Origin of the sequence: Klebsiella sp. KP20-425-1, assembly GCF_025813515.1 — a bacterium.
In the GTDB taxonomy this organism is placed as follows: domain Bacteria; phylum Pseudomonadota; class Gammaproteobacteria; order Enterobacterales; family Enterobacteriaceae; genus Klebsiella; species Klebsiella pneumoniae.
Map to the genome: position 1 here is coordinate 3775840 of NZ_CP109614.1, position 114946 is coordinate 3890785.

Annotated in this window: 102 protein-coding genes, 1 tRNA gene and 4 pseudogenes (2 of these 107 running past the window's edge); 47 read left to right on the plus strand and 60 right to left on the minus strand. The window is 58.9% G+C overall.

Features of this window, described 5'->3' with window-relative positions; translation table 11 throughout:
• The 5 genes in view from OHJ17_RS18595 to OHJ17_RS18615 are tightly spaced (at most 18 nt apart) and all read right to left on the minus strand, a layout consistent with a single transcriptional unit that may run on beyond the window.
• Positions 1-412: the 5' portion of an ABC transporter ATP-binding protein gene (locus tag OHJ17_RS18595; protein ID WP_004191439.1), read on the minus strand. The gene continues 599 nt to the left of window position 1, outside the view; only the first 412 of its 1011 coding nucleotides appear in the window; it begins with the start codon at positions 410-412; its stop codon lies beyond the left edge, outside the window.
• Positions 402-1439, minus strand: a complete 1038-nt coding sequence (locus OHJ17_RS18600; protein ID WP_009308109.1) for an ABC transporter ATP-binding protein — start codon at positions 1437-1439, stop codon at positions 402-404. The genes OHJ17_RS18595 and OHJ17_RS18600 overlap by 11 nt, the downstream gene beginning before the upstream one ends.
• Positions 1440-1442: 3 nt before the next feature.
• Positions 1443-2336 (minus strand): ABC transporter permease, encoded by an 894-nt coding sequence (locus OHJ17_RS18605; protein WP_004178912.1) that lies wholly within the window; start codon positions 2334-2336, stop codon positions 1443-1445.
• Positions 2337-2338: 2 nt separating this feature from the next.
• Positions 2339-3292, minus strand: coding sequence for an ABC transporter permease (locus tag OHJ17_RS18610; RefSeq protein ID WP_004178910.1), 954 nt, complete (start codon positions 3290-3292; stop codon positions 2339-2341).
• Between the two features lie 18 nt (positions 3293-3310).
• A complete protein-coding gene (locus OHJ17_RS18615; RefSeq protein ID WP_012068405.1) occupies positions 3311-4978 on the minus strand; it encodes an ABC transporter substrate-binding protein in 1668 nt (555 codons plus the stop codon).
• Between the two features lie 326 nt (positions 4979-5304).
• On the opposite strand from OHJ17_RS18615, the gene OHJ17_RS18620 reads away from it, so the two are divergent.
• Complete coding sequence (locus OHJ17_RS18620; protein WP_032411784.1) at positions 5305-6420, plus strand: YbdK family carboxylate-amine ligase; 1116 nt, start codon at positions 5305-5307, stop codon at positions 6418-6420.
• 47 nt (positions 6421-6467) lie between these two features.
• The gene (locus OHJ17_RS18625) at positions 6468-7187 is read left to right on the plus strand and encodes a phosphodiester glycosidase family protein (RefSeq protein WP_004176956.1); all 720 of its coding nucleotides are present in this window, start codon (positions 6468-6470) and stop codon (positions 7185-7187) included.
• Between the two features lie 348 nt (positions 7188-7535).
• On the opposite strand, the gene OHJ17_RS18630 is transcribed toward OHJ17_RS18625, so the two are convergent.
• The 3 genes from OHJ17_RS18630 to OHJ17_RS18640 are packed head-to-tail and all read right to left on the minus strand — an operon-like array spanning position 7536 to position 14497.
• Complete coding sequence (locus tag OHJ17_RS18630; RefSeq protein ID WP_012068403.1) at positions 7536-10628, minus strand: efflux RND transporter permease subunit; 3093 nt, start codon at positions 10626-10628, stop codon at positions 7536-7538.
• Positions 10629-10641: 13 nt separating this feature from the next.
• Positions 10642-11721, minus strand: a complete 1080-nt coding sequence (locus OHJ17_RS18635; protein WP_012068402.1) for an efflux RND transporter periplasmic adaptor subunit — start codon at positions 11719-11721, stop codon at positions 10642-10644.
• A gap of 52 nt (positions 11722-11773) precedes the next feature.
• A complete protein-coding gene (locus OHJ17_RS18640; RefSeq protein WP_019704896.1) occupies positions 11774-14497 on the minus strand; it encodes a cation-transporting P-type ATPase in 2724 nt (907 codons plus the stop codon).
• 502 nt (positions 14498-14999) lie between these two features.
• Here OHJ17_RS18640 and OHJ17_RS18645 point away from each other — a divergent pair.
• Entirely contained in the window at positions 15000-15248 is a 249-nt protein-coding gene (locus tag OHJ17_RS18645; RefSeq protein WP_002893037.1) for a DUF1158 domain-containing protein, read from the plus strand.
• Positions 15249-15265: 17 nt separating this feature from the next.
• Here OHJ17_RS18645 and OHJ17_RS18650 read toward each other — a convergent pair whose 3' ends face one another.
• Positions 15266-15607: a RamA family antibiotic efflux transcriptional regulator gene (locus OHJ17_RS18650; protein WP_002893035.1), complete on the minus strand. Its 342-nt coding sequence runs from the start codon at positions 15605-15607 to the stop codon at positions 15266-15268.
• 30 nt (positions 15608-15637) lie between these two features.
• The gene (locus tag OHJ17_RS18655) at positions 15638-16753 is read right to left on the minus strand and encodes an MBL fold metallo-hydrolase (RefSeq protein ID WP_012737592.1); all 1116 of its coding nucleotides are present in this window, start codon (positions 16751-16753) and stop codon (positions 15638-15640) included.
• Positions 16754-16933: 180 nt separating this feature from the next.
• Between OHJ17_RS18655 and OHJ17_RS18660 the strand changes: the two are divergent.
• From OHJ17_RS18660 to OHJ17_RS18700, 9 genes and pseudogenes are all read left to right on the plus strand, one after another.
• Positions 16934-17515 (plus strand): annotated as a pseudogene (locus OHJ17_RS18660) (TetR/AcrR family transcriptional regulator).
• The gene (locus tag OHJ17_RS18665; RefSeq protein WP_004142557.1) at positions 17515-17883 is read left to right on the plus strand and encodes an MmcQ/YjbR family DNA-binding protein; all 369 of its coding nucleotides are present in this window, start codon (positions 17515-17517) and stop codon (positions 17881-17883) included. Before OHJ17_RS18660 ends, OHJ17_RS18665 begins: the two are co-directional and overlap by 1 nt.
• A 119-nt stretch (positions 17884-18002) precedes the next feature.
• Positions 18003-18656 (plus strand): oxygen-insensitive NAD(P)H nitroreductase, encoded by a 654-nt coding sequence (gene nfsB, locus OHJ17_RS18670; protein WP_004178896.1) that lies wholly within the window; start codon positions 18003-18005, stop codon positions 18654-18656.
• Positions 18657-18903: 247 nt separating this feature from the next.
• Positions 18904-19338, plus strand: coding sequence for a PTS sugar transporter subunit IIA (locus OHJ17_RS18675; RefSeq protein WP_114505279.1), 435 nt, complete (start codon positions 18904-18906; stop codon positions 19336-19338).
• Positions 19331-19801, plus strand: coding sequence for a PTS sugar transporter subunit IIB (locus tag OHJ17_RS18680; protein ID WP_002893014.1), 471 nt, complete (start codon positions 19331-19333; stop codon positions 19799-19801). Before OHJ17_RS18675 ends, OHJ17_RS18680 begins: the two co-directional genes overlap by 8 nt.
• Before the next feature lie 14 nt (positions 19802-19815).
• Entirely contained in the window at positions 19816-20559 is a 744-nt protein-coding gene (locus OHJ17_RS18685) for a PTS mannose/fructose/sorbose/N-acetylgalactosamine transporter subunit IIC (protein ID WP_004183295.1), read from the plus strand.
• A gap of 2 nt (positions 20560-20561) precedes the next feature.
• Positions 20562-21416, plus strand: coding sequence for a PTS system mannose/fructose/sorbose family transporter subunit IID (locus OHJ17_RS18690; RefSeq protein ID WP_004176976.1), 855 nt, complete (start codon positions 20562-20564; stop codon positions 21414-21416).
• 17 nt (positions 21417-21433) lie between these two features.
• Complete coding sequence (locus tag OHJ17_RS18695; RefSeq protein ID WP_004183293.1) at positions 21434-22495, plus strand: SIS domain-containing protein; 1062 nt, start codon at positions 21434-21436, stop codon at positions 22493-22495.
• Between the two features lie 64 nt (positions 22496-22559).
• Positions 22560-23546: an SIS domain-containing protein gene (locus OHJ17_RS18700; protein ID WP_004147471.1), complete on the plus strand. Its 987-nt coding sequence runs from the start codon at positions 22560-22562 to the stop codon at positions 23544-23546.
• Positions 23547-23598: 52 nt separating this feature from the next.
• On the opposite strand, the gene OHJ17_RS18705 is transcribed toward OHJ17_RS18700, so the two are convergent.
• The 3 genes from OHJ17_RS18705 to OHJ17_RS18715 all read right to left on the minus strand — a co-directional run bounded on the left by OHJ17_RS18705 (position 23599) and on the right by OHJ17_RS18715 (position 28995).
• Complete coding sequence (locus OHJ17_RS18705; protein ID WP_004191453.1) at positions 23599-26328, minus strand: sigma 54-interacting transcriptional regulator; 2730 nt, start codon at positions 26326-26328, stop codon at positions 23599-23601.
• 96 nt (positions 26329-26424) lie between these two features.
• Positions 26425-27459: a DUF2157 domain-containing protein gene (locus tag OHJ17_RS18710; protein WP_002892998.1), complete on the minus strand. Its 1035-nt coding sequence runs from the start codon at positions 27457-27459 to the stop codon at positions 26425-26427.
• Positions 27460-28128: 669 nt separating this feature from the next.
• On the minus strand, positions 28129-28995 hold the full coding sequence (locus tag OHJ17_RS18715) for a helix-turn-helix transcriptional regulator (protein WP_004151823.1): 867 nt from the start codon (positions 28993-28995) through the stop codon (positions 28129-28131).
• 108 nt (positions 28996-29103) lie between these two features.
• Here OHJ17_RS18715 and OHJ17_RS18720 point away from each other — a divergent pair, with 108 nt between their 5' ends.
• On the plus strand, positions 29104-30531 hold the full coding sequence (locus tag OHJ17_RS18720) for an MFS transporter (protein ID WP_004176980.1): 1428 nt from the start codon (positions 29104-29106) through the stop codon (positions 30529-30531).
• A 70-nt stretch (positions 30532-30601) separates the two neighbouring features.
• Positions 30602-31846 (plus strand): mechanosensitive ion channel family protein, encoded by a 1245-nt coding sequence (locus OHJ17_RS18725; protein WP_004191456.1) that lies wholly within the window; start codon positions 30602-30604, stop codon positions 31844-31846.
• A 3-nt stretch (positions 31847-31849) separates the two neighbouring features.
• Here OHJ17_RS18725 and OHJ17_RS18730 read toward each other — a convergent pair whose 3' ends face one another.
• Positions 31850-32830: a LacI family DNA-binding transcriptional regulator gene (locus tag OHJ17_RS18730; RefSeq protein ID WP_004176981.1), complete on the minus strand. Its 981-nt coding sequence runs from the start codon at positions 32828-32830 to the stop codon at positions 31850-31852.
• A 248-nt stretch (positions 32831-33078) separates the two neighbouring features.
• Between OHJ17_RS18730 and OHJ17_RS18735 the strand changes: the two genes are divergently transcribed.
• The gene (locus tag OHJ17_RS18735; RefSeq protein ID WP_004183289.1) at positions 33079-33495 is read left to right on the plus strand and encodes an Exc2 family lipoprotein; all 417 of its coding nucleotides are present in this window, start codon (positions 33079-33081) and stop codon (positions 33493-33495) included.
• A 19-nt stretch (positions 33496-33514) separates the two neighbouring features.
• Here the strand turns inward: OHJ17_RS18735 and OHJ17_RS18740 are convergent, their stop codons facing one another.
• The 7 genes and pseudogenes from OHJ17_RS18740 to OHJ17_RS18770 all read right to left on the minus strand — a co-directional run bounded on the left by OHJ17_RS18740 (position 33515) and on the right by OHJ17_RS18770 (position 43804).
• Positions 33515-34666: a Gfo/Idh/MocA family protein gene (locus tag OHJ17_RS18740; RefSeq protein ID WP_004183287.1), complete on the minus strand. Its 1152-nt coding sequence runs from the start codon at positions 34664-34666 to the stop codon at positions 33515-33517.
• A 1-nt stretch (position 34667) separates the two neighbouring features.
• Positions 34668-35690 (minus strand): annotated as a pseudogene (locus OHJ17_RS18745) (sugar phosphate isomerase/epimerase family protein).
• A gap of 16 nt (positions 35691-35706) precedes the next feature.
• Positions 35707-36912, minus strand: coding sequence for an MFS transporter (locus OHJ17_RS18750; RefSeq protein ID WP_004198867.1), 1206 nt, complete (start codon positions 36910-36912; stop codon positions 35707-35709).
• 187 nt (positions 36913-37099) lie between these two features.
• A complete protein-coding gene (pheP, locus tag OHJ17_RS18755) occupies positions 37100-38476 on the minus strand; it encodes a phenylalanine transporter (protein WP_004178890.1) in 1377 nt (458 codons plus the stop codon).
• A gap of 107 nt (positions 38477-38583) precedes the next feature.
• Complete coding sequence (locus OHJ17_RS18760; protein ID WP_009308092.1) at positions 38584-40782, minus strand: TonB-dependent receptor; 2199 nt, start codon at positions 40780-40782, stop codon at positions 38584-38586.
• Positions 40783-40841: 59 nt separating this feature from the next.
• Entirely contained in the window at positions 40842-41924 is a 1083-nt protein-coding gene (locus OHJ17_RS18765) for a YncE family protein (RefSeq protein WP_032432753.1), read from the minus strand.
• 395 nt (positions 41925-42319) lie between these two features.
• Positions 42320-43804, minus strand: coding sequence for an aldehyde dehydrogenase family protein (locus tag OHJ17_RS18770; protein WP_032432752.1), 1485 nt, complete (start codon positions 43802-43804; stop codon positions 42320-42322).
• A gap of 158 nt (positions 43805-43962) precedes the next feature.
• Here OHJ17_RS18770 and OHJ17_RS18775 point away from each other — a divergent pair, with 158 nt between their 5' ends.
• The 4 genes from OHJ17_RS18775 (at position 43963) to OHJ17_RS18790 (ending at position 48037) form a co-directional block, all read left to right on the plus strand.
• The gene (locus tag OHJ17_RS18775) at positions 43963-45264 is read left to right on the plus strand and encodes an NAD(P)/FAD-dependent oxidoreductase (protein WP_004176990.1); all 1302 of its coding nucleotides are present in this window, start codon (positions 43963-43965) and stop codon (positions 45262-45264) included.
• Between the two features lie 13 nt (positions 45265-45277).
• Complete coding sequence (locus tag OHJ17_RS18780) at positions 45278-45643, plus strand: cupin domain-containing protein (protein ID WP_002892824.1); 366 nt, start codon at positions 45278-45280, stop codon at positions 45641-45643.
• A gap of 374 nt (positions 45644-46017) precedes the next feature.
• Positions 46018-47517, plus strand: coding sequence for an APC family permease (locus OHJ17_RS18785; protein WP_002892820.1), 1500 nt, complete (start codon positions 46018-46020; stop codon positions 47515-47517).
• On the plus strand, positions 47495-48037 hold the full coding sequence (locus tag OHJ17_RS18790) for a DUF3156 family protein (protein WP_029602940.1): 543 nt from the start codon (positions 47495-47497) through the stop codon (positions 48035-48037). The genes OHJ17_RS18785 and OHJ17_RS18790 overlap by 23 nt, the downstream gene beginning before the upstream one ends.
• A 17-nt stretch (positions 48038-48054) precedes the next feature.
• On the opposite strand, the gene OHJ17_RS18795 is transcribed toward OHJ17_RS18790, so the two are convergent.
• The 5 genes from OHJ17_RS18795 to OHJ17_RS18815 form a co-directional block, all read right to left on the minus strand.
• Positions 48055-48417, minus strand: coding sequence for a helix-turn-helix domain-containing protein (locus OHJ17_RS18795; protein ID WP_169513668.1), 363 nt, complete (start codon positions 48415-48417; stop codon positions 48055-48057).
• Positions 48418-48720 (minus strand): type II toxin-antitoxin system HigB family toxin, encoded by a 303-nt coding sequence (locus OHJ17_RS18800; RefSeq protein ID WP_004178884.1) that lies wholly within the window; start codon positions 48718-48720, stop codon positions 48418-48420.
• Positions 48721-48803: 83 nt separating this feature from the next.
• Positions 48804-49919 carry a class II histone deacetylase gene (locus OHJ17_RS18805; RefSeq protein ID WP_032424335.1) on the minus strand — a complete coding sequence of 372 codons (1116 nt, stop codon included), beginning with the start codon at positions 49917-49919 and terminating at the stop codon, positions 48804-48806.
• A gap of 16 nt (positions 49920-49935) precedes the next feature.
• Positions 49936-51108, minus strand: coding sequence for an MFS transporter (locus tag OHJ17_RS18810; protein ID WP_016946863.1), 1173 nt, complete (start codon positions 51106-51108; stop codon positions 49936-49938).
• A 117-nt stretch (positions 51109-51225) separates the two neighbouring features.
• Entirely contained in the window at positions 51226-51909 is a 684-nt protein-coding gene (locus OHJ17_RS18815) for a helix-turn-helix transcriptional regulator (protein ID WP_009308087.1), read from the minus strand.
• Between the two features lie 425 nt (positions 51910-52334).
• On the opposite strand from OHJ17_RS18815, the gene OHJ17_RS18820 reads away from it, so the two are divergent.
• From OHJ17_RS18820 to OHJ17_RS18835, 4 genes are all read left to right on the plus strand, one after another.
• The gene (locus OHJ17_RS18820; protein WP_009308086.1) at positions 52335-53522 is read left to right on the plus strand and encodes an anaerobic sulfatase maturase; all 1188 of its coding nucleotides are present in this window, start codon (positions 52335-52337) and stop codon (positions 53520-53522) included.
• 44 nt (positions 53523-53566) lie between these two features.
• The gene (locus OHJ17_RS18825; RefSeq protein ID WP_032432748.1) at positions 53567-55300 is read left to right on the plus strand and encodes an arylsulfatase; all 1734 of its coding nucleotides are present in this window, start codon (positions 53567-53569) and stop codon (positions 55298-55300) included.
• An 87-nt stretch (positions 55301-55387) separates the two neighbouring features.
• Positions 55388-56164, plus strand: a complete 777-nt coding sequence (locus OHJ17_RS18830; RefSeq protein WP_020948109.1) for an SDR family NAD(P)-dependent oxidoreductase — start codon at positions 55388-55390, stop codon at positions 56162-56164.
• A 25-nt stretch (positions 56165-56189) separates the two neighbouring features.
• Positions 56190-56981: a MoaF C-terminal domain-containing protein gene (locus OHJ17_RS18835; RefSeq protein ID WP_032432747.1), complete on the plus strand. Its 792-nt coding sequence runs from the start codon at positions 56190-56192 to the stop codon at positions 56979-56981.
• 367 nt (positions 56982-57348) lie between these two features.
• Here OHJ17_RS18835 and OHJ17_RS18840 read toward each other — a convergent pair whose 3' ends face one another.
• The 4 genes from OHJ17_RS18840 to OHJ17_RS18855 all read right to left on the minus strand — a co-directional run bounded on the left by OHJ17_RS18840 (position 57349) and on the right by OHJ17_RS18855 (position 60758).
• Positions 57349-58302: an aldo/keto reductase gene (locus OHJ17_RS18840; protein WP_004147443.1), complete on the minus strand. Its 954-nt coding sequence runs from the start codon at positions 58300-58302 to the stop codon at positions 57349-57351.
• Between the two features lie 128 nt (positions 58303-58430).
• Positions 58431-59207, minus strand: coding sequence for an ABC transporter substrate-binding protein (locus tag OHJ17_RS18845; RefSeq protein WP_002892707.1), 777 nt, complete (start codon positions 59205-59207; stop codon positions 58431-58433).
• 19 nt (positions 59208-59226) lie between these two features.
• The gene (locus OHJ17_RS18850; protein ID WP_004176999.1) at positions 59227-60405 is read right to left on the minus strand and encodes a M20 aminoacylase family protein; all 1179 of its coding nucleotides are present in this window, start codon (positions 60403-60405) and stop codon (positions 59227-59229) included.
• 215 nt (positions 60406-60620) lie between these two features.
• Positions 60621-60758 carry a hypothetical protein gene (locus OHJ17_RS18855; RefSeq protein ID WP_032409074.1) on the minus strand — a complete coding sequence of 46 codons (138 nt, stop codon included), beginning with the start codon at positions 60756-60758 and terminating at the stop codon, positions 60621-60623.
• On the opposite strand from OHJ17_RS18855, the gene OHJ17_RS18860 reads away from it, so the two are divergent.
• The gene (locus OHJ17_RS18860) at positions 60721-60846 is read left to right on the plus strand and encodes a hypothetical protein (RefSeq protein ID WP_019705351.1); all 126 of its coding nucleotides are present in this window, start codon (positions 60721-60723) and stop codon (positions 60844-60846) included. The two genes, OHJ17_RS18855 and OHJ17_RS18860, sit on opposite strands and share 38 nt — an antisense overlap.
• 64 nt (positions 60847-60910) lie before the next feature.
• Here the strand turns inward: OHJ17_RS18860 and OHJ17_RS18865 are convergent, their stop codons facing one another.
• Positions 60911-61366 carry an RcnB family protein gene (locus OHJ17_RS18865; protein ID WP_002892701.1) on the minus strand — a complete coding sequence of 152 codons (456 nt, stop codon included), beginning with the start codon at positions 61364-61366 and terminating at the stop codon, positions 60911-60913.
• Positions 61367-61534: 168 nt separating this feature from the next.
• On the minus strand, positions 61535-61924 hold the full coding sequence (locus tag OHJ17_RS18870; RefSeq protein ID WP_002892699.1) for a hypothetical protein: 390 nt from the start codon (positions 61922-61924) through the stop codon (positions 61535-61537).
• 271 nt (positions 61925-62195) lie between these two features.
• Here OHJ17_RS18870 and OHJ17_RS18875 point away from each other — a divergent pair, with 271 nt between their 5' ends.
• From OHJ17_RS18875 to OHJ17_RS18885, 3 genes are all read left to right on the plus strand, one after another.
• Positions 62196-63314 (plus strand): ABC transporter substrate-binding protein, encoded by a 1119-nt coding sequence (locus tag OHJ17_RS18875; RefSeq protein WP_004151804.1) that lies wholly within the window; start codon positions 62196-62198, stop codon positions 63312-63314.
• Positions 63315-63375: 61 nt separating this feature from the next.
• The gene (locus tag OHJ17_RS18880; protein ID WP_072196910.1) at positions 63376-64404 is read left to right on the plus strand and encodes a FecCD family ABC transporter permease; all 1029 of its coding nucleotides are present in this window, start codon (positions 63376-63378) and stop codon (positions 64402-64404) included.
• Positions 64401-65198, plus strand: coding sequence for an ABC transporter ATP-binding protein (locus tag OHJ17_RS18885; protein ID WP_002892698.1), 798 nt, complete (start codon positions 64401-64403; stop codon positions 65196-65198). Before OHJ17_RS18880 ends, OHJ17_RS18885 begins: the two co-directional genes overlap by 4 nt.
• A 40-nt stretch (positions 65199-65238) precedes the next feature.
• Here OHJ17_RS18885 and OHJ17_RS18890 read toward each other — a convergent pair whose 3' ends face one another.
• The 3 genes from OHJ17_RS18890 to OHJ17_RS18900 all read right to left on the minus strand — a co-directional run bounded on the left by OHJ17_RS18890 (position 65239) and on the right by OHJ17_RS18900 (position 67502).
• On the minus strand, positions 65239-66381 hold the full coding sequence (locus OHJ17_RS18890) for an HlyD family secretion protein (RefSeq protein WP_002892697.1): 1143 nt from the start codon (positions 66379-66381) through the stop codon (positions 65239-65241).
• On the minus strand, positions 66381-66725 hold the full coding sequence (locus OHJ17_RS18895; RefSeq protein WP_002892695.1) for a DUF3302 domain-containing protein: 345 nt from the start codon (positions 66723-66725) through the stop codon (positions 66381-66383). Before OHJ17_RS18895 ends, OHJ17_RS18890 begins: the two co-directional genes overlap by 1 nt.
• 135 nt (positions 66726-66860) lie before the next feature.
• Complete coding sequence (locus OHJ17_RS18900) at positions 66861-67502, minus strand: helix-turn-helix domain-containing protein (RefSeq protein WP_025983197.1); 642 nt, start codon at positions 67500-67502, stop codon at positions 66861-66863.
• A 238-nt stretch (positions 67503-67740) separates the two neighbouring features.
• On the opposite strand from OHJ17_RS18900, the gene OHJ17_RS18905 reads away from it, so the two are divergent.
• The 5 genes from OHJ17_RS18905 to OHJ17_RS18925 all read left to right on the plus strand — a co-directional run bounded on the left by OHJ17_RS18905 (position 67741) and on the right by OHJ17_RS18925 (position 74255).
• Positions 67741-68664 carry an aminoimidazole riboside kinase gene (locus tag OHJ17_RS18905; RefSeq protein ID WP_004142652.1) on the plus strand — a complete coding sequence of 308 codons (924 nt, stop codon included), beginning with the start codon at positions 67741-67743 and terminating at the stop codon, positions 68662-68664.
• Between the two features lie 164 nt (positions 68665-68828).
• Positions 68829-70346: a carbohydrate porin gene (locus tag OHJ17_RS18910; protein ID WP_004147437.1), complete on the plus strand. Its 1518-nt coding sequence runs from the start codon at positions 68829-68831 to the stop codon at positions 70344-70346.
• Positions 70347-70450: 104 nt separating this feature from the next.
• A complete protein-coding gene (locus OHJ17_RS18915) occupies positions 70451-71821 on the plus strand; it encodes a sucrose-specific PTS transporter subunit IIBC (RefSeq protein ID WP_002892640.1) in 1371 nt (456 codons plus the stop codon).
• The gene (locus tag OHJ17_RS18920; RefSeq protein WP_004183252.1) at positions 71821-73221 is read left to right on the plus strand and encodes a sucrose-6-phosphate hydrolase; all 1401 of its coding nucleotides are present in this window, start codon (positions 71821-71823) and stop codon (positions 73219-73221) included. The genes OHJ17_RS18915 and OHJ17_RS18920 overlap by 1 nt, the downstream gene beginning before the upstream one ends.
• A gap of 23 nt (positions 73222-73244) precedes the next feature.
• Complete coding sequence (locus OHJ17_RS18925; RefSeq protein WP_014907957.1) at positions 73245-74255, plus strand: LacI family DNA-binding transcriptional regulator; 1011 nt, start codon at positions 73245-73247, stop codon at positions 74253-74255.
• A gap of 47 nt (positions 74256-74302) precedes the next feature.
• Here OHJ17_RS18925 and OHJ17_RS18930 read toward each other — a convergent pair.
• The 5 genes and pseudogenes from OHJ17_RS18930 to OHJ17_RS18950 form a co-directional block, all read right to left on the minus strand.
• Positions 74303-74912, minus strand: a pseudogene (locus OHJ17_RS18930) (hypothetical protein).
• 183 nt (positions 74913-75095) lie between these two features.
• Positions 75096-76118, minus strand: a complete 1023-nt coding sequence (locus tag OHJ17_RS18935) for an ABC transporter permease (RefSeq protein ID WP_004152946.1) — start codon at positions 76116-76118, stop codon at positions 75096-75098.
• A 19-nt stretch (positions 76119-76137) separates the two neighbouring features.
• Positions 76138-77622, minus strand: a complete 1485-nt coding sequence (locus tag OHJ17_RS18940; RefSeq protein ID WP_004142660.1) for a sugar ABC transporter ATP-binding protein — start codon at positions 77620-77622, stop codon at positions 76138-76140.
• 32 nt (positions 77623-77654) lie between these two features.
• Positions 77655-78578, minus strand: a complete 924-nt coding sequence (locus OHJ17_RS18945; RefSeq protein WP_002892597.1) for a sugar ABC transporter substrate-binding protein — start codon at positions 78576-78578, stop codon at positions 77655-77657.
• Between the two features lie 429 nt (positions 78579-79007).
• Positions 79008-80027 (minus strand): LacI family DNA-binding transcriptional regulator, encoded by a 1020-nt coding sequence (locus OHJ17_RS18950; RefSeq protein ID WP_004151797.1) that lies wholly within the window; start codon positions 80025-80027, stop codon positions 79008-79010.
• Between the two features lie 101 nt (positions 80028-80128).
• Here OHJ17_RS18950 and OHJ17_RS18955 point away from each other — a divergent pair, with 101 nt between their 5' ends.
• Positions 80129-81136: a Gfo/Idh/MocA family oxidoreductase gene (locus OHJ17_RS18955; protein ID WP_004177011.1), complete on the plus strand. Its 1008-nt coding sequence runs from the start codon at positions 80129-80131 to the stop codon at positions 81134-81136.
• A gap of 805 nt (positions 81137-81941) precedes the next feature.
• Here OHJ17_RS18955 and OHJ17_RS18960 read toward each other — a convergent pair.
• From OHJ17_RS18960 to iolE, 3 genes are read right to left on the minus strand one after another with little or no spacing between them, the layout of a single operon-like run.
• The gene (locus tag OHJ17_RS18960) at positions 81942-82973 is read right to left on the minus strand and encodes a Gfo/Idh/MocA family protein (protein ID WP_021463030.1); all 1032 of its coding nucleotides are present in this window, start codon (positions 82971-82973) and stop codon (positions 81942-81944) included.
• 9 nt (positions 82974-82982) lie between these two features.
• Positions 82983-84155: a Gfo/Idh/MocA family protein gene (locus OHJ17_RS18965; RefSeq protein WP_004142667.1), complete on the minus strand. Its 1173-nt coding sequence runs from the start codon at positions 84153-84155 to the stop codon at positions 82983-82985.
• On the minus strand, positions 84152-85072 hold the full coding sequence (gene iolE / locus OHJ17_RS18970; protein ID WP_004215104.1) for a myo-inosose-2 dehydratase: 921 nt from the start codon (positions 85070-85072) through the stop codon (positions 84152-84154). The genes OHJ17_RS18965 and iolE overlap by 4 nt, the downstream gene beginning before the upstream one ends.
• A gap of 571 nt (positions 85073-85643) precedes the next feature.
• On the opposite strand from iolE, the gene OHJ17_RS18975 reads away from it, so the two are divergent.
• On the plus strand, positions 85644-86069 hold the full coding sequence (locus tag OHJ17_RS18975; protein WP_032432745.1) for a hypothetical protein: 426 nt from the start codon (positions 85644-85646) through the stop codon (positions 86067-86069).
• Positions 86070-86145: 76 nt separating this feature from the next.
• Here OHJ17_RS18975 and lysS read toward each other — a convergent pair whose 3' ends face one another.
• The 7 genes from lysS to OHJ17_RS19010 all read right to left on the minus strand — a co-directional run bounded on the left by lysS (position 86146) and on the right by OHJ17_RS19010 (position 96636).
• The gene (lysS, locus tag OHJ17_RS18980; RefSeq protein WP_002892491.1) at positions 86146-87663 is read right to left on the minus strand and encodes a lysine--tRNA ligase; all 1518 of its coding nucleotides are present in this window, start codon (positions 87661-87663) and stop codon (positions 86146-86148) included.
• 331 nt (positions 87664-87994) lie between these two features.
• Positions 87995-89470 (minus strand): dipeptide permease DtpD, encoded by a 1476-nt coding sequence (gene dtpD / locus OHJ17_RS18985; RefSeq protein WP_004151795.1) that lies wholly within the window; start codon positions 89468-89470, stop codon positions 87995-87997.
• Between the two features lie 59 nt (positions 89471-89529).
• Complete coding sequence (gene cadA / locus OHJ17_RS18990; RefSeq protein WP_002892486.1) at positions 89530-91677, minus strand: lysine decarboxylase CadA; 2148 nt, start codon at positions 91675-91677, stop codon at positions 89530-89532.
• A gap of 82 nt (positions 91678-91759) precedes the next feature.
• A complete protein-coding gene (cadB, locus tag OHJ17_RS18995) occupies positions 91760-93094 on the minus strand; it encodes a cadaverine/lysine antiporter (RefSeq protein WP_002892484.1) in 1335 nt (444 codons plus the stop codon).
• A gap of 365 nt (positions 93095-93459) precedes the next feature.
• Positions 93460-95049, minus strand: coding sequence for a lysine decarboxylation/transport transcriptional activator CadC (cadC, locus tag OHJ17_RS19000; protein WP_032432743.1), 1590 nt, complete (start codon positions 95047-95049; stop codon positions 93460-93462).
• A 293-nt stretch (positions 95050-95342) separates the two neighbouring features.
• On the minus strand, positions 95343-95615 hold the full coding sequence (locus OHJ17_RS19005; RefSeq protein WP_002892402.1) for a YdgH/BhsA/McbA family protein: 273 nt from the start codon (positions 95613-95615) through the stop codon (positions 95343-95345).
• Positions 95616-95715: 100 nt separating this feature from the next.
• Positions 95716-96636 (minus strand): Kdo(2)-lipid IV(A) acyltransferase, encoded by a 921-nt coding sequence (locus OHJ17_RS19010; protein WP_002892400.1) that lies wholly within the window; start codon positions 96634-96636, stop codon positions 95716-95718.
• A gap of 510 nt (positions 96637-97146) precedes the next feature.
• On the opposite strand from OHJ17_RS19010, the gene OHJ17_RS19015 reads away from it, so the two are divergent.
• The gene (locus OHJ17_RS19015) at positions 97147-98013 is read left to right on the plus strand and encodes a GNAT family N-acetyltransferase (protein ID WP_002892397.1); all 867 of its coding nucleotides are present in this window, start codon (positions 97147-97149) and stop codon (positions 98011-98013) included.
• A 22-nt stretch (positions 98014-98035) separates the two neighbouring features.
• Here OHJ17_RS19015 and OHJ17_RS19020 read toward each other — a convergent pair whose 3' ends face one another.
• The 4 genes from OHJ17_RS19020 to OHJ17_RS19035 are packed head-to-tail and all read right to left on the minus strand — an operon-like array spanning position 98036 to position 102823.
• Positions 98036-99061: a fimbrial protein gene (locus tag OHJ17_RS19020; protein WP_004147417.1), complete on the minus strand. Its 1026-nt coding sequence runs from the start codon at positions 99059-99061 to the stop codon at positions 98036-98038.
• A gap of 1 nt (position 99062) precedes the next feature.
• The gene (locus OHJ17_RS19025; RefSeq protein ID WP_032424660.1) at positions 99063-101498 is read right to left on the minus strand and encodes a fimbria/pilus outer membrane usher protein; all 2436 of its coding nucleotides are present in this window, start codon (positions 101496-101498) and stop codon (positions 99063-99065) included.
• Between the two features lie 10 nt (positions 101499-101508).
• Complete coding sequence (locus tag OHJ17_RS19030; protein ID WP_004893746.1) at positions 101509-102204, minus strand: fimbrial biogenesis chaperone; 696 nt, start codon at positions 102202-102204, stop codon at positions 101509-101511.
• A 58-nt stretch (positions 102205-102262) separates the two neighbouring features.
• Entirely contained in the window at positions 102263-102823 is a 561-nt protein-coding gene (locus tag OHJ17_RS19035; protein ID WP_004151792.1) for a fimbrial protein, read from the minus strand.
• Between the two features lie 470 nt (positions 102824-103293).
• Between OHJ17_RS19035 and OHJ17_RS19040 the strand changes: the two genes are divergently transcribed.
• Together OHJ17_RS19040 and OHJ17_RS19045 are read left to right on the plus strand one after the other, a co-directional pair.
• Complete coding sequence (locus tag OHJ17_RS19040) at positions 103294-103956, plus strand: LuxR C-terminal-related transcriptional regulator (protein WP_032432742.1); 663 nt, start codon at positions 103294-103296, stop codon at positions 103954-103956.
• Positions 103934-104239 carry a hypothetical protein gene (locus OHJ17_RS19045; protein ID WP_023282247.1) on the plus strand — a complete coding sequence of 102 codons (306 nt, stop codon included), beginning with the start codon at positions 103934-103936 and terminating at the stop codon, positions 104237-104239. The genes OHJ17_RS19040 and OHJ17_RS19045 overlap by 23 nt, the downstream gene beginning before the upstream one ends.
• A 52-nt stretch (positions 104240-104291) precedes the next feature.
• Here OHJ17_RS19045 and OHJ17_RS19050 read toward each other — a convergent pair whose 3' ends face one another.
• Positions 104292-105596, minus strand: coding sequence for a citrate synthase (locus OHJ17_RS19050; RefSeq protein ID WP_004147414.1), 1305 nt, complete (start codon positions 105594-105596; stop codon positions 104292-104294).
• Between the two features lie 45 nt (positions 105597-105641).
• On the minus strand, positions 105642-105782 hold the full coding sequence (locus OHJ17_RS19055; RefSeq protein WP_004142684.1) for a hypothetical protein: 141 nt from the start codon (positions 105780-105782) through the stop codon (positions 105642-105644).
• A 324-nt stretch (positions 105783-106106) separates the two neighbouring features.
• Here OHJ17_RS19055 and OHJ17_RS19060 point away from each other — a divergent pair, with 324 nt between their 5' ends.
• Complete coding sequence (locus tag OHJ17_RS19060; RefSeq protein WP_002892370.1) at positions 106107-106277, plus strand: hypothetical protein; 171 nt, start codon at positions 106107-106109, stop codon at positions 106275-106277.
• 78 nt (positions 106278-106355) lie between these two features.
• On the opposite strand, the gene uraH is transcribed toward OHJ17_RS19060, so the two are convergent.
• Complete coding sequence (gene uraH / locus OHJ17_RS19065) at positions 106356-106757, minus strand: hydroxyisourate hydrolase (protein WP_002892366.1); 402 nt, start codon at positions 106755-106757, stop codon at positions 106356-106358.
• A gap of 395 nt (positions 106758-107152) precedes the next feature.
• Entirely contained in the window at positions 107153-107446 is a 294-nt protein-coding gene (locus tag OHJ17_RS19070; protein WP_002892360.1) for a hypothetical protein, read from the minus strand.
• A 298-nt stretch (positions 107447-107744) separates the two neighbouring features.
• Here OHJ17_RS19070 and OHJ17_RS19075 point away from each other — a divergent pair.
• Positions 107745-107889 (plus strand): annotated as a pseudogene (locus OHJ17_RS19075) (integrase); the annotation flags it as partial.
• A gap of 19 nt (positions 107890-107908) precedes the next feature.
• Here OHJ17_RS19075 and OHJ17_RS19080 read toward each other — a convergent pair.
• Positions 107909-107985: transfer RNA gene (locus OHJ17_RS19080), tRNA-Arg, on the minus strand.
• Between the two features lie 339 nt (positions 107986-108324).
• On the opposite strand from OHJ17_RS19080, the gene folD reads away from it, so the two are divergent.
• Positions 108325-109191 (plus strand): bifunctional methylenetetrahydrofolate dehydrogenase/methenyltetrahydrofolate cyclohydrolase FolD, encoded by an 867-nt coding sequence (gene folD / locus OHJ17_RS19085; protein ID WP_004143017.1) that lies wholly within the window; start codon positions 108325-108327, stop codon positions 109189-109191.
• A gap of 1 nt (position 109192) precedes the next feature.
• On the plus strand, positions 109193-109405 hold the full coding sequence (gene ybcJ, locus OHJ17_RS19090; RefSeq protein ID WP_004143016.1) for a ribosome-associated protein YbcJ: 213 nt from the start codon (positions 109193-109195) through the stop codon (positions 109403-109405).
• A gap of 45 nt (positions 109406-109450) precedes the next feature.
• Here the strand turns inward: ybcJ and cysS are convergent, their stop codons facing one another.
• Positions 109451-110836 carry a cysteine--tRNA ligase gene (gene cysS / locus OHJ17_RS19095; protein ID WP_032432667.1) on the minus strand — a complete coding sequence of 462 codons (1386 nt, stop codon included), beginning with the start codon at positions 110834-110836 and terminating at the stop codon, positions 109451-109453.
• A 175-nt stretch (positions 110837-111011) separates the two neighbouring features.
• On the opposite strand from cysS, the gene ppiB reads away from it, so the two are divergent.
• The 6 genes from ppiB to mnmH all read left to right on the plus strand — a co-directional run.
• Positions 111012-111506: a peptidylprolyl isomerase B gene (gene ppiB, locus OHJ17_RS19100; protein ID WP_004151319.1), complete on the plus strand. Its 495-nt coding sequence runs from the start codon at positions 111012-111014 to the stop codon at positions 111504-111506.
• A gap of 3 nt (positions 111507-111509) precedes the next feature.
• The gene (gene lpxH, locus OHJ17_RS19105) at positions 111510-112232 is read left to right on the plus strand and encodes a UDP-2,3-diacylglucosamine diphosphatase (RefSeq protein WP_032432666.1); all 723 of its coding nucleotides are present in this window, start codon (positions 111510-111512) and stop codon (positions 112230-112232) included.
• A gap of 107 nt (positions 112233-112339) precedes the next feature.
• Complete coding sequence (locus OHJ17_RS19110) at positions 112340-112678, plus strand: hypothetical protein (protein ID WP_032423671.1); 339 nt, start codon at positions 112340-112342, stop codon at positions 112676-112678.
• Positions 112679-112774: 96 nt separating this feature from the next.
• Positions 112775-113284, plus strand: coding sequence for a 5-(carboxyamino)imidazole ribonucleotide mutase (purE, locus tag OHJ17_RS19115; RefSeq protein ID WP_004151322.1), 510 nt, complete (start codon positions 112775-112777; stop codon positions 113282-113284).
• Complete coding sequence (gene purK, locus OHJ17_RS19120) at positions 113281-114348, plus strand: 5-(carboxyamino)imidazole ribonucleotide synthase (RefSeq protein ID WP_009307963.1); 1068 nt, start codon at positions 113281-113283, stop codon at positions 114346-114348. Before purE ends, purK begins: the two co-directional genes overlap by 4 nt.
• Positions 114349-114459: 111 nt before the next feature.
• Positions 114460-114946, plus strand: partial view of a tRNA 2-selenouridine(34) synthase MnmH gene (mnmH, locus tag OHJ17_RS19125; RefSeq protein ID WP_032432665.1) — the 5' portion only. It continues 590 nt past the right edge of the window; the window shows 487 of its 1077 coding nt (coding positions 1-487); the start codon lies at positions 114460-114462; its stop codon lies off the right edge, out of view.

Here is a 114946-nt window from a genome sequence, read left to right on the forward strand (position 1 = left end):
GGGCCTCCAGCGCCCTGTCCCGGGCCGCCTGGCGCGACAGCCCTTCGTGGCGGCGCAACCCTTCAATAATCTGCTGCCCGACGGTGTAGACCGGATCGAAGGCCAGCAGCGGCTCCTGAAAAATCATCGCGCAGCGTCCGCCGCGATAGCGCCGCAGCTGGCTGGCGCTCATCGTCAGCACCTCGTCGTCCCCCACCTGCAGGGTGCCGGAGAGCTCACTGCTCCCTGGCGGGTGCAGGCGCATCAGCGCCCGCAGGGTCACGCTCTTGCCGGAACCCGACTCGCCAATCAGCGCCATCACCTCCCCCTTTTGTACCTCAAAGGAGACCCCGTTGACCGCGTTGATGGTCTGTCCGTCGCGGCGAAAGACGACCCGCAGGTCGCGCACATGGACAAAGGCGTTATCCGACATGGCTGACCTCCTTAAGGGGGATGCTTTGATGCCAGGGCGAGGCCGGCTGCGCCATCAGGCAGGCGCTCTGGTGCCCCTCCCCGACCGCCTCCAGCTGCGGTTTCACTTCGGCGCAGACCGCCTTCGCATGCGGGCAGCGGGTGTGAAAGCGGCAGCCGCTCGGCGGCGCTATGGGGCTGGGGGGATCGCCGCTTAGCGGCGAGGTCAGGGTGCGGTTTTCCGGGTCCATGGAGGGCATCGAGCTTAACAGCGCCCGGGTATAGGGGTGGGCGGAGGCGGTAAACAGCTGCTCCGCCGGGCCAATCTCCACCACTTCGCCAAGGTACATGACGAGGATCCGATCCGACAGCCAGCGAACCACGTGCAGATCGTGGCTGATGAACACGTAGGTCAGCTCAAGAGTCCGTTTTAGCTCCTGCAGCAGCTGCAGCACCTGGGCTTCCACCGATTTATCCAGCGCCGACACTGCCTCATCGAGGATCACCAGCCGCGGCTTCATCGCCAGCGCGCGGGCGATATTCACCCGCTGCCGCTGGCCGCCGGAGAGCGCATGCGGGTAGCGGTCGGCAAAGCGCGCCGGCTCAAGGCCAACGTGCGCCAGCAGATAGCGGGCATATTCGCTGGCCTCTCTGGCGCTGACGCCGTGGACGCGCTGGCCGAAGGCGATGCTCTCCTCCATGGTCAGGCGCGGATTGAGCGAAGCATAGCTATCCTGGAAGACCATCTGCACCTGGCGACGGTAGGCTTTCAGCGGCAGACGTGACGAGCCGACCCCCTGTCCGTCGAAGATCAGTTCGCCGCTGTCCTGGGTGAGCAACTGCATCAGCAGCCGGGCGGTGGTCGATTTGCCGCAGCCCGACTCGCCGACCACCCCCAGGGTTTCGCCTTTCATCACCGTGAAGCTGATATCGTCCACCGCCTGCACCACCTCCCGGCCTTTGCCGCCGCGAAAGTACTTCAGCAGGTGATTGACCTTCAGCAGCGGCTGCGCCGGCCCGCCAAGGTCGATATTGATAAAGGGTTGCATCGCTTACTCCTTAATCGCCATTGCCGCACGCAGGCGGTCCGCGAGGATATTGAACGAAATGGAGGTGATAAAAATCATCAGGCCCGGCAGGGCGGCCACCCACGGCTGGGTATAGATTGCCGTGCGCAGCGTATTGAGCATCAGCCCCCACTCGGGCTCCGGCGGCCGCACGCCGAGGCCGAGAAACGACAGGCCGGAGGCGAGGATCATGCACACCGAAATCAGCCCGGTGGAGAAGACGAAGATCGGCCCGAGCACGTTGCCCAACACCTGGACGCGGATAATGGTCAACGCGCTGGCGCCAGTGGCCCGGGCGGCGTCGATATAGTCCATATGCCGCACCTGGGCGGTCACGCTCTCGGCAATCCGCGCCACCTGCGGGACAAACACGAGGGTCAGCGACAACAGCGCATTGCCGATGCCCGCCCCCAACGCTCCCGACAGCGCAATCGCCAGCAGGACGGAGGGAAAGGCATAGAACACATCCACGGTGCGCATAATCACGGTATTGGTTTTGCCGCCCGTATAGCCGGCGATAATCCCGATGGCCCCGCCGATAAAAAAGGCGAACACCACCGGGACAATTCCCATAAACAGCGACAGTCGGGTGCCAAGGATCAGCCGCGACAGCATGTCGCGTCCCAGCTCATCCGAGCCCAGCGGGAAGCCATCGCTGCCGATGGGTTTCAGGCGCAGGAACATCGACGTTTGATAGGGATCTTTGACGATAAGCCACGGACCGAACAGCGCCAGGGCCAGCAGCAGGAGGATCACCACGCCCACCACCACCCCGCCGGGGTCGCGCAGTAGGCGGCGCAGCACGCCGCGCCAGTAACCTTGCCGGGTAGCGTGGGCCGCTGCGGCCGGGACCGCTTTCGTCGTTGCCGTATCCACCATGGTCAGCTCCTCTTAATACGCGGATCGAGGGTGGTCTGCAGAATATCCACCAGCAGGTTGAGCAGCACGAAAAACAGCGCCAGCACCCAGATGGTGCCCTGCAGCAGGGGCAGGTCGCGCTGAAAAATGGCGGTATTGAGCAGCAATCCGGTTCCCGGCCAGGAGAAAACGGTCTCCACAAGGATCGAGCCGCCCATCAGATAGCCCACCTGCAGCCCCATCACCGCCAGCGCGGTGGGCGCGGCATTTTTCATGACATGGACAAAGATGCGCGACTCGTTGAGCCCGCGGGCGCGCAGGCCAACGATAAACTCCTGGCTGAGGATATCGGCCACCTGCGAGCGCACGGTGCGGGCGATAATCCCGGTCGGGATCACCGACAGGGTGAGGGCCGGCAGCAGCATGAACTGCAGGTGCGCCCAGTCCCATTGCCAGCCCACCTCGCCTATCGGCCCGCCGCCGGTGGCCGGCAGCAGCGCGAACTTGACGCTGCAGAGGATCACCAGCAGCATCCCCAGCCAGTAGTGCGGCACGCTGACGCCAAACACCGACAATACCGAGGCCAGACGGTCAATGACGCTGTTGCGAAAATAGCCAGCGACAAAGCCGAACAGGCTGCCGAGGACAAAACCGATCGCCGTCGCCAGCAGCGCCAGGCGCAGAGAGTAAGCCACCGCGGTCATCACTTCGTCTATCACCGGGCGGCCGGTGGCGACCGACATACCAAGGTCGCCGTGCAGCGCCCGCCACAGCCAGTGGATAAACTGCAGGGGCAGCGGCTTATCAAAGCCGTAAGCCTGCATTAATGTCTGACGCAGCGCCTCCGAGGCGTCCGGCGGCATCACCGACACCAGCGGGTCGCCCGGGGCGATCTGCACCAGCATGAAACAGATCACCGCCACCCCCAGCATGGTGGGGATAGCCAGCAGAATGCGGTATAGCAGCGTATTGATCATCGGTCGCCCCTTTCGCGATTACTCTTTTTTGCTCACCAGGCTGAGGTCGATAAACCAGCTCTGCGGTTGCACCACCCCGGTCACCGCAGGGGAAATCGCACGCGGCCCGACGTCGTGGGCGACAAACAGGAATGGCACCTGATCCACCAGCGCGGCGTGCAACTCACCGGCCGCTTTGTTCATCTCCGCCGGGGTAAAGGCGTGCTTGACGGCGGCGGCCAGCTTCTCCGTCTCCGGCGTGGAAAAGTAACCCCAGTTGGTCGCCACCGGCGGAAACGCTTTGGCCGTCGAGAAGCGGATCAGGCCAAAGTAAGGATCGTTAACCGCGGCGCTGACGTTGATCGCATCGATCCCTTTCGCCGAGGGGTCCCGGGCGCCCAGGCGCCAGTTGGTAAACAGGGTGTTCCATTCCACCACTTTGATATCCACATTGAAGAAGCAGCTCTTCAGGCTCTGCTGGATATACTCGTTCATCGGCAAGGGCTGCATCTGCCCGGAGCCGGAGGCCGAGGTAGCCACCGTGACGTGCAGCGGTTTGCTGGCACTGTATCCGGCCTCGGTCATTAGCTGGCGGGCGACGTCCGGGTCATATTTGATCTGGAAGGTGGGTTTGCCATGCCACGGGCTGTCAGCCTCGTAGACCCCAGTGGCCTCGGTCATATAGCCGCCGAGGTAGCTCTTCAGCTCAGCACGGTTCAGACACAAGTTGGCCGCTTTGCGCACGCGGATGTCCTGCCACGGCGATCCTTTTTCAAAGGAGAACTGCCAGGGCCACAGATGCGGCTGGGTGTTGGCGTAGAGGTGAAAACCCTGAGACTTGATCTGATCGATGGCGTCCGGCGCCGGGGCTTCAATCCAGTCCACCTGCTTCGACAACAGCGCCGCGGTACGGGCGTTGGCCTCCGGCAAGGGGATCAGCACCACTTTATCCACCCGGGGAATGCGATCTTTGTTCCAGTAGTCGGGGTTTTTATCGAGGATCAGCTGCTGACGCGGCACCAGCTTCTCCAGTTTGAACGGGCCGCTACCCACCGCGTGGGCGGCGAAGGCGGTCCACGCCTGTTTGCTGCGCGCGGCGCTATCTCCCACGCTGGCCGGCACCGCGTCATACTGCTTCTGCCACGCCGTCGGCGAGACGATAAACAGGTTGGTGATGTTGTACGGCAGCAGCGCATCCGGTTCCGAGGTGGTCAGCGCCACGGTGTGGTCGTCAATTTTCTCTGCGCCGGTGAGGGTCGGCATGCGCGACAGGGTGTTGCCGATCTGACCCGGGGCGTACTGCGGCGCCGCTTTATTCAGTACCTTATCCACGTTCCAGACGATGGCGTCGGCGTTCACCTCCGTCCCATCATGAAACTTCACCCCCGGACGCAGGGTGAAAATCCAGCGGCTGGTATTCTGCGGATCGATGTGCCACTCGGTCGCCAGCCCCGGCACCAGACCGCTGGGCTTTTCACCTTGCGACAGATCCCACTCCACCAGCGCGTCGTACAGCGGGATGCCGGTAAAGCGGTTGCCCTCATAGCCTTGATCCGGCTGGCCAAGGGTTAATGGAATATCCGCGGCGGTCATGGCGATCCGCAGCGTGGAGGCGTTGGCAGGTAAGGCGGCGCCCGCCAGGGCCAGTGCGCCGCTCACCGCCACGGCGAGACGACCGGCACGCGAAAATAACGTCTTTTTGTGCATCACATGATCCCTGTTAAATAAAATGTCACGGATTAACAGGCAAAATGCGTACCAGCTCTTACGCGGACGAAAATAGGTCAAAACCGACCGGTAAAATAAGAATGACTTATATTATCACCATGATAATTATGGGAAAATAATTGCGCCTTATTCCGCCGCACCGCCAGCGGGAAATATGTTGCAGAATTGCACCAGCCGCTATATGGCAAATTTCAAATAATCACTCTGCGTCACTTTTTATTCATCCCCCGTCCACCGCCGCCGCGTATTCTCCGTCGGGATCAATCCCTTCTATACTTCAGGGAACACATCGACCGGGAGAGACTATGCCTTTAGCCGATTTTCACCGCTCCGATCCTTTTACCCTCGGTATCGAACTGGAGCTGCAGGTGGTGAACCCGCCGGGTTACGATCTCAGCCAGGATGCCTCGACGCTGATTGCCGACGTCCAGCATGAGCTGACCGTGGGAGAAGCCAAACACGACATCACCGAGAGCATGCTGGAGATCGCCACCGGGGTGTGCCGCGACATCAGCCATGCGCAAATCCAGCTCAGCGCCATCCAGCAGGCGGTCCAGCGCGCGGCGCTGCGCCATCATCTGCAGATCTGCGGCGGGGGTTCCCACCCCTTTCATGCCTGGCAGCGCCAGCAAATCAGCGATAACCCGCGCTATGTCAAAACCGTCGAGCATTTTGGCTATCTGGCGCAGCAGGCGACGGTCTTTGGCCAGCATGTGCACGTCGGCTGCCAGAGCGGCGACGACGCCATCTATCTGCTGCATGGCCTGTCGCGCTTTGTACCGCACTTCATCGCCCTTAACGCCGCCTCGCCGTGGTTTGACAGCACCGACAGCCGCTTCGCCTGTTCACGCCTGAACCGCTTCTCCTCCTATCCCGACAACGGTCCGATGCCGTGGGTGGCCGACTGGCAGGGGTTTCGTCGCCTGTTCCGCCAGCTGAGCTACACCAGCATGATCGACAGCATGAAGGATCTGCACTGGGATATTCGTCCCAGCCCGCAGTTTGGTACCGTCGAGGTGCGGGTGATGGACACCCCCTTGACCCTTGCCCAGGCGATCCACATCGCCGGCTTTATTCAGACCCTGGCCTGCTGGCTGTTGACGGAGCGTCCTTTTAAGCACCAGCCTGATGATTATCTGCTGTACCCCTTTAACCGCTATCAGGCCTGCCGCTACGGGCTGGACGGGACCCTCACCGACGTGCGCAGCGGGGAGCAGCGCAGCATCCGCCAGGAGATCCTGCAGCTCGCCGACCGGCTGGCCCCTTTCGCCCATCAGCTGAAGGCGACGGCAGCGCTGGAGGCGGTGGTTCGCCAGGCGAAATCGCCGCACAACGAGGCGCAGCAGATGCGCGACTTTATCGCCAACGGCGGTTCGCTTTCCGGGCTGGTGCAAAAACACTGTGAGATTTGGGCGGCATAAGGCAGCGAGGCGGGTATACTCGGCGCAGACTATAGAAAGGACTGCCCATGTTATTACGTTGCCTGCTCCCTCTGGCGCTGCTGCCCCTGGCCGCCGTCGCCAGCGCCGCCTGTACCCTCACCGACCCGACGCTGACCCTGCAGAGCTATCGGGTGGATGCGCAGAAAGAGCGCATTGCGATGTACTGGCAGGATCGGCACGGCAAAGCCTGGGGTTCCCTGCGTTCGCTGCTGGCGGGTATCGATGGCGACGGCCGGGTGCAGATGGCGATGAACGGCGGCATTTACGATAAGGCCTACGCGCCGCTGGGGCTGTATATCGAAGACGGCAAACGGCTGACGCCGGTCAACCGCTCCGCCGGCGGCGGGAACTTCTTTATCCGCCCCGGCGGCGTATTCCTGGTGGAAAACGGCCGGGCGAAAATCGTGCCGCTGCCGGCGTACAAACCCTCTCCCGCCATCCGCTATGCGGTGCAGTCCGGCCCGATGCTGATTGAAAATGGCGTCATCAACTGGCGACTGAAGCCCTCCGCCAGTTCGCGCAAGCTGCGCAACGGGGTTGGTATCGATAAGCAGGGCCGGGTGGTGTTTATGCTCAGCGATCGCGAGACCAACTTTTACGATTTTGCCTGCTATGCGCAGTCAAAGCTTGGCGTGCGGCAGATGCTTTATCTCGACGGCACCCTGTCGAAGATGTACCGCAAAGGCGGCAGCGTGCCGTGGCAGTATCATCCGTTCGTGACCATGATAACGGTGGAGAGAAAATAGCGGGCGCGTTTGGGGGCGGCCATACCAGCCACGAGAGTGAATAAATTAACGACAGGCCGGGCAAGGTATTGCCGCCGTGCCCGATGTCCTTGCCCGGTGGCGCTGCGCTTACCGGGCCTACAGAGTCTGTTCGCTATGGTGTGGCTCCTGAAATCTACGGGCGTGCAGCAGGGCTGATTCCCGCTGAAATCGGCGAACCGGAGGTCGGCAGATAAGGCGGGGCTCACGCCCAAACGCAACGTGAACGCAAAACCCACCCTCACCCTACCCCTCTTCCAAAGGGAGAGGGGACCGCCCGGTAGTCGTTGCAGCCTGGAGTATCCCCGTTACCGACCGGTAGCGCCGCGCTTACCCCCGCCGATGCGCCCACTCGCGCATACGCTGAAACAGTACATACAGCGACGGGATAAACAGGATGCCAACCATCGTCGCCACCAGCATCCCGCTGAATACCGTGGTGCCGATGATCCGCCGGCTCTGCGCCCCGGCGCCGGTGGCGAGCATCATCGGCATAATGCCGATAATAAACGACACCGCGGTCATCATTACCGCGCGGAAGCGGCGGGTAGCCCCCTCGCGCGCAGCGTCGACTATCGACAGCCCCTCCTCGCGCCGGCTGCGGGCGAACTCAACGATCAGAATCGCATTCTTCGCCGCCAGGGCGATCAGCAGCACCAGCCCTATCTGAACATACACATCGTTGGCATAGCCCGCGGTCCACAGCCAGAGCAGCGCTCCGCCGATGGCGAACAGCACCGAGAGCATGACGCTCGCCGGCAGCGTCCAGCTCTCATACTGCGCCACCAGGAACAGCCACGCCATCGCCACCGCCGCCAGCACGATCCACACCGCCTGATTGCCGGTCTGCTGCTCCTGCCAGGAGATCCCGCTCCAGGCATAGTCATATCCCGGCGGCAGATGGGCCTGCAAAATCTGCTCCATGGCCGCCATCGCCGTGCGGCTGCTGACCCCCTCGGCCGCTGAACCGCTCACCGACACGGACGGGAACTGATTGTACTGCTGAATAAACGGCGCCCCCACCGTCGGCGTAATGGTGACCAGATTGCTCAGCCGCACCCGCTCGCCGTCGCGGCTGCGGACGTACAGCTCGCTAATCTGCTCTGCCCGCTCGCGCCACTGCATCTCATTTTGCATCACCACATGATAGACACGATTGTTACGGCTGAAATCGCCGGCGCGCGTGCCGCCGAACGCCGTCTGCAGGCTGCTGAAGATCTGCGCCACCGGCACATCCAGCAGCGCCGCCCGGTCGCGGTGGACCGTCAGGGTCAGCTGCGGCACGTTGCTGCTCCAGGTGGTAAACACCCGGCTCAGCTGCGGATACTGGTTCGCCAGCTGGAGGATCTCCCGCGTCACCTGCTCCAGCTCCGCCGACGACTGACCGGCCTGCGCCAGGATGCGCAGATCAAACCCCGAGGCATTGCCCAGGCCCGGCAGGGTCGGCGGCGCGAAGGTCATGATCGTCGCCTCCGGTAGCGACAGCAGCTGGCGCTGAATATCCGCCATCACCGCATCCAGCGGCGGCCGCTGATGCCAGTCCTTGAGCATTACCGAGATAAACCCGCCGTTAGAGGCGCTGGTGCCGTTGAGAATGTTGAACCCGGACACCTGAATCACATCCTCCACCGCCGGGTTAGCCATCAGCAGTTTACGCGCCTGGGCCATCACCGCTTCGGTACGCTCCAGCGACGCCGCCTCCGGCAGCTGCACGCTGGCAAACAGGTAACCCTGATCTTCCTGCGGCAGGAAGCCTTTCGGCATCGAGGTGAAGCTGAACGCCACCAGCGCGCCTGCCGCCACCGTCGCCGCCAGCGCCAGCCAGGGACGGCGGTTCATCCAGCCTACCAGCCGGCCATAGCCGTCGCGGGTGCCGTCGAGAAGACGGTTAAACGCCCGCCACACCGCCGCCGGCCGGGCAGGACGCGGGCGCAGCAGCAGCGCGCAGAGGGCCGGCGTCAGGGTTAGCGCCACCAGGCTCGACAGGGCCACCGCGGTGGAGAGCGTCACGGCAAACTGCCGGTACAGCTCGCCGACGATCCCCGGGAGCAGCGCCACCGGCACAAACACCGCCAGCAGCACCAGGGTCGTGGCGATCACCGGCCCGGCGATCTGCCGCAGCGCCTGGGCGGTGGCCTGCAGGCGATCCAGCCCTTCCGCCATTTTGGTTTCCACATTCTCCACCACCACAATGGCGTCATCCACCACCATCGTCAGGGCGAGAATGATCGCGAACAGGCTGAGGGTGTTGGCGCTGTAGCCCAGCAGATAGAGCACCGCAAAGGTGCCGATCAGTGACACCGGGATCGCCAGCACTACGATCAGCGTCGCCCGCCAGCTCTGCAAAAATAGCGACACCACCACGACCACCGCCAGCAGGGTCAGCGCCAGCGAGACGCCGATCTCTTTGATCGTCGCCGCCACAAAGCGGGTGGTATCGAACTTCACCTCCCAGGTGAGATCCGCCGGAAAGCGAGTGTGCAGGCGGTTAAGCTCCGCACGCACTGCGCTGGCGACCTGCAGGGCGTTGGCGGTGGGCGTCGGATAGATCCCCAGATAGGCCGACGCTTTACCGTTCAGCTGGGCGCCGGAGCTGTAGCTGCGGGCGCCCAGCTCAATGGTCGCTACGTCGGCGAGGCGCACCAGCTGCCCCTGCGCGCCGCGGCGGATAATAATCTCGCCAAAGCTGGCCGCCTCGTTCAGACGCCCCAGCCCGTTGATGGTCAGCGTCTGCTGCTGGCCGTTAAATACCGGCGGGGTGCCCACCTGCCCCGCCGCGCCCTGCACATTCTGCTCGCGCAGCGCCTGGGCGACATCATCCGTGGTGATGTTGAGCGCGTTCATGCGGTCCGGGCGCAGCCAGATGCGCATACTGTAATCCCGGGCGCCAAACATCTGCACCTCGCCGACGCCGGGCAGGCGGGCCAGCGCCTCGCGCACCTGGGTGCTGGCGTAGTTGCTGACAAACAGCGGCGACAGCGTGCCCAGCGGCGAGTAGAGGCTTACCCCCATAAGCAGATTGCTGGCGCGCTTGCGCACCTGGACGCCATTCTGCTGCACCTCCGCCGGGAGCTGCGCCAGCGCCTGCGCCACCCGGTTTTGCACGTCGATCGCCGCCAGGTCGGCATCGGTGCCCGCCGCGAAGGTTATGCTCAGGCGGTACGTCCCCTCATCCGAGCTGGTGGACTCCATATACAGCATATGATCGACGCCGTTGAGCTGGGTCTCCAGCGGGGCGGCGATGGCTTCCGCCACGTCTGACGCGCTGGCGCCCGGCCAGCTGGCGCTGACGTTCACCACCGGGGGGGTGATCGCCGGGTACTGCTCCACCGGGATCAGCTTCAGCGACACCGCGCCGACAAAGGTCAGCAGCAGCGCGATCACCATGGCAAATCGCGGACGACGGATAAAAAAGGTCAGCATCCCTTCTCCTTAGCTAGTTCAGCACCTGCACCGCAGCGCCTTCGCGCAACCGCTGCGCGCCGTCGGTGATCACCTGCTCGCCCGCCTGCAGCCCTTTCTCGACCGCAAACTGCTGCCCCTGCTGCCCCGCGAGGGTCAGACGACGCTGCCCGGCGGTGTGGTCCGGCTTCAGCACCCAGCTGAAAAAGCCCTGCGGATCCTGCTGCACGGCGGCGGCCGGGACCATCACTCGCGACGGCAGTTCCTGCGGACGGAACAGGATCGTCACGCTGCCGCCCGGCAGCAGACGGTGCTGCGGATTGGCAAACTCGGCCCGCACCGCTACGCTGCCGGTGCGGGCGTCGATCCGGTTATCGATAGAGGTCAACACCCCGTCGCGCCGTTTACCATCAACCTCAATCTGCGCCAGCCACGCCTGCTTCAGAGCGTGGATATCGGCGTGCTGGCCGGTTTTGCTGAAAAACGCGGCTTCGTCGAGGGCGAACGAGACCCGCACCGGATCCAACTGCACAATGTCCACCAGCACGCCGCTGGACGAATTGACCAGCGTCCCGACGTGAAAGGCGCTATGGCCCACGCGACCGGTCACCGGCGCCGCAATCCGGGTGTAGCTGAGCACAATCTGCTGGGCCTCGACGCGGGCTTTGGCCTGCTGTACGGCAGCGGCGGCGACGTCGCGCTGCATCCGGGCCGTATCGACGTCGTTGCGGCTGATGGAGTGATTGTTGATAAGCCGCTCGTAGCGAGTGAGCAACTGCTGCGACTGACGTAATGAGGCTTCGGCGCTTTTCAGCTCGGCCTGCGCCAGAGCCAGCGCCGCGCGGGGCTGCGCGTCGTCGAGGGTAAACAGCAGGTCGCCTTCGGTAACATACTGCCCGTCCTGGAAGTGGCGCTGAACAATCACCCCTTCGGTGCGCGCGCGAATGTCGACGGCGCGGATCGCCTCGACCCGCCCGGGGATAGCGCGTTCTTCAGCATGAGGAGCCAGTTCAACCGTGGCGACGCGGACCGGCACCGCCGGCGCGGCGGTCGCCGTCAGGGCGCCGCCGACCAGACCGCAGGCCAGCAGAGCAAAGCGGAAGGTTTTAATCATAGAGGATCCTTGCGACAGTAACGCGCGCCTGCAGCGAGGCGCGCGAGATTGTTCAGGCCGTTTTGCGGAACCGGCGCGTCAGACGCTTCTCGATTTCCACCACCAGGAACATGGCGACGCCGATGACCAGAGTGACAAACCAGTAGCGCAGCGGCAGCGCTTCCGTACCAAACATGCTTTGCATCAGCGGGACATAGATAATGACCAGCTGCATCAGCAGCAGGACGCCGGTCACCAGCCAGATGCCTTTGTTGCGCAGCAGACCCATGCTCAGGGAGAAACTGTCGCTGCTGCGGCAGTTGATCATGTAGACCCACTGCGCCGTCACCAGCATCTGCAGCAGCACGGTGCGGATAAACTCCGGACTGTGGCCGCGCGGCGCCAGCCAGGCCTCAAGGATAAAGGCGGCAATCGCGATCATCGACCCGACGAAAGCCACTCGCCACACGGCGAAACCATCCATCACATGCTGGCCGGTTTTACGCGGCGGACGGTTCATCACGTTGCGCTCTGCGGCCTCAAAGGCCAGGCCGAAGGAGAGCGTCGCCGACGTCGCCATGTTCATCCACAGGATCAGCACCGGGGTCAGCGGAATAATGTTCCCCGCCAGCAGGGCGATGATGATCAGCAGCCCCTGCGCCAGGTTGGTCGGCATGATGAAGAGGATGGTCTTCTTCAGGTTGTCATAGACCCGACGGCCCTCTTTTACCGAGCTGGCGATGGTCGCGAAGTTATCATCGGTCAACACCATGTCGGCCGCCTCTTTGGTGACTTCGGTGCCTTTGATACCCATGGCGATACCCACGTCGGCCTGGCGCAGCGCCGGCGCGTCGTTAACGCCGTCGCCGGTCATGCCGACCACTTCGCCGTTATCCTGCAGGGCTTTAACCAGGCGCAGCTTATGCTCCGGGCTGGTACGGGCAAAGATGTCGTACTCCACCGCCGCCTTCGCCAGCGCCGCATCGTCCATGTGCTCCAGCTGGTAGCCGGTCATGGCCTGGCTGCTGTTGGTGATCCCCAGCATCTGGCCGATGCTCATCGCCGTCTGCGGGTGGTCGCCGGTGATCATTTTCACGCGTATGCCGGCGGTCTGGCAGGCGTGGATGGCGTCAATGGCTTCCGGACGCGGGGGATCCATCATCCCGGCGATGCCGAGGAAAATCAGTCCCTCCTGCAGGTCCTCATGGTTGAGGGTGGTGGCATCAAGGCTGGCCGGCTTACAGGCCGCCGCCACCATCCGCAGTCCCTGACGGGCGAAGCGCGCCATCTCCTCTTCCCAGTACTGCGCCTCGAACGGCACCGCGCCGTGGCGGCTCATCTGCTCGCGGCACATGGCGAAGATAACGTCCGGCGCACCGGTGATCAGCACCCGGGCATTGCCATCGATGTGCTGCAGGGTCGACATATATTTGTACTGCGAGTCAAAGGGGATCTTGGCCACCAGACGGGCCTCCACCGCCGGGAGCTGCGCTTTCGCCGCCAGCACTTTAAGCGCCCCTTCGGTCGGCCCGCCGGTGATCCCCCACAGACCGCGCTCATCCTGGGTAAGCTGGCTGTCGTTACACAGGTCGATGGTGCGCAGCCAGGTCTCCAGCACGGTGCCGGGCTGAACCTGCACGGGCTCATCGCTCCCCTCGAGGAAGATCCGCCCCTGCGGCTCGTAGCTGTCGCCTTCCACCCGATAGCAGCAGTCGGCGGTGATGATCGCTTTGACGGTCATTTCGTTCATCGTCAGGGTGCCGGTTTTATCCGAGCAGACCACGGTCATGGCGCCGAGGGTTTCCACGGTCGGCAGCTTACGAATAATCGCCCGCTTGCGCGCCATCGTCTGCACGCCGAGCGACAGAATAATCGAGATGATCGCCGGCAGTCCTTCCGGTACCGCGGCTACCGCCAGGCTAATCAGCGACAGCAGCAGCTCGCCCATCGGGATATCCCGCAGCGCGAGGCTGAAGATAAACAGCGCCACCATCATGGCGAGAATAATGGCGAAAATCGCTTTGCCGAGCTTATCCATCTGCACCAGCAGCGGGGTACGGTGCTTCTCAATACCCGCCATCATCTGGTTGATATGGCCGAGTTCGGTCTGCGCGCCGGTGGCGGTCACCACGCCGACGCCGCCGCCGGCGCTGACGGTGGTCCCGGAAAAGACCATGTTCACCCGGTCGCCCAGCGGCAGATCGCCCTCCAGCGCGTCGGTGATTTTATCCACCACCGTCGACTCGCCGGTGAGGATCGCCTCTTCCACTCGCAGGTTGTGGGTTTCAATCAGGCGCATATCCGCCGGCACGCGGTCGCCGGCGCGCAGGATAACGATATCCCCCGGAACCAGGTCGCGCGTCGGGATAGTCTCATGCTTGCCGTTACGCTGGACGCGGGCATCGCTGGAGAGCATGTTGCGGATCCCCTGCAGCGATTTTTCGGCGTTGCTCTCCTGGATATGACCGATCAGGGCGTTAATCACCGTCACGCCGAGGATCACCAGGGTATCGACCCAGTGCCCCATGATGGCGGTCAGCGCCGCGGCGGCCAGCAGCACGTAAATCAGTACGTCGTTAAAGTGGGCGAGAAAGCGCAGCCAGCCCGGTTTGCCTTTCTTTTCCGGCAGCGCGTTCGGCCCACAGGTATTCAGGCGCTCGGCGGCGTCTGCGGAACTTAACCCAGCGGCCTGGCTTTTGGTCTGCGCCAGCACTGCGTCAACGGTCTGCTGCCAGACCTGCCGTGGCGCGGTGTCGCCCGAGGGCGTCGTAAACTTTGGGTTATTCATCTTGGTCAATTTACATTTTCCTTATAAATTCCGTGAGTCGGAAAGCCTGAAATCATTCCTGGCCAATGAAGTAAAAGAGGGCAAAAATGCCGATAAAAATGTGAACCAATACAAGTCTAAATTTTTCGCAAAATAAAATTTTTGTGATAAGTTAATTCCACAAACCAACTATTACAGAATATTAATAAACCAAAACTAAACGAGGTAAAATATGTTTGGAATCTACCGCGGGCGCCGACTGGCGCTGTACATCGCGTTAGCTATCATCATTGCTACGCTGGTGGGATATAGCACTTACAGTTTTGTAAAAGCGCTGGCATAATAATGACGTTAATTTACAACCGGCTGCAATTAACTTAATTACAAATTATTTCAGATTAATTAACATGAGAGCTAAAGGCAGGCGATAATATTTAAAATAGTCGTGTTATAGCGAGTAAAAAAACAAAGCATATTGCGTTAAGCATTATTTTACCGGACAATATGTTTTTTAACTGATGATTAACATGACATGAAACATCCACTGGAAACGCTGCTCTCCGCCGCCGGGATCTTACTGCTGGCCCTGCTCTCCTGTCTGCTGTTGCCCGCGCCTTCGCTGGGCCTGACGCTGGCGCAAAAGCTGGTTGAGACATTCCATATGATGGATCTCAACCAGCTCTATACGGTGCTGTTTTGTCTGTGGTTCTTAGCGCTGGGCGCCATTGAGTATCTGGTGCTGCGCTGGGTGTGGCGTCGCTGGTTTTCCCTCGAGCGGTAAACCAGGAGAGGCGCGCCTCAGTGGGCGCGACTGTGGTTCTCTTTGCGGTAGGCGCCCGGCGGCTGATTGAAGGTCCGGGTGAAGACGCGGGTAAAGGTCTGTTGCGAATCGAAGCCATACTTGAGGCAGATATCGTAGACCCGCTGATCGGTGTCGCGCAGATCGCGGGCGGCCAGCAGCAGCTTCCTTTCGCGAATATAGCGCCCCAGGCTCTCCCCTTTGTACTGTAAAAACAGCCGTTGCAGATGCCATTTCGAATACCCGGCATGGCGAGCGATATCATCAATACGCAGCGGTTGATGCAGGTTATCATCAATCCACTCGACGATAGTATCAATCACCTGAGCGGAAATCGTCATATGCTCTCTCCTCTGATACTGCACTGGCGCTTAGCGCCACCAGGCGTTAAATGATTGCGTCTTATCGGCGACCCACACCGGCTCGCCCTGCACAGGCGTCAGCAGACGCCAGGCCCTTCCTTCGCTGGCAGCCGCCAGCCGTTGATACGGTTCATCCCAGCTGTGTTTCGCCAAAACGAATCGTCCTGCATGCCCAGGCAGCACCGCGCGAGCGCGCAGATCGTCGGCAGCCTGAGCCGTTTCATCCGGCATCATGTGGATATATTTCCAGTCCTGGTCATACTGCCCGTTCTCCATGATCGCCAGATCGACCGGACCGAACTCATCGCCTATCGCTTTAAAGTGCGGCCCATACCCGCTGTCGCCGCTGTAATAAATCTTTTGCTGCCGGGTAACGAACAGAAAACTGGCCCACAGCGTCTGGTTACGCTTCAGCCCGCGGCCGGAAAAGTGCCGCGCCGGCAGCACGTGGACGGTGAGCTCGTCGCTGGCCGGTACCGCCTGCTGCCAGTCCGCTTCGGTAATCAGCGCCCCGTCCATTCCCCAGTAGCGCAGATGCGATCCGACCCCCAGCGGCGTAATGACCCGCTTAATTTTCGGCAGTAAGGCGCGAATGGTGGCGTAATCCAGATGGTCGTAGTGATCGTGGGAGATGATCAGCAGATCGATCTCCGGCATCCCTTCCGCCCGCCACGGATAGTCGCCGGGGAAGGCTTTATTGATAAAGGAGAACGGCGCCGCGTAATCGCTGAACACCGGGTCGATCAGGATGCGTTTTCCCGCCAGCTGCAGGTACCAGGAGGAGTGGCCGAGCCAGACCATCACGTCCTGCCCGAGGGGCAGCGTCGCCAGATCGGTCTTCACCAGCGGCAGCGGTTGCGCGGGACGGGCGTTTTCCCGTTTGGTCATCAGGAAATCCCACCACGCCGCCAGCATATTTTTCTGCCCGGTGAACCCTGGCGTGGGCAATTGGTTATGGAACTGGCCGTCCCGGTAGTGGGGAGACGCTTCCACCTGGCTAAGCTGTGCTCCCTGCGGCGCCTTACCAAAACCGGCATTAAGAACAAACGGCAATGTCGTTGCTGCTGCGAGTAACATGATGGCGACCACGCTGAAAGTGACACGGTTCATATCCTGACCAGACAAAAGCCCCCATCCCGGAGGCTTTATGATATAACTTGATTATGAGTGAGTACGCACTCATTATTAGGAAAGCGATGAAAGTCGTCAAGACGATTTTCAATTTTTGCGTTCCGCCGTTGCAGCGACCTGGTCAGACGTGCCAAGATCGGCAGGTTTGTTTAAACCTGCGTGAGGAAAAAAGTAGTGGCTCGTCCAAAGAGTGAAGATAAAAAGCAAGCGTTACTGGAAGCTGCCACCGCGGCTTTCGCCCAGTCCGGCATAGCCGCCTCGACGTCGGCCATCGCCCGCAGCGCCGGTGTGGCCGAGGGAACGCTGTTTCGCTATTTCGCCACCAAGGATGAGTTGCTCAACGAGCTGTACCTCGCGATTAAGCTGCGCCTGGTGCGCACAATGATCGCCGGGCTGGATCCGGACGAGAAGCGCCCGAAAGAGAACGCGCGCAATATCTGGAACAGCTATATCGACTGGGGCGTGCGCAACCCGATGGAGCACAAAGCGATCCGCCGGATGGCGCTCAGCGAGCGCATCACCGACGAAACCCGCCGCTAGGTAAAAGAGAGCTTTCCGGAGCTCAACGAAATGTGCCAGCTGTCGGTGAAAGAGATATTCCTCAGCGAGGCGTACCGCGCCTTTGGCGACGCCCTGTTTCTGTCGCTGGCGGAAACCACCATCGAATTCGCCAGCCACGATCCGCAGCGCGCCCGGGAGATTATCGCCCTCGGCTTTGAAGCCATGTGGCACGCCCTGCATGAGGCGGACGCCTAATGACGCCGGAAACACTGCATCCCTGCGCTCACCGTATCGCCCTGACCTACCCGTTTACCGAACACTGCTGGCCCTTTGGGCCAGAGTACGACGTGTTTAAGGTCGACGGCCGCATCTTTATGATCACCATGACTATTCGCGGGCGGGCGCTGGTCAATCTCAAGGCCGAGCCGCAGAAGTCGCTGCTGAATCAGCAAATTTATCGCAGTATCGAACCCGGCTACCATATGAACAAGAAACACTGGATCACGGTGGTGCCAGGAGAGGATATCAGCGAGGATCTGCTGGCCGAGCTGATTGACGATTCGTGGCATCAGGTGGTGAACAAGCTGAGTAAAAAGGCGCAGCAGCGCCTGCGTCCGCGCTGATTTTCAGCCAAATGCGATAAGTGTTATCGCATTTTTCACCCTTATCATTTTGCGATCTTCGCTGTACTCTTCCTCTCCTGAACGCACCGGTAAGGTGCTGTAAACTGTGAGGAAGAGTTATGGATATCGTATCGGTCGCTTTGAAGCGCTATTCCACCAAGGCCTTTGACGCCACGAAAAAGCTGACTGCCGGGGAAGCGGAACAGCTGAAAACGCTGCTGCAGTACAGCCCGTCTAGCACCAACTCCCAGCCGTGGCACTTTATTGTCGCCAGCACCGATGAAGGGAAAGCTCGCGTGGCGAAAGCCGCCAGCGGCACCTACGTGTTCAACGAACGTAAAATTCTCGACGCCTCGCACGTGGTGGTGTTCTGCGCGAAAACCGCGATGGACGACGCCTGGCTGCAGCGCGTGGTGGATCAGGAAGAGGCCGATGGCCGTTTCGCCACCCCGGACGCAAAAGCCGCTAACCACAAGGGTCGTACTTTCTTTGCCGATATGCACCGCAAAGAGCTGAAAGATGACGATCAGTGGATGGCAAAGCAGGTGTATCTCAACGTCGGCAATTTCCTGCTGGGCGTAGCGGCGATGGGTCTCGACGCCGTGCCGATTGAAGGGGTCGATTTTGCGATCCTCGATGAGGAATTTGACCTGAAAGCCCAGGGCTACACCAGCCTGGTGGTGGTCCCGGTCGGCCACCATAGCGTAGAAGATTTCAACGCTACCCTGCCGAAGTCGCGTCTGCCGCAGTCGACGACCATTACCGAGATTTAATTCCCTTCTGCCGGGAACGCCCGGGCCATGGCGCAGCAGCGTCTCGCCCGGGACTTTCTTCACCCACTCTTTCCCCCTCTTTTCTGCCGTTTGTGCCAAGTTTCTGGCGCTCATAATCCCGCTTGTGCCAGGAATAACGACTTTAGTGTGAACCAGACGATTTAATTAATTGATAAATAATACTTTTCATTTCTGGCACGCCCTTTGCTCTTAACAGATACCGCTATCTGGATGAAGGAGAAACCGGGTGAAACATATCTATGTGGCCAGCCACGGCCATTTTGCTCGCGGACTGGTGAACAGTTTGTCGCTGCTGATTGGCGACGAACACGGCGTTATCCCGGTCTGCGCCTATGACGAAGATATCGTGACCACCGAACAGCTGGAGCAAACCCTGGAGCATCTCATCGTCCAGGCGAATGGTGATGAAGTGGTGATCTTCACCGACCTGCTTGGCGGCAGTATCAACAATAGCGCCGTGAGCGTCTTGGTGCGACATCGCAACGTTTTCGTGGTCGCCGGCATCAATCTGACTCTGCTGCTGGAGTTTCTGCTGTGCGAAGAAGCCACTACCGAGGCCGCGATTATCTACGCCACCAGCGCGGCGCGTGAATCCATTGTTTTCATCAATCCTCTAATAACACAACCATCCTCTGACCCACAGGGAGAATCTCATGATTAAACTCGTGCGCATTGATTATCGGCTGCTGCACGGCCAGGTGGTTTTTGCCTGGACCCGAGCGCTGGATATCGACCATATCATCGTCGCCAACGCCAAAGCCGCGGCGGATGCCTTCATTACGATGTCGCTTAACCTGGCAAAGCCAGCGGGCGTCACGCTGGACATCGCCACCGTTGAACAGGCGGCGGAAAAGCTTAACAGCGGCAAGTTGGATCATAAAAAAGTCATGGTGGTCCTGGGCAATACTGCGGAAACCCTCGCGCTAGTGGAAAAAGTCCCAGGAATTAGCGCAATTAATTACGGCGGTCTGCCACAGAAGGAAGGGGCAAGACAATTCGGCAAGGCCATCTATCTGACCGAAGAGGAAATCGCCCATAGCAGAGTGCTAAAAGAAAAAGGTATTCGGCTGGAGATGCGTCAGGTACCCGCCCACTCGGCTGAACTCCTTAACGACCAACTTTAACTTCGGAGGTCACTATGTTGCTCACCGCAACGTTACTCGGACTGATCGCTGCCCTGGGGATACTTGATGGCCGCCTGCTTGGGGTATCAATGATCGATCGACCGCTGGTGATGTGCGCCCTCACCGGTCTGGTCTGCGGTAATTTACATGAGGGGATTCTGATTGGCGCTACGCTGGAGCTTATTTTCCTCGGCAACGTCGCCATCGGCGCCGCGCACCCGCCAGATATCGTGACCGGCTCCGTATTGGCCACCGCGTTTTCGATCATGTCCGGTCGTGGTCCAGAGGCTGCGCTCACCATCGCCATCCCTGTCTCAATGCTGGCGCAGACGCTGGGAATCCTGGTGCGCGTGGTGAACGCCCGCTTTGGTCATCTGGCGGACCGCTATGCGGCACAGGGTAATACCCGAATGGTCGGCCTGATGCACCTCGCCGGTCCGACGCTACTCTATTTTTTAAACGGATTTCTACCGGTATTTTTTGCCATTCTGCTTGGTTCTTCGGCGGTAAGCTGGTTCCTGGAGGCCATTCCGCCGGTGATAACCAATGGATTGATCGTCGCCAGTAAGATCCTGCCAGCGCTCGGCTTCGCCCTGCTGATCAGCATGATGCTCAGCAGCAAACTGATGCCGTACCTCGGTCTGGGATTTCTGATAGCGGCATATACCAAACTGGATATCATCGCCATCGCGCTGTTCGCTGTGGTGTTGGCATTTATCATCAGCCAGTTCCTTAATCTTAAGCAGCAGGAGAGCTAATCATGAGCGAAATGACGCAAACTGTGACTGGCGCTACCCAGCCGCAAAGCGATGATGCAAGCCGCATCACCGCCCGCGATTTACGCAGCGTGTTCTGGCGCTCCTTTACGCTACAGGGCTCCTGGAACTACGAGCGCCAGCAGCATATGGGCTATGCCTTCGCAATGTCGCCAGCCCTGAAGCGCATCTATCAGGACCCAACGGAGCTGGGGCGCGCCCTGCAGCGTCATCTGGTGCTGTTTAACACCACGCCCCATCTCTCGACCTTTATCTTCGGCCTGTCGATTGCCATGGAAGAAGAGAACCAGCGTAACCCCGAATTTAATGAGGAGTCGATAAACGCGATTAAAACCAGCCTGATGGGGCCGCTGGCGGGCATCGGCGACTCCATATTCTGGGGATCATTAAAGGTTATCGCCGCCGGGATGGGTATCTATTTCGCCCAGCAGGGCAGCCTGCTGGGGCCGATACTGGCGCTGTTAGTTTATAACCTGCCGCATCTTTTGTGCCGCTGGTATGGCCTGAAGCTCGGCTACCGGGCGGGTACGACCTGGCTGATGAGAATTTACCAAAGCGGCCTTATGGACCGGGTGACCTATATCGCATCAATTGTTGGCCTCATGGTCGTCGGCGCGATGACCGCCAGCATGATAGATATCACCACCCCGCTCAGCTTTACCGCCGGGCAGACCACCATGAAGGCGCAGGAGTTTATTGACAAAATACTTCCTTCGCTGCTGCCGCTGCTTTTCACCCTTGGGATGTACAAGTTGATCCGCAAGGGAGTCAATATTAACTGGATCCTGCTAGGAACCGTCGCGTTTGGCATGGCGGCCAGCGCGCTAGGCCTGCTTTAAGAAGAGGAATATCACCCATGCACGTAGAAGACTATATGAATGAAACACCCGCCTGTCTGCTCGCTATGCTGACGCAGACGCGGGAAGATCTCTGGCAGGCGGCAAAAGCGCTAACGGAGCGCGGCGTCACGCGTATTATCCTGACCGGCTCCGGTACCTCTTATCACGGCGCGCTGACCGCCCGCTCGTTTATGCAGCAGTGGTGCGGGCTACCCGTTGATGTCTACTGGCCTTTTCTGCTGGATGATTCGGCGCTGACCCTCAGCGACAAAGCGCTGGTCATCGGTATTTCTCAGGGAGGCGGCAGCCTCTCTACCCTCGCCGCAATGGAACGCGCCCGGGCAGCCGGGCATCTTACCGCTTCCATGGCCGGGGAAGCGCCAGCCGTTATCGACCGGGCGGCAGATTTGGTCTTAACAGTACCCTGTGGAGAAGAGCGGGCTGGCGCCAAAACCAAAGGGTATCACTGCACCATACTTAATCTGATGCTGCTGGGGCTTGCTGTCGCCAGTCGCCAGCGGCGCCTGAGCGATGAGGAGCGCAAGGCGCTACTCATCCGCATGGATACCACGTTTAATCATTTGCCGACGCTCATTGAGGCCTCGCAGGCGTGGGTTCTCAATCATGCCCGACCGCTTATCGACAGCGCGGACATTCGCCTGACCGGTCCGGCAAGGCTGTTTGGCACCGTTCAGGAAGGTGCGCTAAAGATGCTTGAAACGCTACGCTGTCCGGTTGCCGGTTACGAATTTGAGGAGTTCATCCACGGGATCTATAACGCCTTCGACGAGCGCTCTACCCTGATCATGCTCGATCCGTTTCCCGATGAGCGTCAGGATCGCCTGGCGGAAATACTTGGCGGCTGGACTCAGCATATTTATCGCATTGGTCCACAAGTCGAAAATAACGGCAAAAATATGCCCTTCGCATTTATTAACGATCCCGACTTTGCGGTCTTTGAATATATTATTCCGTTACAAATGGTTTGTGCCCGACTGCCGCCAGTGAAGGGCATCGATCCCGCAATACCGAAGGATCCGCAGTTCCACCAGAAAATGAAAAGTAAACAACTCAATTAATTGACGCATAGTAAAAGTTATCCGCTATTCAGCGGAGGACCCGTTACATCCCAAGGAGACCAATATGTCTATAGCTCATCAAAACGCACATACTATTATTCGCGATATTTTATCTAAGCAGCACATTGAGCGCGTATGGTTTGTTGGCTGCGGTGGTTCATTAACCGGTTTCTGGCCGGGGAAATATTTTCTCGATTGTGAAGCTAAAAAGCTGGCCGTCGGCTATGTTACCAGTAATGAATTTGTCCATGCGACGCCGAACGCGTTAGGTAAAAACAGCGTAGTGATCCTCGCCTCGCAGCAGGGCAACACCGCTGAAACGGTGGAAGCCGCCCGCATCGCACGTCAGAAAGGCGCCGCCACTATTGGACTGGTATATACCCCCGGCACGCCGCTGTGCGAACACAGCGATTACACTATTGAATACTGCTGGGCGCGCTATCCCGAAACCGTCGATCCGACGCAGCAAAAAGCGGCATATAGCCTGTGGCTGGCGCTGGAAGTACTTGCGCAAACTGAGGGATACGCCCATTACGATGAGATGGTCAGCGCCTTTGCCAGTTTTGAATCCGTGGTACGCGGCGCTCAGCAGCAGGTTCAGGCGGATGCGCGCCATTTTGCCGAAGCCTGGAAGACCGAAAAGGTCATCTACATGATGGGCAGCGGCCCCTCATTCGGCGCCGCGCATCAGGAATCCATCTGTATTCTGTTGGAGATGCAGTGGATTAACTCCGCCAGCATCCACAGCGGCGAGTATTTCCACGGCCCCTTTGAGATTACCGAAACGGGAACGCCGTTTATTTTATTAAAAAGCAGCGGCCGCACCCGCCCGCTGGATGATCGCGCGATCCGCTTTATCGAACGTTACCAGGGAAAACTGCAGATTATTGACGTGGAAAAGGTGGGAATCGACGCACTGCACGCCAGCGTGCGCGAATATTTCTGCGGCCTGCTGCACAACTGCGTACTGGATGTTTACAACCTGGCGCTGGCCACCGCTCGCAACCACCCGCTGACCACCCGCCGCTATATGTGGAAAGTCGAATATTGATTCGCTAACCGCCTGCCAGCCCCGGCGTAATTCTCCGGGGCTGCGTTGAGGATTACCAGCTAAAATCTTCAATACGTAATTCAAAAATATCGTGAATATAGCCAATTTCCGCTACCGGTAGCGCCACGTTATAGAGTATTTTCAGGCGCTGGAACGAGTGATTCACCATGGCAATAAATTCGCCATGCTGGCTGGTAAATTGCTCAAGATCTTTATAATGGCTAATTTCATTACGCATTACCAGACGCTCAATCATACAGCTGAGATGCACATATAAACTGATAATTAAGTTATTATTAAAATGAAAACCAAGCGTATTTTGCCACTCAGCGATAATGGTTTCGATATGACCCATGGTTTTTCCAGCATTCAGTATCGTCAGAGAGTTGACAACGTTATGCAGTGAAAACTCACGAACCATATTTTTATTAATCAGCGCAATTTGCTTTTCATTAAGATAGCCGCTTAAGAGCTGACTCAGATGTCGATGCCCCTGCTCGCCAAGTAATTCCTCAATGCCAACCCAGGGCACTCCGGCCAGCTGCGGGTCGTGGGTACCCACGACCGCAATAACTTCATACTGGTGGAGCAACGATACCGCCGTACGACTGTTTTTTAAGCGCGTATACTCGCAGGCGATGATGTTAATATCAAAATCGTTGAGCAGGCTCTTCTCCATCAGATTTTTAAATTTAAATGCGGTACCGATACCTGTAATACAGGTCACCAGCAGCACACGCTCTTTTTTTTCTGCGGGCCAGAACACATCCCAACGCGACTGATTAAGCGGCACGATCTCTTCGGCGATTTGTTCGATGTTTTTTCCCAACGCGATCTCGCTGGCAACGTTCAGCGCCATGCGGGTCGTGACGTTATCCACCACTACCAGCGGGCCGTTAATCACCGACAAAAGCGCATCGGCAATCTCCTTGGTGTAGCCCATATCAATAAGCACCATCACACCCGCACGCGTGTCCGTATGCTGGAGATAATCAACCACGGCGCGACTGACATCGTTAAACGCCACCTCCATCGGCATATCCATGGCCTGGTAGATCTTCTCGCCAATCAGGCGGTTGGCAACGCCGGCAATGCTGCTGGCGGTCGAATAACCGTGGGCGATTATCAGCGCTTTCACTTTTCCGCCGCTGGTCGCATCGATAGCATTACTGACAATGGCGGTAATCGCCAGACGGTCAAGCGTATCGATGAGCAGATCGTATTTATTATTGACGACATCCAGTAGTTTCTCCGCGATGCGTTGCGCCAGCCCCGCCGAGGAGTCCAGCCAGCGCTGCATCACCAGACGCACGGGCTCAGCAACGCTGCGCGGCGCCAGAGGGAGGCTGGTGAGGTAGCGGCCGGTAAGATAAGCGAATTCGACATTTAGCTGAAGGTCATAATTGACAGCGATTGCTTTGCCCACATCTTCAATAAAGCGCAGCCGTTTGTCCTGCAGAGAGACCGTACTCTCCTGATTCATCAGCGCATCAAGATAGAGCGTCACGTTCTGATAAATAAGCTTTTCAAAGGTCCGCACGCTAATATTATCCTGAGCCAACTCCTCGCACAGGCTACAAATATTTTCCGTTAGCCGTTGGTATTCATGGTGACGACCAGAAAAAAGAGGCTGCGCGTCGCCATCGCGGTAAATCATAACCCGCTCGCTATTTTGCTGAAGGGTAAAAGGCGCATCCGCCAGTAATCGGTCGGGCAGCAAACCCGCTTTTATATGTAAAAGACCGCTATCACGTTCGCCAAATGTCCAGGCGCTGGCGCAAATATTGCGAATCAAATTTTCCAGCCCACCGACATTTCCTTCAAGCGTTTCACGCATTAGCTGGCTGACGATTTCGCCATCCAGCTCCAGATCGTGGTTCAAACGCTGGGCTTCACGGCGGAAAAAGTGGTGGATAAACGCCAGCCGCTCGAATTGGCCGCGTTCAGCGATCGGCAGAATTTTTACAATCACCGGAATACGGCGAATAAAGGTCGCCAGGAAGTGTTTTTCCAGATCCTCGGTTGAAGCAAAAATTAGCCGCACCGTGGCGCTGCGCTCGTCGGCGCTCTCCCCCAGCCGGCGCCAGCTACCGTTATCCATAAAATGAAACAACTTTTCCTGGCCTTCGGGCGGCAGCCGATGAACCTCATCGATAAACAACACCCCGCCGTTGCTGGTCTCGATAAGACCAGGAACGGCCTTATCGGCGCCGGTAAAGGCCCCCTTCGCATGACCAAATAACTTCGAGGTCAGTAGTTCTGGATTATTCGCGTACTCGGCGCAGTTAAATACGGTAAAAGGCGCATCGGCAGGTAAAATACCTTCATCTATTGCGTAGTGCCAGAGCTGGCGAGCTAGAAAACTTTTCCCGGTGCCAGTAGGGCCCCGCAGCAGCAGCGGCAGACCTGCGCCAGGGTAGCTGATGGCAGCCTTGCACTGGCGCAATGCTTCCTGCAGGCTGCCCTGCGCGCCAATCAGCTGCGCCAGACTATCCTGACGATCCGCGCACAGCGCCTGAATGGAGGCGTATTCGCCGTGCCGAACCGCCAGGCGGTGATGATCGCGCAGAACGGTAACGGGTAAAAAAAGCACCGGGCGACCGTTCACTTTGACCACCCGCTGCTCGCGATGGAGATTATTCAGATGATGGCTGATGATGCTGCGTTTTTGCTTCAAGCTATCGGCGATGGCCATAGCGTTAAACTCGCCCAGCGCTTCCGCCGTCAGCGCTCGCCCGGCGATCCGTTGTTCTAGTTGGCGAAAAATCGACTCCTTATTCATCTCGCTCCCCTGTCAAAAGCGTAAAATTCGCTTATACGACAATTCGCGCAGGACGTCGCTGCCGCCAGCCACACTTCTTTAAAAACGCTTAATTTTTCATGGCTTAACGTTCCCCGCATGCCAGATGCGCTCGGCATAGCGGCCAATCACCGCCAGCGAGACGGCAAGGATCAGGAAAAACAGCACTTTGTGCATCCCGTTCCAGAAAAACTCAAAGAAACGGGTATAGAGATTGATCGCCAGGAAGGTTAGTCCGAAGCCGCGCAGCATTCCGTCATCGGTTTTCAGGCTGATAAAAATGCAGACGCCGGCCGCTACGGCAAACAGCAGCCCCCACGGCAGGAGTCGCGCCTGGCTCACCTGGTACCAGCTGTCTGCGTCGTAATTGCCGAAAATCGACATGATCCACAGCGCAATAAACAGGTACGTGAGGCCCATCGCCTTGCTGACGGTAAACAGCTGCCGCTGGCGAAGCAGGGATTGCGCGCCGTAGCAGAGCGCCAGCAGCGCGCCGCCGAACAGGACGAAGCGAATCGGGTAGTTCATGCCCAGCCAGTAGGCGCCCCACCCCGAGACGTAGCCGGTTTCCGCGCCGAACCAGTTGCCCAGCGCCAGCAGAAAAAAGAGCCACACCAGCCCGGAGCGGGCAATATAGCCAATGGCACCGTAAATCACGCATCCGGCCAGAAACAGCGGTGCGATATGGCCGCTGCCGTTATCCAGCCGTTCGCCAAGCTGCCATAGCGCCACCGCGGTAAAGACGACGCCCAGAAACAAAATCGCCTCGGTGCTGTAGTGCCACTGCGTCTCCCGCCGCTGGCGGCGAAAACCCCAGCCGTAGCAGACGACTGCCAGCAGCGCAGGCAGCAGGATCCGCATCAGCGCCGAGTGGCTGAACAGGCTCAGCAGCCACGCCACCAGCTCGCTGTCGGCGAACAGACTGCCCAGGGAAATCAGCACGCAGGCCAGCGCGGTCCAGAAGGCATAGCGGCTCAGGCGCCGCCAGTCGAAGGGGGAGACGCGCATCGTTTGCGCCAGCCGCTGGCTGTCCGAGGGGGTTAACTCCCCGCTGGCCTGCCAGGCATTCAGCGCGCGCTGAATAATGCGCTGCTCTTTTCGGGTTACGTTCATAGGCATTCCTTGAGACTGATGACAAACCTGTTTTCGCTAATATGCTCGCCTTTCTGCCGGGCAGCGGCTGTCGCCCTCCCCGGCCTACTTAACCATTTATATATCAGATTGTTACTCCTTACCGTAAGCCCGCGTAAGCGCAGCGCCGCCGAGCATGATATCAGGCACGGAGCCGCTTTATTGCCGGGTGGCGGCTGGCGCCTTACCCGGCCTACGGTCCGTATCAGCCAGCCGTTAACTTACCCACTAGTGCGACTGAAACTGCCGCTGTTGCGGCCTCAACATCGCTGAGACGTTCCCGGAAGGCCGGGGCAGCCCGCATGGATGCGGGCTGAGGGCCGTGTTTTGCACGGACGCTGCCTCGGCCCGACCCGAAGCCTGCAGGGATAAGTCGAAGGCACCACGCAGTGGCGATGTTGCTGGCCGGAGCCCGGGGGTACAGGGGGCGGCGGCGACTGGCCGCCCCCTGTGCGCTCCCTGCGCCGTAAGAGACCTAACGCAGAAGACTAACCGGGAGCGCAATGTGCGCTGAAGCCACAGATAACATAAAAGACTTCCCGGCAGGGCTTTGCCTTCCCCCCTACTCCCGGAGGGAGAGGGAACCGTCCAGCAGCGCCGACCGGGCAATACCCGAAGATGGCACATTGCCAGCCATCTGATTCCCTGTGATTAATGTTGGTCCAGCCACGCCAGCGCCTGCTCGCCCGCCTCGTCCATCGGCAGGTAGACCAGCAGGCGCGAGCCGTTGCGCGGCGCCGAATACCAGTACATCTGCTGCAGGCTGAATCGCCCGAGCTGCGGGTGGTTAAAATGTTTAATCTGGTTTTCCACGCCGCGCACCTCGTAGCGCTGATGCCACAGCGCTTCAAACTCCGACGAGGCGGCGAAAAAGCGCGCCAGTTTGTTTTCCCACGCCGGATCGCCGCGGTGCTCGGCCATCGCGGCGCGGAAATAGGAGACGAAGGTCGGCAGCACATCGCGATTTTCGATCCGGCTGCGCCAGGTCTCATGGGTCAGATAGAGATAAATGCAGTTGCGATCTTCTTCCGGGAGGGTGGCGAAATCGATGCCCATCAGGCGGCAGAAGCTGTCGTTCCACGCCACAATATCAAAGTTCGGTTTCTGAATGCTGGCCGGCTGCGGCATCAGGCTGTCCAGCATCCGGCGGGTCCCTGGGCTGATGCCTTCGCACACCGTCACCTGGGTGGCTTCCGGCGGGGTCAGCCCGGCGAGCACGAACAGATGCCGGGTCTCCAGCGGACTGCACTGCAGGGCATTCGCCACCCCCACCAGCACCGCCTCCGACGGATTCACCTCCCGCCCCTGCTCCAGCCAGGTGTACCAGGTAACGCCGACGTCGGCGAGCATCGCCACCTCTTCCCGGCGCAGACCCGGCGTGCGCCGGCGGCCCACCCGGGGCAACCCCAGGCGCTGCGGATCGAGGCTTTCACGGCGGGCGCGCAGAAAGGCCCCCAGCTGTTTGCGTCGATCGTCCGGCACGGCGATCGTCGACTCCCGTTGCGGCATCGTGGTCATCACCCCTCCAGCATAGTAGTGCCAATACCAGTATAGACAGGAACTGGTACCCGTTTAATTTATCGGTAATGCTACGTCGGTCTGCTGAATGACGCAATGGAGAATCCCATGAATACGTCTGCTGTTTCACCCGGCCGCGCCGGTCTGTTGCTGCTGCTGAGCGGCCAGATGCTGCCGCTTATTGATACCTCGATCACCAATGTGGCGCTGGACGCCATCACCCACACCCTGGCGGCCAGCGCCACGCAGCTGGAGCTTATCGTCGCGCTGTACGGCGTCGCCTTTGCCGTCTGCCTGGCGATGGGCAGTAAGCTTGGCGATAACTATGGCCGCCGGCGCCTGTTTATGTGGGGCGTCGCCCTCTTTGGCATCGCTTCCCTGCTGTGCGGGATGGCGAACAGCATCGGCGCCCTGCTGGCGGCCCGCACCCTGCAGGGCGCCGGGGCGGCGCTGATTGTGCCGCAGATCCTCGCGACCCTGCACGTCACCCTCAAAGGCCCCGCCCACGCCCGGGCCATCAGCCTGTATGGCGGGATCGGCGGGATCGCCTTTATCGTCGGTCAGATGGGCGGCGGCTGGCTGGTGTCGGCGGACATCGCCGGGCTGGGCTGGCGCAACGCCTTTTTTATCAATGTGCCGATCTGCCTGCTGGTGCTGGCTCTGAGCCGCCGCTATGTGCCGGAAACCCGTCGCGAGACGCCGTCGCGGATTGACTGGCAGGGTACGCTGTACCTCGCGCTGATCCTCTGCTGCCTGCTGTTCCCGATGGCCCTCGGTCCGGAGCTGCACTGGCCGCTGTGGCTGCAGCTGATGCTGGTGGCGGTCCTGCCGCTGCTGTTCGCCATGCGTCAGAGCGCCCTGCGCCAGCAGCAGCGTGGCGACCATCCTCTGCTGCCGCCGCGTCTGCTGCAGTTGACCAGCATCCGCTTCGGGATGGCCATCGCCCTGCTGTTTTTCAGCGCCTGGTCCGGCTTTATGTTCTGCATGGCGCTGACCATGCAGGAGGGGCTGGGGATGGCGCCGTGGCAGTCCGGCAATAGCTTTATCGCCCTCGGCGTGGCCTATTTTATTTCGGCGCTGTATGCCCCGCGGCTTATCGCCCGCTACAGCATGGGGCGGATCCTGCTGACCGGTCTGGCGGTGCAGATCGCCGGTCTCCTGCTGCTGTGCGCCACCTTCTCCCGCTTCGGCGTCGCCACCAACGCCCTGACGCTGGTTCCCGCCACGGCGCTGATCGGCTATGGCCAGGCGCTGATCGTCAACAGCTTTTATCGGATTGGTATGCGCGATATCAGCGCCAGCGACGCCGGGGCCGGGAGCGCAATCCTCAGCACCCTGCAGCAGGCGACCCTCGGTCTCGGACCGGCTATCCTTGGTTCGCTGTTCCTGGCGCTGGCCCGTCGCGGCGGCGGCAACTATCCGCAGGCGCTGATTGATTTTCTGCTGGTCGAGGTGGCCATGATGCTGTTGCTGGGGGCGATAGCGCTGTGGCTACGCCATCATCTCAACCGACAGCCGGCGACGGTGGCCTCGTAATACCGGCGGCGGTAATTTGCATAATAGCTATCCAGCGGTCATCATACCCGCTGGATATTCAGGAGACGTTATGCAGGAATTAATATCGCAAATTGCCGCCTTAGGAATCGAAATAACCCCCACCCGCTCGCTGATGATTATCTTCGGCATTATCTTGTTCACCGCCGTGGTCGTGCATCTGATATTGCACAAAGTGGTCCTGCGCGCATTTGAAAAACGGGCGCTGGCCAGCAGCCATCTGTGGCTGCAAATCATCACGCAGAATAAACTCTTTCACCGACTGGCCTTTACCCTGCAGGGGATCATCGTCAATGTGCAGGCGGTGCTGTGGCTGCAAAAAGGCAGCGAGGCCGCGGAAATATTAATCACCGTGGCTCAGCTATGGGTGATGATATATGCCATGCTGTCCTTCTTCTCGCTGCTGGATGTCATTTTAAAGCTGGCGCAGAAATTTCCCGCCGCCTCACAGCTGCCGCTGAAGGGCATATTCCAGGGAATTAAGCTGGTGACGGCGATTATTATCGGCATTCTGATTATTTCGCTACTGATAGGCCAGTCGCCAGCGATCCTGATTAGCGGGCTCGGCGCCATGGCCGCGGTGCTGATGCTGGTGTTTAAAGATCCGATCCTCGGTCTGGTGGCCGGTATCCAGCTCTCTGCCAACGATATGCTCAAGCTTGGCGACTGGCTGGAGATGCCGAAGTACGGCGCCGACGGCGCGGTGATCGATATCGGCCTCACCACGGTCAAGGTGCGCAACTGGGACAATACCATCACCACCATTCCGACCTGGTCGCTGGTCTCTGACTCGTTTAAAAACTGGAGCGGCATGTCGGCCTCCGGCGGCCGCCGCATCAAACGCAGCCTTAACATCGACACCACCAGCATTCATTTTCTTGATGAACAGGAGCAGCAGCGCCTGATCCGGGCGAAGTTACTTAAACCCTATATGGATTCACGCCACGAGGAGATTAGCGCCTGGAACCAGCAGTACGCCGGGGAGCAATCGATCCTCAACGAGCGGCGGATGACCAACGTCGGCACCTTCCGCGCCTATCTGCAGGAGTATTTACGCCATCATCCGCGCATCCGCCAGGATATGACCCTGATGGTGCGCCAGCTGGCGCCGGATGCCAACGGCTTGCCGATCGAGATCTACTGCTTCACCAACACCGTGGTATGGGCGGAATATGAGGGGATCCAGGCGGATATTTTCGACCATGTATTCGCTGTGGTGGATGAGTTTGGCTTACGCATTCATCAAACGCCCACCGGCAACGATATTCGCGCGCTGACCGGCGCCTTCTCCCGCTGATCCTCAGACGCTGGCGCGGTCTATCACGCGCCAGTCCATCATCACCCGCTCGACGGCAGCGTCGGGATCGTCGATGCGTTTCATCAGTAGAGACACCGCCGTACGGCCGATCGCCCGGGAGGGCTGTTCGACGGTGGTCAGCTGCGGGGAGACCACTTCCGCCAGCTCGGTGCCATCGAAGCCGATCACCGCGATATCCTCCGGCACCCGCAGTCCGGCCTGGGCGATAGCCCGCAGCGCCCCGGCGGCGAGGGAGTCCGAAACGGCAAACACCGCATCGGGCTTCTCGTCTTGCGACAGCAGTTGCTCCATCGCCCGTTTACCGGCCGCCGCGCTAAGATCCTGCGCGTAGGTCACCTGCTGATACGCCAGACCGTGCACGTGCAGCACGCTTTTATAGCCGCGCTCGCGCAGACGGGCATAGCGATAGCTGAGGTCGTGATTAATGAGCGCGATGCGGCGGCGGCCGCTATCGGCCAACCGGGATACCGCCCCCTGAGCCGCCTCGACGTCGTTAATCCCGACGCAGGAGATGCTGCCGGTGTCGGCATACTCCGCGCACTGCACCCAGGGCGCGTCGCCAATCATGGTGGTCAGCTCCGGCAGGCTGGAGAGCGCGTTCATGGTAATAATGCCGTCGACCATTTTGCCGGAGAGCAGCTGCAGGCCCGAGGTCGAGCGGGCCAGATCCGACCCGGAGTTACACAGCAGAATGCGATAGCCATTCTTCTCCGCCTCTTCTTCTATCCCCTTCACCACCTCGGCGCAAAAGGGGTTAGCGATATTGGAGACCATCACCAGGATCATATTGCTGCGGGCGGTTCGCAGCTGACGCGCCAGCAGGTTCGGCTGATAGTTGCTCTCTTTGATCGCCTGCAGTACGCGCTCACGGTTTTTGGCTTTTACCGTATCGCTGTTGTTCAGCACCCGCGACACCGTGGCCACCGAGACGCCGGCCAGACGAGCAATTTTCTGAATAGACATAAACCCTGCACTTCCTGCGATAGAGGTGGATCCTGCAGGCTATCATAAATGACCTCTGATTGGCCTGCCAGCCTGGCGCGAAAGCGTAGCTCAGCGAGACGGTGTCCCGGGAAACTATTAATAATCAGGGCTTCTCTCCCGCCCCGTTAACGCGCATCCTTTTGCCGTTTCATATTCTCATTAGCGCAGGAGGCGCAACAGACCGCCTGCGCCCCATTTTTTCTTTTATGATTAAGGATGATATCCCCATGAGGCTCTCCACCGCGGTTCTCGCCCTCAGCTGTGCCCTGGCAACGATCACCGGCTGCACCTCGTCAAAATCGTCACCGGAACGCCATGCCTACGCCTTCGTCGCCCACCGCTCCGATTTTGTCGGCGGCAACTTCACCGTCAACCGCCAGGAAAATTACCGTTTAAACCTGCCGACCTTTACGGCGATGTATGCCCGCGGACAGCAGGATAAAGCCGCTGGCATGAGCGAAAGTGATGCCCGCCGCACCGCGGAAGCCATCAAACAGCAGGCGGCGCAGGGCACCCGCACCGAGCACGCCTTCACCGGCAATGCCAGCGACAAATGGGATAATGCGATGGAAAATAAAGATGCCGTCCTGTTCGGCAACGAGCTCTCCGGTGCCTATCTCGACGGCTATCTTGGGGTGAAATAATCCTGCGCCCCGCCTGCGCTCAGCGTTCGACGCTGACCCAGCGCTGCTGCTGATGGCTTTTGACGATCGCCTCGATGATGTACATCACATCGGCGCCGTCGTCGAAAGCGGCGAAGCGCCGGGCCCCGGCCGCCGGCATCTTCCCGGCGCGCACCGCCTGATAAAAATGCCCCATCATATTCTTAAAGGCGTCCGGCCAGCCCTCAATATGGCCGCCGGGGTAATGGGCGCTGTCAGCGATTTCCGGCCGCAGCAGGCTCGGGTCATCGCTGAGCAGGCGATCCGGCTGCTCGCGGTGGCCGATCCACAGCCGCTGGGGCACTTCCTGATCCCAGGCCAGAGAACAGAGGCTGCCGTTAATCTCCACCGCCAGACGGTTTTTCCGCCCGGCGCTCACCTGAGAGACCATAAAGCTGCCCTTGCTGCCATCGTCAAAACGCAACAGCACCGAGCCAAAGTCCTCGGTATCGACAGGCCGCGTTTCATATGCCTGCGCCTCGTGAACGGCGCTGAAGGTCGCTTTGCCATTGACCGGCGCTTTACGCGTTGGCCAGACGATAGACAGATCTGCCATCACCTCGACAATCCGCCGACCGGTCATAAACTGCACGGTATCGCACCAGTGGGAGCCGATGTCGGCCACCGTCCGCGACGCGCCGCCCTGCGCCGAATCGACCCGCCAGTTGTAGTCGGTCTCCAGCAGCATCCAGTCCTGCAGATAGCTGCCGTGGGCCGCGAAGATTCTGCCGACCTCGCCATGGCGGATCATCGCCGCCGCCTGCTGGACCATAGCGAACTGGCGATAGACGAAGCTGACGCCATGCACCACGCCGGCCCGGGCGGCAAGCGCCACCAGCTCCCGCGCCTCCTCCGCCGTCATACACAGCGGCTTTTCCGAGAAGACGTGCAGCCCGGCGGCGAGGATCTGCCGGTTAATCTGGGCATGCAAATGGTTCGGCGTACAGTTATGCACCACCTGCAGCCCCGGATGGGCCAGCAGCGCCTCCACGCTGTCGTAGGCATGGGCAATGTTCAGCGCTCGCGCCTTGCGCTGCGCCGCCTCAAGGCGGCTGTCGCACAACGCCACCACCTCGACATCTCCCAGCCGCCGCAGCGCCTCCAGATGCGCCGGGCCAATAAACCCTGCCCCGATAATCGCAACCTGAATCATGTTACTCCCTCCCGCCGGCGGCAAAGTCATCGAAGGCCCGTCCGGCAACGGGAATGATATGGCGGCGGATAAACTCGCTGCCCTCGCGCGCGCCGGTCTCACTATCCTTCAGGCAGCACTCCCACTCCAGCACCGCCCAGCCGGCAAAATCATATTCGGTCAGCTTACTGAACACCCCTTTGAAGTCGATCTGCCCGTCGCCGGGAGAGCGGAAACGCCCGGCCCGCTGCTGCCAGGGCTGGTATCCACCGTAGACGCCATTGCGCCCGTTGCGGCGAAATTCGGCGTCCTTGACGTGAAACGCTTTAATACGCGCATGATAGATATCGATATAGGCCAAGTAGTCCATCTGCTGCAGATGCAGGTGGCTCGGGTCATAGAGCATATTGCAGCGCGGATGGTTATCCACCAGCGCAAGAAAACGCTCAAAGGTCACGCCATCGTGCAGGTCTTCGCCGGGGTGGATCTCATAGCAGACATCGACCCCCTGCTCGTCGAAGAGGTCCAGCAGCGGCCGCCAGCGCCGGGCCAGCTCGGCAAAGGCCTCATCCAGAAGCGGCTGATTGTGCGGCGGCCACGGATAAAAAAAGGGCCATGCCAGCGCCCCGGAAAAGGTCGCGTGCGCCTGCAGCCCCAGGCGGCCGGAGGCTACCGCCGCCTGCCGCACTTTCTCCACCGCTCAGCGCTGGCGCGCCTGCGGATCGCCATGCAGCGCCGCCGGGGCAAAGGCGTCAAACGCCGCGTCATACGCCGGATGCACCGCCACCAGCTGTCCTTCAAGGTGAGTGGACAGCTCGCTGATCACCAGCCCATGCTCCGCCAGGATGCCGCTGACCTCGTCGCAGTAGGTCTGGCTCGCCGCCGCCCGCTCGACATCAAAAATCGCCGGGTGGTTGCAGGGGATCTGCAATGCCTTGTACCCCAGGCCGGCGGCCCACTGCGCTATCCCCGCCAGGGTGTTGAACGGCGCCTGCGGCCCGATAAACTGCGCCAGAAAAATGCCCGGTCCCTTAATCGTTTTCATACCCCCTCCTGAAAAATTAGTGCGGCTCTTTCTCGTTGTACTGGAAAGAGAAAAGGAAAATCAGCGCGATAACCGCGGCGGCCACCGCCGGGATCCACCAGAAGGTCACCCAGGCCTGAGGCACGCTCTGGCCGGCCACCAGATGGTTATACAGCGCGCCGGAGATCTGCGAGCCCAGCAGCATGCCGATCCCGTAGGTGAACATCACAATCATGCTCTGCGCCTGGCCTTTTACCTTCTCGCCCGCCACGCGGTCGGTGTAGATAAAGCCAACGACAAAGAAAAAGTCATAGCACACGCCGTGCAGCAAAATGCCCAGATAGAGCAGGAAGCGCCCCTCCTCGCTGACTCCGAGAGCGAAAAAGGCGTAGCGGACGAACCACGCCGCCATGCCGATGAGCAGCATGTATTTCACCCCGAGGCGACGGAACAGCAACGGGATCACCAGCATAAAGACGATCTCTGACATCTGGCCGAAGGACATCGCGGTGCTGACATCTTTGACGCCGGCATCCGCCAGATACGACGCGGTATAGGCGTAATAGGTGCCTAACGGTACGGAAATTAAGGTGGCGCAGAGGGAGAAAATCAGGAAATGGCGGGTTTTCAGCAGCGCGAAGGCGTCCGCGCACAGCAGGTCGCGAAACTGAACCGGCATGCCTTTGGCCGGCGCCGGGGTGTGCGGCAGCGTCAGGCTGTAGAGCGCCAGTGCGACCGAACAGAGCGCCGCCAGCGTGAAGATGCCGGTGGTATCAGAGATACCGGTCACCCCGATGCAGATCCCGGCGATAATCCAGCCGATGGTGCCGAACACGCGGACCACCGGGAAGGTTTTATCGACATTGGCCAGGCTGTGGAAGGCGATATTGTTGGTCAGCGCCAGGGTCGGCATATAGCACAGCGTATAGCCGAACAGCAGGCCAATCAGCAGGGCGCCGTTCTGCGCCACCAGCGCCTGCGGGACAAACCACAGGATCGCCGCCCCGGCCAGGTGCATCACCGCCATCACCTTCTGCGAGGCGAAAAAGCGATCCACCAGCATCCCCAGCACAAAGGGAGACAAGATGGAGGCGATCGGCCCGGCGGAGAACGCATCGCCGATCAGCAATGACATCTCATAGCGGGTCATCACCAGCCCCAGGGTCACCGACCAGCTGCCCCAGATAAAAAACTGCATAAACATCATTAACGACAGCCGCGGCACCAGAAAACGGTGGCTCACGCGGATACTTCCCCGACCTTCTGTTGTTGTGACCATGTTGCTCGCCCTCAGAAAAGTAATCGATTACAAAACCGCTCAAAACAAAAGTAATCGATTACAAAAAGAAGTTCGCCAGGCAAATGCGCCGCCTGCGAAGAGGATCACAATAAAAAAGCAGGCAGCCCCGCCGGACGGCGGGGCATCTCGCTTACGCCGGGCGGCGCAGCAGTTTGAAGGCGATAAACAGGAACAGGATCCACACCGGCAGCAGGATCGCCGACAGACGCATGCCGTCGATAGTGCACATCAGCGCCAGGATCAGCCCAAGGAAAGCAATGCAGAAGTAGTTGCTGGCGGGCGCCAGCAGCGCTTTGAACTTCGATTCGCGCCCTTTGCGGCGCTGGGCGGCGCGGAACTTCAGGTGCGCCATACAGATCATGATCCAGTTCAGCAGCAACGTCGCCACCACCAGGGCCATCAGCAGCCCCAGCGCTTCATGCGGCAGCAGGTAGTTCAGCACCACCACCAGCGAAGTGATAATCCCGGAGAGCAACAGGGAGTTCACCGGCACGCCGCGCTTGCTGACGCGGGCGAGAAATTTCGGCGCATTACCCTGCACCGACAGGCCGAACAGCATCCGGCTGTTGGAGTACACGCCGCTGTTATACACCGACAGCGAGGCCACCAGAATGACGAAGTTCAGCGCGGAGGCCACCAGGTTGCTGTCCAGATTATGGAAAATCATCACAAACGGGCTGCTGTCGGATTTGATCTCCACCCACGGGTAGAGCGCCAGCAGCACCACCAGCGAACCGATATAGAACAGCAGGATACGATAGACCACCTGATTGACCGCTTTTGGAATGCTCTTTTCCGGGTTTTGCGCTTCGGCGGCGGTGATGCCGATAAGCTCCAGCCCGCCGAAGGAGAACATGATCACCGCCAGCGACAGAATAAGTCCGTGCCAGCCGGTGGCTAGGAAGCCGCCGTGTTTCCACAGATTGTCGAACCCGGCTTTGCTGCCGCCGTGGCCGCCGAACAGCATCCACAGGCCGAAGGCAATCATGCCGATAATCGCCAGCACCTTGATCAGCGCGAACCAGAACTCCGCTTCGCCATACAAGCGTACGTTGACCAGGTTGACGGCGTTAATAATGATGAAGAAAGCCGCCGCCCAAACCCAGGTGGGCACGTCGGGAAGCCAGTACTGCATATAGATCCCGGCGGCGGTCAGCTCCGCCATCCCTACCAGCACGAACATCACCCAGTAGTTCCAGCCGGAGAGAAAGCCGGCGAACGGCCCCCAGTACTTATAGGCAAAGTGGGCAAAGGAACCGGATACTGGCTCTTCCACCACCATTTCGCCCAGCTGGCGCATGATCAGAAAAGCGACAATCCCGGCCACGGCGTAACCCAGTAAGACCGCCGGGCCGGCCATTTGAATCGCGGGACCAATGCCGAGAAACAGGCCGGTGCCAATCGCGCCGCCAAGGGCGATAAGTTGAATATGTCGGTTCTGTAAACCGCGATGAAGCGTCGGGCCGCTCTCTTCTACGGCATCCGACGACGTTGACGCGTCTTTCACGTCGTTCCCCTGTGTGTTTTTGCGAAGGGGCACCTTTTATCACTTAGGGGGGATTGTCGCAAGTTGCGTGGGGCGAGCGTCAGCCGCCCGCCCCGCTTTTTTTAGCGTCAGAAGTCGTAGCTCATTGAGACGCGGACGGTACGCGGATCGCCTTCGAACAGGTAAGTACCGGTATCGTCAATGCCAGACCAGTACTTCTCGTTGGTCACGTTGGTCACCCCGACGCGCCAGATCATTTCGTTCTGGTCGGCGTTCAGACGCATACGATAGCGCAGGCCTAAATCCAGGGTGGTGTAGCTATCCAGCTTCTTGGTGTTAGCCGCATCGGCATACTGCGAGCCGCTATGATTGACGCGCGCGGTGGCGGTCAGGCCTTCCACCGGCTTGATGTCATATTCGGCGCCGAGTACCGCGTAGAAGTTAGCCACCCCGATGGCATCTTTACCGTCGGTTGCGCCTTCAGCGGTTTTAGTCTGTTTGGCATCCAGCCAGACGGTACTGGCGTTAAGACGCAGTCCCAGCATCGGCTCGCCAAAGACGTTCATCTCTACGCCGCGGTTACGCTGCTCGCCGTCGAGGCCGTAATTGCCAGCGGTATCGGAAATGGCGTTCGGTTTTTTGATTTCAAACAGCGCCAGCGATCCTCCGATCGTACCGTAGTCGATCTTGACGCCCACTTCGTCCTGCTTCGAGTGCGCGATCCCGGTACTCTGCCCGGCATTGGCCGCCGTCGTCGGCGCCACAGAGCCCGGCTGCAGCGCTTCGGTATGGTTAGCATACAGCGACAGCTGCTCCCACGGCTTGTACACCAGGCCAAACGTCGGCATCCAGCGGCTTTGGGTATAACGCGAAGAGGTATCTTCCAGCCCGGTGGCGTTGCTGTAGTTGCGCACAACCACTTTCTGATGACGAGCAGCGGCGGTAAACAGCACTTTATCGTTAAAGAAGCCGAGGGTATCACTCAGCAGCCAGCCCTGCGTACGGCTGCGCGAGGTGACCAGCGGATCGTGGTAGTTGCCGCCAAAATAGGCGTTATCCGGCATCGCCACATCATGGTTGTCATAGATATTAGTGGTCGGGTTCCTGGCCGACATCCGCCAGGCGGTCGCATCGGTATGCACCTGCGCCGCATAGCCGAGGTTCACCTTATGCGAAATCGCGCCGGTATTGAAATCGCCGCGTACCCCGCCCATGCCGCTGATCGCGTCGATAATGCGGTTAGTATCCAGGCGGCCCACCGTCGCATCGCCGTTTTTATTCAGAAGCTTCGGCGCGCTGTAGGTACCAATTTCATGCGAATGCTGGCCGCCGAGGGCGCTGTATACCGTCCAGCTATCGGTCAGGTCATATTCTGCCTTCGCCATGCCGAACTCGCTTTCAATATCGCTATAGCCCCACTTCTGGCTGTAGTTTTTGCTGTTGTCCGGCAGCGCCGGAACGAAATCCACGCCGCTGATATTGACGCCCATCGTACCGCCGTGGAACGTTTTCTTCTGATAGCCGAAATCGAGCGAGGAGCGGAAACGGTCGCCGCGGTAATCAAGCCCCAGCGAAGCCAGCGTGGTACGGCGTTTATCATTATCGATAGCGCCTTCACCCTCGCGGTGCACCAGGTTGACCCGGGCGCCGAACTGGTTGTTGTCGCCGAAACGGCGCCCCAGGTCGAGGGTGCCGCCCACCTGAGAATCAGAGGTATAGTCGACGCCAACGCGTGCGGTCGGCAGATCTTCCGCCCGCTTCGGCTCGAGGTTAATCATCCCGCCGACGCCGCTGCTGGCCGCGCCGTTAAGCAGGCTGTTAGCCCCTTTGAAAATTTCAACGCGCTCCAGCATCTGGGTGTCCATCACCTGACGCGGCACCACGCCCGCCAGGCCGCCCATCGTCATGTCATCGCCATCGAGCTTAAACCCGCGGATTCGATAGGTCTCGGCGAAGTTGCCGTAGCCCTGTACGGCCTGCACGCCAGCGTCGTTACTGACGACATCGGCGATAGTTTTCGCCTGCTGATCCTGAATCAGCTTCGAGGTATAGCCGATGACGTTAAACGGGACGTCCATCGCTTTTTGTTCGCCAAGCATCCCCAGACGGCCGCCGTGGGCGATCTGGCCATCGAGGAATGCCGGAACCACCAGGTCGCCGCCGGATTTAAAATCGCTGGTTTCGTTAGCCTCGACGATGAGGGTCTCTTCGCCAGGCTGCTTCGCGGCGGCAGCATCCGCGGCCATCGCCGTTTGACTGGCGGCGCCGATGGCTAAGGCCAGCAGCGTTTTACGCAGCGGGAAGGATGAATAGTGCGTGGTGTGCATAATTTGCCCCATGGATGAGGATAAATGAATCAAAGGGCCCGTCGCCGGACCCGTTATTTTTATTGCGCGTTCAGGTCGATACGTACGACGCTGTCCGGGCCTTTAGTGGAGTGGTCTTTATTGAAGGGCTGTTTGACGGTGACAAACAGCGTCTGACCATCGGCGGAAAGCAGCAAGCTGTTGGGATTGGCCGGCAGCGCCCAGCTTTTCTTCAGCGTGTAGCGGCTGGCGTCAAGGCTGATGACCTTGCCGGATTCACGCTGTGAAATATAAATTTCGTGGCGTTTCTTATTGAACTGCACCGCCAGCGAATCGCCGACGTCGAGCTGTTTAAGCAGCTTGCCGCTGTGGATATCCAGCACCAGAGTGGTTTTCGCTTTCGAGTTGTCGGTCACGAACAGACGGCCGGTGTCGCTATCTTCGGCCATATTAAGCAGCAGCGCCGGCTTGTCGCCCAGCGGCTTCCAGCGCTGTTCAATGCGTTGGTTACGCGGGTTGATCACCAGAATTTCACCGCTGCCGTTAGCGGCGTACACGCGACCGGTTTGCGCGGAGTAGTGCAGGCCGGTCATCCATTTACCGGTATTTTTAATCCGCGTTTTCAGCTTCAGGGTAGTGGCGTCAACCACCCAGATTTGCGCCGGGTCGGCGACCGCGCCAACGTAGAGAGTATTATTCAGCAACAGCAGCTGACGGGCCCCATAAGGGCGACCTTTTTCATTGCGCTCGCTGAACAGCAGGCGGTTTTTTACCTTGCCGGTGGCGGTGTCGATAGCGCTGATGCCGCCGTCCAGCGAATTGCTGACATACAGCGTTTTACCCTCCGCAGAGAGCCGTAAAGCGAAGTTTTTCAGATCGGTATGCGTCAGGCCGATGGTATTGAGGGTGTGCGGATCCAGTGTGTAAACCGCCCCGCCCTGTACATTTTTAAAGCCTTCAGCGCTGGCGACGTACAGCGCATCACCCTGCGGGCTTAACGCCATCTCGTACAGCCCTTCCGCTAGCTGGCGCTGCAGCGGTTGCGCCACGTTAGGGACTGGCGAGTCGACAACCGGTTGGGAAACGGCAGAGGAATGAGGCGTCGCGCAGCCGCTTAACGCCGCGCTGATGGCCAGCGTCAACGCCGGAAGTGTGTATTTCATTGGATCAACCCTATAAAAAATCAATGACCCGATGGACGCGCAGCGGCCGATATTGTGTGTTTCCAGCCTGCTGTCTTTACGTCACCCTACGCCTTCGCGACTCTTAGTGAACGACTCACTGGCGCAGCTCGAACCTTGCCAAAATTACGAATGTAAAAGAGAATGAGAACTATACTCATTATCCAATGTCAAACAAGTCCTGGCGGGCAAAAAAGATAATCTGCTGATTTTTTTTACGGCAATGGCGGATTAGGAGGGGAAGAAAGGATCCGTGACGGGAAAAGCGTCCCGGAAGCGATGCCGTGCACCGCCCGGGTTGCAGGCCAGAAGGCACACAATGTGTTGCCTATCTGGCGCAAAGCGACACATGACAGCGCTATGTCGCTGAACGGCGATTAATAGCGCACCATCACCGACTTCAGCTCCGTATAATCATCGATAAACGCGCTGCCGAATTCGCGCCCGATGCCCGAGCCCTTCATGCCGCCGAACGGTACCGCCGGGTCGAGGAAGGTATGCATATTGACCCATACGATGCCGGCCTCAATCGCCTCCGAGTAGCGTAGCGCCTGGCGAATATTATCCGACCAGACGCTGGCCGCCAGGCCATACGGTGAGGCATTCATCCGCGCCAGCGCCTCTTCTTCACTGCGATAGCCGATAAAACTGCACACCGGGCCGAAGGTCTCCTCGCGCATCAGGGTGCTCTCTTCGCTGCGCACTTTGACCGCGGTCGGCTGCAGGAAATAGCCCTCCCCCGGCAGCGCTTCGCCGCCGCAGACGATGGTATCGCCCTCGTCGCGGGCGGTCTGAATGAGCCGCAAAACTTTGTCATACTGCTGGCGGTTGGCCAGCGGCCCCATCAGCGTCCGTTCATCCAGCGGCGACCCCGGCGCAAAAGCACTGAGCTTGTCTTTCAGCAGCGCCAGTACCGCATCCAGTTTTCCCTGCGGCAGATAAAAACGCTCCGCAGCGGCGCAAATCTGCCCCTGGTTCAGGTAGCCAGCTTCAATAATGCCGTTGACCATCGCCTCCGGCGTCAGGTCATCGAGGAACAGCGCGGCGTTTTTGCCCCCCAGCTCAAGGGTCACCCGTTTACCTGACGCACTGGCCGACTGCTGGACTTTTTCACCGGTGGCCACCGAGCCGGTGAAGCTCACCTTGGCGCAGGCCGGATGCGTAATCAGCCGCTGGGCAATCTCGCCGCCGGCGCCGTTGACCACGTTAATCACCCCATCCGGGATACCCACCGCTTTTGCCAGCTCCGCCACGCGCAGCAGCGTCAGCGGCGTATATTCGCTCGGCTTGAGGACGATGGTGCAACCGCAGACCAGGGCCGCCGCCAGCTTCCAGATGGCAATCATGATGGAGAAGTTCCACGGCACGATGCCAACCACTACCCCCAGCGGCTGGCGGCGGGTAAAGGCGGTATATTTCTCCCCGGCCATCGATGGCAGCGAGACATCCAGCGTTTCACCGGTGACTTTCCCCGCCCAGCCGGCGAAGTAGCGCAGGAACGCCACCGACTGGTCCAGCTCGAGCATCCGCGCCAACGTGATAGTTTTGCCGGAACAGAGACTTTCCAGCTGCGCCAGCGCTTCGCGATGCTCTGCCAGCGTGTCCGCCAGCTTCAGCAGCAGCGCGCCGCGCGCCAGCGTCGGCATCTCGCGCCACTGACTAAACGCCTGGCGGGCGCTCTCCATAGCGCGATCCGCCTGGTCACTATCCGCCGCGGTGACCTCGGCAATCGCCTGCCCGGTCGCCGGGTTGATCACCGCGAACGGCGCGCCGCGGCCCGCCTGTCGATGACCGGCAATAAACTGCCCGTGCGGCTGGCGTAAAAAGGTGGTCACTTCCGCCAGTAAGGTTATCTCGCTCATCGTCAGCACCCGTTTTTCAGCAAAGTTAGCCCATCACAGCACGGTTGCGCCGCGCCGCCCATCGTTCTAAAGAACGTCATTCTTCCGGACGATATTCAACGCCCGCTCGGCGTGCTGTGATGAGGGTCTTGAGCCAGGCAAGACCACAGGGTAACGCGATGAACATCAAGATCGATGCGCTGAACTACTACGGCGCGACGAAGAAATATCACCTCCATTTCCCGGCGCTACGGGAAGATATTGAAGCCGATGTGGTAATTATCGGCGGCGGCTTCTCTGGCATTAACACCGCCCTTGAGCTGGCGGAACAGGGGATCACCAACGTGGTGGTGCTGGAGGCGCGCCATCTCGGCTACGGCGGCACCGGGCGCAACGGCGGCCAGGTGATGGCCGGTATCGGCCACGATATCGAAGCGGTAAAAAAGCACGTCGGCAAAGAGGGGCTGGAGACGCTGTTTAAAATCGCCAACCTCGGCGCGGGCATCATTCGCGAACGCATCCGCAAATATAACATCGACGCCGATTTCGTGCCCGGCTACGGCTATCTCGCCTATAACCAGCGACAGCTTAAAACGCTGCGCCAGTGGGAGAAGGAGTTTAAAGCCGCTACCCCGGATGAAGAGATCGAACTGTATACCGGAAAAGAGGTGCAGCAGGTGGTGGGCTCCGAGGTCTACTGCGGCGCGCTGAAACATATGGGCGGCGGCCAGATCCATTCACTCAATATGCTGCTCGGTTCGGCGCAGGCCGCCCATTCGCTGGGGGTGAAGATTTTCGAATCCTCGCCGGTGGTGGAAGTGAATTACGGCAAACAGGTGCGGGTACGCACCGCGATGGGCAGCGTCAAAGCCGCCAAACTGCTGTGGGCCTGCGACAGCTTCCTCAACAATATGGAGCCGGAGATCTACAACAAGACGCTGGTCACTTACTCCTACCAGGTGTCGACCGAGCCGCTCTCCGATGAACTGATCGAGCGCATCAGCCCGCTGCGCGGCGCCTTCAGCGATATTCGCCCGGTAATTAACTACTACCGCGTCACCCGGGAAAACCGCCTGCTGTTCGGCAGCGCCACCCGCTTTGTGGAGTATACGCCGAACGATTTCGCCGCCTGGAACCGCACCTTGCTGGCGGAGGTCTTCCCCTATCTCAGGGATGTGAAGATCGATTTTGCGTGGGGCGGGCCGATGGCCTGTAGCGCCAATCTGTTCCCGCAGATCGGCACCCTACGCGATCACAACAACGTCTTTTACGTCCAGGGGTACTCCGGCTTCGGCGTCACCCCGTCGCACATCGTGTGCAAAATCCTCGCCGAAGGGATCAACGGCGGTTCCGACCGCTATCGCCTGCTGAGCAGCATCCCCCACGCGACCATCCACGGTCGTGACAGTCTGCGCTTGCTATTAGTCACGGCCGGAAAACTGATGCATCAAACCGCCGGTTTCTGGAAAGGCCGGAGTTAACCAGGAGAACGCTATGCACGCTTTTAAACTTAAACACCCGGTACCTGATCTGCAGCCGATCGGCAGCGTCAGCCTGCTCGGCGCGACGCCGACCGCCGGCGACCCGCAGGTAGCGGGCGCGATGATCTACGGCGAGCCGCAGGACGCCTTTACCTGCGGACTGTTTTCGTCCACTGAGGGGAGCTTTACCATGACCTATCCGTTTACCGAGCACGCCACCGTGCTGGAGGGCGAAGTGGAGCTGACCGTCGCCGGCGGCGAGCCGCAGCGCTTTGCGCCGGGCGACAGCTGGTTTGTTAAACAGGGCACCGAAGTGGAGTGGAAAATTCTGACGCCGCGCTTTGTGAAGCACTACCTGGCGAACGTCGAGACCCGCTAACAAACTGATAATGCCCGGCGGCGCATTACGCCTTCTCCGGGCTACCAAATCGTGCAGCGCTGTAGCCCCGGTAAGCGGCAGCGCCACCGGGGGGTTTGAGGCCAAATTAAAGGCAGGCCGCACGGACCGTAGGCCGGATAAGGCGCAGCCGCCATCCGGCAGAAACAGGCGCAACGTGGCAAGACGGATGGCCCCGGTTTTCGGGGTCATATTGTTTATCCGCCGCGACATTCATCGACTGCGTCACAGAATCATGCGCCGCCCTCCACCTTCCGGACGATATTCGTTGAGCAGGATGCCCGCCTAAATTATGACTATCCGGGAGTGGCGCTGGCTATTCCCTGCCCTACCCCATTATTGTGCAGAGGTTGACTATGTTTAGTAACAGACTCGCCAGCCATCTTGAGCGCGGCGTCGTCGGCTTCCCGACCACCCTCGCCAGCTCCGTCGGGCTGATCATGGCCAGCCCGGTGATCCTGACGGTCACCAGCGGCTTCGGCATGGGCGGTGATACCTTCGCGCTGGCGGTGCTGCTGGCCTTTATTATGATGCAGGCGCAGGTCACCACCTTTGCCGAGGCGGCGACGCTCATTCCCACCACCGGTTCGGTGTACGACTATATCTCCTGCGGCATGGGCCGCTTCTTCGCTATCACCGGCGCGCTGTGCGCCTATCTGATCGTCCATATCTTCGCCGGGACGGCGGAGACGATCCTGGCGGGCATTATGGCGCTGGTGAACTTCGAGTCGATTAACGCCCAGATGGCCGCTCACCAGAATACCTGGATGGTGGGCGTCGGCATGGTGGTGATTTTCGGCTTGCTCAACGCCATCGGCGTGGAAATCTTCGGCAAGGTCGAAGTGGTGCTGACCTTCGGCATGTGGACCACGCTGACCATTTTCGGCCTGTGCGGCATTTTTATGGCGCCGGTGACTCATCTTTCCGGCTGGTTCGGCACGCCGCTGAACGTTAGCGATATCAACGGCCTGTTCGGCTATATCGGCATGGCGATGTTTATGTTCGTCGGTTGCGAACTGGTGACGCCGATGGCGCCGGAGATCAAACAGGCCCACCGCACCATACCGCGGGCGATGGCGCTGGGCCTGCTGGGGGTCGCCAGCTGCATGTTTATCTACGGCGCGGCGATCAACCGCCAGGTGGAGAATACCGTGCTCGACGCGGCCAACAACGTCCATCTGCTGGATACACCGATGGCGATCCCGGCCTTCGCCGAACGGGTGATGGGCCACGCCGGCCAGTACTGGCTGGGGGTCGGGCTGCTGTTGGCCGGCTGCGCCACCATCAATACGCTGATGGCCGCCGTGCCGCGTATTATCTACGGCATGGCGCTGGACGGCGCGCTGCCCCGTTTCCTGACCTGGCTGCATCCGCGCTTTAAGACGCCGGTGATCGCCATTGCCATCGGGGTGGCGATCCCCTGCCTGCACGCCTGGTATCTGAACGGCGATCTGGACCGCATCGTGCCGCTGATCCTCGCCGCGGTCTGCGCCTGGGGCGTCGCCTATCTGCTGGTTACTCTGTCGGTGGTGATGCTGCGCATTCGCCGCCCGGACCTGCCGCGCGCCTACCGCTCGCCGTGGTTCCCGCTGCCGCAGATTATTTCCAGCGTCGGGATCATCATCGCTATCGTCAATATCACGCCGCCCGGGATGGACAGCCGCCAGGTGCTGGTGCCTTTCGGCATAATGCTCGGCCTGACCGCCGCTTACGCCCTGTTCTGGACGGTGTGCGTGCAGCGCGTCAATCCGTTCAAGCCGCTGGTAGTGGAAGAGGTGGTTGAGCGCGCCATCAACAATTATGAAAAACAGACCCGCGGGGAGATGACGCCAGATGTCCTCCGTCCCCTGGTTTGAAACGCCGTTAATGAACGCGGTGCAGCGCGATCTGGCGGGCTGGCCCAGCGAAAAGCTGAGCGAACGCAGCGCGCTGCTGCGCTTGAACGACGCCACCGCCGTCACCTTCAGCGTGCGTCAGAAGCGGCTGTTTATGGCCAGCATTCACAGCTGCGAGTTTATCGTCGAGGGGCCGGTGACCCGGCCCGTGAGCGGTAACATTCGCGCCCATCAATCCGGCTGGTGGAAACGCCAGCCGATCCGCTTTATCGGCGGCAAAGGCAGCGAGGAACTCGCCGGCTATCTCAACGGTTTTCCTAATCTCCAGCAGACCTTAAGCGAGCTGGATTACCGCCGCTTTTCGCTGACCTTTGATAGTAGCGGCTGGCGCTGCAGCATTGAACCCTGGGCCGCCAGCGAAGTGGTCTGTAAAATGCCGCCGCTGCGCCGTTATCTGCGGCTGGAAGCGCAGCAGCGGATGCTGCTGCTCAGCGTGCTGGCGATGGTTAATCAGGCGGTAAGGCAGTGGATGCATGAGTGAGCCGGATGCCCGCGCCATCACGCGCCGATCAGACTCTCCAGAGGAATGCCGAACTGTGCGTGAAGCCGGCGAATCATCGGGAGCGTCAGGTTGCGCGTACCATTGAGAATTTCATACACGCGATTCGATTTACCAATCGCCGGCTCCAGATCTTTGACGGTCAGCCCCTGCTGCTCCATGCGAAACTTGATCGCCTCTATCGGCGTCGGCGGCTCGATGGAATAGTGCTTTTTTTCATATTCAGCAATCAGCAGGCACATCACCTCAAAAAAATCCCCTTCCGGCGTGTCCGGCGCAGGTTCATTATCAAAAAAAGGTTCAACCGCGCGTAACGCGGCCTCGTAATCTTGTTCAGTGCGGATAGGCTTCACATTCATCATTTACTTCCTCTCTATCGTCTCAGCGTTTATCTCGTCATATTCCTTATGCGAACCGATAAACTTAACGAACACCCACCCCCGCAGATAAGCAACGGCTACGATTAACCGGTAATCATTTCCTTTAATGTTGAATACCACCCGCTTATTTTTCAGAATACTTGCGCTGCGGTATTGGTCCTTTATCTCCGCCGGGGTTTTCCAGTCTGCTTTTGTCGCTTCGTCTACCCAGGCCTTTAGCGGTTGTTCAGCGTCGGGATTCTCCGCCCAGAAGTCCCTTAAGGTTTTCACTGAGATTATCTTCATGGGCAGAGACTAGTCCCATTTCGGGACTAAGTAAAGTAAAAGTCCCATATTGGGACTTTAGGGATCAACGTGAGCGTGAGCGACTATTGCAGGCCAAACTGCTGCGCCAGCCGATCGATGGCCTGGCGCTGAAACTGCGCGAACGTGGCGCGCGGCTGCTGCTGTTGAATAAATTCCAGCAGCGGATCCTGGACCTCGGTGCGGATGCCGCTCAGGGCTTCCATCACCGCCAGGCCGCAGAACGGCACGTAGGACTCGGCGTAGCCGCCCTCGTGCACCATCACCAGTTTCCCGCCGCACAGGCGATCCGCCGCCTGCTGGACCTGTTCGGTCATCGCCCGGAAGCTATCGCTGTGCAGCTGCATCCGCGCTAATGGATCCATGGCGTTGGCGTCATAGCCGCAGGCGATGATGATCAGCTCCGGCTCAAAACGCGCCAGCGCCGGAATAACGATAGTTTCCAGCGCATAGCGCCAGCTGTCATCCCCCGCCCCGGCCAACAGCGGAATATTGATGTTGTAACCTTCGCCCGCGCCCACGCCGCGATCGTCCTCGCCGGCGTAGCCCGGCGGGAAGCAGCCGTCCTGATGCAAGGAGATAGTCAGCACATCGTCGCGCTGCAGGTAGATATGCTGGGTGCCGTTACCGTGGTGAACATCCCAGTCAATGATCGCCACCTTGCCCAGCCCCAGCTGCGCTTTCGCTCGCTCGATGGCAATGGGAATATTGGCGAGGAAACAAAATCCCATCGACTGGTCCGGCAGGCAGTGGTGTCCGGGCGGGCGCGACAGCGAATAGGCGTTATCCAGCTCCCCCTTCAGCACCGCTTCCACCGCCGCACAGGCCAGCCCGGCGGAAAGACAGGCGATTTCATAACTGCCCGGCCCCAGCGGCGCCTCTTTGCCGAGCATGCCGCCGCCGTTATCGCTTATCGCCTTGAAGCGCTCCAGATAGCTGTCGGGGTGGATCCGCCGCAGGTCCTCAAGGCTCGCCGGCGCCGCGCTGCGCAGCGCCAGCTGCGGCGTCAGCCCGGAGACATCCATCAGGTTTTTCATCCGCCGTTTGGTCTCTGGCGATTCAGCATGACCGCCGCCGGCGGGCGGCTGTACCCACCCGCCCACCGGCAGCGTCACCGCGTGCAGACCGGTACTGTGCCAGAAACAACGTTCATCAAAGAAGAAACCGGTTTTTCTTTTCACTCTATCCTCCCGTGGGCTAAGCCTTCCCGGCGGCGGACGCCGCCACAATTAAAATCAGTGACAGCAGCGCGCAGACGCCTGCCGCCGCCAGCAGCGGGTCGGCGCTGGCGAAGTGTTGCAGTAAGGCCCCCGCAAGCGCCGGGCCAGCCGCCATGCCGCCGCCGATCACCAGATTGATGCTGTTCATTAGCCGACCGCTGTTATCGAGCCCGGCCACGCGGGCGAGAATAAAGGGCAGCACGAAGGTCCAGGTGAACTTAAACAGCAGCGCCGCGATGGCGTAACGCACCAGCAGCGGCTGGCCGATCAGCAGCCCAACGCTGACGATCAACAGGCCGTAGCCCAGCCACACCGGTAAACGATCGGCCCGCCGGGTGCCGCGCAGGGCCGCGCCGCCGGCGCCGATAATGCCGCAAACCGTCGCCGCCGCCAGCACCAGACCGACCTGCGTCGGGCTCAGCCCCGCCGCGCTGCCAATGGTGCCGATAAAGGTCCACACGGCGCTGAGGCTGATATAGAAAGTGAGCACCGCCAGCACCGCCAGCGCCTGACGCCACAGCGCCGTCGACGGCTGCTGGCGGGAGACTGAAAGCGGTTGAAAGCGCGGAGGGAAAGCGGATACCAGCGGCAAACAGCAGAGCATGATGGCGGCGAGGATCAGATACACCACCTTCAGGCCAAAGGTCGCGAACAGGCCGGGCAGCGCCAGCAGGCCAAGCATCCCTAACAGCAGTTGCCCGAGCACCCAGAAGGCGTAGACCCGCGACGGGTTCGGCGTTCCGGCCGCGCAGCTGATGCACAAAATCATCAACGTGCCGCCCGCCAGCGAGGCGATAAAGCGCGCCGCCAGCAGCGTCTCGTACTGGGTGACCACCGCCGAGGCGAGGTTGGCGGCCAGAAACACCACCCCGGCCGTCAGGGCAACCCGCCGCCAGTCGAGGCGGCTCATCCACCACCACGCCGGGAGCGTCGCCAGGCTCATCGCCCCCAGCTCCGCTGAGAACAGCCAGCCGATCTGCCCGGGTTTTAGCTGCCATTCGCTGGCCAGCTGCGCCGCTACCGCCGGCGCGGTCATCAGAATACCCGGCGCAATAGCGGCAAAAATCACGATCGCCGCCAGCAAACGCAGGGACACCACCAGCCCGGCGGGCCGGGAAAGCGCATTTTCAGTGAGAGGTGTACTCGACATCGTAGGGCGTGCTCCGGTCAAAAAAGCCTCCCCCCGGGGGATCCTCCAGGGAGTGATACCCACAGGCATCAGGAAAACGCCGTGCTGCCACGGCGCGCGCGGGATGCGAAAGTCAGATTACAGATGCAGCGTACGCTGAGCGGCCGGCATCCAGGTTCGGGAAACCAGTTCGGTACGATTGACCACTTCGGTCTTGGCGAAAATATTGCGCAGGTGCGTTTTTACCGTCGAGAGCGAGATATCCAGCTGGCGGGCAATCAGCTTATTGCTGGCGCCTTCGCGCACCATGCCGACGATTTCCCGCTCTTTCGCCGTCAGGATGGCGGGCAGATCATCTTCTTCCTGCAGGCAGTCGCGGATGGCCAGCTCTACCAGCGGCAGCACCGCCTGGGCCCGCTGGCGCTCTTCGCTGGAGAAAGGCACGTCGCGCATCAGCGAGATACCGGCGACGATCCGCCGCTCGCGGCGGATAAAGATCTCGGTCATGTCGCGCACGTTATTCGGCAACATAAATTCATGATAGTAATGCCGGTTGCGGTCGCAGAGCCGCGGCGTCATCGCCGCCACGGTGGTGTTCTGGTGGCTAAAGTGCGACGGCAGAAGCGGATCCAGCGGCTGGAAGTTTTCCAGATATTGTTGGTGCGTATTATCGGAAATATTATGCAATATATAGTTTTCGGGTTTTAAACGATTATTTACTCGATAAAACACCGCTGAAGTTAGTGGAATTAACTGGGAAATAGTCTGTAAACAACGGGCTATTATCGCATCATTATGGCTGGCTTTTAACAAAGCAGACATGATAGGGCCTCCCCGTCGAGATGATGGTACATGACACATGGATGACTACTGATAATTGAAGCATACATTTCACATTTAAGTAACACAATCATTAACATATTAACAATGTGATAGCCGTTACAAAATTTTCAGCAATACATTGTTATATAAAGCATTTAAAAAACACCCCGGCCATGCTTTACGATAGCGGCGTTAAAACATAAACAAATAAGATTAACACCCGGCGTACCTGCCCCTGGTGATAAAAAAACCCTATTCCCGACGCGTGATTCTCATCCTAAAGAACGATGGATTTTTGTTTTTTTTCACTTATACCCTTAACAGGATGCATTTAATTTTCGCCGCGGCTTAATCATGTGATTACGCCTGACCCGCTGTTGCCAAAATAATATCAACAGTACCGGTCATTAACCGAGGATAAGCCGATGCTGAATATCGCCGCCCTGCGCCAGCAGCAAATTCCGCTGGCCGCTGAGCCGCGCTCGCCAGTGCCGTTTCATATTCTGATGAAGCCGATTGGCCCCGCCTGCAATCTCGCCTGCCGCTATTGCTATTACCCGCAGGACGAAACGCCGGTCAACAAGATGGATGACGCGCGGCTGGAGCAGTTTATCCGCCGCTATATTGCCGCCCAGCCCGCCGGCGCGCGGGAAATCAACTTTGTCTGGCAGGGGGGCGAGCCGCTGCTGGCCGGCCTGAGCTTCTACAAAAAAGCGCTCGCCCTGCAGGCACGCTATGCCCCCGACGGCGTGACTATCAGCAACAGCCTGCAGACCAACGGGACGCTGATCAACGACGCATGGTGCCGACTGTTCCGCGAACATGGCTTTATTATCGGGTTGAGCCTCGAAGGCAACGAAGCGCTGCAGGACTACCATCGTCCGGATAAACGCGGCCGGTCGACCTGGTCGGCGGCGCTGCGCGGCATTGACCTGCTCCATCAGCATCAGGTGGACTTTAATCTGCTGGTGGTGGTGCATAACGAGATGGCGGCCCACGCGGCGGCGATTTATGACCGGCTGGTCAGCCTCGGCGCGCGCTATCTGCAGTTTCAGCCGCTGATGAGCGAAGGCGCGGCCCTGCGCGAAGGATACCAGCTCAGCGCCGATAACTGGGGACGTTTTATGGTCGGCATCTGGCGACAGTGGCGGAAGCGCTGCGATAGGGGGCGGGTGTTCGTTATCAATATCGAACAGGCGTGGGCGCAGTATTTCACTCATACCAGCGGCAGCTGCGTGCACAGCGCCCGCTGCGGCAGCAACCTGGTGATGGAGCCCGACGGACAGCTCTACGCCTGCGACCACCTGATCAACGCCGAACATCGGCTGGGCCGCCTCGATGAGCAGACGCTCGCCGCCGCGGTCGACGCCTCGGTGCAACTGCCGTTCGGTCAGCAGAAAAGTCTGCGCCGCGAATGCCAGACTTGCTCGGTAAAAATGGTCTGCCAGGGCGGCTGCCCGGCGCATCTCAACGCCGCAGGCAACAACCGCCTCTGCGGAGGCTACTACCGCTTCTTTAGCGACATCCTCGCGCCAGTACGCCCCTTTTCCCGCGACCTTAATGGCCTGAAGGCCTGGCGGGCCGCGTTTGTTGGGACTGCGCATACTGCGTAGCGCCTTACCCTGATGATATCCCCCTCTGAACAGGAGAGTAAGTCGTGAACAAAAAAGCCATGGCCGCGGCGGTCAGCATGATCCTCGCCGGTGGCGCGCACGCCGCGCAGCAGGAGCGTCCAAACGTCATCGTGATTATCGCCGATGATATGGGCTACTCGGACATCAGCCCCTTTGGCGGCGAGATCCCCACCCCCAATCTGCAGGCGATGGCCGAGCAGGGAATGCGCATGAGCCAGTATTACACCTCGCCGATGTCGGCCCCGGCGCGCTCAATGCTGCTCACCGGCAACAGTAACCAGCAGGCTGGGATGGGCGGCATGTGGTGGTACGACAGCACCATTGGCAAGGAGGGCTACGAGCTGCGGCTGACCGACCGCGTCACCACCATGGCCGAGCGCTTTAAAGACGCGGGGTATAACACCCTGATGGCCGGTAAATGGCACCTCGGTTTTGTTCCCGGCGCCACGCCGAAAGATCGCGGCTTTAATCACGCCTTCGCCTTTATGGGCGGCGGCACCAGCCACTTTAACGACGCGATACCGCTGGGGACCGTTGAAGCCTTCCACACCTACTACACCCGCGACGGCGAGCGCGTCTCCCTACCGGATGATTTTTACTCCAGCGAAGCCTACGCCCGCCAGATGAACAGCTGGATTAAAGCGACGCCGAAGGAACAGCCGGTCTTCGCCTGGCTGGCCTTCACCGCCCCTCATGATCCCCTGCAGGCGCCGGACGAGTGGATTAAGCGCTTCAAAGGCCAGTATGAGCAGGGTTACGCCGAGGTCTATCGCCAGCGCATCGCCCGCCTGAAAGCGCTGGGAATTATCCATGACGATACCCCGCTGCCGCATCTCGAGCTGGATAAAGAGTGGGAGGCGCTAACGCCAGAGCAGCAGAAATATACGGCGAAAGTGATGCAGGTGTATGCGGCGATGATCGCCAATATGGACGCGCAAATCGGCACCCTGATGGAGACGCTGAAACAAACCGGGCGCGATAAAAATACCCTGCTGGTCTTTTTAACCGATAACGGCGCCAACCCGGCGCAGGGTTTCTACTACGAATCTACCCCGGAATTCTGGAAGCAGTTCGATAACAGCTATGACAACGTCGGCCGCAAAGGATCATTTATCTCCTACGGCCCGCACTGGGCCAACGTCAGCAACGCCCCCTACGCCAATTATCACAAAACCACCAGCGCCCAGGGCGGCATCAATACCGACTTTATGATCTCCGGTCCCGGGATCACCCGCCACGGTAAAATCGACGCCTCGACGATGGCGGTGTATGACGTGGCGCCGACGCTATATGAGTTCGCCGGCATCGATCCGAACAAGTCGCTGGCGAAGAAGCCGGTGTTGCCGATGATCGGCGTCAGCTTTAAGCGCTATCTCACCGGCGAAGTACAGGAGCCGCCGCGCGGCAACTACGGGGTTGAACTGCATCATCAGGCGGCCTGGGTCGATGGCGAATGGAAGCTGCGACGGCTGGTGCCGCGCGGCCTCACCGCCGGCGACGCGCCGTGGCAGCTGTTTAATCTGCACGACGACCCGCTGGAGACGCATGATGTCGCGGCCGAACATCCCGATCGGGTCAAAGCCATGAGCGAGGCCTACGAGGCATTTGCTAAGCGCACCATGGTTACCAAAGCGCAGGGCAAAATGATCGACTACGTCGGTATCGATAGCAAAACCGGGCGCTATCTGGCGGTCGACCCCGCCACCATGAAGCCGGTGCCTGCGCCGCAGGCGATCCCTGTGAGCGAGATCCATTAACCACCACGGCTATCGTTCTTCCGGGCGATAGCCGGGACCTGACGCGCTTTTTAAGGTAATCGGAAACCCCATTACAGGAGAGTGCGGATGGCGAGAGTCGTGGTGATAACCGGCGGTGGAACCGGAATTGGCGCCGCCTGCGCGCGGCTGATGCGCGCCGCGGGCGACCGGGTGTTTATTACCGGACGGCGCGAAGCGCCGCTGCAGGCTGTCGCCAATGAGACCGGCGCCACGGCGCTGGTGGGCGATGCCGCCGACGGCGAGGTGTGGCGCCAGCGGCTGCTACCGGCGATCCTCGACCAGACCGGCGGGATTGATGTCCTCATCTGCAGCGCCGGCGGGATGGGCAACAGCCCCGCCGCCGAGACCAGCGACCGCCAATGGCGCGAGGCGCTGGACGGCAATCTCACCAGCGCCTTCGCCAGCGTTCGCGCCTGTCTGCCTTCGCTGATTGCCCGCCGCGGCAATGTGCTGTTTGTCGCCTCCATCGCCTCTCTGGCCGCCGGGCCGCAGGCCTGCGGCTACGTCACCGCCAAACACGCTTTAATCGGCCTGATGCGCTCCGTCGCCCGCGATTATGGCCCCCAGGGGGTACGCGCTAACGCCGTCTGTCCCGGCTGGGTCACGACGCCGATGGCGGATGAAGAGATGCACCCGCTGATGCAGGCGGAAGGGCTGTCGCTGGCTGAGGCTTATCAGCGGGTCTGTCGCGATGTTCCGCTGCGCCGCCCCGCCAGCCCCGAGGAGATAGCCCAGGCCTGTCAGTTTCTCTGCTCTCCGCAGGCCGCCATCATCAGCGGCGCTACGCTGGTCGCCGACGGCGGGGCCAGTATCGTCGATGTTCCCACTCTGGCGTTTGCCTAACGCCCTACTCTGTTCAGGAGCCCCTATGACTTCAGAAGCCGTATTTATCCAGGTCGGCGCGCTGGCCGATGGTTTTGCGCCGCACGGTAACCTGCTGGCTACCGCCAGCCTGCCCGCAGGCGAAAACTTTACCTTTTATGTCGCCGGGAGCGAGCCGCAACAGCTGGTTATCGAAGATGAGCAGACGCTAAGCTGGAACGGCAAGCGCGCCCCCTGGCGGGCGACCGCCCTGCGCCCGGACATTCTGTTTATCGACTTCCTTGACCCGGAGCGGGATAACGCCAGCATTAGCGCGGTATGCAACCTGACGCAGCGCAATGCCACGCTGGTATACGGCCAGCTACCGGACGAAGCCGCCGCGCGGCTGGACGCCTTCAGCCGGGTAGAGCAAGGGTTGCCGCTGACCGCGGTTGAGGAGCGATTTGTCTTCGCCCGCCTGGATACCCAGCCGGGGCCGCTGCCGGGCTTTACCGATGCGCTCATTGGCATGCGCAATCAGTACACCTACAGCCCGACCGAGCGCTATGAGCACATCTATCTCAACGACAATTTTTACGCCTGGCAGTGTCTGGACGGTGTGGAAAAGGGGCTGGCGGATGTCGATCGCTGCCACTATGTGCAGGTGGCTGAGGATCTCTATCTGTTCGTCTGGCGGGAGAAAATCATCCCCACGCTGGGGGTGATCCTCATCGATCTGCAGCAGATGCGCACTGACGGCAAGATCATGGGCTATCAGGGCAGCGATTTCGGCGCCCTCAGCAATTTCCCGGTCGGCGCCAGCGCGAAGATCCTCAACGTCACCCGCCATCAGGAATAGTAGGGCGCCGCCGGGCACGCTTTCAGGCACCGCACCCGTCATTTCGCCGGGTGACGGCTGCGCCTTACCCGGCCTACCGGGGCCTCTCACAGGCTCACACCTCGCAGGCCCGGTAAGCGCAGCGCCACCGGGCGATGCTATCAGACACGGAGCCGCTTTATTGCCGGGTGGCGGCTGGCGCCTTACCCGGCCTACAGGAGCCTCTCACAGGATCACACCTCGTAGGCCCGGTAAGCGCAGCGCCACCGGGCGATGCCATCAGGCACGGAGCCGCTTTATTGCCGGGTGGCGGCTGGCGCCTTACCCGGCCTACGGTCCGCGTCATGTTTAGCCTTCCCCCCTCTCCCCGCCGGGAAGAGGGATTGCCTCAGGCGCTGGCGCCGTCCAGCCGCGCCACTTGCTCCGCGCTCAGGCTCAGCGCCGCCGCGCGGGCAAAACTCTCCACCTGAGCCACGCTGGTGGCACTGGCGATCGGCGCGGTCACCCCTTCGCGGCCGATCAGCCACGCCAGGGCCACCTCAGCCGGCTTCGCGCCCTGCTCGTCCGCGACCGCCGCCAGGGTATCGATAATCCGCATCCCGCGCGGATTCAGGTACTTACCAATCCCGCTTCCGCGCTGACTCTGTGTCAGATCCGACGGCTGGCGGTACTTACCGGTTAAGAACCCCGAGGCCAGGCTGTAGTAGGTCACCACCCCGATATCGCGGCTGACGCAGAGATCGCACAGCGCGCCTTCAAACGCAGAGCGGTGGTAGAGGTTATATTCCGGCTGCAGCACCTGCCACGCAGGCAAGCCGCCCTTACGCGCCACCTCCAGCGCCCCCGCCAGTTGCATCGCATCGAGGTTAGAGGCCCCCATCGCGCGGATTTTTCCGGCCTGCTGCAGGCTGTGGAAGGCCTCCAGCGTTTCCGCCACCGGGGTTTGCGGATCCGGCCAGTGGGAGAAGTAGAGGTCGATATAATCGGTATTCAGGCGACGCAGAGAGTCGTCAACCGCCTGTTGGATCCAGGCTTTGCTGAGCCCTTTATGGCCGGGGAGGCCGAGATCGGAGCCGACTTTGGTGAAAATTTTGACTTTATCACGCATGCCGGGGCGCGCCTGTAGCCAGCGGCCGATTATGGTTTCAGATTCGCCGCCCTGGTTGCCCTCCGCCCAGCGGGAATAAACATCCGCCGTATCGATAGCGTCAAAACCGTGGTCAACGAAAGCATCAAGAAGAGCAAAACTGGTTTTTTCATCGATGGTCCAGCCAAAGACGTTGCCGCCAAAGACTAATGGGGCGATGGAAAATCCGGTTTTGCCCAAAGGACGTGTCATCATGCCGAGTACTCCTTAGCTTATATTCTGCTTCCCTCAGGTAACCACAGGGGTCAGGAGAGGAGGTCGATTGGATAATCAGAAAAGGAATCTTACGGCGGGCGCTCCACGCCCGCAGGTACACTCTGACATTATGTCCCGGAATAAACATCAAAGCTAAAATATTTGCCAGCTAATTTTTTATAGGTGCCGTCGGCAAGAATCTTCGCAATCGCGCCGTTAATTTCCTGACGCAGCGCCTCATCGTCTTTACGCAAACCTATCGCCGCCCCGGCGCCAAACAGCGTATCGTCCTGCAGATGGCCGCCGACAAAGGCGAATTCTTTACCCTGCGGCTGCTGCAGGAAGCTGTAGTCGGCCATCATCCCGGAGAGCACCGCGCCGTCGATGCGCCCCGACTCCAGGTCACGCACCACGCTATCGGCCCCCTGGTAGGCCACAATGTTTATCCCCTGCGGCCGCCAGTGCTGGTTAACATACGTCTCCTGCGCCGAGCCCTGCTCCACGCCGATGGTTTTGCCCTTCAGCTGTTCCGGCGTATTGCCTTGCAGGGTATTTTTACGCGCCACGAGGAACACCGGCCCGTTATACAACTTGTCGCTAAAGGCAATCTGCGCTTTGCGCTTCTCGGTCATATACATCCCGGAAAGGATCGCGTCGAATTTACGCGCCTTCAGCGCCGGGATAATGCCGTCGAAATTGCTTTCCACCCACACGCATTTCGCCTGCAGCTGCTGACAAATGGCGTTGCCTAAATCGATATCAAACCCCGCCAGCTTGCCCTGCGGATCTTTCCATTCAAACGGCGCGAAAGTCGGGTCGACGCCGAAGCGGATCTCCTTTCCCCCTTCGGCCAGCGCCGACGTCGACGCCATTAATGCCAGCCATAGCAACAGTGATTTTTTCATTCGCGTTCTTCTCCAGAGATTAGCGACAGTGTTTTTCCACCAGACGGGCGAACAGCGTCGCGCCGATGGTGATAATGTCATCGTTAAAGTCGTAGCCGGGGTTGTGCACCATGCAACCGCCCTTCTCCCCTTTCTCGCCATTGCCGAGCAGGAAGTAGCTGCCCGGGCGTTCGCGCAGCATAAAAGCGAAATCCTCGCTGGCGTTCATCGGCGAGACCGACTCCAGGACCCCTTCGCGGCCAAACACCTCCAGCGCCAGCGCCCGGGCGAAATCGGTCTCTTCAGGACTGTTGGTTAATACCGGATAGGAGTCGTAAACCTCCACTACGCTGCTGGCGCCATAGCTTTTGGCGGTAAAGTCAGCGAGCTCGTGAATACGCTTGATCAGCAGGTCGCGGATTTCCGGCTTCATCGCCCGCACGCTCAGCTCCATCACCGCGCTCTCCGGAATGACGTTGGAGGCGATACCGGCCTGGAAGGTGCCGACGCTGACCACTGCCGTTTCCCCCGGCGGCACGTTGCGCGCCACGATGCTCTGCAGGGCCATCACCAGCGCCGCACCGGCGACGATCGGGTCGACGGTGCGCTCGGGGTGGGCGCCGTGGCCGCCGTAGCCGGTAATCGTGATTTTGACGGTGTCCGCCGAGGCCATGAAGTTGCCGGCGTAGAAGCCCAGCTTGCCTACAGGCAGGCCTGGCATGTTGTGCAAGCCAAAGATGCGTTCGCAGGGGAACTGCTCGAACAGGCCGTCTTTAATCATTAAATCCGCGCCGCCGATAGCCTCTTCCGCCGGCTGAAAAATCAGATGCACCGTGCCGTTGAACTGACAGGCCGGCGAGGCGATATATTTCGCCGCCGCCAGCAGAATGGTGGTGTGACCGTCATGGCCGCAGGCGTGCATTTTTCCTGGCGCCGTGCTGGCCCAGGGTAAACCGGTGGTTTCCTCGATCGGCAGGGCATCCATATCGGCGCGTAAACCGATGGTGCGCGGAGAATCGCCTTTGCTCAGGCTGCCGACCACGCCGGTCTTGCCGAGACCGCGCGTCACCTGATAGCCCCACTCCGTCAGCTTGCTGGCGACCAGTTCGCTGGTATTAAACTCTTCAAGACTTAATTCCGGATTGGCATGTAAATAATGACGGATAGAAATCATTTCCGCTTCCGTCGCTTTAATTTCTGGAATTACATAATCACTCATGCCGCTCTCCGGGAAATAAATTAAGGACTTATCACGGTATCGCGATGAAAAGTTTATGCAAGCAGCATTTCTAATACCTGGAATGGACGCATCTTATTTAATAATCCACTCACCACAGCGCAATGAATAATAAAAATAGTGCAATTAAAAAATAAAAGTTTATTTTTTTGAGAATTTCCCGTTATTTACCCTACCCTGCACGGCCACATCCAGCGTTATATAAAATAAACGGGCAGACAATTACAGAGGCTTTTCCTTCTCGCTATCGTCACGCTGGCGGGCTGCAGCGCGCCGATCGCCGCCTCCACCAGCGGCGTGGCGTCAGATACCGCCTCCCTGCCCTCGAAGGTCAACGTTTATCATCTGACCGAAAAAGAACTGTCCACCCAGGCAACGATCAATGGTTATAAATACTGGCCGGATGCTGCGCTGGATCCGTAGCTTTCCGCGAGTGCGCCATCGCCGGATCAGGCTTTTCCTGACCCGGCGTCGCGGAGCAGCGCATTTAGTGGCCGAGGGCGCCGCTCACCAGAATCGAGGTGATGATCCCGGTCGCCGCGGCGATCAGCACATAGTTACCGTCGATATAGGACCAGTGATGGCCTTCCGGCGGGGGCGGCAGGCCGCGGTCGCTCCAGTCGCGGACGCGATATTCATCGCCACGGAACGGCGCCGGAGCCGGGTGGCCTTTGCGGAAATCGTTCCCGCGCCAGGCGAAATGGTCCTGCTCATGACGTGCCAGATCGCGTTTGTCATGGCCGTCGCGATCCGGGCCACGCTGGTCATGGTCGCCCTGATGATGCGCGTCAGGTCCGCCCTGCGGTGCATGCCCGTCATGGTCCGGACCGTTCTGCCACACCGTGGGTTGCCCCGGACGATGGCCGTCGTTCGGGCCATCGGCAAAGGCCGGGACGCTCAGCACACAGGATAAAATTACTGCCAGAGAAATCATCTTTTTCATGGTACACCTCCTGATTCAGCTCCTTTGTACCGGGCAAATGTGAAGAAAGAGTGAGTAACTGGTTAACCAGGACGATTCCTGGCATCGGCAGTCGGGAAGAGGTTGTGCTGATGGCGGGGCAATAAAAAAGGCCGCTTTCGCGACCTTTATTCAGACAGGTTAAAGGACTTATTCAGTCACTTTATTTTTTAATTCTTCGGCGCCGGTTTTGGTTTTATCCCAGCCCTTTTCCGCACCGGATTTGGTGGCATTCCAGCCTTTTTCACTGACCTCTTTGGTCTTATCCCACCCCTTCTCGGTGCCTTCTTTGGTCTTGTTCCAGGTTTTCTGCGCGCCTTCGCTCACCTGGCTGCCGACGCTGTCCTGCTTGCCTTCGGCGGCGTGTTTCGCCTTCAGCTGCTGCTCTTCGCCCTCGTGCTGGGCCTGATGCAGCTTCTCTTTAGCGGTGTTGGCGTTGGCATTCGCCGCCGCGACGGTATCATCTGTTGCATGTGTTGTCGCAGCAAAAACCGGAGCCGCAACCAGAATAGCCGATAACGCAATCATTGCTTTTTTCATAATATCCTCTCTCACGTGTCGTGTTATGAGTCGCATTCAGGATGGCACAACGAACCGGGGATGACATTAGGAATTAGCCTGAAAAACGTCTTCGACCTCCAGCCATGGCAGAAAATGCTGCCGCCGCGCGCGCCCTGTCGGCGTTGGCATAATTTCCAACATGTTTGTTACATTTTATGAAATTTGCCCTTGATATACTTGCCGTTGACGTTTACTCGAGAATAATTCTCAGAATCATTATATTTATAAATTGGCAAACGGAACTCATTTTATGGCAAGAAAATCAGTAAGATCGCTGTTACTTACTGCGCTGCTCGCGACGCCCCTCCTCAGCTATGCAACCCAATATCCCCTGACGGTCACGGACCTCGACGGCCGGCAGGTCACCCTCGCCAAAGAGCCGCAGCGTATTATTTTGCAGGATGGCCGCGACATTATGACCCTCGCCCTGCTGGACCGGGACAATCCGTTTAAACGGCTGGTGGCATGGAATAATCTGGCGAAAAAGCAGGATGTTGCCACCTGGCAGATGCTGAAAACGACGTGGCCCCAGTCGGCCACGATCCTTGACATGGGCTTCAGCGATAAAGGGAACGTCGATCTTGAAAGCGTCATCGCCCGTCAGCCGGATCTGATGATCGCCCAGCTGCGCGCCAGGCCAGCGCTGATGGAGAGCGGCGTCATCGACAAGCTCAGCGCCCTGCACGTTCCGGTGCTGTTTGTCGACTATGAGATCGCCCCGGCGAAAGATACCGCCCCCAGCATCGACCTGCTGGGCAAAGTCCTTAACCGCGAGAGCCAGGCCAAAGCCTTTACCGATTACTATCGTCAGCAGCTGCAGTCGATTCGCCAGAAGACCGCGACCATCACGCCGAAGGCCAACGTCTTCGTGGAAGCGCTGGCCGGCAACAGCGACGCCTGCTGCTTTACCCACGGCCACAGCGGCTGGGGCGGGCTGGTGGAGGCGGTCGGGGCGAACAATATCGGTTCGCAGCTGCTGCCGGGCGCCTCCGGGTTCGTTTCGCTGGAGAAAATCATCAGCATGAAGCCCGACGCCTGGATCATGACCGGCTCGAAGCGCGGCAACAGCCAGGTGTTGCCCCTGGGTTATGCGGTTAAGCCAGAGGCGGTGAAGGCCCAGGCGCAGACGCTGCTGGCGCGACCTGGGGTCAGCCAGATCCCGGCGGTACAGGAAAAGCGGGCCTATGGCGTTTATCACCACTTCTATAACCACCCGTGGAATATTGTCGGCATGGAATACCTGGCGAAAGATATCTACCCGCAGGCCTTCGGCGATCTCAACCCGGATGAGACGTACCATTATATCGTGCGCCATTTCACCGACCTGCCGGACCAGCCGTTCGTCTTCTCCTGGCAGCAGAGCGAGTAAATACAGCATGCGTTTAACCTCCGACTCCGTGCTCGACGGGCTGCCCGCCGGGACCTCTGGCGTGATGGATGACTATCGCCGTATCGTGCGTCGCCGTCTGCTGCTGATCCTCCTGCTGGCGCTGTTGATTGTCGCGTCACTGCTGCTCGATTTTATGCTCGGCCCCTCCGGTCTGCCGCTGCAGAACCTGTGGCAGACGTTAACCGATCCGGCCAGCGCCGATCCGGGCACGCGCGCCATCGTCTGGGATATCCGCCTGCCCTATGCGGTGATGGCGATTATCGTCGGTCTGGCGCTGGGACTGGCCGGCGCCGAAATGCAGACCATCCTCAATAACCCGCTGGCCAGCCCGTTTACCCTCGGCGTCTCCTCGGCTGCGGCGTTTGGCGCCGCGCTGGCGATTGTGCTGGGTATTGGTCTGCCCGGTATTCCCGGCCAGTGGTTTATCTCGGCCAACGCCTTTATCTTCGCCCTGCTGGCGGCCCTGCTGCTGGACGGCATCACCCGCTGGACCCAGGTGGCCACCTCCGGCGTCATTCTGTTCGGCATCGCGCTGGTCTTTACCTTTAACGCTCTGGTCTCGATGCTGCAGTTCATCGCCAACGAAGACACGCTGCAGGGGCTGGTGTTCTGGACCATGGGCAGCATCGATCGCGCCTCCTGGAGCAAAGTCGCCATCCTGCTGGTCGCCCTGGCGCTGGTGATGCCCCTGTCGCTGCGCAGCGCGTGGAAGCTGACCGCCCTGCGGTTGGGCGAGGACCGGGCCATCAGCTTTGGCATTAACGTTCGCCGTCTGCGCCTGACCACGCTGCTGCGGATCAGCATCCTGTCAGCGCTTTCGGTGGCCTTTGTCGGGCCAATCGGCTTTATCGGCCTGGTGGCGCCGCATATTGCGCGGATGCTCTTCGGCGAAGACCATCGCTTTTACCTGCCCGCCAGCGCGCTGATCGGCGCCCTGGTGCTCTCCCTGGCCTCCATCGCCTCGAAAAACCTGATCCCCGGGGCCATTATTCCGGTGGGGATCGTCACTTCCCTGGTCGGGGTCCCGTTCTTTTTGAGCATCATTTTACGTCATCGGGGGCAGGTATGAGCGACCAGACATTATCCGGGCTGTCGCTGTCTCACTTCAGCGCCGGCTACCCCAGACGCAAGGTGATCGAGAACCTGACGGTTCCCCATCTGCCGCGAGGGAAAATCACCGCGCTGCTGGGGCCAAACGGCAGCGGTAAATCAACGTTAATGCGGGCGATGGCGGGTCTGGGCCCCTGCCGCGGCGAGCTGCTGCTGGAGGGGGAAAATCTGCTGACGCAGCCGTTCTCACGTCGCGCAGAGCAGGTGGTCTATCTTCCGCAGACGCTGCCCGCCGGCGTGCATCTGCATGTGCTGGAGTCGATAATCGTTGCCCAGCGCGCCGCCGGAGGACGCCACAGTCCGCAGCGCCAGGAGGAGGTGATGGCGCTGCTGCGACAGCTGGGGATTGCCCATCTGGCGATGAGCTACCTCGATCAGCTCTCCGGCGGGCAAAAGCAGCTGGTGGGTCTCGCCCAGTCGCTGATCCGCCAGCCGCGCCTGCTGCTGCTCGACGAACCGCTCAGCGCCCTTGACCTCAACTACCAGTTTCACGTGATGGATCTGGTGCGCCGGGAGACCCGGCGGCGCAACATCGTGACCCTGGTGGTGGTGCACGACATCAATATTGCCCTGCGTCACGCCGACCACGTGCTGATGCTCAAGGCGGGCCAGCTGCTCGGCGACGGCACCCCGGCCGCGGTCATCACCCCCGAGACTCTGGCGGCCGTCTATGGGGTGCGCGGGCGTATTGAACCCTGTTCGCAGGGGGTGCGGCAGGTGATTATTGACGGCCTGGTGGACAGCGAGGCCTGACCGCGGCGCGGGGCGGTTCGTCCGCCCCGCGCCCGCCGGCTTAGTGATCGAGATAGATATAGTTTTCCCAGCTTTTCATGCGGATCAGGATCTTCCTGATCAGCGACAGCTCTTTCAGGTGATCCGAGTAGACCGCCGCCTCGAGGGTGGCCCCCTGCGGCAGAGCGTATTCGGCAAAACGCGGATCGGTCACCTTCAGCACCACCAGCGCCCGGCCATGGGTATTGAGCGCGTCTGTGGTCAGCAGTTTGCCCTGCCCCTGGAACTGGCTCTCGCCAATCGCCGGCAGCACGTCGGCCACTTCTCCGCGAAAGACGGTGCCCGGGATAGCCGGAAACATCAGCTCCGCGGGCTCGCCTTTGTGCAGACGCTGCAGGGCGTTCTGGCGAAATGCCGCGACGTACTCCCGCGAGGCGGCGCCCTCCACCGGCACAAAGGTCATCAGCGGGATCATCCCCAGCGCAGTGGACATGGTGCCCGGCCGTAAGCCGACGGTACTGACATAGCCATCCTCCGGGGCGCGGACGACGGTGTTCTCCAGCTGAAACTGCGCCTTTTGCAGCTGCGCCAGCAGGGAGGCCACGGTGGTGTTTTTGCCCTTCACCACCGAGTCCAGCGCATTACGCGCCTGAACCACCTTTGCCTGAGCCGCGCTGACGCTGGCTTCATCGGCTTTCCACGTCTGCAGACGGGTATCAACCATTTGATCGGAGAAGGCGCCCTGGGCATGGCCCTCCCGATAGCGGGCATACTCCCGCCGCGACTGGTCGCGCTGGGCCACCGCACGGCTCAGCTCGGCCTGCGCCTGGCTTAACGCCGCGTTTAAGGAGAGCGCATCCTGACTGGCTGCTTTTATCTGCGCCTGCAGATCGTCCACTTTCGCCTGGAAGGGCGTCGGGTCGAGGGTAAACAGCACATCGCCCTTATGCAGCATCTGGTTAGGCTTCACCGGTACGCTCTGCACCCGGCCGCGTACCTGCGACACAATCGGCACGGTGCGAAACACCTGGTTACCGACGTCGGTATAAGGGAAGTTGTAGTTCATCCCGAAGATCACCGCGCCAATCAGGGCGATACCGCCGAGCACCGCCGTCGGTACGGTCCACTTATTGAGCGGGATGCGAAAAACTTTAAACACCACGATGCATAGCGCGGCGTAGGTCAGCAACATTAACGTTTCCATTATTTTGCCTCCTTCGCTTTCAGAACGTCCACCTCGCGCTGGACCTGTTCCAGCTGCTGGACCACCGTTTCCAGACGCTGATGCAGCGCCTGCTGCTCGTCGGCAATGTGGCGCATCCCCCATCCGCGGTCTTCGCGCCACAGCGTCGCCCAGATCCATAACAAGGGCCACAGCGCGTGGAGGGTAAATAAGCTGACCCAACCGGCATAATGAATCGCATCCTGATGAGGATGACGCCGCTCTTTGGCGATTTCATAAGGAATATCGTGAATAACAATCACGCCATAAAAAAGTATTAAGGCCACGGCGATCAGAATGGCCAGCGCCACATAGTCCAGGGTCATAAAATAACTCCAGAGTGCAAGGTTAAATAAATAAAACAGCCAGATTCAGGCGTAACGGGGCCGGGGGAAAAAGCGCGCTTAGCGCTTTCCCTGGCGGTAATAGCAACGTGATGGCGTGAATCTGCCGAATCGGATTTAGAATTTCTCAGGAATATGACGGTCGATGGAGATCAGCTTGCCTTTTTTCACCGTGATATATCCCCCCTCGCGCAGCGCGGCCAGCACCTGGTACACATAGCTGCGCGAGAGATTGGTTCGTTTAATAATAAATGCCGACAGGCTCTCATGCTGACCCCCATCAATTTCGCCGCGATATAAATAGCGCGACAGCATCGATTTAATGGTCTGAAAGCTGGTCTGGCTGCCGCGTTCATAGTGGGCGTCAAGGGCAAATATGCCCATATAGGCCAGGATCGTGGTCAGCTCTTGCATATAGCCCGGCGACGAATGAAAGAATATTCGCTCAAAATCGCTGGCGGCTATTTTCGCCAGCTGGCACTCGCCCAGACACTGATAATAGAGCGCGACCGACGGACAATAATGTTCCAGTAATCCTAACGGCATATGCGCGATAACAATCCCGACCAGGTTCTGCTCATCGCCAAAGGCCAATGTCATTTGCCCCTGCAGCAGAAAGTAGAGATAGCCCGGCTGCGGAATAAAGCCCTGGTCTTTGCCCAAACTCAGCGTTTCACTGCAGGCGATCACCGCCGGCAGATGCGTAGTCAGCGTCAGCTTCTGGTACCGATCGTAAATATCGCCAAAACTGGGGTTCATCGCGCTACGCACTCCTTTACCTTTGGCCACCGCGGCGGGGCTAACCGCGACCTGGTGAACTATACCTAAGCGGGTGGGGAAGGAAAAGTCCAGATCTGGAGTGGCGAAATATTCCGCCTGGCTCACATTTTTTACCCTCGCCTCCCTGTTTCGTGACCCAATCGTTCCGCTTACCGGTGGGCTGTGCTTTAATGAGCTAAACCGGTTTAATAAAGTTTAGCTTAGAGGAGCTTGTCGTATGAATGGAAAAATCTGGGTACTCGGCGATGCGGTCGTCGATCTCCTGCCCGATGGCGAGGGCCGCCTGCTGCAATGCCCCGGCGGCGCGCCGGCCAACGTGGCGGTCGGCGTGGCGCGGCTCGGCGGTGACAGCGGGTTTATCGGCCGCGTCGGCGACGATCCCTTCGGCCGTTTTATGCGTCACACCCTGGCGCAGGAGCAAGTGGATGTGAACTATATGCGCCTCGATGCGGCGCAGCGCACCTCCACGGTGGTGGTCGATCTCGATAGCCACGGGGAGCGCACCTTTACCTTTATGGTCCGTCCGAGCGCCGACCTGTTCCTTCAGCCCGAGGATCTCCCGCCGTTTGCCGCCGGTCAGTGGCTGCACGTCTGCTCCATCGCTCTCAGCGCGGAGCCGAGCCGCAGCACGACATTCGCGGCGATGGAGGCGATAAAGCGCGCCGGGGGCTATGTCAGCTTCGACCCCAATATCCGCAGCGACCTGTGGCAGGATCCGCAGGACCTTCGCGACTGTCTCGACCGGGCGCTGGCCCTCGCCGACGCCATAAAACTTTCGGAAGAGGAGCTGGCGTTTATCAGCGGCAGCGACGACATCGTCAGCGGCATCGCCCGGCTGAACGCCCGCTTCCAGCCGACGCTACTGCTGGTGACCCAGGGTAAAGCGGGGGTCCAGGCCGCCCTGCGCGGGCAGGTTAGCCACTTCCCTGCCCGCCCGGTGGTGGCCGTCGATACCACCGGCGCCGGCGATGCCTTTGTCGCCGGGCTACTCGCCGGCCTCGCCGCCCACGGTATCCCGGACAACCTCGCAGCCCTGGCTCCCGACCTCGCGCTGGCGCAAACCTGCGGCGCGCTGGCCACCACCGCCAAAGGCGCCATGACCGCCCTGCCCTACAGGGACGATCTTCAGCGCTCGCTGTGATCCCCTTGGGCCGGTTAACGGCCCACTTTGCTGGCGACATCACAATTCTTAAACCGGTTTAGCAATTTTTATTTTCACCGCGTTACCGACATGTTTACCATATCAACTAAACCGGTTTAGCAAACATTAGCACACTCACTGATTTACCTTTGGATGTCACCAACATGTATAAAAAACGGAAGTTAGCCATTCTTATTGCTTTGCTAACCGGCACCGCCGCCGCCCATGGGCAGACAGACCTGAACAGCATTGAAGCGCGTCTCGCCGCCCTGGAAAAACGCCTGCAGGATGCCGAGACCCGCGCCAGCACTGCCGAAAGCCGCGCCGCCTCAGCGGAGCAGAAAGTTCAGCAGTTAACCCAGCAGCAGCAGCAAACCCAGGCCACCACCCAGCAGGTGGCCAGGCGCACCACTCAACTGGAAGAAAAAGCCGAACGGCCCGGCGGTTTTGAGTTCCACGGCTATGCGCGTTCCGGGGTGATCATGAACGACTCGGCCGCCAGTACCAAATCCGGCGCTTATATGACCCCCGCCGGGGAGACCGGCGGCGCCATTGGTCGCCTGGGCAACCAGGCCGACACCTATGTGGAAATGAACCTCGAACATAAACAGACCCTGGACAACGGGGCGACCACCCGTTTCAAAGTGATGGTGGCCGACGGACAGACCACCTATAACGACTGGACGGCAAGCAGCAGCGATCTGAACGTGCGCCAGGCGTTCGTCGAGCTGGGCAATCTGCCGACCTTCGAAGGCCCGTTCAAAGGCTCGACCCTGTGGGCCGGGAAACGCTTTGACCGCGACAACTTCGACATCCACTGGATTGACTCGGATGTGGTGTTCCTCGCCGGGACCGGCGGCGGGATCTACGACGTGAAATGGAACGACAGCCTGCGCAGCAACTTCTCGTTATACGGCCGCAACTTTGGCGATATCGCCGACAGCAGCAACAGCGTGCAGAACTATATCGTCAGCATGAATAACTTTGCCGGCCCGGTGCAGATGATGGTCAGCGGGATGCGGGCGAAAGATAATGACGACCGCCAGGACGCGAACGGCAATCTGGTGAAAGGCGATGCCGCTAACACCGGGGTTCATGCCCTGCTGGGCCTGCACAATGAGAGCTTCTATGGCCTGCGCGACGGGACCAGCAAAACGGCCCTGCTGTACGGCCACGGGCTGGGCGCCGAGGTTAAAGGCATCGGCTCCGACGGCGCGCTGCGCCCGGGGGCCAATACCTGGCGCTTCGCCAGCTATGGCACCACGCCGCTGAGCGATCGCTGGTTTATTGCCCCGGCCGTGCTGGCGCAGAGCAGTAAAGATCGTTATGTCGATGGCGACAGCTATCAGTGGGCCACCCTCAACCTGCGTCTGATTCAGGAAGTGACGCAGAACTTCGCCCTCGCCTGGGAGGGCAGCTATCAGTACATGGATCTGCAGCCTGAAGGCTACAACGATCGCCATGCGGTCAATGGCAGCTTCTACAAGCTGACCTTCGCCCCGACCTTCAAGGTGGGCAGCATCGGCGACTTCTTCTCGCGGCCGGAGATCCGCTTCTATACATCGTGGATGGACTGGAGCAAAAAACTGGACAACTACGCCAACGATGACGCGTTAGGCAGCAACGGATTCAAATCGGGCGGCGAATGGTCGTTCGGTATGCAAATGGAGACCTGGTTCTGACGGCAACCGGGGCGACAGGGTAAATAACACATAAATATAAGGTTCGCGGCGCCTGCCACGGCTGGCGCCGCCCACGCCATATCATCATGCATTTAGAGGGTACTATGGATTTTGAACAGATTTCCCGCTCACTGCTTCCCCTGCTGGGCGGCAAGGAAAATATCGCCAGCGCCGCGCACTGCGCCACCCGCCTGCGGCTGGTGCTGGTCGACGACGCGCTCGCCGATCAGCAGGCGATTGGCAAAATCGACGGGGTGAAAGGCTGCTTTCGCAATGCCGGACAGATGCAGATCATCTTCGGCACCGGGGTGGTCAATAAAGTCTATGCCGCCTTTATCCAGGCCGCAGGCATCAGCGAATCGAGCAAATCCGAAGCCGCCGACCTGGCGGCGAAAAAGCTGAACCCGTTCCAGCGCATCGCCCGCCTGCTGTCCAACATCTTCGTGCCGATTATTCCGGCCATCGTCGCCTCCGGCCTGCTGATGGGCCTGCTGGGGATGGTGAAAACCTACGGTTGGGTCGACCCGAGCAACGCTCTCTATATCATGCTGGATATGTGCAGTTCGGCGGCGTTTATCATTCTGCCGATCCTGATCGGCTTTACCGCCGCCCGCGAATTTGGCGGTAACCCCTATCTGGGCGCGACCCTCGGCGGGATCCTCACCCATCCGGCGCTGACCAACGCCTGGGGCGTCGCCGCCGGCTTCCACACCATGAATTTCTTCGGCATCGAAGTGGCGATGATCGGCTACCAGGGCACCGTCTTCCCGGTGCTGCTGGCGGTGTGGTTTATGAGCATGGTCGAGAAGCGGCTGCGCCGCGTGATCCCTGACGCGCTGGACCTGATCCTCACTCCGTTCCTGACGGTGATTATCTCCGGCTTTATCGCCCTGCTGCTGATCGGCCCGGCCGGTCGCGCGCTCGGCGACGGCATTTCGTTTATCCTCAGCACGCTTATCAGCCACGCCGGCTGGCTGGCGGGCCTGCTGTTCGGCGGCCTCTATTCGGTGATCGTTATTACCGGTATCCATCACAGCTTCCATGCCATCGAGGCCGGACTGCTGGGCAACCCATCGATTGGCGTCAACTTCCTGCTGCCGATCTGGGCGATGGCCAACGTCGCCCAGGGCGGCGCCTGCTTTGCGGTGTGGTTTAAAACCAAAGATGCCAAAATAAAAGCCATCACCCTGCCGTCGGCGTTTTCGGCGATGCTGGGGATCACCGAGGCGGCAATCTTCGGGATTAACCTGCGCTTTGTGAAACCGTTCATCGCCGCGCTGGTGGGCGGTGCCGCCGGCGGCGCCTGGGTGGTGTCGATGCACGTCTACATGACCGCGGTGGGCCTGACGGCGATCCCGGGAATGGCTATCGTGCAGGCCAGCTCGCTGCTGAACTACATTATCGGAATGGCGATCGCCTTCGCCGTGGCCTTCGCGCTCTCTCTGACGCTGAAATACAAAACGGACGCTGAATAATGTCATTACCGTCACGTCTGCCTGCGATCCTGCAGGCCGTTATGCAGGGCCAGCCGCAGGCGCTGGCCGACAGCCATTATCCGCAATGGCATCTGGCGCCGGTCAACGGACTGCTGAACGATCCTAACGGCTTTTGCCAGGTCGCCGGGCGTTACCACCTGTTTTATCAGTGGAACCCGCTCGCCTGCGACCATACCTATAAGTGCTGGGGACACTGGAGCTCTGCCGATCTGCTGCACTGGCGGCACGAACCTATCGCCCTGATGCCGGATGAAGAGTATGACCGCAACGGCTGCTACTCTGGCAGCGCGGTCGAGTTCGAGGGCGCCCTGACTCTGTGCTACACCGGCAACGTGAAATTCCCCGACGGCGGGCGCACCGCCTGGCAATGTCTGGCGACCGAGAATGCCGATGGCACCTTCCGCAAGCTGGGGCCGGTGCTGCCGCTGCCAGAAGGCTATACCGGCCATGTGCGCGACCCTAAAGTGTGGCGGCAGGACGGGCGCTGGTACATGGTTCTTGGGGCGCAGGATGTGCAACAGCGCGGCAAAGTGCTGCTGTTTACCGCCAGCGACCTGCGGGAGTGGCGCCTGGTAGGGGAGATCGCCGGGCACGATGTGAACGGCCTGGCGAACGCCGGCTACATGTGGGAGTGCCCGGATCTCTTTCCGCTGGCGGACACCCACCTGCTGATCTGCTGCCCGCAGGGGCTGGCCCGCGAAGCGCAGCGCTTTCTCAATACCTATCCGGCGGTGTGGATGGCAGGCCGCTTCGACGCCGAACGCGGGATCTTCGACCACGGCCCGCTGCACGAGCTGGACAGCGGATTTGAGTTCTACGCGCCGCAGACCATGCAGGCCGATGATGGCCGCCGCCTGCTGGTCGGCTGGATGGGCGTCCCCGACGGGGACGAGATGCATCAGCCCACCCGCGCGCAGGGCTGGATCCATCAGATGACCTGCGTGCGTGAGCTGGAGTGGCAGGCTGGCACTCTGTATCAGCGTCCGCTGCGCGAGCTGGTCGCCCTGCGCGGGGAAGCCCAGGGCTGGCGCGGGCAGACCCTGCCCCTCGCCCCGATGGAGCTGGCCTTTGACCTTTCCCCCGACAGCACGCTGGGGCTGGACTTTGCCGGCGCCCTGCAGCTCACCGTCAATCGCGACGGTCTGCGTCTGTCGCGCCGCGGCCTGCAGACGGCGGAGATGCATCACCGCTACTGGCGCGGCGAGGCGCGACGCCTGCGGATCTTTATCGACCGCTCCAGCGTGGAGATTTTCATCAACGATGGCGAAGGGGTGATGAGCAGCCGCTTCTTCCCGGGCTATCCGGGGCAGCTCATTTTCAGCGGTGCGACGCCGGTGGCATTCTGCCGCTGGCTGCTGCGGCCATGCATGGTAGAATAAGCGTTTTGCTTTCAGGCTCCCGGGTGCTGATGAAAACCAAACGCGTAACTATCAAAGATATCGCCGAACTGGCGGGCGTCTCCAAAGCGACCGCCAGCCTGGTACTCAACGGTCGTGGTAAAGAGCTGCGCGTGGCGCAGGAGACGCGCGAGCGCGTACTGGCGATCGCTCGCGAACAGCACTATCAGCCGAGCATTCACGCGCGCTCGCTGCGCGATAACCGCAGCCATACCATTGGTCTGGTGGTGCCGGAGATCACCAACTACGGGTTTGCCGTTTTCTCCCACGAGCTTGAGACGCTCTGCCGGGAAGCCGGCGTGCAGCTGCTTATCTCCTGCACCGACGAAAACCCTGGCCAGGAGAGCGTGGTGGTCAATAACATGATCGCCCGCCAGGTCGACGGCCTGATTGTCGCCTCTTGTATGCACAGCGATGCCGACTATCAGAAGCTCAGCGAACAGCTGCCGGTGGTGCTGTTTGACCGCTCCCCCAGCGACAGCGCCCTGCCGCTGGTGATGACCGACTCGGTCACCCCAACGGCCGAGCTGATCTCCCGTATCGCGCCTCAGCATGCGGACGAGTTCTGGTTTCTCGGCGGCCAGCCGCGGCTGTCGCCGTCGCGCGACCGGCTGGCGGGGTTCACCCAGGGCCTGGCCCAGGCGGGGATCACGCTGCGCCCTGAGTGGGTGATCAACGGCAACTACCACCCCAGCTCCGGCTATGAGATGTTCGCGGCGCTCTGCGCTCGGCTGGGGCGTCCGCCGAAGGCGCTCTTCACCGCGGCCTGCGGGCTGCTCGAAGGGGTGCTGCGCTATATGAGCCAGCATCATCTGCTGGATTCCAATATTCATCTCGCCAGCTTCGACGATCACTATCTGTATGATTCGCTTTCCCTGCGCATTGATACCGTGCAGCAGGATAATCGCCAGCTGGCCTGGCACTGCTATGATCTGCTCAGCCAGCTGATCGACGGCCAGGCGCCGGAGCCGCTTCAGCGCTATCTGCCCGCCACCCTGCAAATTCGCCATCCCTGACGGCGCGGTTGGCAATTAGCGTTTTCGCCTGGCGCGCGCCGCCTGCCTCAGCGCCAGCAGCGCGCTGGCGAGCACCGCGCCAAGGCCGATCGTCACCGGCCAGCGGTAAGCCACCAGCAACGAGGGCAATCCACCATCCGGCGCCAGCATCACCAGATTCCAGCCCGCCAGCCCCGCGTTGCCGTTCAGCGCCCGGCTTAACATCCGCTGATGCGGGGCGAATGGCTGAATGGTCTGGTAGTGGCTGCCGAACAGCGGGGGCTGCATCTCTCGCGGGAACTGCGCCTGCACCTGGGCCAGCACGCTGGCCGGCAGCGCGTGCGATGCCGCCAGCAGATGCCCGTCGCCATTCACCAGCAGCAGCTGATAATGCCGCTCCTGGGCGAGGGTCTGGAGAGCGGCGCGCATCGCCGCCAGCGGCCAGGTCGCTTCCCGCTGCGGCGCCGGAATGTTCATCCGCCGCTCAAGGCGTTCCGCCACCCACTGCGCATCCTCCTCCAGCTGGCGGATCTGCCTCTCACGGTAAACCTCTCTGGCCGGCAAATTCATGCCCCGACCGAGCGCCAGGATCGCCAGCCCCGCGAGCAGCGTGACGATAAGGCCCCTTTTTCCCGCTAGCCAGCGCGGCGAGAATTTGCCAAAGGATGGTGTATTCATACGACTCCAGAAACCGCAGGCCACGCGTGGCCCCTGACGAATGGACAACGGAAGTGGCGAAACTGTACAGGATGCGCAGCGCGGGCAAAACAGACAGGCGGAGCCTGGCGGGGAGTATTTTGTTTATTTCTGGACAGGACGGGCGGCAACGGCATCCTTCGCCGTTGCCGCCCGTTGATAAGATTAGTGTTTTTTCCGGTTGCGACGCATATCGATGGTTACTGCCGCAACGATAATGATGCCTTTAATAATATCCTGCACATAGGCATCGACGCCGACAAAGGTAAAACCGCTTTTGATCAGGCCAAGGATCATCGCGCCAATCAGGGTGCCGGTAATGCGCCCCACTCCGCCCATTAAGCTGCTGCCGCCGATCACCGCGGCGGCAATCGCGTCCAGCTCGTAGGACATCCCCATGCTCGACTGGCCGCTACTGACGCGCGCCGCCAGCACCACCCCCGCCAGCCCGGAGAGCGCCCCGGCGATGGTGTAGACGATCACCAGATATTTATTCACATTGATGCCGGACACTTTGGCCGAGGTCATGTTGCCGCCGATGGCATACACATATTTGCCATACCGGGTATGCTTCAGCGCAATGTGAAACACGGCGGCGATCACGAAGAAGATAATCACCGGCATCGCCCCCTGGCCTATCGCCGTAAAGCTGTCGGAGAGGAAGCTGATCGGGTTGCCCTGAGTGTAATACTGCGCCAGACCGCGCGCCGAAACCATCATCCCGAGGGTGGCGATAAACGGCGGGATACCGGTCCGCGTCACCAGGAAACCGTTGGTCAGGCCGCACAGCAGGCCGACGCCGATCCCCGCGCAAATGGGGATCACCGCCGGCAGGTTGACCAGCGCCGGGAACATTGGCGACAGGCTATCGGAGGTTTGCGCCAGGCTGGCCGCCACCACCGCCGCAAGGGCAATAACCGAGCCGGAGGAGAGGTCAATCCCGGTGGTGATGATCACCTGGGTGACGCCCACGGCGATGATGCCGATAATCGCCACCTGCAGCACAATCAGCACCAGCCGGTTGGTATTGAGCAGGAACGACTGGTCGCGAACATACCAGCCGGCGATTTCAAAGGTCAGGGCAATCACCAGCATCACCACAAAGATGCCGGTATCTTTCGGCATTTTATGCCGCAAATTAGCGAAGAAGGAGGAACCCTCGCTGGCCGGAGCCGCCGTTAATTTCATATTACTCATTCTCTGTGCCTCAATGGGATGCCAACGACAAAATGGTTTCCTGGTCGGCTTCGTCTTTTTCCAGGATGCCGGTGATACGACCTTCATGCATCACCATGACCCGATCGCTCATGCCAAGGATTTCCGGCAGTTCAGAGGAGACCATAATCACCGCCACCCCCCGATTCGCCAGTTCACTGATCAGATGATAAATCTCCGCCTTCGCCCCGACGTCGATACCGCGGGTCGGCTCATCGAGAATTAAGATTTTCGGTTGCGCTAACAGCCAGCGCGCAATCAGGACTTTTTGCTGATTCCCCCCGCTGAGGTTATTAATAATTTGATCCATCGTCGGCGTTTTAATATTGAGCCGGCGTATTTGCTCCATGCAGTCTTCGGCCATTTTCACGTGCTGGACAAAACCGCTCTTGCCGATATATTCCGGCATTTTGACGATACTCATATTTTCCAGCACCGACAGCACCAGAAACAGGCCCGACTTTTTCCGGTCTTCGGTTAATAATGCCATCCCCTTTTCAATCGCCACGGAGGGGGAATCGATGGTCACCGGCGCCCCGTCGATCAGCACTTCGCCGCTGTCGAAGCGCTCCATACCGAACAGGCTTTCCATCACCTCGCTGCGCCCGGCGCCCACCAGCCCGGCCACGCCCAGGATTTCGCCACGGCGTACGCTAAAGCTGACGTCATGGAACACGCCCTGACGCGTCAGGTTGCGCACCGTCAGCACCTCTTCGCCGATGGTGTTATTAAATTTCGGAAACAGCTGGGTTAATTCGCGGCCCACCATCTGGGTGATCAGCGACTGCCGGGTAAATTCGGTGGTGTTTTTGCTCCCCACCCAGGTGCCGTCGCGAAAGACGCTGATCTCATCGGTGATGGCAAAGATCTCATCCATTTTGTGGCTGATATAGATGATCGCTTTACCCTGGGCGCGCAGGTCGCGGATGATGGTGAACAGGTGAGCCACCTCGCCTTCGGTCAGCGCCGAGGTGGGCTCATCCATGATCACGATATCCGCGTTCCATGAAACCGCTTTGGCAATCTCCACCATCTGCTGGGCGGCGATGCTCAGGTCGCCCACCAGCCGGTCAGCGGTTAAGCGGATATTGAGCTTATCCAGCAACGCCTGGGTCTGGCGGGTCAGCTGGCCGTGGTCGACAAAGCCGTACTTCATCGGCTCGCGCCCCAGCCAGATATTCTCCGCCACCGTCATATGCGGCACCAGATTGAGCTCCTGGTGGATCATCGAGATCCCCGAGCGCAGCGCATCCATGGTGTCGGTAAACTCCACCGGCTCCCCTTTCACGCGAATCGACCCTTTATCGGGGCGATAGATACCGATCAGGCATTTCATCAGCGTGGATTTACCGGCGCCGTTCTCGCCCATCAGGGCATGCACCGTTCCCGGACGCACGCGCAATGAGACATTATCGAGCGCCTTCACGCCGGGGAAGAACTTACTGATACCTTCGGCTTCAAGGGCAAAAGCGTTCATACATCCACCTCCGTATCACAGGTTGGCCAGGACTATTTCTGATTACGGTTGGTAAATTCAGCCATGTTCTCTTTGGTGATCAGCTGATACGGCACATCGATGATTTTTTCCACTTTCTCGCCGTTCGCCAGCTTGATGGCCGCGTCGACTGCGCCTTCACCCTGGCCTTTCGCATCCTGGAAGATGGTGGCGATCATCTTGCCGCTCTTCAGCATCTGCAGCGCGTCCGGGGTGCCATCCACGCCGGCGATGAGAATATGGTTCGGGTTTTTGCCCAGCGCCTGCAGGGCGCCGATCGCCATTTCATCGTTGTTGGAGGCGATGGCCTGGATATCCTCACCGCTGGTCATCCAGTTGCTGACCACATCCACTGCGTCATTGCGGGTAAATTTCGCGGTCTGCTTCTGGACGATTTTGATGTTCGGGTATTTCGCTACCACCTCTTCCACCCCTTTGGTGCGGTCGCGAGTGGATTCATTCGCCAGGTCGCCGAGCAGGATCGCCACATTGCCCTTACCGTTCATCGCTTTCGCCAGCGCTTCCATCTGCAGACGGCCGGCGAGAATAGAGTCAGATCCCACATAGGCCATCTTGTCGGTCAGCTCCGCCTGCGGACGGCGGTTCACAAACACCAGCGGGATCCCGGCTTTGGTGGCCTGATCCATGATCGGTTTCACCGCGTTGGTATCCACCGGGTTGACGATAATGGCGTCCACCCCCTGGCCGATAAAGTTCTGCACCTGCTGCAGCTGCTGGGAGACATCCCCTTTCGCGTCTTCGATCTGCGATTTAACGCCATCTTTTTTCATCTCTTTTTGCATCGAGGTACGCAGGATCGTCAGGAAGTTATCGTCAAACAGCGCCATCGAGACGCCAATGGAGACATCTTTTGCCATAACCACCGCAGGCAGCATGCAGGCTAACAAAGAGGCAACAATCGTTTTCTTAATATTCATAGTTGATCCTTGATTTTGTAGGTACGCCGGTGAATGAAACAAAATGAAAAATTAATTTCAGTTACGTTGCGGCAAATGTCTGCTGGTATATCGACGACGCTGCGGCACCTCTCGCACTCCATCGTGATCTAAATCACAAATAACGGCTGTTTTATCATCACTATTTTGAAACATCAGTCCATTTACGCCGCAACCTGGATTTCAGACCATTTATTTCATTAACAAGACATTTGAAACTTTTATAAGTAAATAACTGAAATGAAAATTTTAAAACTATGCAGTAACAGAATTTTGACAGACATCTAACATTGCCGCATAAATGAGCGAAAAATGAGAAGCAGACAACGCTTTGAAGCGATCCCTCCCGGCGGGGTGGTCATTTACCCGCCGGGGAAATCCGTGTTGTCAGGAAGGGAGGCGCCGCACGCCTTAGTCCACGTTCTCGGCGCTGTAGAGGATAAAGTCGACTTTACCGTCGGCATAGGTTTGCGGCTGGTAGCCGGACTCCAGATGGCGCAGCATCAGGTCGATCGCCAGCTGGGCGTGCTGGCGGGTGTTCTGATCGAGCGTTAACGCCAGGCTGCCCTTCGCCAGCTGCTGCCGGGTGGTGTTGTAACGCTCATGGGTGATCCAGCAGACGTCGCCTTCGCGGCGGTGGCGGGCCAGCGCCTCGGCAATCTGGGTATTGCCAAGCCCGGTGTTATAGATCCCAACAATATTTCGGCTGCGGCACAGGGCTTGCTCCACCAGGCGGGTGATCTGCTCCCGCCGCTCCTCGCCCGCCAGCACGTCGCTGAGCTGCAGGTGGGGAAAGCGCTGGCTCAGCACCTCGCGGAACCCCTGAATGCGCAGGCGATGCGCGCTGTAATCTTGCCGGCCGCTGACCATCAGCACCTCGCCGGGCCGTGGCGTCATTCTCCCCAGCATTAACCCCGCCGTGCGGCCAGCCTGTAGCTGATTGATCCCCACGTGGCAGAGTCGGTCGGCGCCGGGCAGGTCCGTCGCCAGGGTGATCGCCGGGACGCCAGCCTCCCGGCAGCGGTGCAGCGCGTCGTGCACCGCGGGATGGTCATTGCCGAAGACGATGATCCCTTGACGCTGCTGGCAGCTGCGCGCAATGCGCCGGGCCAGCGTCGTTGGCTGCGACTCCGGGACAAAGGTGCGGTGCAAGGTCAGACGGCGATAGCCGAGGCTATCCGCCACGGCGGCAAAATCCTGCGCCAGCTGCGGAAAGAAGAACGAGTCATTGCTGCTGAGAAAGACCTCAATCTGCCAGGGAAAGCGGTGCTCCTCCGGCAGGATCCGCTTCAGCCCCGCCTCGCGCGCCGCCTGCAGCACTTTGCGCGTGGTCTGCGGCGATACGCCGCCGCGCTCGTTCAGCACCCGGTCAACGGTGGCCACGCCGACGCCAATCTGTCTGGCCAGCATCGCCAGTGAAATGTTTTTCATCGCCCCTCTCTTCATGATGGAAATCCATCAAAACGGCAGTGTCAGTGAGTTTAGCAAACCGATTATGGTGGCAGCGTCCCCTCGCCATTCTGGAGAAAAAAATGATCTGCAAACGTTTTGCCCTGGTAGGCAGTGGTTTTATCGGTCAGGTTCATGCCGCCAGTCTTGCTCGTCATGAAGGAAGTGCGTTGACGATGGTGGCCGATGCCGCCCCGGAGCGCGCCCAGGCGCTGGCCGCCCGCTATGGCGCCCGGGCGGTGACCGTGAGCGAGGCGATCCATAGCGACGCCATCGACGCGGTGCTGATCGCCAGTTCAACCCCGTCGCATGCCGAACTGCTGGAAGCTGCCGCCAGGGCGGGCAAGGCGGTCTATTGCGAAAAACCGATCGACCTCTCCCTGGCGCGCGCCCGTGAGGTGGTGGAGCGGGTGCTCCCCCTGAACGTGCCGGTCACTGTCGGCTTTAACCGGCGCTTCGATAGCAGCCATCAGCAGCTCCGCCGCCAGCTGGAGCAAGGGCTGATCGGCCGGGTCGAACTGGTGCAGATGGTCTGCCGCGCCTCCAGCATGCCGCCGCTCGACTATCTGCGCAGCTCCGGCGGCCAGATGCGCGATCAGGCGATCCACTTCTTCGATCTCCTGCGCTTTCTCACTGGCGATGAAGTGCGCACCGTAGCAGCGATGGGCGCGGCGCTGGCCCTGCCGGACATTGCCGAATTTGGCGATGTCGACACCTCCATCCTGATGATGCAGATGCGCGGCGGCGCGCTGGCGCAGCTGGACAATACCCGCCGCACCGGCCACGGGTACGATGAACGGATCACCCTGCTGGGCGCCGAAGGCGCGCTGGAGTCCGGTAGCCAGTCGCCGGCGGGCCCTACCCTGTGGCGCGGCAATCAGCGCATTGAGCCGGGCCTGTGGCCAGACTGGTTCAGCCGGGTACAGGGATCTTATTACCAGCATCTTGACGCCTTTATTCGCTCCCTGAATGGTGAAACCGTCGCCGACCTGCCCGGCCTGCTGGACGGCCTGCAGGCGCAGGCCATTGCCGAAGCGGCGGTTCAGTCCCTGCAGCATGGCCAGTTTGTCGCCGTCGACGACTGTCGCTGAGCGGGTGCGAGGCAACCGCTATCAGGCGCTGCACCTGCCTTTATGCCGGGCGGCGGCGATGCCTTGCCCGGCCTACAGAAGACAGACATTAATACACCGTAATATCAATCGGTTGCATAGATATCCCAGGCCCGCGCAAGCGCAGCGCCGCCGGGCAAGAACAGCGGGCGCGGAGCCGCTTTTATGCCGGGCGGCGGCGTCGCCTTGCCCGGCCTACATAACACAGGCACTAATCTGATTTAATATCAAACAGTTGCATAGATATCTCAGGACCGCGCAAGCGCAGCGCCGCCGGGCAAGAACAGCGGGCGCGGAGCCGCTTTTATGCCGGGCGGCGGCGTCGCCTTGCCCGGCCTACATAACACAGGCATTAATCTTATTTAATATCAAACGGTTGCAGTAAAATCGTAGGCCCGTGCAAGCGCAGCGCCGCCGGGCAAGAACAGCGGGCGCGGAGCCGTTTTATGCCGGGCGGCGGCAACGCCTTGCCCGGCCTACATAACACAGGCATTAATCTGATTTAATATCAAACGGTTGCAGTAAAATCGTAGGCCCGTGCAAGCGCAGCGCCGCCGGGCAAGAACAGCCGACGCGGAGCCGTTTTATGCCGGGCGGCGGCGATGCCTTGCCCGGCCTACAGAAGACAGGCATTAATACACCGTAATATCAATCGGTTGCATAGATATCACAGGCCCGTGCAAGCGCAGCGCCGCCGGGCAACAGACATCAGGCATCGTACGCGTCCTTTTGCCGGGCAATGGCAGATACGCTCGCGCTATCTGCAAACCAATGCCCGGCCGGCTCCTTAACGTTCTTCGTTAAACACCGCGCCCACCTGGCGCCGCACCTCATCCATCACCTGCAGATTCTGCAGCACCCGACTGAGCGGCCGCAGCGGCGAGTCCTGCAACCCCTGTCCGATGCACCAGGCAAAATGCTCCGCCTGCCAGAACAGCTGGTCGTAGCGATTGCGCGGCTCTTCCCAGCGCAGCACCTGCCCGCCCTGGCTGGCGGCGAGCGTGAAGCCGCCGGGGGCGTAAAACTGGCCGTCGATCGTCAGGGTCGCCTGGCGTCCGGCCACCACCGCCCCGCCCGGCGTGTTGCTGAACAAAGTGGTGTTTAACAACCCCTGCATCCCGTTCTGCCAGCCGAACAGCATCGACGTCTGACCGTTCAGCCCCTCCGCCGTGTCGCTGCCGCGGGCGACAATCTCCTGCGGCATGCCGCCCACCATTAGCGCAAACGAGGTCACATAGCTGCCGAGATCCATCATCGGCCCGCCGGCAAGATCGGCATTGAAGATGCGGTGGTCGCGGGTGAAATACTCGCCGTGATCGGCCAGCAGGGTATGCAGGTCGCCGAGCGCCCCATCCTCCAGCAGCTGGCGGATCACATCATATTTCGGCGCGTAATCGCACCACATTGCCTCCAGCGCCAGCTTCTCCTGGCGGGCGGCTTCGGCCTGCAGCTCACGCCCTTCGCCGAGGTTGAGGGCGAAGGGCTTCTCAATCAGCACGTGTTTACCCGCCTTCAGCGCCTGCATGCCGTCGGGAAAGTGATGGTTGTGCGGCGTCGCAATATACACCGCATCAATATCCGGACGCGCCAGCATCTCCTCCACCTGGCCGTAAGCCTGGGGGATCCCCCATTCCGCGGCCACCCGGTCGGCCTTCGCCTGGCTGCGGGAAGCCACCGCCACCACCTGCTGCCGGCTGTAGGTTTTCAATGAGTGCACAAAGCGCTCGGCGATCCAGCCAGGACCGATAATGCCCCAGCGCAGGATGGGAATGCTCTGCGCCGCCGGGCGGCGCGGGGTTGGTAAGTGTGACGGAAACATAGCGGCTCCTTAGTCTTTAACCACGTTCACCCAGCGACGGCTGGCCATCGAGGCTTCAATCGCCGACAGCACGCGCTGATTCTGCAAACCAAATTCAAAGTTGGGATAGCAGTCGCCCTCCCCGCAAATCCCCTGCACCAGGTCATGCACTTCGATCACCTTGACGTCAAAATAGCCCAGCCCGCCGCCGCCAAAATCGAAGCCGAAGAAGCCGGCATAGGCCGGGATCTGGCTCCCGGCATACAGCGTCTTAAAGCCGCGGTCATGTTTATCATCGTTGAAGCGATAGACCTGCAGCTCGTTAAAGCGCTCCCCGTCCATATACAGCGTGCCTTCGGTGCCGGAGACCTCCCAGAACACGCCGAAGATCCGCCCGGCGGCGATGCGCGAGGCCTCAATCACCCCCGCGGCGCCGCTGTCGAAATTGACCAGGCACTGAACCTGATCGTCATTTTCCACTTCCCGCCACTCGGCATCGGCCGCGACCCGGCTGGCATACCCGGCATCGGTCTGCGGCACCGGACGCTGGCGCAGGCAGGTTTGCGCGCTGGCGGTCACTTCACGGATCCCGCCCAGCAAAAACTGGGCGACGGACAGGGTATGGGCGCCGAGGTCGCCAAGCGCCCCGCTGCCGCCGAGGGTTTTCGAGCAGCGCCAGGACCAGGGCAGGTTCGGGTCGTTATAAAACCCCTGATCAAAGGTGCCGCGAAAGCGCACCGGTTCGCCAATATCGCCCCGGGCGATAATCTGCTTTGCCAGCAGCGCCGCCGGCGTTTTGATGTTGTTAAAGGCCACCATGGTCTTCACCCCCGCGCGCCGTGCCGCCTGCGCCATCTCCTGCGCCTGCTGCTCATTGACCGCCAGCGGCTTCTCGCAATAGACATGTTTACCCGCCGCGATCGCCGCCATCGCCATTGTGTAGTGCAGATGGTTCGGCGAGGTGATATCCACCACATCAACCTGCGGATCGTTTACCAGCTCGCGCCAGTCGCCGTAGGCCTTTTCCGCCCCCAGTTTCGCCGCGTGGCGTTCGGCCATCGCCTGATCCTGATCCGCCAGCGCGTAGAGATGCGGGCGCTTGGGCAGATCGGGATAGAACATCGCCGCGCGACGGTAAGCGTCAGCGTGTGCCTGCCCCATAAAACCTGAGCCGATAAGGCCAATATTTAACCGCGCGCTCATGATGCGTACTCCTCTGACGATGAAGGGGAAGATAAATGGTGCGCCAGCCAGGCATAGGCGCGGCTGGCGGTGGCCAGCGGCGGCGCCATCGCCGGGTCCTGCTCGGCTTCGATAATCAGCCAGCCGCGGTAGTCGCTGTCCCGGACAAAGTCGAGGATCGGCGCATAGTCGATGCAGCCGTCGCCTGGGATGGTAAACAGCCCGGCGCGCACCGCCTCGTTAAAGCTCAGGTTTTCCCGATACAGACGCCCCAGCACCTGCGGACGCACGTCTTTCAGATGCAGATGGCGGATACGGTGGCCATATTTGTGCAATACGCGCGGGATCTCGACCCCGGCGACAAAGGCGTGCCCGGTATCAAACGCCAGCCCGACGTTGTCATGGGTGTGAGACAGAAACCGCTCCAGCTCGTCATCGTGCTCCACCAGCATCATCAGATGATGGTGATAGGCCAGCTGGAGGTCATAGTCGCGCAGCAGCAGGTCAGCAAAGGTATTCAGCTTGTGGCAATACGCCGCAAGGCTGACGCGGCTTAACGGCGGCGAGAGCGAAATAGGCTCATCAAGCGGGGTTTCACCTGGCAGTTGCCCGCATTCGCCGTAAACCATCACCTTCGCGCCGAGCTGCCGGAGGAGCTGGGCGTGCTCCCGCACCGCCTCCAGCTCCGCTTCCACGCTGCGGTCGGCCAGCATGCCGCTGTACCAGCCGGACGCCAGGCGCAGGTCAGCCGCCGCCAGCAGCGGGCCCAGGGTTGCTGCCTGGCGGGGAAATTTCCGTCCTAACTCAATGCCCTGATAGCCCGCCTCCCGCGCCTCGCGCAGGCAGGTATCCAGGGGAATATCACCGCCTAAATCCTCGAGTACATCGTTGGTCCAGCACAGGGGGCTCACGCCCCACCGCAGTTGCTCTGTCGCCATCTTGTTCTCCTTTCCACCCTGTGGTCTTGTCTGGCGTCACTATAAGCAGGTGACGACCGACGATGAAAACGGAGAAATGATGGAAATCCATCATTGCGCTGGCGGTATATTCGCTATTTCAGGTAACCCTGAAAAATAAATGGAAATAATGCTTGCCGCCGGCTTATTTTGCGGATAAAAATTACTGGCTTAATAACCCGCTTCAGAGGTTATCCCTTTCATTCGAAATATGATGATAGCAATATGAAAAAAACTCAACACCGCACCAGCGCGGGCTTTTGCCGTGCGCCAAGGACAGGCCTGCTATTATTTGCCTGAATGACACATAGCCGCTTTTAAAACATCAAATAATTAACATTCTCTCTGCAATAATATGACAAGCTGTGGGAAGGTTGGCTTGCGAAATAAGCATGAAACTTTGATGCTTTACTAATAAATAACTCCAGAGCCTCTTGCTAATTACTTATCAGGACTGGTTGGGTTATTTTATTCTGACGCCAACGGGAGAATACACCAACGTGTATCCCTCTCTCTGGCCCGGCACGCCGCTATCGCGATGAGAAACAATAAGATGAATAAGACCTGGCTTTTCACCACCCTCACCCTGGCGCTGGTCGCCGCCGCGCCGGCCCACGCCATTAGCGCGAAATACCGGGAACAGCTTGAACGTTCCGGCTGCACGCAGATGACCGACGGGATCACCTGCGATATTCATAAAACCAAAGCCGAGAATGCCGCCGCCGCGCAGCAGGCCGACAGCGGCTTCGGCCCCTGGGTGGGCACCTGGTATGTTTATACGGAGTATGGCGATAAAATTGATGAGATTACCGTCACCGCTAAAACGGTGAAAACCCGCGGCCATCTGATCGAGGAGGCGAAAGCCAGCCAGGGTAAACTGACCTTCCGGGTGAAAAGCTCAGCCTTTACGCTGAACGACGCCTTTAACGGCGTATGGGCAAACGGCAGCCAGCGCGGCACGTTGCAAAAAGTCCTGTAATAACATCGCTCTGCCGACAGGCCGGGGATAATGCAGGGAGAACCTCCCGGCGCAGGCCGGGAGGGAGTGCAACGGATTACTTCTGCGGACGCATGGCCGGGAAGAGGATCACGTCGCGGATGGTATGGCTGTTGGTAAACAGCATCACCATGCGGTCGATACCGATACCCAGACCGGCGGTCGGCGGTAGGCCGTACTCGAGGGCGGTCACGTAGTCTTCGTCGTAGAACATCGCTTCGTCATCGCCCGCCGCTTTGGCGTTCACCTGATCCTGGAAGCGCTGCGCCTGGTCTTCGGCATCGTTCAGCTCGCTGAAACCGTTACCGATTTCGCGGCCGCCGATGAAGAATTCAAAGCGGTCAGTGATTTCCGGGTTGACGTCGTTACGGCGCGCCAGCGGAGAAACTTCCGCCGGGTATTCGGTGATGAAGGTCGGCTGAATCAGATGCGCTTCCGCCACTTCGTCAAAGATTTCGGTAACTATGCGTCCCAGCCCCCAGCTTTTCTCTACCTGAATACCGATAGATTCCGCCAGCGCTTTCGCCGCGTCGAAGTTATCCAGATCCGCCATGTTGGTTTCCGGACGGTGTTTCTTGATCGCTTCCCGCATGGTCAGTTTTTCAAACGGCTTGCCGAAATCAAACACCTGGTCGCCATACGGCACTTCGGTTTTGCCCAGCACCGTCTGCGCCAGGGTGCGGAACAACGACTCGGTCAGTTCGATCAGGTCTTTGTAGTCCGCATACGCCATATACAGTTCCATCATGGTGAACTCTGGGTTATGGCGTACCGAGATCCCTTCGTTGCGGAAGTTGCGGTTGATTTCAAACACGCGTTCAAAACCGCCAACCACCAGACGTTTCAGATACAGTTCCGGCGCGATGCGCAGGTACATATCCAGATCCAGCGCGTTGTGATGGGTGATGAACGGACGGGCGGACGCCCCGCCTGGGATCACCTGCATCATCGGGGTTTCGACTTCCATAAAGCCACGAGCCACCATGAACTGGCGCATGGTGGCGAGGATCTGCGAACGGATACGGAACGTATGACGCGACTCTTCGTTGGCGATCAGATCCAGATAGCGCTGGCGATAGCGAACTTCCTGATCCTGCAGGCCGTGGAATTTATCCGGCAGCGGGCGCAGGGCTTTGGTCAGCAGGCGCAGCTCGGTGCAGTGGATCGAGAGTTCGCCGGTTTGCGTTTTGAACAGCTTGCCGCGGGCGGCGATGATATCGCCGAGGTCCCATTTCTTAAACTGTTCGTTGTAGACGCCTTCCGGCAGGTCATCGCGCGCCACGTACAGCTGAATGCGGCCGCCGACGTCCTGGAGGGTGACGAAGGAGGCTTTGCCCATCACGCGACGGGTCATCATCCGACCAGCCACCGCAACTTCAACGTTCAGGGAAGCGAGTTCATCGTTGTCCTTCGCATCGAATTCAGCATGCAATTGGTCAGAGGTATGATCGCGACGGAAATCGTTGGGGAAAGCTACGCCCTGCTCACGCAGCGCAGCCAGTTTTTCGCGACGAGCTTTCAGTTCATTATTAAGGTCAATGGCCTCATCGGCACCTTGTGCTTGTTGTTCAGACATATGGATTCCTCATAACCTTGCTTTCAAACTAGCTTCGATAAATTGAACCAGGTCACCCTTCCGCGCGGCCTGTCTCTGGGAAGACACCAGAGCACAATCTTAACGATCCTGGATTCACTCCAAGCTGATCTCACTCAGCTATGGCTTCAGTAACGGTATTTTTTATCGTTGGCCTCCGCGCATGCCAGAATATCCTCCTCCTGTTCACTAAGCTGTGCAAGGAGCGACTTCGCGCTCCGCTGTTGAGGTAATGTCCCCGGTCGCGCTGCGCTTACCGGGGCTACGAATCGCGGCCCGGACAAGGTGTTTACGCCACGAGCCGGGACGAGCGTCAGGCGCCGCCGCCGGTAATTTCACCGGCAGCCGCACGACGTTTGCCGACGCTACAGGCCGCGGCAAAGGCGATAATGACCATCACCGCCACGCAGCCAAGGGTCCATTCGCCCATCTGCGCGAAGAAATGCTGATAGGCGGCAATCGCCGTATCGCTGATTTGCGATTCGGTGGTTTGCTGGGCGACCACGCCCGCCAGCCAGTTGGCCACCGCGCCGGTGGCCAGCATATAAATGCCGGTCAATACGCCGGTGACGCCGGGCATGTTCAGACGGGTGATTTGCGCCATCGCCACCGGGTCGATAAACAGTTCGGCAAAGCCCATCATCGCCAGCCCGGCGACCATCATGCCCATCGAGGCCTGACCGTCAGCCGCGCCATGGCGGGCATTGAGCGCCAGCAGCATAAAGCCGCCGCCCATCAGCAGCAGGCCGAAAGAAAATTTCAGCCAGACGCGCAGCACCGAACGCACGCTGCCTTCCGGGCGCATCAGCCACGCCAGCACCACGCCGGCCGCCATCACCGCTATCGCGTTAACCGACTGGAACAGCGCGGTCGGCACGTCCCAGTTCAGCAGACGACGATTGACGAAGTGGTCGATAAACAGGCTAATCGAGCTCCCGCCCTGCTGCGCCAGCACCCAGAACAACGTTCCGGCGAGCATCAGCAGGACGATCTGCCACAGCGCGCGACGATGCTCCGGGGCTTTGATCATGATCCGCGCCACCATCTGGGCGGCGAACAGGCAGACGATCGCCAGCAGATAGCCGGACCAGTTGTTTTGCAGCAGCAGCGTGAAAAATACCGGCGCCAGGCAGAGCATCACCAGCAGCCAGCCCCAGGTCGGCAGCACGAACTTCACCGCCCGCAGCGCCGGTTTATCGACGCCGCGGGTATGCCGGAAGTGGCGGCTGCCGCTTAAGAAAATCATCAGGCCGATAAACATACCGATCCCCGCAAGGGCGAAGCCGATATGCCAGCCGTACCACTGCGCCGCCAGTCCGCAGGCGATGGGCGCGGCAATCGAGCCGACGTTGCCGGCGGCGTACAGCAGCGAGAAACCTCCGTCGCGACGCGGGTCGTCGTGAGCGTACAGTTCGCCAAGCAGGCAGCTGATATTGGATTTAAACAGGCCGTAGCCGCAGATGATGATCGCCAGCGCGACGTACAAACTCCATGCGGAGGTCGACTCAACGCCCAGCACCACATGGCCGAGGGTCATCAACAGCGCCCCGGCAATTACCGCCGTGCGGTTGCCGAGCAGGCGGTCGGCAAGCCAGCCGCCGAGAATAGGGGTAACGTAAACCAGAGATGCGTAAGCGCTGAACAGGCTGATGGCGTGGCTGTCGTCGAAGCCAAGCTGGTGGGTAAGGTAAAGGATGAGTAAGGCGCGCATGCCGTAAAAGCTGAAGTACTCCCAGATCTGGATCGCAACGATGTAGTAAATCGCGCGCGGCTGTGAGGGTGTTTTCATGTGTTCTCCTTGCAGCGTGAAAAAGGGAAGTGGCAAGCCACTTCCCTGGTGTGCGTCTATTACTTGTTATTCTCTTCTTTCAGCACTTTAACGGTGTAACGACCATCCGCCTGACGATAGGCGCCGTGGATATCGGTTTCGAAGCCTGGATAGTGGGCGCCGATTTCGCACAGCATCTGCAGGAACTCCAGCACCGGACGGCTCTCTTCGGTGATCATCTCACCCGGCATCACCAGCGGCACTCCCGGAGGATACGGCAGGATCATGTTGGCGTTGACGCGGCCGACCATCTCTTCGAGATACACTTCTTCCGTCTGACCGTGCAGCTCTTTCTGGAACGCGGCATACGGGGTCATCACCATCGATGGCAGCACTTCAAACGCGCGGAACATCAGATCCGGCAGGTTGTGATGCTCAATCAGTTTGTGAATGTTCTGCGCGAGGTCCTGAATACGCATGTTTTCATAGAATTCAGGATCTTCACGGTACAGCGACGGCAGCATGTTTTTCACCCGCAGGTTCAGGTCGAACGCGCGTTTGAAGTCGGTCAGCGCACGCAGCAGGCTCAGCGCTTTAGTCTTATCGATACCGATACTGAACAGGAACAGCAGGTTGTACGGACCGGTTTTCTCAACCACGATGCCGTGTTCGTCGAGGTATTTCGCCACGATGCTTGCCGGAATACCGAAGTCATCCATGGTGCCGTCTTTCTTCATCCCCGGAGTCAGCAGCGTGACTTTGATCGGGTCGAGGTACATGTGTTCGTTATCGATGTTTTTGAAACCGTGCCATGCGCTGTCGGAACGCAGCGGCCAGCATTCAGGACCATCGATATGCTCCGGCTGCCAGACGTCGAAGAACCAGCCGTCAGACTCGCCTTTCAGACGTTTGATCTCTTTACGGAACTTGATGGAACGTTCAATAGAGCCGTCGATCAGACGCTTACCAGCGTTCCCCTTCATCATCGCCGCCGCGGTTTCGGTGGAGGCCACGATCCCGTAGTGTGGAGAGGTGGTGGTGTGCATCATGTAGGCTTCGTTGAAGGTCTCTTCGTTTACGTCGCCTTTCACATGGATCATCGACGCCTGGGAGAACGCCGCCAGCAGTTTGTGCGTGGACTGGGTTTCATAAATCACTTTCCCTTCGACGCGGCCGCCGCTCATCCCGCATTTGCCTTCATAGATCGGCGAGAAGTTGGTGTAAGGCACCCACGCGGAGTCAAAGTGGATGGATTTCACATCCAGGGTTTTCTTGATGAAGTCGGTGTTGTATAGCAGACCATCATAGGTTGAGTTGGTGATAACCGCGTGTACCGGCCAGGTCGCATTCGGCGTCTCTTTCACACGCTTGGCGATAGTCGCGTGCTGGAATTCGCTCTGCGGAATACCGCCGAGGATACCGTAGGCGTTACGGGTCGGACGGAAGTAGATCGGCGTAATGTCGCTCATCATCATCAGGTGAGTCAGCGATTTGTGGCAGTTACGGTCAATCAGCACGGTGCTGCCGGCCGGCGCGGAGTACATGCCGACGATTTTGTTAGCGGTAGAAGTACCGTTGGTCACCATGTAGCTGCGTTCTGCGTTAAACACGCGAGCGATATACTCTTCCGCTTCTTTGTGCGGGCCGCTGTGGTCCAGCAGGGAACCCAGTTCAGAAACCGAAATGGAGATATCGGATTTCATGGTGTTGGAGCCAAAGAAATCGTAGAAGATGCTGCCTACCGGGCTTTTCTGGAACGCGGTACCGCCCATGTGGCCTGGGGTACAGAAGGTATATTTACCTTCACGGACATATTTGAACAGCGCTTTGGTCAGCGGCGGCAGAATGGTGTCGATGTATTCGTCAGTGTTCTGTTTGATTTTGTTCGCGATATCTTCCGCAGCGCCCAGCGCATATTCGAAGAAGCGAACCTGCATGCGCAGATCGTTCAGGCTAACGTCCAGAGTGGAGTAGGTGTTAGCGAACGCATACAGCGGCATGTACTCGTTCATTTTGCTGATTTCTTCGCACAGTTCGAGATTGTATTTATCCCAGTCGAAGATCACGCCGCACAGACGAGAGTTGTTTTCAATAAGTTTTAATAAGTCGTCACGGTCGTTCGGGTAGACAATACGGAAGTCCAGGCGTTCGAGAGCACGATGCAGTTCACGGATGGGTTCTTCTTTGAAGTAAACCCCCATGTGATTCATGATTGCAATAACGTTCATAGTCAAATCTCCAGATGTAGAAAGCCCCTCCCGTCGCGTGATGACAGGTGATGGAAGGAGCCTCAGGAAAACGGGTTGCTGATTAGTGCGCGTTAGCGGTGGTGTTGTTATCCGATGCGTTGTTCTGGCGCTGGTGCATTTTGCGACCGTAGAACATCAGGATAATCAGGCTAACGATGAAAGTGCCGGCCAGTTCGAAGGAGCTTGCGCCCATCAGCGCGATGAAGCAGAACACGCAACCCAGTACCGAACAAATCAGGCTAACGAAGTTACGGATGTTGATGCCTTCGAAACGAATCAGGTCAACACAGGAGTAGAAGTAAGGCAGCATGGTCAGCAGTACCGCGATACCGGTCAGTTCGCCGAACAGGTCAGAGGCTTTACCACCGGCGGAGTTCATCAGGGTAATCAGCACCATCAGCGCGGTCATTTTCACTGCGGCCAGCAGCAGGCCTTTTTTCGGAATACCGTTGTTATCAACTTCGCCATACACTTTCGGGAAGTTACCGTCGTTGGCGGCACGTACACCGGCCTGGCCAACCAGCATCATCCACGAGCCCAGAGAAGTCAGGCAGGCAAAGGCGGTGAAAGCGGATACCATCGGTGCAGCCCAGCCGCCGAGGATGGTAGAGGCGCTAATTGCGAACGGCGCACCGGACGCGGCCATCTGAGAAGCAGGATACATACCGGCGATAACCTGAGTCGCGGCGATGTAGACGATACCGGCCATCGCAGTGCCCAGCATGGTAGCCAGCGGCACGGTACGTTTCGGGTTTTTCACCATCCCGGTACTCACGGCGGCGGATTCTACGCCAACGAAGGCCCACAGGCAGAGCAGGATACTTTTAATAACCGCGTGGCTATCGGTGGTGCTGGAGGTATTCCAGTTCGCCTGATAGGTAGCGACATCAAACCAGTGCCAGCCGACGACCGCGGTCATGACTACCGGAATAAGCACCAGTACCAGACCAATAGTGGTCAGACGGCTGACCCAGGTCCCGCCGAGCATATTAACGAAAGTAAAGATCCACACGATGGCAATACAGGCAATACCTGCTGGCACCGGGTTATTTAAAATTGGGAAGAACGTAGAGAGATAAGAAACTGCGGTAATCCCGATGGCCAGGTTACCAATCCAGTTCGCATGATAATAAAGGACACCGGTCTGGAAACCGAATGCCGGAGATATTTCGCCAGCGTAGGCAATAGGACCGCCCTGCTGCGGGTTTTTAGTGGCCAGTCGGGCATAAACATAAGCCAGAGACATCGCACCAATAATTGAAATCACCCAGCCCCAAATGGCAATACCACCGATGCTGGCCAGGTTCGCAGGTAATAATGCAATCCCGCTCCCCATCATATTACCGGCGACTACGCCGGTACAGGCAAATAGCCCGATCTTCTTGGCAGAACTCATGGTTGTTTTTCTCCTAAGTTTATTTGGGAGGTACAGATCATGATACAGAACCATTAATTGACCCGACCAACTGCCAACAAGATTACTGATTTGTACGAGATTAGTCCTAAAGATAAAGTGATATAAAAACAAACATCAGACAAATGATATTTTGACCTTTTTCGCTTAACATATAAACATGACAACAGGGTGTCAGAAAAAGATAAACATCGTTGTATTACAGCAAGTTATAAGAAGCAGAGCGTGTTACCTGACTGTTATTTAAAGCCTCCTGAATGCTAAATAAAAATAACAACAAGAGGCTTCATGAGAAACATAAATTTAACCTCACCATGCCCAAAACCTTGCACATGATGAGGGTTTACTTATTCTGAAGAGAGAAAGTTGTCGAGATATGGAACTACTCGGTTAACCGACGTCTGGAAAACCCCATTTTCAATCCAGTACAGGGTATCTTCGCCAGGACGTAAATTAAACGCCGTGATGTAAGAATCGGCAGCCAGACGGTTCTCACCTTTCATCTCATAGACTTTCCCTAACAGCACATAATTTAGCCATGACATCTCTAAATCAATCGCACTATTAATTGCGGTATTTGCTTCGTCGACTTTGCCCTTCCCCAATGAATCCACCGCTTTTATTTGATAATAAATCGCCATGTCTTTTATACCCGGCATCGCCCCTACCCGCTCGACTTCACTGTAGAGGGCGGCCAGCTGTTTATCGTCAAGCGGCTGTTGTGAATGGCGCAATACATCCACCAGCGTTTTTTCGGCATAGGCGTAAATAAAATCCGGCGCCCGCTTAATCACATCATCCAGCAGGCTACTGGCCTTACTTAATGAATCGACATCGCCCTTCATTAACAGCTGATGCGACTGGTAGAAATAGGTTAACGCCACGCTTTGCGAGGGCTGATATTGCCTGAGCATCGCCTGCATTCGCGCCGGCCACGGCTGCGCCAGGGCATCCGACAGGCTGTTCATCAGATCGTTCTGGATGGTCAGCTGGTTATCGTTGGTCACAAAGTAGCGCTTATCCAGCATCGTCGAGCTGTCGGCGTTGTCCACCAGCTGGACCGACATAAAGCACTGCTGCGCCCGATAATGGCGCTGATTAACGAACTCAATGGTCAGCGTTTTGCCGGAACTGCTTGGTTCATTGATGTTGTAGTCCGTTTTGTCATGCACCATAAAGGTCGAGAAGGTGTTCAGCGAGGTGGTGATCAGGCTGGCCAGTCCTACGGCGTAGGAGTGCTGCGACGACCAGTTAGCGCAGGAGTTGCCATTCACCAGGTGGATATCGATATCGCGCGGATTGAGCAGCAGACGCGCCTTGTTGACCGGCGGCCGCGATTCCATGCTCGACAGCGCCACCAGCGCCACGCAGGTGCCCAGCGCCAACAGGAACAGCCCCCACACCAGGGCGGTAGTGAGGCGCTTGCGGCCTGACGGCGCGCTGGCCACGGTAGGAGCCGGTGGCGGCGCGGCGGCATCAGGGAGAGGGACAGAGACGTCGGATGGCGCACCGGCGGCCGGCGGCGCAGGAACGGCGGTCGACGGCGCAGGAACGGCGGTCGACGGCGAAGGCGTCAGCGCCTCCATCGACGGGGCTAGCTCCTCCCCCTCTTCGGTGCACCAGATCACCGGCACCGTGAGCTTATACCCCCGTTTGGGTACCGTCGCGATGTACTCAAGGCTAACGTCGTCGCCGTCTTTGAGCGACTTGCGCAGTTCAGAAATACTCTGCGTGACGACGTGGCTGGTCACAACGTTCCGGGTCCAGACGTTTTCGATAAGCTCGTCCCGGCTAAGCACTTCCCCCGGATGGCGGGCAAAAAAGACCAGAAGATCGATTAAACGCGGTTCAAGGGTAAGCTGGCGCCCCTTCCTGCTGATTTGGTTTACAGAGGGGGTTACCAGCCATTCACCGACGCGAACAACAGGTTGTAGCATACAAGAAAGCCCCAGACAAAAAGGGAAAGGCGCGATGATAACACATTTGTCCTACCTATTTTTGCCAGGGGTCACTCCCTCAGGCATTAGGCCGGAATTGGCTCTTTATTAACAATAAAAAGCAATAATTCATTAACATCGTGATCATGAAATCTATATATAGCGATAAAAACGCATTTCCGCTGCCGCTATTGCCTAAGGCAATTCCGATAGCAGAAAAAAATAAGCCCGGAGGCTTAACGCGCTCCAGGCTCAATGCGTTGCGCGCCGATACGGCACGCTTTAAAAAAAGGTTATTTATACACTTCCGCTGTGGCTTCAAAGTTAGGGCCATGCTCACGCGCAGCGGTGATCACGTAGTACTTTCCGCCTTTCTCATCGGCCAGCTTGGAGAGCTGATCGTGCAGATCGGAAGGCGAAGAGAATTCGCCACCGGACGGCCCCACCGAGATCGGCCCGACTTTGGTCAGTTTGAAGTGTTTCACTTCTTCTTTGGTAATCAACTGCGCGGCGGAGGCGCCAAATGCAACGGCGGAAAGGGCTAACGCGACTATCACTTTTTTCATCCTGCAATCTCCTTGGAATTAGCCTTCAGTCAGGCCCTTTCAGTATAGACGGCGATTTACTAAGCGTGCTACCGATGCGCTTATTTTTTGGCCGAGGCGTTCAGTAACGCGGCGGTACTCCTTCCGGGCGGGTCTTAAAGCGCCGGTGCAGCCACATGTATTGCTCGGGCGCCATCAGGATGCACTGTTCGATAATCTGATTCATCCAGGCCGCCGTAACCTCGGCGCTCGCCAGCGGCGGCGTGCGCTCCGGCGTCAGGGAGATCAATTCATACCCCATGCCGTTGGGCTTGCGCCGCGGAACAAACGGCACAATCGTCGCCCCGGACATTTTCGCCAGCATCCAGGTACCGGTGGTGGTCGCTGCCTGTTCGACGGCAAACAGCGGGGCGAAGACGCTGCTGGCCGGACCGTAGTCATGATCCGGCGCGTACCAGAGAATTTCCCCCTCTTTTAGCGCCCTGACCATCCCTTTCAGATTTTTTCGATCCAGCATGGTCTTGTTAGAGCGCAAGCGTCCCCAGGTTTGCAGCCAGTCAATCAGCGGGTTATCGTTAGGACGGTAGACGCCAATGCCTGGGGTAAACATGCCGTACATTCGCGCACCCATTTCGAGGGTCAGAAAATGGATACCGATCAGTAAAATGCCCTGCTTTTCTTCCAGAAGCTCCACCACCTCGTTAACGCCGCTGGTCTCGGTCCAGCGCGCTACCCGGTGCGTCGGCCAGAACCAGGCCATGCCGGTCTCCATCAGCCCCATGCCCAGCGATTCAAAGTTTTTCACCAGCAGCGCCTCGCGGTCGGCGGCGCTCATCTCGGGAAAGCAGAGTTCGAGATTACGTCTGGCAATCCGCGCGCGGCTTTTCATCACCCGCATTGCCAGCCGCCCAAGCGCCGTTCCCAGACGGTAGATCACCGGATACGGTAATTGCACCAGCAGCCACAAAAAGCCAATTCCCAGCCACAACAGCCAGTAACGCGGGTGCAACAGCGCGCGGGAAAATTTGGGTAAATTTGACATAGTAATCCTGTTAATTCACTCAATAATAGCTGAGCAAAAACCGCGAAATAAAGTAGCGGATCCTGCACGTAGTATTTTTCCAATTCGTGCGGTAATACTCAATCACAAAGCGCGTTATTATAAGCCGATTCCAGGATAAATTCAGCCCTTACGCTGGGGACTACTCTATTATTAGACGCAACGCGTAAAATTTCCTGTTTAATGCATAAATAAATAAACCTAACCTCTACGGCTCGGCCGATTGTCGATAAAATAGCCAGTACATTTGCCTCAGCCTCTCGACCAATACCTCTTTTACTCACGCTTTATTATGGCGATAGCGAACGCAAACAGTCCGTTTCGCCCGGTTTGACACGGCCAGCATGCGGTTATTTGTGACTGGGGCAAAGGTTAAGCATCGACATTGCGGATCCTTTTCCCAGATATGCTACGTTTACAGCGCTCATTCGACGCAAGTGCCTTTGCCGACGTCGCCGCTTTCAGAAGCCATAGTGAGAAGGAACTATGACAATGAATTATCAATTAGTGAAGCAAGTCAGAGAAAATAACCCATTAAGAAAAAGCTTCATTGACCTTGCCGTTAAGACTTTTGACCTGTCTTTTGAAGAGTGGTATCAGCAAGGTTACTGGACCGATGCCTATATCCCCTATGCTTTTGTCGAACGCAATAAAGTTATCGCTAACGCTTCGGCCAACATCATCGACCTGCGCTGGCAGGGCGAGCCCCGGCGTTATATTCAGATTGGCACCGTGATGACCGAGCCGGACCACCGTAATAAGGGATTAGCCGGCCAGCTTATCCATCACATCCTGCAGGACTGGCAGCAGGAGGCGGACGCCTTCTTTTTATTCGCCAATCCCACCACGGTGGATTTTTACCCCAAATTTGGCTTCACCCGCAGCGAAGAGTATCAATATATTATGCCGGTCTCCCCGCGAGCCGGTGATTTTCGTAAACTGGATATGGACAGCCCTGACGATGTCGCCCTGCTCCGCCATTACTATGAAAAATCCAACCCGTTCTCACCGCTGCGGGTGGAGCATAACTTTGGCCTGCTGATGTTTTACTGCTCAGCCTTTATGAAGCATTTTGTCTATTACTCGGCAAAAAATGAGGCGGTGGTCATCGCCATGCAAAACGGTCCGGTGCTGATCTGCTTTGATCTGTTCTGCGACGTGGGCAAGAGCCTGTCGACGCTGGTCAACGAACTGGCCGATGACCACGTTTACCAGGCCATCCTCGGTTTTACCCCCAGTGAAGACCGGCTCGGCGAGTATGAGAAGATAGAGGGAGAAGATATCCTCTTCGTCTATGACCAGAAGGAAAACCTGTTTAAAGACAGGAAGTTGATGTTTCCTTTACTGGCGCATGCCTGACGGCGCCGCGCCGCCAGGCAGATCAGTTATAAGTCACCACGAAGGTCGCGCTGGCGTTCGCTTCGCCCGCAGTCACTGCGGGCTGCGTCTGGATATAGCGGGCCTGATAGGATAAACGATAGTTCGTCTGACTGCCTTTTTTCCCGGACCAGACCTGGCTCACCTGGTTTAGCGGCACCAGCGAGCCGCCGGCACTGAGGATCTGCACGCCAAGTCCGGATGCCCCTTCAGGTTGGTCATCGATTTTAATCACTTCGTTGGCGGCGACAGCGCTGTCCACCGTCGCGTTAAACTGCATAAACACGCTGCCGACATTTTCACAGTTCGTCAGGTTGATGTTAAAAGGAACCGGGGCGGTGGTGCTGTTGAGCCCGGTAAATGCGGTTTTGTTATGCCGTCCGAGGAAGACGTTAATGTTTTTACTGTCGTCAGTAATCTTGCAGGTGGGTGATTTGACCTGAATACAGAGCCCGCTGACGCTGAAGCGCATCGCCTGTACTCCGCCAAGATAAATATCGCCAAGGTAATCATTAAGGCAATATTCGCCCGGCGGCGGTAGACCGCCGTTATCGGCAATCCGCCAGAAATAGATGGTCGGTTTTTTATTTTCCGCCTGAAATGCGCGCTGGCCGGAAAATACCGGCGCGGAAGGCCAGGCCGTGAACAGGGGATCGAAATTAATGCCATCCTGTTCCCCCATCTGAAAGCTGTAGCCGATGCCCGGCAGGCGGTCGATGCTGTAGATATCCCCCGGCTTGCCGTCTCCCGCCGGGCCGACCCGGGAACCGCCAATGCTCTGAAACCCGCCGGGCTCGCTGCCGCTGCAGGCGATCTCCCAGCGTTCGTTATTAGTGATAATCATCCCTCCGTAGCTGTATAGCAGGGAGCCGATGGGGAGATCGCTGACGTCAAGGTTGATACTGGCCTGGCTGACGTTCACTGAATACTCGATAGTTTTGCCACTGACCATCTGGCACGCTGCCGACAGCGAAGCGCAGTACCCGCCGGCCAGCAGAAGAGGTACCCCTGATGCGATGATTTTTTTCATATTACTTCTCCTTTATTCCCGGCCGGCAGACCTGATGCGGCGTGCCGCTGCTAACCTGCTGCACCGCGTCGTCGCGGATGGCATAGGCCAACCGGCAGCGTTGCCCGCTGCGTTCGCCCCATACTACCGAGACGCTGCCGTGGTCTTGCGGCACTCGGGCATACAGCAGCCCGCCCTGACCGACGGCGCCAACCGCCCGACCGTTGTCGTCGAACACCTCCGCGCCCAGCGGGGGCGCCGCGCCATCCGGCAGCGTGACATGGGCAAACCAAGGATAGCCGGTACGCGTGACAAATTTGACCTTCACCGCCGCGCCCGAATCGGGCACCACCGTCGTGCTGCTGGAGACAATCTCCACATGGTCGTTCAGACCCTGCGGATCGAGATCCAGCCAGTTAGCGGTAAAGGGATCGAGGTAAGGGATGATCGTAAAACCCTGGCGGTTAATCGGCTGTCCAAGGCGGTTAGCCACCCGGGCCCCCACCGCGCCGGGCGCTTCCACAATGGCGAAGGTTTCCCCCAGTTCGGGGGTGGCGGTCATGCCGCCCTGATGCGCTACCAGGGCGCCCGATGCCCCCAGCGAGTACTGCTGCTGATGGCGACCGGCGCTGGCGCTGGCGTTCAGGTACGCATAATCCGTCCGCAGGCTACCGTTGGCCGCAACGCTGGCTTCATTTGGGTTCTCCCGCGGCATGTCGTAGCTGGTGGTCAAACCGTAGCTGAAGGCGTTTTTCTCGCCTGCGCTGCCGGTATAGCTGGACTGCAGCTGGCTGCCGTAGTTTTTATCGTGGTTAAAGCGGGTGGTCAGGCTGCCCGCCTGCCCGAACGGCAGCGAAAAGGAGACGCCCACCACCTGATTATTGCGGTGATGGATATCCTGGCTCTGCTGGGCATACAGATAATAATTGAGCTGACCATAGCGGTTGGCATAGCCCAGCTGATATGAGCGCCAGCGGTGGTGGCGGACATCCTCACTCCAGATTCCGTTAAATGACAGACTGCCGCTGCCGGCCTGCTGAGACAACGTCGCGCTGTAGCGGGTCATCTCCCGCCAGTCGTTGGGGTGCCGGTCGTGCTCCCAGGCGGCATCGCGAATGGAGCGATAATTGCCGTCGTTGCTGTGGCTCATCGAGAGCAGCATTCGCGTATCGGATGTAAACGATTTTGATGCGGACACCCGCCAGCGGTAGCCCTCCTGCCAGCCGTGCTCCCTGCCCTTCGCCGCAGAACGGGAAAGATCGACCGCCAGCGCGCCCCAGTAGGTATTGAAGGCGCTGCCGACCAGCGTCGAGTAATAATCTGTCGTCGCGTTAGCGCCGGTATAGCCGCTGATATAGTCATTGAAGCCGTACTGCAGCGTGGCTTCGCCAAATCCCGGCCGCCCGGCGATCCCGTCCTCATCCAGATAGCCCAGCGACAGATCATAATAGACCGCGCCTGCCCGCACCAGGCCAGGCAGCGTGGCGTACGGCACGGTAAAGGTGTCCTGACTGCCATCCGCCTCGTGGATCGTCACCTGTAAATCGCCGCCGGCGTTGGTGGGATAGAGATCGTCGAAGGTGAATTTGCCCGGCGGAACCGTTGCCTCGTACAACAGAGCGCCGTTCTGGGTGACCGTTACGCGGGCGTTGGTGCGCGCCACGCCGCTGACCGACGGCGCAAAACCGCGGCGAGAGCCCGGCAGCATGCGCACATCGGTAGCCAGCCTGCCGCCGATAAAACTGACGCTGTCAAAGAAGGTTCCGTCGGTCCATCCCTGACCCAGCCGTAACGTGGACGCCCAGTTCACTACACTTCTCTCAGCCCAGGTGGCAATGCTATCCCAGTGCGTATTCCCTTCCTGCGCCTGGTAGCTGGACTGGTGATGTAACCGCCAGCCAAAGGCGCGCAGGCTGGCATCCAGCCCGAGATAATGATGGCTGCTGGTGTCCCCGTCGACGATGCTCTGATAGCTATTGGCCTGGTAGCGCAGCACCGCGGCGGGCACGCCGCTATCCACCTTTTTCAGGTTCACCGCCCCCCGATAATGGGGTTGCAGCAGCGCCTGGGGCATATTTACCCGCAGGACGTTTTCCCCGCTGTCATACTCCCAGCCGATCGCCTTATCGATCTGCGAAAAACGCAGGCAGGTGGCCGCGGTTGGCCACTGGGCATCCTTCAGCTGCAGAGCGTCGAACAGCGAGGGTGAGATGCAGGGCTCAAGCTGGCCATCGTGTTCCTGGATAACAAACGTTTCTTCCCCCAGGTCCCGGCCATTCACCGAGAGCGTGCTGCGGTACTGTCCGGCGTGTAGTGGATTACCGTATTGATATTTCTGGAGATCAACCTGCGCGGCGCCGTGCAAATGGGCGCGGTTAAAACTAAACGCCTCTGCCGCCCATGCCTCCTGCCAGGGAAGGAGCAGCATCAACCCAACCTTGATCTCCCTGAGTTTCATAATAATGTCCTTACTGAGGATAATTATGATTCACTACCGCGCCGTAATCATTGATGGTGGTGAAGCTGAATTTGGCTGGCAGCGTGCGCAGCGCGACCCCTTTAGGCGCGATCTCCAGCGAGGAAAACGGGGCGACCATGCCGGCAGCGTGTTTTTGTCCGTTAAGGGTGATGCTGTCGATGGTGATATAGCGCGCTGAGGCATTGCTCACCCGCAACCCGTTGCCCGTAGGAGCCAGCGCCCAGCTCAGGGCTTTTTCCGCGGCTATTTTTTCCGCCGCCACGCCTGCCGGACGGTAAAACAGCTTGATACGCGACCGTATCGCGAGCTGCAGGTAATTGTCAGTCTTGCCATTTTTCGGCTCAGGTGGGATATCCAGAAGATTGAACCAGAACAGCGATTCCCGATCCTGCGGCAGGCGGCTGCCGTTAAACACCAGGCGCCAGCTCTGGCCTTTTCCCGGTTCGATGCGCACAATCGGCGGCAGCACAATAAACGGCGCCGCATCCTTTTCCGGTTGATTTTGCACGCGGCCATCGTCGACCCAGACCTGCGTCAGAGAGGGGGTCTCCCCCATATTGGTGGCCCGGACGGCGATCTCTTTTTTGTCGCCGGGAAAAATAATCCGTGTGCCGTCAATAACCATGCTGGCGTCCGCCGAGGGTAAATAGCTGGACAGCAGCAGTGCCAGAACCATACGCCGCATATTCACCTCCTCCTTGTCGGGTGGATAAACGGCCCCTGAGCGGGGCCGTGGACAGGGGTTACGGATAGACCACCGTAAAGTTGACGTAGGTAGCGACTTTTCCAGCCGTAGCGGCGTCGGTCGCATAGTAGCGGGCATAGAAAGGCAGCGAGGCGGAACCATCCTGCTCAGCCACCGCCACCGGGATCACGTCCGGGCGAGCAATGGTGCCGTCTGCAGCGACCGCCGGGGTCTCCGCGAGGTTAATCGGCGTAAACCGAGTGTTCAGCAGCTCCACATCGACGTTTTCTGCTTCCGTGCCGTCAGACAGAGTGTTTTTTAGTCGACCCTCCGTGGAAACGTATTGATCTTTCTCGAAGTACACCGAGACATCAGCCCCTGGGGTGCAGCTCGTCAGATCGATGGTGAAGGGAACCACGCCCGCCGTTTCACCCGCGCTGCTGAGCGCTGAACGCTGGACCGTCGGTAGGGTTACCGTCTTGTCTTTATTCACTACCGTACAAGTATTTTCGATGACTTCACCATTAAAGGTGACTTTGCCATCAGCAGCCTGTGCCGCTACCGGAGAAAGCATCATCATCACCACGAAAGATGCCATTCCTCTGCTGTATTTTTTCATCTTCACTCCTCATCACCACGCTTATGGAGAATCGTTCAGGAAATACCCTGGCGTACTTTATACGTACAATTTATTAATGCTCAGTCCATTGGATTAACCTGTTATCTTTTAACCCCTTCCCTGCACTGACATCCTACTCACTTCATTATTTATTATTCAAATTCGCCACCAGGACCATTTCTACTTTTTATAGAAAAGTCTTAACACCACTTTGAAAAAGAAATAAAACTGACGCACAATAAAAACACAACTCACTGTAAATAAAAGATAATTTTTATTTTTTATTTTCTAAAAAACATTCGAGAAATGCGATCTAACTATCTCACCCTCATTATTAACCACCTCCTCCCACGTTCTCCCCCCTGAATTGAAAGCGCAGGGAGTATGTTATTTCAGGCGGGTATTCTCTACAGTAAATTGTCGAATCAGGCAGGACAGCATGCACAGCGTATTTATGCCAGGAGGTCATTATGTTGATCTGCATTGCGGATTCAGAATATTTTAATATTGCCCTGAAAGCGTATATTAATGAACCAAACAGCAAGCCTCTGGATATTAAAGAAATACTCTGTTACCCGTTTAGTGGACAGAGTGAGATGTTCTATACTTTTTTTGCGACCGATGCCGGAGCCCGGCTAAGCACCATCCTTATTGATTACAGCAGCGTCAGCATCGAAGTACTGCAGGTCGCGCTCAGTTTAAAATCGTTTAATCCCCTGATCCGGATCTTTATTTTTGCCAAATCAGGCTACCCGTTGAGCGAGCTCGAACGCAGCCTCGCCATTGTGCTCGGCGCAGAGTTCATCACCAGTTTTGCCGGGCTCAGCGCTGCCCTTGCCCGCGGTCCGCGCTTGACATCGCCCCCCGCCGACAAGCTCTATATCGCCATACCTGACAGCTATAACCTGACCCGTAAGGAAACTTTTTTAATCAGCCTGCTGATGGGGGGAATGCCGTTGTATCACGTGGCCAGCACCATGCAGCTCACGATCAAACGGGTCTACTACTACCGTTCACGCGTCCTTAGCAAGCTGGCGGTGAAAAATAACGTGGAACTGATGAACAAAGTTCAGGGGATGGTGTTGCGCCACTACCGACAGGAGACAGGCCATGAAATCGTATCTCTACACTAAAAATCGCCTCATGTTGATTATCCTGAGCTGGCTAAGCGCAGACGAGGCGTTGCCATCTCGTCATGATTTCCAGCAGACTGAAACCATCCTCAGCACCCTGCATATACCGTATGTGCTGAAGCCCGACCTTGATCAACTGAGAGCTACGCTACAGCCATTACTCGCCACGCCCAGGCCGCAGACCTGTGAGGTAGGCGCTTTTCTCAGCGCCCTGTTGGCGCTGTATACCCGGTTAACCGAATATACCGCCGTCGAGCACTATCTGCTCTCCCGGCATCTCTGAGTAGTAACCCGCCTGGGCAGGAAGACGCCGCGCGCCTCCTGCCTGTAAGGCATTACCTTAGCTCAGCAGACCGCTCGCCGCGTCGGGAGACGTAATCCCGATAGCCCTCGCCAACGTAAATCTGCCGTGGCCGGTAGATGGTCAGCGGCGCCTGGTGCATCTCGTTCCAGTGCGCCACCCAACCGACCGTCCGACCGACCGCGGTGACCACCGCAAACATCGACGAAGGCAGATTCATCGCTTTAAGGATCACCGCGGTATAGAAATCCACGCTTGGCGACAGGCCATTGTCCACAAAATAGGGGTCGGTCAGCGCCACGTCCTCAAGGGCCATCGCCACCTGCAGCAGGCGGTCAGACATGCCTACCTCCGCCAGCACCCGATGGCTGGTTTCACGCAGGATATCGGCGCGCGGGTCACGGTGACGGTAGCGCGAGTTGCCAAAACCCAGCCGGCGAAATGCCTGCGGATCGCGCTTCGCCTGGCGCAGAAACGCCGGAACCTGATCGACGCTTTCAATCTCCTCCAGCATTCGCATGCTCGATTCATTTGCTCCGCCATGCATCGGCCCCCACAGCGACGCCAGCCCGGCGGCGACGCAGGCGAATAAGTTCGCCCCGGAGGAGCCCGCCGCGCGCACCGTAGTGGTCGAGGCGCACTGCCCGTGATCGGCATGCAGCACCAGGATCTGGTTCATCGCCTGCTCGATGACCGGATTCAGAACATATTTCTCCGCCGGGATAGCAAACAGCATCTGCAGGAAATTTCCGGCATAGGAGAGATCGTTGCGCGGATACGCGGCGGGTTGCTCAATGGTGTACTTGTAGCTCATGGCGGCGATAGTGGGCATTTTCGACAGCAGCCGGGTGGCGGCCAGCGCCCGGTGCTGCGGATTTTCCACATCCAGTACATCATGATAGAACGCCGCCAGCGCCCCCACCAGGGCGCACATCAGCGCCATCGGGTGCGAATCGCGACGAAAGCCGCTGCACATGCGGGCTATCTGCTCGTGGACCAGAGTATGGCGGGTGATGGTCTCGCGAAAGGTTTGATAGCTGGCCTCATCCGGCGCGTCACCGTTCAGCATGATGTAGGCCACTTCGAGAAAATCGCACTGGCGAGCCAGCTGATCTACCGGATAGCCGCGGTGCAGCAGCACGCTGTTTTCCGTATCGATCCACGAGATCGCCGACTGGCATCCGGCGGTATTGGCGAAGCCGGGGTCATAGCTGCAGAATCCGGACTGATTTAGCCCGCGCATGTCGACTCCCACCGGCCCCCGCGTTCCCGGCACCTGCGGCAGGGCGATGGGCGGTTGTTGTCCGGCAAAAGAAAGCGTTAACGGTGTAGTGCTCATCCTGTTATTCCCCCAGCAAGCTTATCAGCGACCCGAAGTCATTCTTCAGGCGGAAAGACCAACATAACCAATGTGATGCAGCTTATTCATTGATGTCATCACTATAACCCTGACAAAGAGGATATTTTGCTGGCCTTCACGGGGAAACAGGCCGTCTTTCCCCAGCCCACCGCCGGATAGCGGCACAAATCGCCAAGGATAAAGGCGATCATCGCTGTCAAAATTTACGTTGAGTAAAGAAAGGATGAAGAGGAGCTACCATGAATTTTGTGCTGTCGATGACCCTTATCTGCATCGCCATCGCCTGGCTGATGATGAGCCTCCTGCCGGTGTAGATGCACCGCTAACCGCCACGCCAGTGGTCTGGATAACCCCTCCTTCAATTGATTTCCGCCGTGGTCTTCGCCTCTGAGGTTTCATAAGAGCCATATAAGAAGTACTGGTTGCATATCAGGCTGTTGCGTTTTCTCGCCGAGGGGTAGGCTAAAGGCCCACTGTTAAGGAGGTGATATGTCTGGACTTATTAATCCACATGCGGCCCCGGAAGAAGCAGCCTATGCGCTGCTGATTGAGCTCGTTCGCGCCCAGCGCGTGCCGCAATATGAAGGCGAAATTTCCGGCCTGCTGGCGATGTACGACGAAGCCGTTAAACACTTTAAAGAGAAAGAGACCGAGCGTTAGGCGTGGACATCGTGGTGCGAGAAAAGCGTGACGCCTGCGGAAGCCGCGCAGGCGTTGGCTGGATAGCGGCTTGGGTCATCAGCTGCCGCGGTAGGTAGAGTATCCGTACTGACTGAGCAGCAGCGGGATATGCAGTTTTTGATTTTGCTTTGTAACATTGAAAATAACCGGAATCACCGGGAAGAACGTATTCATATTTTGGCTTTTAAAATAGTCACCAGTTTTAAACGTCACTTTATACACCCCCGGCTCCATATTCTCCGCCTGCGGATAGAGCGATTTAATCCGCCCATCGGCATCCGTTTTACCGGTGGCGATATGCTGCCAGCTCTCCCCCTGCTGTTTATCCAGCTCAATCTGCACCCCCGGTGAAGGGAGCCCGGTTTGCTGATTAAGAATGTGTACGCTGAGCGTCCCCTCTGGCGCCGCCAGCGCGCTGAAGCTGAGCAGAGAAATTACGGAGGCGATAACTAATTTCATAATCGTGACCTTATTGGGCAAGTGAAAGTGCCCTAACTATAGTCAGCGCGGCGGGGAAAAAAATTAAACTTTTTGTTATCAGTTTGAGTTGATGGGTACTGTCTCCACACACAACACGCTAAACCGGTTTCCTCGTAAGAAGAGGAAGTGTCTTATGAGTAGGTAGCCCCGTGCTCTTAGTAACAGGATACGGTGACACTAAGTCTATCAGGCAGGGGAAATAGATTTGCTGGGTTCAAATATCACAAGGTAAAAAGATATACGCCGTGGCCTCTGCCGCCTCTACCAGAACAGAGCTTACTGCAAATGGGCTGCAGTATTCGAAATAATCATTTAATATTATTTAAACTACTATTCCAGTGTAAGTAATCACCTGGTTCAGATATTGATCGTTATCATTGATTCTCTTGTCGCCACGCCTTAACCATCTCCTTTGTTACCTCTTTCTTGTAGCAAATAGGTGAGTACCCACCAGCTTTGCTCCAGGCACTGCGGCCACCGCACGAGCTGCCGTTCCGGGCGGTATTGAAGGGACAGGCACAAGTACCGGGGTAGGATGCGACAGAGTCATCAATAATCCTTTGACTGACCTGATCATCGCTTAAGGAATTCGATTTGGCGATGGAAATATCTGATGCAAAGACGCACACAACAGCGAATACGGAGATGGCGACGAATTTGATGTTCATTCGGATCTTTCCAGGCAGTGGATGAACATCGAGGGTATGCTTTCAAATAGTGTTCAATATTGATCTATAACAACTGTACTTCACGCCAGCTTAAAATGCGATATTTAACCCAGTCAGACAGAACCTAAAGCTATAATGACTATTAGCCTGTTACCGGCAACATATTTTCACATTCCTGCAGAGCGCTTATTCTGCACTCAGCTATAACCAGCATTAACCATTCTGTTCGATATTACAGAGCAGTAATGCTGTACTCTGACTGGCCATCGTCCGACAGATACTACAAGACATTAGAATCATCGAAATGGTCCGTCGATATGCTCACCTGGCACCTAACCATTTAACTGAGCACGCACGTCAAATTGACTCAATTTTTGCAAATTTTTGCAGAAGATGTCCCAAATATGTCCCACAAGGAAAAATCAGCGACTGGAGGAAGTTGATAAGTGATTGATTATTAAATGGCACGCCCTACAGGATTCGAACCTGTGACCTACGGCTTAGAAGGCCGTTGCTCTATCCAGCTGAGCTAAGGGCGCCCTGAGAAGCGAGTGCTTCGCGGAGTGAAACGCGTGGAATTATACGGTCCACGTCGGTCGAGTCAATCCATTTTGCCAGGAAACTGCGGGGCTTATACGACGCTGGCGAAATATCCCCCACCAACTGTACAAGAAGCATACCGCCGGGGCTCATGCGCGCGTAAATCGACTCAGTGGCCAGGCGCAACGCACCAATAACCATGTAATAACCATGGCCATAACAGGCTAAATTAGCCTCAGACAGGATAAAACAGCAAACGAGGACTGACAGCGAGGCCCGCTTCTGACAAAATATCCTCATCCCCCTTTCGTAAAGATACAGATGGAATCCTCTCTCTGATGGCAGCAAAAATTATTGACGGTAAAACGATTGCGCAGCAGGTACGCTCTGAGGTTGCGGAAAAAGTGAAGGCTCGCGTTGCGGCCGGAAAACGCGCCCCTGGGCTGGCCGTCGTGCTGGTCGGCAGCAACCCGGCCTCGCAGATTTATGTCGGTAGCAAGCGCAAAGCATGTGAAGAAGTGGGCTTCGTCTCCCGCTCTTACGATCTCCCGGAAACCACCAGCGAAGCCGAGCTGCTGGAGCTTATCGACACTCTGAATGCCGATAAGACCATCGACGGTATTCTGGTTCAGCTGCCCCTGCCGGCAGGGATCGATAACGTCAAAGTTCTCGAGCGCATCGCGCCGGATAAAGACGTCGACGGCTTCCATCCTTACAACGTTGGCCGCCTGTGCCAGCGCGCGCCGCGCCTGCGTCCGTGCACTCCGCGCGGTATCGTGACCTTGCTGGAACGCTACAATATCGACACCTACGGCCTCAATGCGGTGGTCATTGGCGCCTCCAATATCGTCGGTCGCCCGATGAGCATGGAGCTGCTGCTGGCCGGCTGCACCACCACCGTCACCCACCGCTTTACAAAAAACCTGCGTCATCATGTCGAAAACGCCGACCTGCTGATCGTCGCGGTGGGCAAACCGGGCTTTATTCCTGGCGAGTGGATTAAAGAAGGGGCGATTGTGGTCGATGTCGGCATCAACCGTCTGGAAAGCGGCAAAGTGGTCGGCGACGTGGTGTATGAAGATGCCGCCGAACGCGCGTCCTACATCACCCCGGTTCCCGGCGGCGTTGGCCCGATGACCGTCGCTACCCTGATTCAGAACACGCTGCAGGCGTGCGAAGAGTATCACGACGTTGAGGAGGCCTGAGATGGCGACATTTTCCTTAGGTAAACACCCGCACGTTGAGCTGTGCGATCTGCTGAAGCTGGAAGGCTGGAGCGAAAGCGGCGCCCAGGCGAAGATCGCCATCGCCGACGGGCTGGTAAAAGTCGACGGCGCGGTGGAAACCCGCAAACGCTGCAAAATCGTCGCTGGTCAGACGGTGAGCTTTGAAGGCCAGAGCGTGACCGTCACGGCCTGACAACGAAAAGAAAAACGCCCGCTTTTGCGGGCGTTTTTTTATGGCTTACTTCCGGCGCCAGGTGGTGCCCTGCGGGCCATCTTCCAGCACAATGCCCATCTCGTTGAGACGGTCGCGCGCCGCATCCGCCGCCGCCCAGTCTTTAGATTTGCGCGCGTCCAGACGCTGCTGGATGAGCGATTCGATCTCCGCCACTTCCGCGTCGTCAACCTGCGCGCCGCTCTGCAGGAACGCCTCCGGCTCCTGCTCCAGCAGACCCAGCACCGCAGCAAGCTTACGCAGGTGGGCCGCCATGGCATTCGCCGCGGCCGCGTCCTCAGTTTTCAGACGGTTCACTTCACGCGCCATATCGAACAGCACCGAATAGGCTTCCGGGGTGTTGAAGTCGTCGTCCATCGCCTCGATAAAGCGTGCTTCGAAGGCTTCGCCACCCGCTGCATCGACGGATTTGTCCGTCCCGCGCAGCGCGGTGTACAGACGCTCCAGCGCCGAACGCGCCTGCTTGAGGTTCTCTTCGCTGTAATTCAGCTGGCTGCGATAGTGGCCGGACATCAGGAAGTAGCGAATCGTCTCCGCATCGTAATACTTCAGCACGTCGCGGACGGTAAAGAAATTACCCAGCGATTTCGACATCTTCTCGCGGTCAACCATCACCATACCGGAGTGCATCCAGTAGTTGACGTATTCACCGTCGTGGGCGCAGGTGGACTGGGCGATTTCGTTTTCATGGTGCGGGAACATCAGATCCGAACCGCCGCCGTGAATATCGAAGTGGTTGCCAAGCTGCTTGCAGTTCATCGCCGAGCACTCGATATGCCAGCCCGGACGGCCCGCGCCCCACGGCGACGGCCAGCTTGGCTCGCCCTCTTTCGACATTTTCCACAGGACGAAGTCCATCGGGTTACGCTTGACGTCAACCACGTCGACGCGCGCCCCCGCCTGCAGTTGATCGAGATCCTGACGTGACAGCAAACCGTAGTTCGGGTCCGTCGGCACGTCGAACATCACGTCGCCGTTATCTGCCACGTAAGCATGGCCTTTGGCGATCAGCTGCTCGGTGATCTCAATGATCTCCGCAATATGGTGCGTTGCGCGCGGCTCGCTGTCGGGACGCAGAATATTCAGCGCGTCAAAATCTTTGTGCATTTCGGCAATCATGCGATCGACCAGCGCGACAAAGCTTTCGCCGTTTTCATTAGCGCGCTTAATGATTTTGTCGTCGATATCGGTGATATTGCGCACGTACTTCAGCTTATAGCCGAGAAAACGCAGATAGCGCGCCACGACGTCAAAGGAGACGAAGGTACGTCCATGGCCGATATGACAGAGATCGTAAACGGTAATACCACACACGTACATGCCGACTTCCCCGGCATGGATAGGTTTAAATTCCTCTTTCTGGCGCGTCAGTGTATTAAAAATTTTTAACATCGAAGATTCCGTGTAGACGTGTGTGGGTAATGAAGTCTCTATAATACCCATAATTCAGACCGGACGCAGCACACATTGCAAGGTGCATCGACCCCCGCGGTTATGCTATAACACCCCCCTATATCTCACCCGACACCGGGTGCTGGCACCACACTCATCGGAACAGGATGCAAAAATGGTTACTTTCCACACCAATCATGGCGATATCGTAATCAAAACGTTTGACGACAAAGCGCCGGAAACAGTTAAAAACTTCCTGGACTACTGCCGCGAAGGTTTCTACGACAACACCATTTTCCACCGTGTTATCAACGGCTTCATGATTCAGGGCGGCGGTTTTGAACCTGGTATGAAACAAAAAGCGACCAAATCTCCGATTCAGAACGAAGCGAACAACGGTCTGAAAAACACCCGCGGCACGCTGGCGATGGCCCGTACTCAGGCGCCGCACTCTGCCACCGCGCAGTTCTTCATCAACGTGGTTGACAACGACTTCCTGAACTTCTCCGGCGAAAGCCTGCAGGGTTGGGGCTACTGCGTCTTCGCGGAAGTGGTTGAAGGCATGGACGTGGTTGACAAAATCAAAGCGGTTGCCACCGGCCGCAGCGGCATGCACCAGGATGTGCCGAAAGATGATGTGATCATCAAAAGCGTCACCGTCAGCGAGTAATTCGTGGCGACACTTTTTATTGCAGATTTGCACCTGCAAACAGAAGAACCGGCGATCACCGCCGGTTTTCTGCGTTTTTTACAGGGCGAAGCCCGCCAGGCGGACGCTCTGTATATCCTTGGCGATCTGTTTGAGGCATGGATCGGCGATGACGATCCTAACCCGCTGCACCAACAAATTGCCTCGGCAATCAAAGCCGTCGTCGAGGCCGGCGTGCCGTGCTACTTCATCCATGGCAACCGCGATTTTCTCGTCGGCCAGCGCTTTGCCCGCCAGAGCGGGATGATCCTGCTCGCCGAAGAAGAGCGACTGGACCTCTATGGCCGTGAAGTCTTGATCATGCATGGCGACACGCTGTGCACCGATGACCAAGGCTATCTGGCGTTTCGCGCCAAAGTCCACACCCCGTGGATCCAGCGTCTGTTCCTGGCCCTGCCGCTGTTTATCCGCCGTCGCATCGCCGCCCGCATGCGCGCCGACAGCAAAGCCGCCAACAGCAGTAAATCAATGGAAATTATGGATGTAAATCCACAGGCGGTAGTTGACGCGATGGAGCGGCATCACGTGCAGTGGCTGATCCACGGCCATACTCATCGCCCGGCGGTCCATGAACTGCAGGCCAACGGCCAACCCGCATGGCGTGTGGTACTTGGCGCCTGGCACAGCGAAGGTTCGATGGTCAAGGTGACGCCGGACGACGTCGAACTAATCCACTTTCCGTTCTGATTCCTGCGCGAGCACAATTCCGAAAGCGCCTTTTGCCCGGGCGAAGGTGCGCGCTTCCCCCCGCCCTGCATGCTAGTCTTCCACAACGTCACTCTCAAGGAACGAGCATGAGCAGGAAAAAGTGGAGTCAGCCGCTGACGTGGGGAATGATCATCGCGATCCTCAATCCGTTAGGGGTAAGTTATATCGCCTTAATCGGCGTCGTTATCGGCAACACGCTGACGTTTGTCTGGTGTGCGATGCTGGCGTGGGCTATCTATTTTTATGCCATTTATTTGCTCTGCACCCGCCCTCACGATAGCCGGCTGGTACAAATCTATTTACTGCTTATGGGCACTCTGATGCTCCCGTGGGGGTTAGTGCTGCTTATCACCTGTATCATGAGGGAGATAAAGGTCAATCAGTCACCCACGCCATCACCTCCAGGCGAGACAAAAGACGGCTAACCATGCGCACGCAACCGTTTTCCTTGCTGGCAGTTCATGCTATTCTCTGTGGCCTCTAAAGCAGTGTGAAACACACCCACAGGAGTTTTAAGACGCATGTCTTCCCGCAATAATTCGGCGCGTATCGCCATCGTGATGGGGTCCAAAAGCGACTGGGCTACCATGCAATTTACCGCAGAAATCCTTGATGCCCTGAACGTTCCGTACCATGTCGAAGTGGTCTCCGCCCACCGCACGCCCGATAAGCTGTTCAGCTTTGCTGAAAGCGCCGAAAGCCACGGTTATCAGGTGATTATTGCAGGAGCAGGCGGCGCGGCGCATCTGCCGGGCATGATTGCGGCGAAAACCCTGGTGCCGGTGCTCGGCGTACCGGTTCAGAGCGCAGCCTTAAGCGGTGTCGACAGCCTCTACTCCATTGTGCAGATGCCGCGCGGCATTCCGGTCGGTACCCTGGCCATCGGCAAAGCTGGCGCTGCGAACGCCGGCCTGCTCGCCGCGCAGATCCTTGCCCAGCATGATGCAGAACTGCACCAGCGCCTGAGCGCCTGGCGTCAGGCGCAAACCGATGAAGTGCTGGATAATCCGGATCCGCGGGGTGCGGCATGAAACAGGTATGCGTGCTCGGTAACGGCCAGTTAGGCCGTATGCTGCGCCAGGCCGGCGAGCCGCTGGGCATTGCCGTTTGGCCGGTCGGCCTGGAAGCCGACCCGGAAGCGGTGCCGTTCCAGCAGAGCGTCATCACGGCAGAAATTGAACGCTGGCCGGAAACCGCCCTCACCCGCGAGCTGGCCCGCCACCCGGCGTTCGTCAACCGCGATGTCTTCCCGATTATCGCCGACCGCCTGACGCAAAAGCAGCTGTTTGACAAGCTTGGCCTCGCCACCGCCCCGTGGCAGCTGCTGGCGGATAAAAGCGAGTGGCCGGCGGTGTTTGCTCGCCTTGGCGAACTGGCGATCGTTAAGCGTCGCGTTGGCGGTTACGACGGCCGCGGCCAGTGGCGTCTGCGGGAAAACGAGATCGATCAGCTACCGGCCGATAACTACGGCGAGTGCATCGTCGAGCAGGGGATTAACTTCTCCGGCGAGGTATCGCTGGTAGGCGCCCGCGCTCATGACGGTAGCACCGTCTTCTACCCGCTGACCCGTAACCTGCATCAGGACGGTATTCTGCGCGCCAGCGTCGCCTTCCCGCAGGCCAACGCTCGCCAGCAGGAACAGGCGGAAAGCATGCTGACGGCGATCATGAACGAGCTGAACTATGTCGGCGTGATGGCGATGGAGTGCTTCGTTACCGCCGAGGGGCTGCTGATTAACGAGCTGGCGCCGCGGGTGCACAACAGCGGCCACTGGACGCAGAACGGGGCGTCTATCAGCCAGTTCGAGCTGCATCTGCGGGCGATTACCGGCCTGCCGCTGCCGCCGCCGGTGGTCAACAGCCCGTCGGTGATGATCAACCTGATCGGCACCGATCTTAACTACGACTGGCTGAAGCTGCCGCTGGTGCACCTGCACTGGTATGACAAAGAGGTGCGCCCGGGTCGTAAAGTCGGCCACCTGAACCTCACCGACAGCGATACCGATCGCCTGAGCGCGACGCTGGAAGCGATCAAGCCGCTGCTGCCGCCGGAGTACACCAGCGGCCTGGTCTGGGCGCAATCGCAGCTCAGCTAAGCCCTTCGTGCCGGGGATTTGATCTATCCCCTTCCCCGGCACACCTTGAGGCGCGTACAATCCCCCCCTTGCTGTAAAGCTCATTTCTGTTTTGACTTCAGAGGATACCCCATGACCAATGGGACGGATTATCGCGCCATTCTCGCCAGCGATACGCCACTGATTGACGTACGCGCCCCGGTGGAGTTTAGCCAAAGCGCGATGCCGGCGGCGATCAACCTGCCGCTGATGAATGATGAAGAACGCGCCGCGGTCGGCACCTGCTACAAGCGCCAGGGGCCGGAAGCGGCGCTGGCGCTCGGCCATAAACTGGTCCAGGGTGACCTGCGCGCCAGCCGTACTCAGGCGTGGCTGGAAGCGTGCGCCCGTTACCCACACGGTTACCTGTGCTGCGCCCGCGGCGGCCAGCGCTCGCATATCGTCCAGCAGTGGCTGAAAGAAGCTGGCGTGGATTACCCCCTGATCGTCGGCGGCTATAAAGCGCTACGCCAGGCGGCGATCCAGGCCACCGACGAACTGGTGCAGCGCCCGATCGTGCTGATTGGCGGCTGTACCGGCAACGGCAAAACTCAACTGGTCTGCTCGCGCCCGGACGGTA

Coding starts and splice junctions, on each gene's coding strand:
- OHJ17_RS18600 (WP_009308109.1), bottom strand. CDS start 1,439: ATGCAACCCTTTATCAATATCGACCTTGGCGGGCCGGCGCAGCCGCTG.
- OHJ17_RS18605 (WP_004178912.1), bottom strand. CDS start 2,336: ATGGTGGATACGGCAACGACGAAAGCGGTCCCGGCCGCAGCGGCCCAC.
- OHJ17_RS18610 (WP_004178910.1), bottom strand. CDS start 3,292: ATGATCAATACGCTGCTATACCGCATTCTGCTGGCTATCCCCACCATG.
- OHJ17_RS18615 (WP_012068405.1), bottom strand. CDS start 4,978: ATGCACAAAAAGACGTTATTTTCGCGTGCCGGTCGTCTCGCCGTGGCG.
- OHJ17_RS18620 (WP_032411784.1), top strand. CDS start 5,305: ATGCCTTTAGCCGATTTTCACCGCTCCGATCCTTTTACCCTCGGTATC.
- OHJ17_RS18625 (WP_004176956.1), top strand. CDS start 6,468: ATGTTATTACGTTGCCTGCTCCCTCTGGCGCTGCTGCCCCTGGCCGCC.
- OHJ17_RS18630 (WP_012068403.1), bottom strand. CDS start 10,628: ATGCTGACCTTTTTTATCCGTCGTCCGCGATTTGCCATGGTGATCGCG.
- OHJ17_RS18635 (WP_012068402.1), bottom strand. CDS start 11,721: ATGATTAAAACCTTCCGCTTTGCTCTGCTGGCCTGCGGTCTGGTCGGC.
- OHJ17_RS18645 (WP_002893037.1), top strand. CDS start 15,000: ATGAAACATCCACTGGAAACGCTGCTCTCCGCCGCCGGGATCTTACTG.
- OHJ17_RS18650 (WP_002893035.1), bottom strand. CDS start 15,607: ATGACGATTTCCGCTCAGGTGATTGATACTATCGTCGAGTGGATTGAT.
- OHJ17_RS18665 (WP_004142557.1), top strand. CDS start 17,515: ATGACGCCGGAAACACTGCATCCCTGCGCTCACCGTATCGCCCTGACC.
- nfsB (WP_004178896.1), top strand. CDS start 18,003: ATGGATATCGTATCGGTCGCTTTGAAGCGCTATTCCACCAAGGCCTTT.
- OHJ17_RS18680 (WP_002893014.1), top strand. CDS start 19,331: ATGATTAAACTCGTGCGCATTGATTATCGGCTGCTGCACGGCCAGGTG.
- OHJ17_RS18685 (WP_004183295.1), top strand. CDS start 19,816: ATGTTGCTCACCGCAACGTTACTCGGACTGATCGCTGCCCTGGGGATA.
- OHJ17_RS18690 (WP_004176976.1), top strand. CDS start 20,562: ATGAGCGAAATGACGCAAACTGTGACTGGCGCTACCCAGCCGCAAAGC.
- OHJ17_RS18695 (WP_004183293.1), top strand. CDS start 21,434: ATGCACGTAGAAGACTATATGAATGAAACACCCGCCTGTCTGCTCGCT.
- OHJ17_RS18700 (WP_004147471.1), top strand. CDS start 22,560: ATGTCTATAGCTCATCAAAACGCACATACTATTATTCGCGATATTTTA.
- OHJ17_RS18705 (WP_004191453.1), bottom strand. CDS start 26,328: ATGAATAAGGAGTCGATTTTTCGCCAACTAGAACAACGGATCGCCGGG.
- OHJ17_RS18710 (WP_002892998.1), bottom strand. CDS start 27,459: ATGAACGTAACCCGAAAAGAGCAGCGCATTATTCAGCGCGCGCTGAAT.
- OHJ17_RS18715 (WP_004151823.1), bottom strand. CDS start 28,995: ATGACCACGATGCCGCAACGGGAGTCGACGATCGCCGTGCCGGACGAT.
- OHJ17_RS18720 (WP_004176980.1), top strand. CDS start 29,104: ATGAATACGTCTGCTGTTTCACCCGGCCGCGCCGGTCTGTTGCTGCTG.
- OHJ17_RS18725 (WP_004191456.1), top strand. CDS start 30,602: ATGCAGGAATTAATATCGCAAATTGCCGCCTTAGGAATCGAAATAACC.
- OHJ17_RS18730 (WP_004176981.1), bottom strand. CDS start 32,830: ATGTCTATTCAGAAAATTGCTCGTCTGGCCGGCGTCTCGGTGGCCACG.
- OHJ17_RS18735 (WP_004183289.1), top strand. CDS start 33,079: ATGAGGCTCTCCACCGCGGTTCTCGCCCTCAGCTGTGCCCTGGCAACG.
- OHJ17_RS18740 (WP_004183287.1), bottom strand. CDS start 34,666: ATGATTCAGGTTGCGATTATCGGGGCAGGGTTTATTGGCCCGGCGCAT.
- OHJ17_RS18760 (WP_009308092.1), bottom strand. CDS start 40,782: ATGCACACCACGCACTATTCATCCTTCCCGCTGCGTAAAACGCTGCTG.
- OHJ17_RS18765 (WP_032432753.1), bottom strand. CDS start 41,924: ATGAAATACACACTTCCGGCGTTGACGCTGGCCATCAGCGCGGCGTTA.
- OHJ17_RS18770 (WP_032432752.1), bottom strand. CDS start 43,804: ATGAGCGAGATAACCTTACTGGCGGAAGTGACCACCTTTTTACGCCAG.
- OHJ17_RS18775 (WP_004176990.1), top strand. CDS start 43,963: ATGAACATCAAGATCGATGCGCTGAACTACTACGGCGCGACGAAGAAA.
- OHJ17_RS18780 (WP_002892824.1), top strand. CDS start 45,278: ATGCACGCTTTTAAACTTAAACACCCGGTACCTGATCTGCAGCCGATC.
- OHJ17_RS18785 (WP_002892820.1), top strand. CDS start 46,018: ATGTTTAGTAACAGACTCGCCAGCCATCTTGAGCGCGGCGTCGTCGGC.
- OHJ17_RS18790 (WP_029602940.1), top strand. CDS start 47,495: ATGTCCTCCGTCCCCTGGTTTGAAACGCCGTTAATGAACGCGGTGCAG.
- OHJ17_RS18795 (WP_169513668.1), bottom strand. CDS start 48,417: ATGATGAATGTGAAGCCTATCCGCACTGAACAAGATTACGAGGCCGCG.
- OHJ17_RS18800 (WP_004178884.1), bottom strand. CDS start 48,720: ATGAAGATAATCTCAGTGAAAACCTTAAGGGACTTCTGGGCGGAGAAT.
- OHJ17_RS18810 (WP_016946863.1), bottom strand. CDS start 51,108: ATGTCGAGTACACCTCTCACTGAAAATGCGCTTTCCCGGCCCGCCGGG.
- OHJ17_RS18815 (WP_009308087.1), bottom strand. CDS start 51,909: ATGTCTGCTTTGTTAAAAGCCAGCCATAATGATGCGATAATAGCCCGT.
- OHJ17_RS18820 (WP_009308086.1), top strand. CDS start 52,335: ATGCTGAATATCGCCGCCCTGCGCCAGCAGCAAATTCCGCTGGCCGCT.
- OHJ17_RS18830 (WP_020948109.1), top strand. CDS start 55,388: ATGGCGAGAGTCGTGGTGATAACCGGCGGTGGAACCGGAATTGGCGCC.
- OHJ17_RS18835 (WP_032432747.1), top strand. CDS start 56,190: ATGACTTCAGAAGCCGTATTTATCCAGGTCGGCGCGCTGGCCGATGGT.
- OHJ17_RS18840 (WP_004147443.1), bottom strand. CDS start 58,302: ATGATGACACGTCCTTTGGGCAAAACCGGATTTTCCATCGCCCCATTA.
- OHJ17_RS18845 (WP_002892707.1), bottom strand. CDS start 59,207: ATGAAAAAATCACTGTTGCTATGGCTGGCATTAATGGCGTCGACGTCG.
- OHJ17_RS18850 (WP_004176999.1), bottom strand. CDS start 60,405: ATGAGTGATTATGTAATTCCAGAAATTAAAGCGACGGAAGCGGAAATG.
- OHJ17_RS18865 (WP_002892701.1), bottom strand. CDS start 61,366: ATGAAAAAGATGATTTCTCTGGCAGTAATTTTATCCTGTGTGCTGAGC.
- OHJ17_RS18870 (WP_002892699.1), bottom strand. CDS start 61,924: ATGAAAAAAGCAATGATTGCGTTATCGGCTATTCTGGTTGCGGCTCCG.
- OHJ17_RS18875 (WP_004151804.1), top strand. CDS start 62,196: ATGGCAAGAAAATCAGTAAGATCGCTGTTACTTACTGCGCTGCTCGCG.
- OHJ17_RS18885 (WP_002892698.1), top strand. CDS start 64,401: ATGAGCGACCAGACATTATCCGGGCTGTCGCTGTCTCACTTCAGCGCC.
- OHJ17_RS18890 (WP_002892697.1), bottom strand. CDS start 66,381: ATGGAAACGTTAATGTTGCTGACCTACGCCGCGCTATGCATCGTGGTG.
- OHJ17_RS18895 (WP_002892695.1), bottom strand. CDS start 66,725: ATGACCCTGGACTATGTGGCGCTGGCCATTCTGATCGCCGTGGCCTTA.
- OHJ17_RS18900 (WP_025983197.1), bottom strand. CDS start 67,502: ATGAACCCCAGTTTTGGCGATATTTACGATCGGTACCAGAAGCTGACG.
- OHJ17_RS18905 (WP_004142652.1), top strand. CDS start 67,741: ATGAATGGAAAAATCTGGGTACTCGGCGATGCGGTCGTCGATCTCCTG.
- OHJ17_RS18910 (WP_004147437.1), top strand. CDS start 68,829: ATGTATAAAAAACGGAAGTTAGCCATTCTTATTGCTTTGCTAACCGGC.
- OHJ17_RS18915 (WP_002892640.1), top strand. CDS start 70,451: ATGGATTTTGAACAGATTTCCCGCTCACTGCTTCCCCTGCTGGGCGGC.
- OHJ17_RS18920 (WP_004183252.1), top strand. CDS start 71,821: ATGTCATTACCGTCACGTCTGCCTGCGATCCTGCAGGCCGTTATGCAG.
- OHJ17_RS18935 (WP_004152946.1), bottom strand. CDS start 76,118: ATGAAATTAACGGCGGCTCCGGCCAGCGAGGGTTCCTCCTTCTTCGCT.
- OHJ17_RS18940 (WP_004142660.1), bottom strand. CDS start 77,622: ATGAACGCTTTTGCCCTTGAAGCCGAAGGTATCAGTAAGTTCTTCCCC.
- OHJ17_RS18945 (WP_002892597.1), bottom strand. CDS start 78,578: ATGAATATTAAGAAAACGATTGTTGCCTCTTTGTTAGCCTGCATGCTG.
- OHJ17_RS18950 (WP_004151797.1), bottom strand. CDS start 80,027: ATGAAAAACATTTCACTGGCGATGCTGGCCAGACAGATTGGCGTCGGC.
- OHJ17_RS18955 (WP_004177011.1), top strand. CDS start 80,129: ATGATCTGCAAACGTTTTGCCCTGGTAGGCAGTGGTTTTATCGGTCAG.
- OHJ17_RS18960 (WP_021463030.1), bottom strand. CDS start 82,973: ATGTTTCCGTCACACTTACCAACCCCGCGCCGCCCGGCGGCGCAGAGC.
- OHJ17_RS18965 (WP_004142667.1), bottom strand. CDS start 84,155: ATGAGCGCGCGGTTAAATATTGGCCTTATCGGCTCAGGTTTTATGGGG.
- iolE (WP_004215104.1), bottom strand. CDS start 85,072: ATGGCGACAGAGCAACTGCGGTGGGGCGTGAGCCCCCTGTGCTGGACC.
- OHJ17_RS18975 (WP_032432745.1), top strand. CDS start 85,644: ATGAATAAGACCTGGCTTTTCACCACCCTCACCCTGGCGCTGGTCGCC.
- lysS (WP_002892491.1), bottom strand. CDS start 87,663: ATGTCTGAACAACAAGCACAAGGTGCCGATGAGGCCATTGACCTTAAT.
- dtpD (WP_004151795.1), bottom strand. CDS start 89,470: ATGAAAACACCCTCACAGCCGCGCGCGATTTACTACATCGTTGCGATC.
- cadA (WP_002892486.1), bottom strand. CDS start 91,677: ATGAACGTTATTGCAATCATGAATCACATGGGGGTTTACTTCAAAGAA.
- cadB (WP_002892484.1), bottom strand. CDS start 93,094: ATGAGTTCTGCCAAGAAGATCGGGCTATTTGCCTGTACCGGCGTAGTC.
- cadC (WP_032432743.1), bottom strand. CDS start 95,049: ATGCTACAACCTGTTGTTCGCGTCGGTGAATGGCTGGTAACCCCCTCT.
- OHJ17_RS19005 (WP_002892402.1), bottom strand. CDS start 95,615: ATGAAAAAAGTGATAGTCGCGTTAGCCCTTTCCGCCGTTGCATTTGGC.
- OHJ17_RS19010 (WP_002892400.1), bottom strand. CDS start 96,636: ATGTCAAATTTACCCAAATTTTCCCGCGCGCTGTTGCACCCGCGTTAC.
- OHJ17_RS19015 (WP_002892397.1), top strand. CDS start 97,147: ATGAATTATCAATTAGTGAAGCAAGTCAGAGAAAATAACCCATTAAGA.
- OHJ17_RS19020 (WP_004147417.1), bottom strand. CDS start 99,061: ATGAAAAAAATCATCGCATCAGGGGTACCTCTTCTGCTGGCCGGCGGG.
- OHJ17_RS19025 (WP_032424660.1), bottom strand. CDS start 101,498: ATGAAACTCAGGGAGATCAAGGTTGGGTTGATGCTGCTCCTTCCCTGG.
- OHJ17_RS19030 (WP_004893746.1), bottom strand. CDS start 102,204: ATGCGGCGTATGGTTCTGGCACTGCTGCTGTCCAGCTATTTACCCTCG.
- OHJ17_RS19035 (WP_004151792.1), bottom strand. CDS start 102,823: ATGAAAAAATACAGCAGAGGAATGGCATCTTTCGTGGTGATGATGATG.
- OHJ17_RS19040 (WP_032432742.1), top strand. CDS start 103,294: ATGTTGATCTGCATTGCGGATTCAGAATATTTTAATATTGCCCTGAAA.
- OHJ17_RS19045 (WP_023282247.1), top strand. CDS start 103,934: ATGAAATCGTATCTCTACACTAAAAATCGCCTCATGTTGATTATCCTG.
- OHJ17_RS19050 (WP_004147414.1), bottom strand. CDS start 105,596: ATGAGCACTACACCGTTAACGCTTTCTTTTGCCGGACAACAACCGCCC.
- OHJ17_RS19060 (WP_002892370.1), top strand. CDS start 106,107: ATGTCTGGACTTATTAATCCACATGCGGCCCCGGAAGAAGCAGCCTAT.
- uraH (WP_002892366.1), bottom strand. CDS start 106,757: ATGAAATTAGTTATCGCCTCCGTAATTTCTCTGCTCAGCTTCAGCGCG.
- OHJ17_RS19070 (WP_002892360.1), bottom strand. CDS start 107,446: ATGAACATCAAATTCGTCGCCATCTCCGTATTCGCTGTTGTGTGCGTC.
- folD (WP_004143017.1), top strand. CDS start 108,325: ATGGCAGCAAAAATTATTGACGGTAAAACGATTGCGCAGCAGGTACGC.
- ybcJ (WP_004143016.1), top strand. CDS start 109,193: ATGGCGACATTTTCCTTAGGTAAACACCCGCACGTTGAGCTGTGCGAT.
- cysS (WP_032432667.1), bottom strand. CDS start 110,836: ATGTTAAAAATTTTTAATACACTGACGCGCCAGAAAGAGGAATTTAAA.
- ppiB (WP_004151319.1), top strand. CDS start 111,012: ATGGTTACTTTCCACACCAATCATGGCGATATCGTAATCAAAACGTTT.
- OHJ17_RS19110 (WP_032423671.1), top strand. CDS start 112,340: ATGAGCAGGAAAAAGTGGAGTCAGCCGCTGACGTGGGGAATGATCATC.
- purE (WP_004151322.1), top strand. CDS start 112,775: ATGTCTTCCCGCAATAATTCGGCGCGTATCGCCATCGTGATGGGGTCC.
- purK (WP_009307963.1), top strand. CDS start 113,281: ATGAAACAGGTATGCGTGCTCGGTAACGGCCAGTTAGGCCGTATGCTG.